The organism is Streptomyces sp. NPDC021096 (assembly GCF_040641275.1).
Classification (GTDB): domain Bacteria; phylum Actinomycetota; class Actinomycetes; order Streptomycetales; family Streptomycetaceae; genus Streptomyces.
Genome location: NZ_JBFADG010000017.1, coordinates 607 through 115949, shown reverse-complemented (window position 1 = coordinate 115949; position 115343 = coordinate 607). Strand labels below are relative to the sequence as shown.

Annotated in this window: 99 protein-coding genes and 1 pseudogene (1 of these 100 running past the window's edge); 37 read left to right on the top strand and 63 right to left on the bottom strand. The window is 73.3% G+C overall.

Features of this window, described 5'->3' with window-relative positions:
- From AB0G59_RS21175 to AB0G59_RS21165, 3 genes are all read left to right on the top strand, one after another.
- Positions 1-544, top strand: partial view of an MBL fold metallo-hydrolase gene (locus AB0G59_RS21175; protein WP_360913717.1) — the 3' portion only. Its footprint begins 404 nt before the window's first position; the window shows 544 of its 948 coding nt (coding positions 405-948); its start codon lies off the left edge, out of view; the stop codon is at positions 542-544.
- A gap of 118 nt (positions 545-662) precedes the next feature.
- A complete protein-coding gene (locus tag AB0G59_RS21170) occupies positions 663-1688 on the top strand; it encodes a phosphotransferase family protein (protein ID WP_360913715.1) in 1026 nt (341 codons plus the stop codon).
- A gap of 7 nt (positions 1689-1695) precedes the next feature.
- Complete coding sequence (locus AB0G59_RS21165; RefSeq protein ID WP_360913713.1) at positions 1696-2928, top strand: acyl-CoA dehydrogenase family protein; 1233 nt, start codon at positions 1696-1698, stop codon at positions 2926-2928.
- A 24-nt stretch (positions 2929-2952) separates the two neighbouring features.
- On the opposite strand, the gene AB0G59_RS21160 is transcribed toward AB0G59_RS21165, so the two are convergent.
- Complete coding sequence (locus AB0G59_RS21160) at positions 2953-3546, bottom strand: TetR/AcrR family transcriptional regulator (protein ID WP_360913744.1); 594 nt, start codon at positions 3544-3546, stop codon at positions 2953-2955.
- Positions 3547-3684: 138 nt separating this feature from the next.
- Here AB0G59_RS21160 and AB0G59_RS21155 point away from each other — a divergent pair, with 138 nt between their 5' ends.
- Both AB0G59_RS21155 and AB0G59_RS21150 read left to right on the top strand, forming a co-directional pair.
- Complete coding sequence (locus AB0G59_RS21155; RefSeq protein ID WP_360913711.1) at positions 3685-5046, top strand: serine-threonine protein kinase; 1362 nt, start codon at positions 3685-3687, stop codon at positions 5044-5046.
- Between the two features lie 177 nt (positions 5047-5223).
- A complete protein-coding gene (locus AB0G59_RS21150; protein ID WP_360913709.1) occupies positions 5224-5835 on the top strand; it encodes a hypothetical protein in 612 nt (203 codons plus the stop codon).
- Positions 5836-5882: 47 nt separating this feature from the next.
- Here AB0G59_RS21150 and soxR read toward each other — a convergent pair whose 3' ends face one another.
- Both soxR and AB0G59_RS21140 read right to left on the bottom strand, forming a co-directional pair.
- Entirely contained in the window at positions 5883-6344 is a 462-nt protein-coding gene (soxR, locus tag AB0G59_RS21145) for a redox-sensitive transcriptional activator SoxR (protein WP_360913707.1), read from the bottom strand.
- A 15-nt stretch (positions 6345-6359) separates the two neighbouring features.
- Complete coding sequence (locus AB0G59_RS21140; RefSeq protein WP_360913742.1) at positions 6360-6992, bottom strand: TetR/AcrR family transcriptional regulator; 633 nt, start codon at positions 6990-6992, stop codon at positions 6360-6362.
- A 125-nt stretch (positions 6993-7117) separates the two neighbouring features.
- Here AB0G59_RS21140 and AB0G59_RS21135 point away from each other — a divergent pair, with 125 nt between their 5' ends.
- Positions 7118-7630, top strand: coding sequence for a DUF2165 domain-containing protein (locus AB0G59_RS21135; RefSeq protein ID WP_360913705.1), 513 nt, complete (start codon positions 7118-7120; stop codon positions 7628-7630).
- Here AB0G59_RS21135 and AB0G59_RS21130 read toward each other — a convergent pair.
- Both AB0G59_RS21130 and AB0G59_RS21125 read right to left on the bottom strand, forming a co-directional pair.
- Positions 7627-8715, bottom strand: coding sequence for a Zn-dependent alcohol dehydrogenase (locus AB0G59_RS21130; protein WP_360913703.1), 1089 nt, complete (start codon positions 8713-8715; stop codon positions 7627-7629). The two genes, AB0G59_RS21135 and AB0G59_RS21130, sit on opposite strands and share 4 nt — an antisense overlap.
- A 40-nt stretch (positions 8716-8755) precedes the next feature.
- Positions 8756-10174, bottom strand: coding sequence for an aldehyde dehydrogenase family protein (locus AB0G59_RS21125; RefSeq protein WP_360913701.1), 1419 nt, complete (start codon positions 10172-10174; stop codon positions 8756-8758).
- A 206-nt stretch (positions 10175-10380) separates the two neighbouring features.
- Between AB0G59_RS21125 and hmgA the strand changes: the two genes are divergently transcribed.
- Together hmgA and AB0G59_RS21115 are read left to right on the top strand one after the other, a co-directional pair.
- On the top strand, positions 10381-11715 hold the full coding sequence (gene hmgA, locus AB0G59_RS21120) for a homogentisate 1,2-dioxygenase (RefSeq protein ID WP_360913699.1): 1335 nt from the start codon (positions 10381-10383) through the stop codon (positions 11713-11715).
- Between the two features lie 22 nt (positions 11716-11737).
- Positions 11738-12487, top strand: a complete 750-nt coding sequence (locus AB0G59_RS21115; RefSeq protein ID WP_360913697.1) for a GntR family transcriptional regulator — start codon at positions 11738-11740, stop codon at positions 12485-12487.
- A 112-nt stretch (positions 12488-12599) separates the two neighbouring features.
- Here the strand turns inward: AB0G59_RS21115 and AB0G59_RS21110 are convergent, their stop codons facing one another.
- The gene (locus AB0G59_RS21110) at positions 12600-12890 is read right to left on the bottom strand and encodes a hypothetical protein (protein WP_071961949.1); all 291 of its coding nucleotides are present in this window, start codon (positions 12888-12890) and stop codon (positions 12600-12602) included.
- A gap of 235 nt (positions 12891-13125) precedes the next feature.
- On the opposite strand from AB0G59_RS21110, the gene AB0G59_RS21105 reads away from it, so the two are divergent.
- Positions 13126-14796: a protein kinase gene (locus AB0G59_RS21105; RefSeq protein ID WP_360913694.1), complete on the top strand. Its 1671-nt coding sequence runs from the start codon at positions 13126-13128 to the stop codon at positions 14794-14796.
- Here the strand turns inward: AB0G59_RS21105 and AB0G59_RS21100 are convergent.
- A complete protein-coding gene (locus AB0G59_RS21100; RefSeq protein ID WP_360913692.1) occupies positions 14785-15588 on the bottom strand; it encodes an SGNH/GDSL hydrolase family protein in 804 nt (267 codons plus the stop codon). The genes AB0G59_RS21105 and AB0G59_RS21100 overlap by 12 nt on opposite strands.
- Before the next feature lie 306 nt (positions 15589-15894).
- On the opposite strand from AB0G59_RS21100, the gene AB0G59_RS21095 reads away from it, so the two are divergent.
- The 6 genes from AB0G59_RS21095 (at position 15895) to AB0G59_RS21070 (ending at position 24177) form a co-directional block, all read left to right on the top strand.
- A complete protein-coding gene (locus AB0G59_RS21095) occupies positions 15895-16362 on the top strand; it encodes a hypothetical protein (RefSeq protein ID WP_360913690.1) in 468 nt (155 codons plus the stop codon).
- A 1-nt stretch (position 16363) separates the two neighbouring features.
- The gene (locus tag AB0G59_RS21090) at positions 16364-17458 is read left to right on the top strand and encodes a GNAT family N-acetyltransferase (protein WP_360913688.1); all 1095 of its coding nucleotides are present in this window, start codon (positions 16364-16366) and stop codon (positions 17456-17458) included.
- Between the two features lie 408 nt (positions 17459-17866).
- Positions 17867-18685: a glycosyltransferase family 2 protein gene (locus tag AB0G59_RS21085; RefSeq protein WP_360913686.1), complete on the top strand. Its 819-nt coding sequence runs from the start codon at positions 17867-17869 to the stop codon at positions 18683-18685.
- A complete protein-coding gene (locus AB0G59_RS21080; RefSeq protein ID WP_360913684.1) occupies positions 18682-19761 on the top strand; it encodes a glycosyltransferase family 2 protein in 1080 nt (359 codons plus the stop codon). Before AB0G59_RS21085 ends, AB0G59_RS21080 begins: the two co-directional genes overlap by 4 nt.
- A complete protein-coding gene (locus AB0G59_RS21075; protein WP_360913682.1) occupies positions 19758-20558 on the top strand; it encodes a polysaccharide deacetylase family protein in 801 nt (266 codons plus the stop codon). Before AB0G59_RS21080 ends, AB0G59_RS21075 begins: the two co-directional genes overlap by 4 nt.
- Positions 20551-24177, top strand: a complete 3627-nt coding sequence (locus AB0G59_RS21070) for a lipopolysaccharide biosynthesis protein (RefSeq protein WP_360913680.1) — start codon at positions 20551-20553, stop codon at positions 24175-24177. Before AB0G59_RS21075 ends, AB0G59_RS21070 begins: the two co-directional genes overlap by 8 nt.
- Before the next feature lie 10 nt (positions 24178-24187).
- Here the strand turns inward: AB0G59_RS21070 and AB0G59_RS21065 are convergent, their stop codons facing one another.
- From AB0G59_RS21065 to AB0G59_RS21055, 3 genes are all read right to left on the bottom strand, one after another.
- Positions 24188-24811, bottom strand: coding sequence for a hypothetical protein (locus tag AB0G59_RS21065; protein ID WP_360913678.1), 624 nt, complete (start codon positions 24809-24811; stop codon positions 24188-24190).
- Positions 24812-24813: 2 nt separating this feature from the next.
- A complete protein-coding gene (locus AB0G59_RS21060; RefSeq protein WP_360913676.1) occupies positions 24814-25068 on the bottom strand; it encodes a hypothetical protein in 255 nt (84 codons plus the stop codon).
- Positions 25069-25186: 118 nt separating this feature from the next.
- Positions 25187-26593 (bottom strand): xylan 1,4-beta-xylosidase, encoded by a 1407-nt coding sequence (locus AB0G59_RS21055; protein WP_360913674.1) that lies wholly within the window; start codon positions 26591-26593, stop codon positions 25187-25189.
- Positions 26594-26706: 113 nt separating this feature from the next.
- Between AB0G59_RS21055 and AB0G59_RS21050 the strand changes: the two genes are divergently transcribed.
- On the top strand, positions 26707-27810 hold the full coding sequence (locus AB0G59_RS21050; RefSeq protein ID WP_360913672.1) for a DUF5925 domain-containing protein: 1104 nt from the start codon (positions 26707-26709) through the stop codon (positions 27808-27810).
- A 140-nt stretch (positions 27811-27950) separates the two neighbouring features.
- Here AB0G59_RS21050 and AB0G59_RS21045 read toward each other — a convergent pair whose 3' ends face one another.
- The 13 genes from AB0G59_RS21045 to AB0G59_RS20985 form a co-directional block, all read right to left on the bottom strand.
- Complete coding sequence (locus tag AB0G59_RS21045) at positions 27951-28325, bottom strand: GntR family transcriptional regulator (RefSeq protein ID WP_360913670.1); 375 nt, start codon at positions 28323-28325, stop codon at positions 27951-27953.
- Positions 28326-28339: 14 nt separating this feature from the next.
- Entirely contained in the window at positions 28340-30205 is a 1866-nt protein-coding gene (asnB, locus tag AB0G59_RS21040) for an asparagine synthase (glutamine-hydrolyzing) (protein WP_360913668.1), read from the bottom strand.
- Positions 30206-30375: 170 nt separating this feature from the next.
- A complete protein-coding gene (locus tag AB0G59_RS21035) occupies positions 30376-31563 on the bottom strand; it encodes a type III PLP-dependent enzyme (protein ID WP_360913666.1) in 1188 nt (395 codons plus the stop codon).
- On the bottom strand, positions 31560-33341 hold the full coding sequence (locus tag AB0G59_RS21030) for an IucA/IucC family protein (RefSeq protein ID WP_360913664.1): 1782 nt from the start codon (positions 33339-33341) through the stop codon (positions 31560-31562). The genes AB0G59_RS21035 and AB0G59_RS21030 overlap by 4 nt, the downstream gene beginning before the upstream one ends.
- A 1-nt stretch (position 33342) precedes the next feature.
- Positions 33343-34563, bottom strand: a complete 1221-nt coding sequence (locus AB0G59_RS21025) for an MFS transporter (RefSeq protein WP_360913662.1) — start codon at positions 34561-34563, stop codon at positions 33343-33345.
- Positions 34560-36305: an IucA/IucC family protein gene (locus AB0G59_RS21020; protein ID WP_360913660.1), complete on the bottom strand. Its 1746-nt coding sequence runs from the start codon at positions 36303-36305 to the stop codon at positions 34560-34562. The genes AB0G59_RS21025 and AB0G59_RS21020 overlap by 4 nt, the downstream gene beginning before the upstream one ends.
- On the bottom strand, positions 36302-37534 hold the full coding sequence (locus AB0G59_RS21015) for an ATP-grasp domain-containing protein (RefSeq protein WP_360913658.1): 1233 nt from the start codon (positions 37532-37534) through the stop codon (positions 36302-36304). The genes AB0G59_RS21020 and AB0G59_RS21015 overlap by 4 nt, the downstream gene beginning before the upstream one ends.
- A gap of 160 nt (positions 37535-37694) precedes the next feature.
- Positions 37695-38699: an iron-siderophore ABC transporter substrate-binding protein gene (locus AB0G59_RS21010; RefSeq protein ID WP_360913656.1), complete on the bottom strand. Its 1005-nt coding sequence runs from the start codon at positions 38697-38699 to the stop codon at positions 37695-37697.
- Positions 38700-38739: 40 nt separating this feature from the next.
- A complete protein-coding gene (locus AB0G59_RS21005) occupies positions 38740-39567 on the bottom strand; it encodes an ABC transporter ATP-binding protein (protein ID WP_360913654.1) in 828 nt (275 codons plus the stop codon).
- Positions 39564-40622 (bottom strand): iron ABC transporter permease, encoded by a 1059-nt coding sequence (locus tag AB0G59_RS21000; RefSeq protein ID WP_360913653.1) that lies wholly within the window; start codon positions 40620-40622, stop codon positions 39564-39566. Before AB0G59_RS21000 ends, AB0G59_RS21005 begins: the two co-directional genes overlap by 4 nt.
- Positions 40619-41584, bottom strand: a complete 966-nt coding sequence (locus AB0G59_RS20995) for an iron ABC transporter permease (RefSeq protein WP_360913740.1) — start codon at positions 41582-41584, stop codon at positions 40619-40621. Before AB0G59_RS20995 ends, AB0G59_RS21000 begins: the two co-directional genes overlap by 4 nt.
- A 150-nt stretch (positions 41585-41734) precedes the next feature.
- A complete protein-coding gene (locus AB0G59_RS20990) occupies positions 41735-43246 on the bottom strand; it encodes a carboxyl transferase domain-containing protein (RefSeq protein WP_360913651.1) in 1512 nt (503 codons plus the stop codon).
- Between the two features lie 12 nt (positions 43247-43258).
- On the bottom strand, positions 43259-43774 hold the full coding sequence (locus tag AB0G59_RS20985; RefSeq protein ID WP_360913649.1) for a DUF402 domain-containing protein: 516 nt from the start codon (positions 43772-43774) through the stop codon (positions 43259-43261).
- A gap of 277 nt (positions 43775-44051) precedes the next feature.
- Here AB0G59_RS20985 and AB0G59_RS20980 point away from each other — a divergent pair, with 277 nt between their 5' ends.
- From AB0G59_RS20980 to AB0G59_RS20960, 5 genes are all read left to right on the top strand, one after another.
- Positions 44052-44576 (top strand): hypothetical protein, encoded by a 525-nt coding sequence (locus AB0G59_RS20980; protein ID WP_360913647.1) that lies wholly within the window; start codon positions 44052-44054, stop codon positions 44574-44576.
- Between the two features lie 81 nt (positions 44577-44657).
- Entirely contained in the window at positions 44658-45494 is an 837-nt protein-coding gene (locus AB0G59_RS20975) for a DUF4097 family beta strand repeat-containing protein (RefSeq protein WP_360913645.1), read from the top strand.
- A 48-nt stretch (positions 45495-45542) separates the two neighbouring features.
- Entirely contained in the window at positions 45543-46520 is a 978-nt protein-coding gene (locus tag AB0G59_RS20970; protein ID WP_360913643.1) for an ATP-binding cassette domain-containing protein, read from the top strand.
- Positions 46517-47305 (top strand): ABC transporter permease, encoded by a 789-nt coding sequence (locus AB0G59_RS20965; RefSeq protein ID WP_360913641.1) that lies wholly within the window; start codon positions 46517-46519, stop codon positions 47303-47305. The genes AB0G59_RS20970 and AB0G59_RS20965 overlap by 4 nt, the downstream gene beginning before the upstream one ends.
- 40 nt (positions 47306-47345) lie before the next feature.
- The gene (locus AB0G59_RS20960) at positions 47346-48587 is read left to right on the top strand and encodes a cytochrome P450 (RefSeq protein WP_360913639.1); all 1242 of its coding nucleotides are present in this window, start codon (positions 47346-47348) and stop codon (positions 48585-48587) included.
- Between the two features lie 21 nt (positions 48588-48608).
- Here the strand turns inward: AB0G59_RS20960 and AB0G59_RS20955 are convergent, their stop codons facing one another.
- The 3 genes from AB0G59_RS20955 to AB0G59_RS20945 form a co-directional block, all read right to left on the bottom strand.
- Positions 48609-49448, bottom strand: coding sequence for an alpha/beta fold hydrolase (locus AB0G59_RS20955; RefSeq protein ID WP_360913738.1), 840 nt, complete (start codon positions 49446-49448; stop codon positions 48609-48611).
- A gap of 192 nt (positions 49449-49640) precedes the next feature.
- On the bottom strand, positions 49641-50615 hold the full coding sequence (locus AB0G59_RS20950) for a hypothetical protein (RefSeq protein ID WP_360913637.1): 975 nt from the start codon (positions 50613-50615) through the stop codon (positions 49641-49643).
- Positions 50616-50710: 95 nt separating this feature from the next.
- Entirely contained in the window at positions 50711-54163 is a 3453-nt protein-coding gene (locus tag AB0G59_RS20945) for a DNA polymerase III subunit alpha (RefSeq protein ID WP_360913635.1), read from the bottom strand.
- Positions 54164-54317: 154 nt separating this feature from the next.
- Between AB0G59_RS20945 and AB0G59_RS20940 the strand changes: the two genes are divergently transcribed.
- Positions 54318-55358 carry a DUF3533 domain-containing protein gene (locus tag AB0G59_RS20940; RefSeq protein ID WP_360913633.1) on the top strand — a complete coding sequence of 347 codons (1041 nt, stop codon included), beginning with the start codon at positions 54318-54320 and terminating at the stop codon, positions 55356-55358.
- Between the two features lie 438 nt (positions 55359-55796).
- A complete protein-coding gene (locus AB0G59_RS20935; protein WP_360913631.1) occupies positions 55797-56246 on the top strand; it encodes a subtilase-type protease inhibitor in 450 nt (149 codons plus the stop codon).
- A gap of 81 nt (positions 56247-56327) precedes the next feature.
- On the opposite strand, the gene AB0G59_RS20930 is transcribed toward AB0G59_RS20935, so the two are convergent.
- From AB0G59_RS20930 to AB0G59_RS20895, 8 genes are all read right to left on the bottom strand, one after another.
- Entirely contained in the window at positions 56328-57407 is a 1080-nt protein-coding gene (locus AB0G59_RS20930) for a S1 family peptidase (protein ID WP_360913629.1), read from the bottom strand.
- Positions 57408-57705: 298 nt separating this feature from the next.
- Positions 57706-58560 carry a slipin family protein gene (locus AB0G59_RS20925; RefSeq protein WP_360913627.1) on the bottom strand — a complete coding sequence of 285 codons (855 nt, stop codon included), beginning with the start codon at positions 58558-58560 and terminating at the stop codon, positions 57706-57708.
- A gap of 171 nt (positions 58561-58731) precedes the next feature.
- Entirely contained in the window at positions 58732-59652 is a 921-nt protein-coding gene (locus AB0G59_RS20920) for a S1 family peptidase (protein ID WP_360913625.1), read from the bottom strand.
- A gap of 242 nt (positions 59653-59894) precedes the next feature.
- Positions 59895-60692, bottom strand: coding sequence for a DUF1684 domain-containing protein (locus AB0G59_RS20915; protein ID WP_360913623.1), 798 nt, complete (start codon positions 60690-60692; stop codon positions 59895-59897).
- 5 nt (positions 60693-60697) lie between these two features.
- Positions 60698-61996, bottom strand: a complete 1299-nt coding sequence (locus AB0G59_RS20910) for an NtaA/DmoA family FMN-dependent monooxygenase (RefSeq protein WP_360913621.1) — start codon at positions 61994-61996, stop codon at positions 60698-60700.
- Positions 61993-63042: an LLM class flavin-dependent oxidoreductase gene (locus AB0G59_RS20905; protein ID WP_360913619.1), complete on the bottom strand. Its 1050-nt coding sequence runs from the start codon at positions 63040-63042 to the stop codon at positions 61993-61995. Before AB0G59_RS20905 ends, AB0G59_RS20910 begins: the two co-directional genes overlap by 4 nt.
- A 103-nt stretch (positions 63043-63145) precedes the next feature.
- Positions 63146-65023, bottom strand: coding sequence for an FAD/NAD(P)-binding protein (locus AB0G59_RS20900; protein ID WP_360913617.1), 1878 nt, complete (start codon positions 65021-65023; stop codon positions 63146-63148).
- Between the two features lie 361 nt (positions 65024-65384).
- Complete coding sequence (locus AB0G59_RS20895) at positions 65385-66638, bottom strand: DUF5685 family protein (protein WP_360913616.1); 1254 nt, start codon at positions 66636-66638, stop codon at positions 65385-65387.
- A gap of 274 nt (positions 66639-66912) precedes the next feature.
- On the opposite strand from AB0G59_RS20895, the gene sepF reads away from it, so the two are divergent.
- The gene (sepF, locus tag AB0G59_RS20890; protein ID WP_071964922.1) at positions 66913-67359 is read left to right on the top strand and encodes a cell division protein SepF; all 447 of its coding nucleotides are present in this window, start codon (positions 66913-66915) and stop codon (positions 67357-67359) included.
- 151 nt (positions 67360-67510) lie between these two features.
- Here sepF and AB0G59_RS20885 read toward each other — a convergent pair whose 3' ends face one another.
- Both AB0G59_RS20885 and AB0G59_RS20880 read right to left on the bottom strand, forming a co-directional pair.
- The gene (locus AB0G59_RS20885) at positions 67511-68680 is read right to left on the bottom strand and encodes an acyl-CoA dehydrogenase family protein (RefSeq protein WP_360913613.1); all 1170 of its coding nucleotides are present in this window, start codon (positions 68678-68680) and stop codon (positions 67511-67513) included.
- 102 nt (positions 68681-68782) lie between these two features.
- Positions 68783-70411, bottom strand: a complete 1629-nt coding sequence (locus tag AB0G59_RS20880) for an MFS transporter (RefSeq protein WP_360913611.1) — start codon at positions 70409-70411, stop codon at positions 68783-68785.
- A 154-nt stretch (positions 70412-70565) separates the two neighbouring features.
- Between AB0G59_RS20880 and AB0G59_RS20875 the strand changes: the two genes are divergently transcribed.
- Both AB0G59_RS20875 and AB0G59_RS20870 read left to right on the top strand, forming a co-directional pair.
- Positions 70566-71750, top strand: coding sequence for a glycosyltransferase family 39 protein (locus AB0G59_RS20875; protein ID WP_360913609.1), 1185 nt, complete (start codon positions 70566-70568; stop codon positions 71748-71750).
- Between the two features lie 262 nt (positions 71751-72012).
- Complete coding sequence (locus AB0G59_RS20870; RefSeq protein ID WP_360913607.1) at positions 72013-73041, top strand: phosphatase PAP2 family protein; 1029 nt, start codon at positions 72013-72015, stop codon at positions 73039-73041.
- 89 nt (positions 73042-73130) lie between these two features.
- Here AB0G59_RS20870 and AB0G59_RS20865 read toward each other — a convergent pair whose 3' ends face one another.
- Positions 73131-73346: an I78 family peptidase inhibitor gene (locus tag AB0G59_RS20865; RefSeq protein ID WP_360913605.1), complete on the bottom strand. Its 216-nt coding sequence runs from the start codon at positions 73344-73346 to the stop codon at positions 73131-73133.
- Between the two features lie 502 nt (positions 73347-73848).
- On the opposite strand from AB0G59_RS20865, the gene ctaD reads away from it, so the two are divergent.
- Positions 73849-75531 carry a cytochrome c oxidase subunit I gene (gene ctaD / locus AB0G59_RS20860; protein ID WP_360913603.1) on the top strand — a complete coding sequence of 561 codons (1683 nt, stop codon included), beginning with the start codon at positions 73849-73851 and terminating at the stop codon, positions 75529-75531.
- A gap of 10 nt (positions 75532-75541) precedes the next feature.
- Here the strand turns inward: ctaD and AB0G59_RS20855 are convergent, their stop codons facing one another.
- Together AB0G59_RS20855 and AB0G59_RS20850 are read right to left on the bottom strand one after the other, a co-directional pair.
- Positions 75542-76432: a hypothetical protein gene (locus AB0G59_RS20855; protein ID WP_360913601.1), complete on the bottom strand. Its 891-nt coding sequence runs from the start codon at positions 76430-76432 to the stop codon at positions 75542-75544.
- Between the two features lie 89 nt (positions 76433-76521).
- The gene (locus AB0G59_RS20850; RefSeq protein WP_360913600.1) at positions 76522-77772 is read right to left on the bottom strand and encodes a glycosyltransferase family 4 protein; all 1251 of its coding nucleotides are present in this window, start codon (positions 77770-77772) and stop codon (positions 76522-76524) included.
- A 276-nt stretch (positions 77773-78048) separates the two neighbouring features.
- Here AB0G59_RS20850 and AB0G59_RS20845 point away from each other — a divergent pair, with 276 nt between their 5' ends.
- Together AB0G59_RS20845 and AB0G59_RS20840 are read left to right on the top strand one after the other, a co-directional pair.
- On the top strand, positions 78049-78816 hold the full coding sequence (locus AB0G59_RS20845; protein WP_360913598.1) for a hypothetical protein: 768 nt from the start codon (positions 78049-78051) through the stop codon (positions 78814-78816).
- A gap of 152 nt (positions 78817-78968) precedes the next feature.
- A complete protein-coding gene (locus AB0G59_RS20840; protein WP_360913596.1) occupies positions 78969-79286 on the top strand; it encodes a hypothetical protein in 318 nt (105 codons plus the stop codon).
- A gap of 87 nt (positions 79287-79373) precedes the next feature.
- Here the strand turns inward: AB0G59_RS20840 and der are convergent, their stop codons facing one another.
- The 4 genes from der to AB0G59_RS20820 all read right to left on the bottom strand — a co-directional run bounded on the left by der (position 79374) and on the right by AB0G59_RS20820 (position 83453).
- Entirely contained in the window at positions 79374-80834 is a 1461-nt protein-coding gene (gene der, locus AB0G59_RS20835) for a ribosome biogenesis GTPase Der (RefSeq protein ID WP_360913594.1), read from the bottom strand.
- Between the two features lie 53 nt (positions 80835-80887).
- Positions 80888-81490 carry a lysophospholipid acyltransferase family protein gene (locus tag AB0G59_RS20830; RefSeq protein ID WP_360913736.1) on the bottom strand — a complete coding sequence of 201 codons (603 nt, stop codon included), beginning with the start codon at positions 81488-81490 and terminating at the stop codon, positions 80888-80890.
- A 62-nt stretch (positions 81491-81552) separates the two neighbouring features.
- The gene (gene cmk, locus AB0G59_RS20825) at positions 81553-82257 is read right to left on the bottom strand and encodes a (d)CMP kinase (RefSeq protein WP_360913592.1); all 705 of its coding nucleotides are present in this window, start codon (positions 82255-82257) and stop codon (positions 81553-81555) included.
- Positions 82258-82367: 110 nt separating this feature from the next.
- On the bottom strand, positions 82368-83453 hold the full coding sequence (locus AB0G59_RS20820) for a prephenate dehydrogenase (RefSeq protein ID WP_360913590.1): 1086 nt from the start codon (positions 83451-83453) through the stop codon (positions 82368-82370).
- A 64-nt stretch (positions 83454-83517) separates the two neighbouring features.
- Here AB0G59_RS20820 and AB0G59_RS20815 point away from each other — a divergent pair, with 64 nt between their 5' ends.
- On the top strand, positions 83518-83880 hold the full coding sequence (locus AB0G59_RS20815) for a DUF952 domain-containing protein (RefSeq protein ID WP_360913588.1): 363 nt from the start codon (positions 83518-83520) through the stop codon (positions 83878-83880).
- A gap of 81 nt (positions 83881-83961) precedes the next feature.
- On the opposite strand, the gene AB0G59_RS20810 is transcribed toward AB0G59_RS20815, so the two are convergent.
- From AB0G59_RS20810 to AB0G59_RS20770, 9 genes are all read right to left on the bottom strand, one after another.
- Entirely contained in the window at positions 83962-85272 is a 1311-nt protein-coding gene (locus AB0G59_RS20810; protein WP_360913586.1) for a pseudouridine synthase, read from the bottom strand.
- Positions 85272-85922: an SMC-Scp complex subunit ScpB gene (gene scpB, locus AB0G59_RS20805; RefSeq protein ID WP_360913734.1), complete on the bottom strand. Its 651-nt coding sequence runs from the start codon at positions 85920-85922 to the stop codon at positions 85272-85274. Before scpB ends, AB0G59_RS20810 begins: the two co-directional genes overlap by 1 nt.
- A gap of 20 nt (positions 85923-85942) precedes the next feature.
- Positions 85943-86944 carry a segregation/condensation protein A gene (locus AB0G59_RS20800; RefSeq protein ID WP_360913584.1) on the bottom strand — a complete coding sequence of 334 codons (1002 nt, stop codon included), beginning with the start codon at positions 86942-86944 and terminating at the stop codon, positions 85943-85945.
- An 82-nt stretch (positions 86945-87026) separates the two neighbouring features.
- Positions 87027-87569, bottom strand: coding sequence for a hypothetical protein (locus AB0G59_RS20795; protein WP_360913582.1), 543 nt, complete (start codon positions 87567-87569; stop codon positions 87027-87029).
- Positions 87554-88681 carry a ParA family protein gene (locus AB0G59_RS20790; protein WP_071964999.1) on the bottom strand — a complete coding sequence of 376 codons (1128 nt, stop codon included), beginning with the start codon at positions 88679-88681 and terminating at the stop codon, positions 87554-87556. The genes AB0G59_RS20795 and AB0G59_RS20790 overlap by 16 nt, the downstream gene beginning before the upstream one ends.
- A 321-nt stretch (positions 88682-89002) precedes the next feature.
- The gene (gene ald / locus AB0G59_RS20785) at positions 89003-90118 is read right to left on the bottom strand and encodes an alanine dehydrogenase (protein WP_360913732.1); all 1116 of its coding nucleotides are present in this window, start codon (positions 90116-90118) and stop codon (positions 89003-89005) included.
- A 221-nt stretch (positions 90119-90339) separates the two neighbouring features.
- Positions 90340-92406, bottom strand: coding sequence for a tetratricopeptide repeat protein (locus tag AB0G59_RS20780; RefSeq protein ID WP_360913730.1), 2067 nt, complete (start codon positions 92404-92406; stop codon positions 90340-90342).
- 257 nt (positions 92407-92663) lie between these two features.
- Complete coding sequence (locus AB0G59_RS20775; RefSeq protein ID WP_360913580.1) at positions 92664-93299, bottom strand: NUDIX hydrolase; 636 nt, start codon at positions 93297-93299, stop codon at positions 92664-92666.
- A gap of 75 nt (positions 93300-93374) precedes the next feature.
- Positions 93375-95021, bottom strand: a complete 1647-nt coding sequence (locus tag AB0G59_RS20770; protein WP_104531699.1) for a CTP synthase — start codon at positions 95019-95021, stop codon at positions 93375-93377.
- 468 nt (positions 95022-95489) lie between these two features.
- Here AB0G59_RS20770 and AB0G59_RS20765 point away from each other — a divergent pair, with 468 nt between their 5' ends.
- Entirely contained in the window at positions 95490-97292 is a 1803-nt protein-coding gene (locus AB0G59_RS20765) for a glycoside hydrolase family 15 protein (RefSeq protein WP_360913578.1), read from the top strand.
- A 57-nt stretch (positions 97293-97349) separates the two neighbouring features.
- Positions 97350-98975 carry a PucR family transcriptional regulator gene (locus tag AB0G59_RS20760; RefSeq protein ID WP_360913576.1) on the top strand — a complete coding sequence of 542 codons (1626 nt, stop codon included), beginning with the start codon at positions 97350-97352 and terminating at the stop codon, positions 98973-98975.
- A gap of 13 nt (positions 98976-98988) precedes the next feature.
- On the opposite strand, the gene AB0G59_RS20755 is transcribed toward AB0G59_RS20760, so the two are convergent.
- Both AB0G59_RS20755 and recN read right to left on the bottom strand, forming a co-directional pair.
- Positions 98989-100107, bottom strand: coding sequence for a glycosyltransferase family 4 protein (locus tag AB0G59_RS20755; RefSeq protein WP_360913574.1), 1119 nt, complete (start codon positions 100105-100107; stop codon positions 98989-98991).
- A 176-nt stretch (positions 100108-100283) separates the two neighbouring features.
- Positions 100284-102035: a DNA repair protein RecN gene (gene recN, locus AB0G59_RS20750; RefSeq protein WP_360913572.1), complete on the bottom strand. Its 1752-nt coding sequence runs from the start codon at positions 102033-102035 to the stop codon at positions 100284-100286.
- 121 nt (positions 102036-102156) lie between these two features.
- Between recN and AB0G59_RS20745 the strand changes: the two genes are divergently transcribed.
- Positions 102157-103593, top strand: a complete 1437-nt coding sequence (locus AB0G59_RS20745) for a S41 family peptidase (RefSeq protein ID WP_360913570.1) — start codon at positions 102157-102159, stop codon at positions 103591-103593.
- 47 nt (positions 103594-103640) lie between these two features.
- On the opposite strand, the gene AB0G59_RS20740 is transcribed toward AB0G59_RS20745, so the two are convergent.
- The 3 genes from AB0G59_RS20740 to AB0G59_RS20730 are packed head-to-tail and all read right to left on the bottom strand — an operon-like array spanning position 103641 to position 105656.
- Positions 103641-104573 carry an NAD kinase gene (locus tag AB0G59_RS20740; RefSeq protein WP_360913568.1) on the bottom strand — a complete coding sequence of 311 codons (933 nt, stop codon included), beginning with the start codon at positions 104571-104573 and terminating at the stop codon, positions 103641-103643.
- Positions 104570-105376: a TlyA family RNA methyltransferase gene (locus AB0G59_RS20735; protein ID WP_360913728.1), complete on the bottom strand. Its 807-nt coding sequence runs from the start codon at positions 105374-105376 to the stop codon at positions 104570-104572. Before AB0G59_RS20735 ends, AB0G59_RS20740 begins: the two co-directional genes overlap by 4 nt.
- Positions 105377-105389: 13 nt before the next feature.
- Complete coding sequence (locus tag AB0G59_RS20730; RefSeq protein ID WP_360913566.1) at positions 105390-105656, bottom strand: hypothetical protein; 267 nt, start codon at positions 105654-105656, stop codon at positions 105390-105392.
- A gap of 39 nt (positions 105657-105695) precedes the next feature.
- Here AB0G59_RS20730 and AB0G59_RS20725 point away from each other — a divergent pair, with 39 nt between their 5' ends.
- Positions 105696-106043 (top strand): sterol-binding protein, encoded by a 348-nt coding sequence (locus AB0G59_RS20725; protein WP_360913564.1) that lies wholly within the window; start codon positions 105696-105698, stop codon positions 106041-106043.
- Here AB0G59_RS20725 and AB0G59_RS20720 read toward each other — a convergent pair.
- Genes AB0G59_RS20720 through AB0G59_RS20710 form a run of 3 tightly spaced genes read right to left on the bottom strand, consistent with a single transcriptional unit; the run spans position 105991 to position 108967 of the window.
- Positions 105991-106842: an ABC transporter ATP-binding protein gene (locus tag AB0G59_RS20720; RefSeq protein ID WP_360913562.1), complete on the bottom strand. Its 852-nt coding sequence runs from the start codon at positions 106840-106842 to the stop codon at positions 105991-105993. The two genes, AB0G59_RS20725 and AB0G59_RS20720, sit on opposite strands and share 53 nt — an antisense overlap.
- A gap of 26 nt (positions 106843-106868) precedes the next feature.
- Positions 106869-107924: an iron chelate uptake ABC transporter family permease subunit gene (locus AB0G59_RS20715; RefSeq protein ID WP_360913560.1), complete on the bottom strand. Its 1056-nt coding sequence runs from the start codon at positions 107922-107924 to the stop codon at positions 106869-106871.
- On the bottom strand, positions 107921-108967 hold the full coding sequence (locus AB0G59_RS20710; protein WP_360913558.1) for an iron chelate uptake ABC transporter family permease subunit: 1047 nt from the start codon (positions 108965-108967) through the stop codon (positions 107921-107923). The genes AB0G59_RS20715 and AB0G59_RS20710 overlap by 4 nt, the downstream gene beginning before the upstream one ends.
- Positions 108968-109021: 54 nt before the next feature.
- Between AB0G59_RS20710 and AB0G59_RS20705 the strand changes: the two genes are divergently transcribed.
- Both AB0G59_RS20705 and AB0G59_RS20700 read left to right on the top strand, forming a co-directional pair.
- Positions 109022-110053 (top strand): ABC transporter substrate-binding protein, encoded by a 1032-nt coding sequence (locus AB0G59_RS20705; RefSeq protein WP_360913556.1) that lies wholly within the window; start codon positions 109022-109024, stop codon positions 110051-110053.
- 34 nt (positions 110054-110087) lie between these two features.
- Positions 110088-110927, top strand: coding sequence for a siderophore-interacting protein (locus AB0G59_RS20700; protein ID WP_360913554.1), 840 nt, complete (start codon positions 110088-110090; stop codon positions 110925-110927).
- A gap of 119 nt (positions 110928-111046) precedes the next feature.
- Here AB0G59_RS20700 and AB0G59_RS20695 read toward each other — a convergent pair whose 3' ends face one another.
- Complete coding sequence (locus AB0G59_RS20695) at positions 111047-112075, bottom strand: HAD hydrolase-like protein (RefSeq protein WP_360913552.1); 1029 nt, start codon at positions 112073-112075, stop codon at positions 111047-111049.
- A gap of 75 nt (positions 112076-112150) precedes the next feature.
- Here AB0G59_RS20695 and AB0G59_RS20690 point away from each other — a divergent pair, with 75 nt between their 5' ends.
- The gene (locus tag AB0G59_RS20690; protein WP_360913550.1) at positions 112151-113458 is read left to right on the top strand and encodes a DUF1015 domain-containing protein; all 1308 of its coding nucleotides are present in this window, start codon (positions 112151-112153) and stop codon (positions 113456-113458) included.
- 94 nt (positions 113459-113552) lie between these two features.
- Here AB0G59_RS20690 and AB0G59_RS20685 read toward each other — a convergent pair whose 3' ends face one another.
- Positions 113553-114356, bottom strand: coding sequence for a hypothetical protein (locus AB0G59_RS20685; RefSeq protein ID WP_360913726.1), 804 nt, complete (start codon positions 114354-114356; stop codon positions 113553-113555).
- A 93-nt stretch (positions 114357-114449) separates the two neighbouring features.
- Positions 114450-115343, bottom strand: a pseudogene (locus AB0G59_RS20680) (hypothetical protein); the annotation flags it as partial.

The window sequence follows — 115343 nt, the reverse complement described above, 5'->3', positions numbered from 1 at the left end:
CGCCCCGAACCTCACCTACACCGACACGCTCACCGTGCACATCGGCGACATCGAGGTGCGGCTGATCCACCCCGGCCCCGCGCACACCGTCGGCGACACCATCGCCTGGCTGCCCGAGCAGGGCATCGTCTTCACCGGCGACCTCGTCTTCAACGGCGGCACCCCGTTCGTGATGATGGGCTCGCTCAGCGGCTCGCTGCGCGCCATGGAGACGCTGCGCGCACTGGACGCGCAGACCGTCGTGCCGGGGCACGGCCGCGTGACCGACCCGGGCGTCTACGACACCGTCGAGCGCTATCTGGCTTACGTCCAGGAGCTGGCCCGCACCGCCCGCGCCGCCGGCCGCACCCCGCTGGAGGCCGCGCGCGAGGCGGACCTGGGCGAGTTCGCCGCCCTGCGCGAGAGCGAGCGGCTGGTCGCCAATCTGCACCGCGCCTACGCGGAGCTGGACGGGCTGCCGCTGGGCTCGCCGCTGGACCTGATGCCCGTCCTCGGCGACATGACCCAGATGAACGGCGGCAAGCCCCTGCCCTGCCACGCGTGATGCGGCCGGGTGACCCCTGGACGGCATACCGACTGGTCGGCATGATGAGGCCGGTCGTCATGCCGTCCGTCCACGGGACGTACGGCCGTACGTTCACCTGCGCGTGGAGGGGCACTCGATGAGCAAGGACAACCTGCCGGGGCTCGATACGGAGCGGCTGCGCGCCCATCTGGAGCGGGAGCGCCCCGGGCTGGTCCGGGGAGCGCTGCGGGCCGAGCTGATCGAGGGGGGCCGGTCCAACCTCACCTACGCGGTGCGCGACGAGGGCGCCGGGCGCTGGGTGGTGCGCCGGCCCCCGCTGGGGCACGTGCTGGCCACCGCGCACGACATGCGGCGCGAGCACCGGGTGATCGGCGCGCTGCGCGGGACGGCGGTGCCGGTGCCCGAGGTGCTGCTGCTGTGCGAGGACGAGGACGTCATCGGGGCGCCCTTCTACGTCATGGAGTTCGTCGAGGGCACGCCCTACCGCACGGCGCGCCAGCTCACCGCCCTCGGCCCGGAGCGCACCCGCACGGTCGTGCTGGGCCTGGCCGACACGCTCGTCGCACTGCACGCCGTGGACCCGCAGGCGGCCGGGCTGGCGGACTTCGGCCGGCCGGAGGGCTTCCTGGAGCGGCAGCTGCGCCGATGGGGCAAGCAGCTGGAGGCCTCGCGCGGACGCGAACTGGCCGGCATCGACGAGCTGCACCGCACGCTCGCCGACGCCCTGCCCCACTCCCCCGCGCCCACCGTCGTGCACGGCGACTACCGCCTCGACAACGTCCTGGTCGGCGCCGACGACACGATCGCCGCGGTCCTGGACTGGGAGATGTCCACCCTCGGCGACCCGCTCACCGACCTCGGCCTGCTGATGATGTACAGCGAGCAGCGGGAGGTCCCCGGCTCCCCGCTCGCCACCACGCGCGAAGCTCCCGGCCACCCCGAGCCCACCGAGATCGCCGAGCGCTACGCGGCCCGCTCCGGCCGTGACGTCTCGGCGCTGCCCTGGTACACCGCCTTCGCCTACTTCAAACTCGCGGTGATCCTGGAGGGCATCCACCGCCGCTACACCCTCGGGCAGACCGTCGGCGACGGCTTCGACCGCATCGGGGAGCTCGTCCCGCTGTTCATCGACAACGGACTCACCACCCTGCGGAAGGGCTGAGCGCGCCATGGACTTCGCATTCGACGCCCGCACCGAGGAGCTGCGCGGCCGACTGCTGGCCTTCATGGACGAGCACGTCCACCCGGCGGAGGCCGTGGCGGCCGGGCAGCGCGAGGCGGCGGCCTCGCCCTGGGACGTCCCGCCGGTGGTGGAGGAGCTCAAGGCGGAGGCGCGCCGGCAGGGGCTGTGGAACCTTTTCTTCACCAACGAGCACAGCCTGCCCGACCCCGTGCACGGCACCGGCCTGACCAACCTCCAGTACGCCCCGCTGGCCGAGATCACCGGCCGCAGCCCCCAGCTCGCCCCCACCGCGCTGAACTGCGCGGCCCCGGACACCGGGAACATGGAGCTGCTCGCGCAGTTCGGCACCGCCGAGCAGCGAAGGCTCTGGCTGGAGCCGCTGCTGGCGGGCACGATCCGCTCGGCGTTCGCGATGACCGAACCGGACGTGGCCTCCTCGGACGCGACGAACATCGAGACCCGCATCGAGCGGGACGGCGACGCGTACGTCGTCACCGGCCGCAAGTGGTACATCTCCGGTGCCCTGCACCCGGATTGCCGGATCTTCATCGTGATGGGCAAGACCGACCCCGGCGCCGCGGACATCCGCCGTCAGCAGTCCATGGTGCTCGTCCCCCGGGACGCACCCGGCGTGGAGGTCCGCCGCGCCATGCGGGTCTACGGCTACGAGGACCACTACCACGGCGGGCACGCGGAGGTCGTGTTCGACGGTGTACGCGTCCCGGCGGACCACCTGGTCGGCGAGGAGGGCGGCGGCTTCGCGATCGCCCAGGCCCGGCTCGGCCCGGGCCGGATCCACCACTGCATGCGGCTGATCGGCATGGCCGAGCGCGCCATCGAGCTGATGTGCCGGCGGGCGGTGGCGCGTACGGCCTTCGGTAAGCCGCTGGCGCAGCAGGGGGTGGTGCAGGAGTGGATCGCGGACGCGCGCGTGGCCGTCGAGCAGCTGCGGCTGCTGGTGCTCAAGACGGCATGGCTGATGGACACGGTGGGCAACCGCGGCGCCCACACCGAGATCCAGGCCATCAAGATCGCCACGCCGCGCACGGTCGTCGGCATCATCGACCGGGCGGTGCAGTTGCACGGGGCGGGCGGGGTGAGCCAGGACTTCCCGCTGGCGGAGCTGTGGGCGGCGGCGCGGACGCTGCGGCTGGCCGACGGGCCGGACGAGGTGCACCAGCGGTCGCTGGCGCGGCGGGAGCTGGGGCGGTACCGGTAGCGCCGCGCGCGTACGGCCCGCCGGTTAGGGCCGCAGCGCCCGCATCAGCAGGTCCGCCAGGTGGTCGGCGACCTGCCGGGCGCTGAGCGGGCCGTCCGGGCGGTACCAGCTGGCCAGGTGGTGGACGGAGCCGAAGTGGTAGTCCACCACCAGGTCGGCGGGGGTCGCCGAGCCGAACACCCCCGAGCGCTGGCCCTCCTCCACCAGCGCCCTGAACCGCTCGTGGTAGCGGCGCCGCTCGGCGCGCACCTGCTTGAGCTTCTCGGGGCCCAGGTGGTGCATCGACCGGAAGAAGATCTTCGTGTCGTCGAGGTTCTCGATGGTCGTCACCACGACGTCGGCCGCCGCGTCCCGCAGCCGTCGCTCGACCGGCGCGTCGGCGCCCGCGAAGGCGTCGAGCCGCTCCTGCTGCAGGCGCAGGACCCTCCCGTACACCTCGTGCAGCAGATCGTCCTTCGAGCCGAAGTAGTGGTAGAGCGCCCCCTTGGTGACCCCGGCCGCCCGCACGATCTCCTGCACCGACGTACGGTCGTACCCCTGCTCGGCGAAGAGCCGGGTGGCGGCCGCCAGCAGCCGCTGCGGCACGGGCCTGCCGCACTTGTCCGTCGTTCCGGCCACCGTCGTCGTGGCAGTCATCGTCACCACCCGCCTTCCGTGTCCGGCACACTAACCAGTCGGTATGCCGGGGCGGAAGACCCTCACGGACGGGTGAAGTGGCCGCGGGAAGGCTGGACACGCACCCTTGACGGCAGGACGATGCGCGCACATCCGGACCGGCCGCAGGGGGACAGCGTGACGGGCATAGGCGTGGAGCCGTACTGGGAACTGATGTTCGATGCCGAGGGAGACATGGCCCCGGCAGGGCGGGATGCCCTGGTCCGGGGCGTGACGGACGCCCGCCTCACCGATCTGGTGATCTTCGCCCACGGCTGGAACAACAGCCGCACGTTCGCCAACGACCTCTACGGCCGGTTCTTCACCCCCTTCCCCGCCGTCCTCGCCGCCTCCGGGGCCCCCGCCCGCCTCGGCTACGGCGGCGTGATCTGGCCGTCCATGCGCTTCACCGACGAGCCCATACCCGACTTCCCCCGGCAGCACCCCGCGCTCGCCGGCGCCGGCCCGGTGCTGGAGCCCGACACCCTCCAGGCGCTGGCGGGCGTCTTCCCCGGCAGCGAGGCCCTGCTGGACCGGATGGCCGAGCTGATCGAACGGCGGCCGGAGGAGCCGGAGCGACTGGAGGAGTTCGCCGGGCTCGTCCGCCGGCTCGTGGCCGGACCCGGGCAGGGCGCGGTGGACCGCGCGGCGGACCCCTGCCTCCACGACACCGAGCCGGGGCCGGACGAGCCCGGGGAGCCGGCCATGTTCACCGACGGCGCGGCGGCGGTGTGCGGGCGCTTCGCCGACGCCGTGGCGCCCGGGGGCCCGGCCGGGGGCGAGGAGCTGTTCGGGGGGCTCGGCCGGCTGTGGGCCGGCGCCCTGGAGCTGCTGCGCCAGGGCTCGTACTGGGAGATGAAGCGGCGCGCGGGCACGGTCGGCGAGTGCGGTCTCGGCCCGGTCCTCGGGGCGCTGGCCGAGGCCTCGCCGGACCTTCGCGTACATCTGATCGGGCACAGCTTCGGGGGGCGGCTCGTCGCCTTCGCGGTGCGCGGCCTGGCGGAGCGCGCGCGGTGCGTGCACTCCCTCACTCTGCTTCAAGGCGCCTTCTCGCACTACGCGTTCGCGCCCCGCCTGCCGTTCGCCGCGGACCGCTCCGGGGCCCTGAAGGACGTGCACCGCACGGTCTCGGGCCCGGTGCTGTGCTGCCATTCGCGCCACGATCTGGCGCTGAGCGTGCTCTATCCGCTGGCGTCCCGGCTGTCCGGGGACAGCCAGTCGGCACTGGGCCTGAAGGACCCCCGCTGGGGCGCGATGGGCCACGACGGCGTCCAGGCCGTGGACGGCTCCCTGACGCTGAAGCTGGAGCAGGTGCTGGCCGGACCGCTGCCGGAGCGCGGCTGCGTCAACGTCGACGCCGCGTCGGTCGTACGGCGCGGAGGCCCGCCGTCCGGCGCGCACAGCGACATCTGCCACGGGGAGCTGGCCCGTCTCGTCCTGCTGGCCGGGAGGGTCGTGCGCTGACCGGTGGACGAGGATCCGCCACCTTCGCACGGGCCCACATCTGTGCGCCCGATGGGGGTAGCAGAGCGGAGTCGGCCGCGTATCGCGTCCGGGTTCGCATATCCGATGGATCCGAATCGCGACGGGATACGTCCCTTCCATGTCGATCCGAGTCCGCGCCGCCGGAGGTGGGATGCAGTGGCAGGTTTCAGAGCACTAGCCCGGGAAGTCCGCAATCCACGGAACACCATCGCACTGCGACGGACCTCTTTGCGCAAATGCCTCGAGCGCTTCGCTCCCTACGGGCACCGGGCGACCTGGCGCCATCTGTGCGCCCGCGCCGGCCTCGCCCCTGACGACCGCGCCCCCGACCCCGCGCTGCTGATCGCCGCGCTGTCCGAGCTGGAGGAGGCCCGAGAGGTCTGGCTGGCGTACGAGGCCGAGTTCGCCGGCCGGCGCCGCAGGGAGAAGCACGACGGCATCCGCCAGCCCAGCGCCGTCGACGACTGGCACCGCAACACCTGGGGCGGCTGCGACATCGTGCCGTGCGCGTCGCCGGAGGTGCAGCCGGACGCCCGGCTCGCGGAGGTCCTGCGCCGGGTGATCAGGGCCATGGAGTCCGCTCCCGGCGACGCCTGCCCGGTGTGCGCCCAGGAGCGCATCGAGTGGCGCACGGACCTGGAGCGCTACCCGCTGGAGGGGCCCGTCTGCACGGACTGCGGCATCGTGGTCCCCGTGCCCGTCCTCACCCCCGCCGCGCTGTCCGCGGCACGGCGGTACACCTTCGCCGAGCGCTACGCGGCGGTGTGACGGCGTTCCCCGGGGCGCCCCGGGGGACGTCCGGACCGGGCGCGGGATCAGCTGCTGCGCTGGCCGTACAGGATCGAGCCGGTACCCAGGGTGCCGAACCGGTCGTCCGGGTTGGACAGAGCGCACTTGTCGAGCGAGAGGCAGCCGCAGCCGATGCAGTCCTCGAGGCGGTCGCGCAACGCGTTCAGCTGCTGTATCCGCTGGTCGAGCTCCACCCGCCAGACCTCCGACAGCCGGGCCCAGTCGGCACGGTTGGGGGTGCGCTCGTCGGGCAGCTCGGCGAGCGCGTCACGGATCGTGGCGAGCGGGATGCCGACGCGCTGGGCGGCGCGGATGAACGCGACCCGGCGCAGCGCGTCGCGGTCGTAGCGGCGCTGGTTGCCCGCTGTTCGACGGCTGTTGATGAGCCCCTTGGTCTCGTAGAAGTGCAGTGCGGAGACGGCCGCGCCGCTGCGCGCGGAGAGCTGCCCGACGGTGAGCTCGTGAATCTTGTTCGAAATCTGCGGCACGGCTCAGACTGTACGTCAGCACTCCTCGGGCAGGGGCCCGCCGTGTCCCACCATGCGCAGCACCAGCCCCGCGTGGAGTTCGCCGACCTCCTCGGGGGTGCGCTTGCCGTCCGCGTTGAACCAGCGGGCGACGTCGATGCACAGGGAGAGCACGGCGAGGGTCGTGCCGCGTACGTCGGGGACGTCGAAGTCGCCCGCGGCGACGCCGTCCTCGATGATGGCGCGGACCGCGGCGTCGGTCTCGCGGCGCATGGCGAGGATCTCGGCGTAGTGCTCCTCGGAGAGCGCCCCGAGTTCGTACTGCACGACGCGTGCGGTGGTGTGGTGCTCGGCGTGCCAGCGCACGAAGCGGCGCACGGCGGCGGCGAGCCGCTCGGCGGGCGTGCCGGCGCCGTCGTGGGCGCGGCGCAGGATGTCGAGGGCGAGCCGGTGGCCGACGCCACTGATGCGGAAGAGGAGTTCTTCCTTGGTGCGGTAGTGGATGTAGAGCGCGGCGGGGCTCATTCCGGCGCGGCCGGCGATGTCGCGGGTGGTGGTGGCGTGATAGCCGCGCTCGGCGAAGGCCTGGACGGCGGCGGTCAGCAGCCGCCTGGCGGCGTCGGGCGTGACGTCGGCCCACTCCTCGCTGCACTGCGCCTGCGAGCCCATCGTGTGCCCCGCTCTCCGGGCCCGCTCCGGGCCCCTCGCCGACAGAAGAACGAACACCATACCCCGGAGCTGAGCAAGCGCTTAGGCGGGCGTACGGGTCCAGTCGCAGGGGAAGGAATCGCCTTATGACCGCTGAGCGCACCCTGCCGGTGGCGGCCACGGCTCTGACCGCCACGGTGGCGGTCTACATCACCCTCGTCGCCTTCGGCAACATCACCGACTTCGGCACCAACCAGGAATTCGTGCGGCACGTCCTGGCCATGGACACCACGTTCCAGGACGAGGACCTGATGTGGCGGGCCGTCACGAACCGCACGCTGCAGGACGCCGCCTACGTCCTCATCATCGGCTGGGAGGTCGCCTCCGCCGTCGTGCTCGTGGCGGCCACGCTGCTGTGGATCCGCGGCCTGACCCGGCCCGGGCACGGCTGGGCCCCGGCCCGGCGGGCCACCACGCTGGGGCTGCTGATGCTCATGCTGCTGTTCGGGCTGGGCTTCATCGCCATAGGCGGCGAGTGGTTCGCGATGTGGCAGTCGGCCAAGTGGAACGGACTGCAGGCCGCCGTCCGCACGGTCACGCTCGCCGGGTTCGTGCTCATACTGATCCATCTGCCGTCCCCGCAGTGGCTCCGGCGCTAGCCCGGGAAGATCACCAGGGTCCGGCCACCGCGCCCCGCCAGCATCGCCGAGAACGCCTCGGCGATGCCGTCGAGCCCCGTGCGCGCCGTCACCATGCCCGACAGGTCGAACCGCCCGGCCCGCACATGGGCGGCGACGGCGGGGAGGTCCTTGGCCGGGTCGCTGTTGCCGTAGACGCAGCCGGAGAGGCTGCGGCCGAAGTGGAAGAGCTCCAGCGCCGAGAAGGCCACCTGCTGGTCCCGGCCGCCGATGCCGACGACGGTCGTACGGCCGCCCCGGCGCGTGGAGGACCAGGCGGTGCGGATCGCGGCGGCGCGCCCGGCGCACTCGATCGCCACGTCCGCGCCGTGCCCGCCGGTGAGCTCGCGCACGGTCCGGGCGGTGTCCTTGGACGCCAGGAGGAACTCGGTGGCCCCGGCCGCCCGCGCCAGCTTCTCCTTCTCCGGTGAGACGTCCACCGCCACGATGGTGCGCGCCCCCGCGATCCGCGCGGCCTGCAGCGTCGCGAGCCCGACCCCGCCGGCGCCGAACACCGCCACCGACTCGCCGGGCCGCACGCGGGCGCTGTGGTGCACGGCGCCGAAGCCGGTGAGCACCGCGCAGCCCAGCAGGGCGGCCTCGGCGAGCGGGACGCCGTCGGGCAGCGGCAGCACGGCGTTCGCCCGCACCACGGTCTCCTCGGCGAAGACCGCGGTGCCCAGCGCGGGGTAGAGCGGGCTGCCGTCGCGGCGCAGCGTGGCGTACGGGGTGCCGGCACCGGCGGCGGCGTCCGTGCACAGCCAGGGTTCGGCCAGGCCGCAGAAGTGGCAGTCGGCGCAGGCGGGCGCCCAGTTGAGGACCACCCGGTCGCCGGGCGTCACCTCGTGCACTCCCTCGCCCACCGCGGTGACGGTGCCCGCGCCCTCGTGGCCGAGCACGGCCGGGACGGGCTGGCGCAGGGTGCCGTCGGACAGGGAGAGGTCGGAGTGGCAGACCCCGGCGGCGGCGAGCCGGACCCGCACCTGGCCGGGCCCGGGTGCGGGCAGGTCGATCTCGGTGATCTCCAAAGCGGCGCCCACGGCGGGCAGTACGGCGGCGCGAACCATGACGAACCCTTTCTTCGGCGGGGGCGGTGCGAAAGGCGGGTCAGAACTGGAGCGACTTGGTCTGCAGGTACTCCGTCAGGCCGTGGACGCCCAGCTCGCGGCCGATCCCCGACTGCTTGTGGCCGCCGAAGGGCGCGAGCAGGTTGAAGCGGCCGCCGTTGATGTCGACCTGTCCGGTGTCCATGCGGCGGGCGAAGGCGGCGGCGTGGTCGTCGTCGCGCCCCCACACCGCGCCCGCGAGGCCGTAGACGGTGCCGTTGGCGATGCGCAGGGCCTCCTCCTCGTCCTCGTACTTCATGACCGAGACGACGGGCCCGAAGATCTCCTCCTGGGCGATGGTCATTTCGGGCGTGACGTCGGCGAAGACGGTCGGCCGGACGTAGTGGCCCTTCTCGAGGCCCTCGGGGGCCTCGGGGCCGCCCTCGACGAGGCGGGCGCCCTCCTCGACGCCCTTGGCGACGTAGCCGCGGACCCGCTCGCGCTGTGCGGCGCTGACGAGGGGGCCGAGGCGGGTGGCGGGGTCGGTGGGGTCGCCGGGCACGAAGCCGCGCGCCGCCTCGGCGGTGAGCCGGACGGCCTCCTCGTAGCGGTCGGCGTGGACCAGCAGGCGGGTCAGGGCGTTGCAGGACTGGCCGGTGTTGCGCATGACGTCGGCGACGGTGACGGTGACCGCCTTGGTGAGGTCGGCGCCCGGCAGGACGACGCAGGCCGACTTGCCGCCGAGCTCGAGGGCGACGCGCTTGACCGCCGCGCCGGCGGCCGCGGCGACGGTTCTGCCGACGGCCGTCGAGCCGGTGAAGGAGACCAGGTCGACGCCGGGGTGCTCGGCCAGCGCCCGGCCGGCGACCGGCCCGAGGCCGGTGACCAGGTTGACCACTCCGGCCGGCAGGCCGGCGGTGGCCACGCACTCGGCGAAAAGCTGCGCGGTCAGCGGGGTGTCCTCGGCCGGCTTGAGCACGACCGTGCAGCCCGCGGCGAGGGCGGGGGCGACCTTGGCGACGATCTGGTGGAGCGGGTAGTTCCAGGGCGTGATCGCGCCGACGACGCCGACCGGCTCGTGCAGGACGGTGGAGTGGGCGATGCGCTCCTCGAACGCGTGGGTGGCGGCCAGCTCGGCGTAGGAGCCGGCCACGGCGACCGGCACGCCGGCGTGGACGCGCTGCGCGAAGCCGACGGGCGCGCCGAGCTCCGCGGTGACGGTCGCGGCGATCTCCTCGCGGCGGGCGTCGAGCGCGTCGCGCAGGGCGGCCAGGTGCTCACCGCGCCGCGCGGGCGCGGTGGCGGCCCAGCCGGGCAGGGCGGCGCGGGCGGCCCGTACGGCGGCGTCGACGTCCTCGGCGGTGCCCGCGGGGACGGCCGCGATGACCTGTCCGTCGGCCGGGTTGACCACCTCGATCGTGTCGGTGCCGGCGGCGGGCCGCCAGCTGCCGTCGATGTACATCCCGTCGTGGGCGATCACAGGTGCTCTCCTCGCGGTGTGGGTCGCTCGGTCGCCCTCGACCCTACCCACCGGTAGGGACAACTGACAGGGGCTTCGACGGATTTGGCCGTTCCGGGGCGATTCCCGGGCAGCTCCGCGCGTCGGGGCAGCTGATCCATTGACGCGCCGGGCCGGGAATCCTACGGTCTCCCATAGGAATCCACCGGCAGCAGCGGGAGCACGCGATGAGCGGTAGGGGCAACGAGCAGGCGCGCAAGACGGCCGAGGGGCTGACGTACCTGTCCGGCTTCGGCAACGAGCACAGCAGCGAGGCGGTCCCCGGCGCGCTGCCGCACGGGCGCAACTCCCCCCAGCGGGCGCCCCTGGGGCTGTACGCGGAGCAGCTGAGCGGTTCCGCCTTCACCGAGCCCCGCCAGCACAACCTGCGGTCGTGGCTGTACCGCGTCCGCCCCTCGGCCGCCCACCCGCCGCTGACCCGGACCGACAACGGCGCGCTGCGCGGCGCCCCCTTCACCGAGACCGTGCCCGACCCCAACCGGCTGCGCTGGAACCCGCTGCCGGAGCCCGCCCGGGGCACGGACTTCGTCGCCGGCCTGTGGACGCTGGGCGGCAACGGCGACGCCGCCCAGCGCACGGGCATGGCCGTGCACCTGTACGCCGCCAACGCCTCGATGACCGATCGCGTGTTCAGCGACTCCGACGGCGAGCTGCTCATCGTGCCCGAGCGCGGCGGGCTGCTGCTGCGCACCGAGTTCGGCCTGCTGCGCGCCGAGCCGGGGCACGTGGCGCTGATCCCGCGCGGGGTGCGCTTCCGCGTCGAGCTGCTGGACGCCGGCGCGCGCGGCTACGTCTGCGAGAACTACGGCCGTCCCTTCGTCCTGCCCGACCTCGGCCCGATCGGCGCCAACGGGCTGGCCAACGCCCGCGACTTCCTGGCGCCGGTGGCCGCCTACGAGGAGGCCGAGGGACCGGTCGAGGTCGTCACCAAGTTCTGCGGCAACCTCTGGACGGCGACGTACGACCACTCGCCGCTGGACGTCGTCGCCTGGCACGGCAACTACGTGCCCTACGTCTACGACCTGCGCCGCTTCAACGTCATCGGCTCGATCAGCTACGACCACCCCGACCCGTCGATCTTCACCGTGCTCACCTCGCCGTCCGACACCCCGGGGCTGGCCGGCGTCGACTTCGTGGTCTTCGCGCCCCGCTGGCTGGTCGGCGAGGACACCTTCCGGCCGCCGTACTTCCACCGCAACGTGATGAGCGAGTACATGGGCCTGATCGAGGGCGCCTACGACGCCAAGACAGCCGGGGAAGGCGGTTTCGTCCCCGGCGGCGGTTCGCTGCACAACATGATGTCGGCGCACGGCCCGGACCGGGAGACCTTCGAGCGGGCCAGCGCGGCGGAGCTGAAGCCGCAGAAGGTGGACGACGGGCTCGCCTTCATGTTCGAGACCCGCTGGCCGGTGACGCTGACCGGGCAGGCGGCCGGCGCCGACCACCTGCAGACGGGGTACGACGACGTGTGGCAGGGTCTGCAGCGCCACTTCGACCGCTGACGCCTGGAGAGCCGGAGCCCCCGTGACCACCTTCGCCCCCGACTCCCTCGCGCTCAACCGCAAGCTGCCGCTGTGGTACCAGGTCTCGCAGTCGCTGCGCGCCTCCATACTGGGGCGGCGCCCGGACGATCCGCTGCGCCTGCCCACCGAGGACGCGCTCGCCGAGCACTACGGGGTCAGCGTGCTGACGATGCGGCAGGCGCTGAAGGAGCTGGAGACGGAGGGCCTGATCAGCCGGCACCGCCGGCGCGGCACCTTCATCGAGCCGAGCGCCCGGCGGGGCTCGCCCGTGCGGCTGCTCGGCTCGGTGGACACGATCGTCGCCCAGCAGTCCGGCGAGCGCACATCGGTGCTCGGCCACGGCCCGGAGCCGGTCCCGGCCGAGCTGGCCGAGCACTTCCCGGGGCTGAAGGAGGCCATGGCCTACCGGCGGCTGCGCTGCGACGAGACGTCGGGAGAGCCGACGAACTGGGCGGAGAACCTGGTCCGCCCCGAGCTGGCCGACCGCATCGACCTCGCGGACCTCGCCCGCTGGCCGATGACGAAGGTGCTGCGGGACACCGTGGGCGTGACGATCAGCCGCATCACGGACACGGTGGAGGCACGGCTGGCGGACCCGGAGACGGCCCGGCTGCTGCAGGTGCCGCTGCTCAGTCCGATCCTGCACTACACGGGCGTCACCTACGACGATGCGGGGCGGGCCGTGGACGTGGCCCGCATCCGCTACCGCGGTGACCGCTTCTCGTTCACGGTCACGCTGGACGCCCACTGATCAGGCGAGCGGGTCGGGGGTGTCGCGCCGGGTGAGGTGTCGAAGGGTGCCGGGGATGCCGGGGGAGCCGACCGGCATGCCCCGGGGGTAGGGCAGACCGCACGGGCCGGGGTCAGGCGTGGTGGTTGCCGCCGTGGCTGCCGAAGAGCGAACGGCGCAGCCGTCGCAGCGGGGCGAACAGGGAGACCCGGGCGGTCCGGCTCTGGCTCCCGCCCTGTCCGGCACGGACGTGATCACGCGAGGTGAGCTCGCGCATCAGCACGGTCGCGCCCTCGACCTCGCGCTGCGGCAGGGCGGGCCCGCCGAGCACCGCGAGGTGACGGTCCAGGCGCGCACTCGACGCGCCGCTGCCGTAGCTGATGGCGGGCACACGTGCCCTGCTACGCATTGCTATCTGATCCATGAGACTCCCCACCCGTACGAGGCACCCGGCCCAGGCAGGGTAACCCTATCGCCCCATCGCGTCACCCGCGCATCGGCGGGTCCGATTCACCACCCCGTCAAGGGGGTTGACAGGCATGGCGTGAACCTGACGTCACTGTGCGCGAGTTGACCAGGACAATACGGCACGAGGGCGAGGCAATCACGCTCCGTTGCGGTACATTCACCCCGAATTGCTCTCGGGGGAGGGACACGGCATGGACGCGAGTTCCGGGGCCGGGCGGGTGCTGGCGGGCCGCTACCGGCTGCTGGACGAGCTGGGGCGCGGCGGTATGGGCGTGGTATGGCGGGCGCGGGACGAGGTGCTGGGCCGCGAGGTGGCGGTCAAGGAGGTGCGGGCGCCCGCCGGGCTGCCGGCCCCCGACGTGCGGCATCTCTACGCCCGGCTGGAGCGCGAGGGGCGCGCGGCCGCCCGCATCTCGCACCGCAACGTCGTCACCGTCCACGACGTGGTCGACGAGGAGGGCCGCCCCTGGATCGTCATGGAGCTGGTGCGCGGCATGTCCCTGGCGGACCTCCTGCGGGCGGACGGCCCCCTCGACCCGGCCCGCGCGGCGCACATCGGCGCGCAGGTACTGGCCGCGCTCCGGGGCGCGCACGCGGTGGGCGTACTGCACCGCGACGTGAAACCGGGAAATGTACTGATAGCAAACGACGGGCGTGTCGTCCTCTCCGACTTCGGCATCGCGGTGATCGAGGGCAGCTCGGCGCTGACGGCGACCGGACAGCTGGTGGGCTCGCCCGAGTACCTGGCCCCGGAGCGGGCGCTGGGGCACCCACCGGGGCCGGAGTCGGATCTGTGGTCGCTGGGGGTGACCCTGTACGCGGCGGTGGAGGGCATGTCGCCGTTCCGTCAGGACACGCCGCTGAGCACGCTGCGCGCCGTGGTGGACGCGGAGCTGCCGCCGCCGCGCCGGGCGGGCGGACTCGCGCCCGTACTGGACGGGCTGCTGCGCAAGGACCCGGCGCTGCGGCTGGGCGCCGCGGAGGCCGAGCGGCTGCTGCGCCAGGTGGCGGCCGAGCGGCCGGCGCGCCCGGCGCCGGGTGCGTACGCCCCGACGGTCGCGGCATCGCAGGCGCCTTCGCCGTCGCAGGGCGCGGCGCGCCACGGCGGCGGACCGGTGCCGCCGGCGGCGCCGGAGACGGGCGGGAGCGCCCCGGGCGGCCCCGCGCCCGGCCGACGGCGGGCGGCTCTGGTGGCCGGGGCGCTGGTCGCGGTGCTGGCGGTGGGCGGGCTGGTGTGGGCGCTGACCGGGGGCGGCGGGTCGGACGGCGGGGGCTCGGCGGGCGCGGGCGGGGCGAGCGGCAGCGGCGAGAAGAACGCGGGGGCGGCTTCGCAGGGCGGCGGGACGGCGGCCCCGTCGTCGGCCGGTTCCGGCCAGGGCGTGACGGGCGTGACGCTCGCCGCGCTGCGCGACCGCTACTCCGGGCCCTGTCCGCCGCCGGAGGGGTCGGCGCCCGCCTTCCAGGCGGCCGTCACCGTGGACCGCTCGCCGGTGGACGTCGTCTACCGATGGGTCACGGGCAGCGGGAGCGTGACGGACGGCGGCTGGAAGACCGTCCGGGCCGGCGAGGGCACCCGGACCCTGGTGCTCAAGCACACCGAGGTGAGCCACCGCGCCACCGACCCGGACCAGGACTGGATCGCCCTCGAGGTCAGGAGTCCACGGCAGCTGACGTCCCGTCGGGTGACGTTCACCGTGTCGTGCGCGAGGCCCCCGACGGGCGGGGCGTCCCCCTCCGGCTCCTCCACCTGGTCCGGCTCCCCCCGGCCTTCGACGTCCTCCGGCTATCCGGCCCCCGGCCCGTCGGCGGCCTCGCCGACGGGCCAGGCCGCCTACGGCGGGGCGTACGGATCAGGCCGCTGAGGAGAAGACCGGCAGATAGCCGCCCGACTGTCCGGCGGCGTTGGGGTGGTAGGACTCCTCGATGGGGAAGGCGACGCTGTGCAGCCAGGCGCTGCCGGAGCAGAGCTCGTGTCCGGCGAAGGTGGTGTTGACGTCCCCGTAGGCGAAGCCGTGGTCGGCGGCGCGCTTGGCGATGACGGAGTTGATGTGGTCGGAGGCGGCGTTGATGGCCTTTCTCTTGGTGTCGCTGAGGCCGACGCAGGTGCCGCCGGTCTTGTAGAAGCGCGGGTAGCCGAGGACGACGACGTGGGCCTGGGGGGCTCTGGAGTGGATAGCCGTGTAGACGCCGTCGAGCTTGGCGGGCAGTTCGTTCTGGATGAAGGTGCGCGCGGTGGCGATGCGGTTCAGGCAGGCGCTGTCCGTGCCGAGCACACAGGACGTCATGGTGTCGGCGAAGCCCGCGTCGTTGCCGCCGACGCTGATGCTGACGAGGCCGGTGGAGGCGTTCAGCGGACCGAGCTGACCGCTGAGGACATCACCCGTTCGGGCGCCGGAACATGCGGTGAAAGCGAAGCTCGCGGGGGCGTGCGCGGCTGCCCATAGCGCTGGGTAGGCCTTGCTGCTGCGCTTGCAGCCACCGCTGGCGGAGTCGTAGCCGCCGGCGCCGACGCCGGACGAGTAGGAGTCACCGAGCGCTACGTAAGCGGGGGTTGACGACTGTTCGGCGGAGTGGGCGGTGCCGGCGCCACCGAGGGCGAGGGTGGTGGACAGGAGCAGGGCGGACAATGCACCCGCGCAACGGGACAGTTTCATGGAACCTCCTTTAGCAGGGTTTTCAACTACCTCAGTGGTAGCAGCAACCCTGTGTCACTGGAAGTGTCCATGCCAAATCTGACATCAAGCTGACAACACATTGCGTGACCGGGTGAGTTGACGGTCGGCTGACCATACGTCGTACCGTCGGACGGCATCGCCGACTGTTCATCCGACGGACAGGCTCCGGTTGTGGCGGCGCCGTCCGGCGGGGGCTTTTCGCATGGCCTTCACACCTTGACGGGCCTTCGTCCGCTGCGCGACATTGAAGCCCGGCATCCGGCGCTTCGGGGGGCAAAGTCGCCAATGCAGAGCTTCACAGATCTCACCGGGCTTGATGATGCGAAGGAACCGGGCAACGGGAACGGGAGCGACGAGCGCACCGGACGCGGGACGGCCGCAGGGGACTCGCTGGCGGTGGTGGCGGGTGCCGCGGTGGCCATCGCGGGGGTGGGCGGCGCGCTGGCGCTCGCCGACATCACCTCACCACTGCGTGCGCCGTTCACGCTGTTCTTCCTGATCGTGGCGCCCGCGTGCGCCTTGGCGGCCGCCCTGCGCGGCCTCGACCCGCTCAGCCGCGCCGTGGTGGCCACCGGCGGGGCCGTCGCGGTGGATCTGCTGATCGCCCAGACCATGCTCGCGCTGCACACCTGGACGGTGCGCGGCGGCGTCGCCGCGGTCGCGGCCGTCAGCGCCGGAATGCTGCTCCTTTCGTTCCTGCTGGCACAGGCACGGCGACACCGGGGCCGCGCCGCGAGAAGTCGGGCTTCCTGAGGTGGACATCAGCGTGTACCGGCCCGGCGAGCTCACCGCCGCCGACCGGGCGGCATGGACGGCCCTGCAGGCCAGGGCGGTGGAGGACGGCTCGCCGCAGCTCGCGAATCCTTTCCTCGCCCCCGAGTTCGCCCTCGCCGTCGGCCGCTGCCGGCGCGGGGCGCGCATCGCGGTGGTGCGCGAGGACGGCGAGCCGGTGGCGTTCTTCCCGTTCCAGCGCTCCCCCCTGGGGGTGGGGCGGGCGATCGGGCTGGGGGTCTCGGACGCCCAGGGCCTGATCCACCGGCCGGGCTTCCAGTGGGACACGCGCGAGCTGCTGCACGCCTGCGGGCTGTCCCTGTGGGAGTTCGACCACCTGGTCGAGGGGCAGAAGCCGTTCGAGGCCACGGCCTCCGGGGCGTACGCCTCGCCCGTCATCGACGTCGACCAGGGCTACGACCGCTATCTGGCGGCGCTGCGCAAGCAGTCGCCCAAGTTCACCCGCACCACGCTCGCCAAGGAGCGCCGGCTCGGCCGGGACCTGGGCGAGGTGCGGTACGTGCACGACGAGCGCGATCCGGAGGCGCTGCGGGTCCTGACGGCCTGGAAGTCGGCGCAGTACCGAAGAACAGGGCGCGCGGACCGCTTCGCACGCCCCTGGATAGCCCATCTCGTGGAGCAGCTGTTCCACACCCGCACGGAGTCGTTCGCGGGCCTGCTGTCGGTGCTCTACGCCTCCGGCCGGCCGGTCGCCGCCCACTTCGGGCTCCGCTCGCAGACGGTGCTGGCCTGCTGGTTCCCCGCCTACGACCCCGAGTTCGCCAAATACTCCCCCGGTCTGGTGCTGCACCTGCGGATGGCCGAGGGGGCGGCCGCCGACGGGGTGGCCTACCTGGACCTGGGCCGGGGCGTGAAGGCGTACAAGGACTCGCTCAAGACCCGCGAGCTGAGCGTCTCGGAGGGCTGGGTGACCCGTCGGCACCCCGTGGCGCTGGGGTACCGGGCCCGCCGGGCACCGGTGCGGGCGCTGCGCAACACGGTGCTGGCACGGCCGGAGCTGTTCGAGCCGGCGGACCGGCTGCTGAAGCGGATGGGGCGGCTGCGCGCGGGCGGTTGAGTGACCCGCCCATGACGAAGGCGGCGTCAATAGCTCAGCCCGTGCGGATGGTTGCATAGGCGCAAAAAACACCAAAGGAGGAGTCTCCGCCCCACCTCTTGCCATACGGTCGCAAGCTTCAATACCGTCGTACATCTACCCGCATCGGCCCATCATGTCTGAGCGGCTCCGGGGAGGGCTTCACAAGCGTCGCGATGGTGTCCGGCGCGGGGCGCGGCAGGGGGTGCCGCGCTCGGCCAGTCAGCAGTGCCGAGTCGCGAGCCGCGCGACCGGCGTTACTTGCCAACTCACCCTGCCCGTACGGCGTCCTGTCGTCGCCGGGCGGGGCGAGTACCCCCTTTTCGAACCGGATAAACGATCGGACCGCTGGGGCAGGCGGTCCACCGGACGAGAGGGAAACGAAGACTCATGAGTGCCTTTCTTCGGCCGGCGGCCAGCGAAGAGGATCCCGAGTCACCCGGCCGGTACCGGCCGGTGACCTCGCACTTCGCGATAGCGCCACCGGTGAGCGTCGTCATTCCCGCCATGAACGAGGCGGAGAACCTTCCGTACGTCTTCAAGACCCTGCCCGACTGGATCCACGAAGTGGTTCTCGTCGACGGCAACTCCACCGACGACACCGTCCGGGTGGCGCGCGATCTGCGCCCGGACGTCAAGGTCGTCGGACAGCTCGGCAAGGGCAAGGGCGATGCGCTGATCACCGGCTTCGCCGCCTGCACGGGCGAGATCATCGTCATGGTCGACGCGGACGGCTCCGCGGACGGCGGCGAGATCGTCAGCTATGTCTCCGCGCTGGTCGGCGGCGCCGACTTCGCCAAGGGCTCCCGCTTCGCCAACGGGGGCGGCACGGACGACATGACGCTGATCCGCAAGCTCGGCAACCGCGTGCTGACCTCCATGGTCAACCACAAGTTCGGCGCCCGCTACACCGACCTGTGCTACGGCTACAACGCGTTCTGGAAGCACTGCCTGGACGAGATCGCACTGGACTGCGCCGGCTTCGAGGTCGAGACCCTGATGAACATCAGAGTGGTGAAGGCGGGCCTGCGGGTCCAGGAGATTCCCAGCCATGAGTTCGTGCGCATCCACGGCACGAGCAACCTGCGGGCCGTGCGCGACGGGCTGCGGGTGCTGAAGGTGATCCTCCGTGAACGCGGCTCCCGCCGCGGCCACCGCCGGCGTCCGCTCGCCCTGGCACCGACGGCGAACCACGGGGAAGTCTCTTGAGCGCTGCACCGACCGGACGGACCGGTGCACCGAGCGTCTCGGTGGTCATCTGCGTCTACACCGAGGACCGCTGGGGCGACATCCTCGCCGCGGTGGCCTCGGTGCGCGACCAGTCCTACCCCGCCCTGGAGACGCTGCTCGTGGTCGACCACAACCCCGCGCTGCTGCGCCGGCTCGCCAAGACCTACGGCGACGACGGCGCGGGGGCGGACCCGCACCGGGTACGGGTGCTGGCCAACGCCGGGCCCCGGGGACTGTCCGCCGGCCGCAACACCGGGGTCGCGGCCTCCTCGGGCGAGATCGTCGCCTTCCTCGACGACGACGCGGTGGCCGAGCGGGACTGGCTGCTGCACTTCGCCGAGGGGTACGCCGATCCACGGGTGATGGCCGTCGGCGGCCGCACCCAGCCGGTCTGGGCCTCCCGGCGCAGGCCGGCGTGGTTCCCGGAGGAGTTCGACTGGATCGTGGGCTGCACCTACCGGGGGCTGCCGCCGGGAAGAGTGGCCGTCCGCAACGTCCTCGGCGGCAACGCCTCCTTCCGCCGGACCGCCCTGGAGGCCGTCGGGGGCTTCGCCAGCGGCATCGGCCGCGACGGCCACCGGCTGCCGCTGGGCGGCGAGGAGACGGAGCTGTGCATCCGGCTCACCCGGGCGCTGCCGGACGCCGTCCTGCTGATCGACGACCGCTCGGTCATCCACCACCGGGTGCCGGAGGGCCGCGAGCGGTTCCGCTACTTCCGCACCCGGGCGTACGCCGAGGGCCTGTCCAAGGCCCTGGTGGCGCACAGCGTGGGGGCCCGGGCCGGACTGGAGAGCGAGCGCCGCTACACCACGCGCGTACTGCCGGCCGGCGTCGCGCGCGGGGTGCGCGACGCGCTGCTGGGCCGGGCGGGCGGCGCGGGGCGGGCGGGGGCGATCGTCGCCGGGGTGGCCGCGGCGGCCGGGGGCTACGCCCTGGGCAGCCTGCGGGCGCGCCGCGGCGGCGGCCGGTTCGCGGTGGCCGCGCTCGAGCCGGCGGCCGGGCCGCCGTCCCTCGAAGGGGCGCGTCCGCGCGAACGCCAGGGGGACAGAGCATGAGCGCGGCCCCGGTGCCGATCCTGATGTACCACGCGGTGGCGTTCTCGCCCGCCCGCGCGGCGTACGGGCTGTCGGTCTCCCCCGGCGCGTTCACCGAGCAGATGCGGCTGCTGGCCGGATTCGGCTTCACGCCGCTGACGGCCCGGCAGCTGGCCGACGCCTGGCGCGGGGGCGGCCGGCTGCCCCCGAAGCCGGTGCTCATCACGTTCGACGACGGCTACGAGGGCGTGCACCGCTACGCCCTCCCCGCCCTGGTCGAACACGGCTTCGTGGCCACGCTGTTCGCCTCGACGGGCTGGCTGCGCGGTGCCCACGAGGCGGGCGGCGCGCTGGACCTCATGCTGAGCTGGGACCAGGTGCGGGAGCTGGCCGCGGCGGGCATGGAGATCGGCGGCCACAGCCATACCCACCCCCAGCTCGATCAGCTGACCGACGAGCGACTGTCGTTCGAGGTGCGGCACTGCCGGGACCTGCTGACGGCGGAACTGGGTCACCCACCCGTGTCGTTCGCCTACCCCTACGGCTACTCCAGCCGCAGGGTGCGCGGTACGGTGCGCGCGGCCGGGTTCGGGGTCTCGCTCGCGGTGGGCAACGCGCTGGCCGCGCGCCGCCAGGGGCCGTACGCCCTGGAGCGGGTGACCGTGCGCCGCACCACGGGGATCGCCGAGTTCGAACGGCTCGTCGAGGGCCGGGGGCTCGGCCGGCTCTTCGCCGGCGACCGGGCCCTGACCAAGGGGTATGCCGTCGTCCGCAGAAGCCGCAGCGCCATCAGGAAAGCGACCGAAGCCCGTGCCTGACACGACCGCCCGGCCCGAGGAACGCACCGGGGAAAGAGCCGTGGAACCGACCGCCCGGCGGCTGCGGCTGCCCGGGCGCGGCGTCGGCACCCCACTGTTCCGCAACGCCTTCGCACTGATGCTCAACACCGGCATCAGCGCCGTCCTCGGGGTGGGGTTCTGGCTGGTCGCGGCCCGCTACTACAGCGAGGAATCGGTCGGCCAGGGCTCGGCGGCCATCGCCGCGATGAAGCTGCTGGCGGGGCTCACGGCGGTGACGCTGACGGGGGCGCTCGCCCGCTTCATCCCCGTCGCGGGGCGCACGACGGGACGGCTGGTCTTCCGTACGTACGCGGGCAGTTCGGTGCTCGTCGCCCTCGCGGCGGGCGTCTTCGTGCTCACGCTCGACCGGTGGGGACCCTCGTTCCGGTTCCTGGACGGGCCGTTGCCGGGGCTGGCGTTCGTCGCGGCGGTCGTCGCCTGGTCCCTGCTCACCCTGCAGGACGGGGTGCTGACGGGGTTGCGCAGCGCGCTCTGGGTGCCGGTGGGCAACACCGTCTTCTCGGCGGTGAAGCTGGCGCTGCTGGTGGGGCTGGCGGTGGCGCTGCCGGTGTCCGGGGTGTTCGTGTCCTGGGTGGTCTCGATCGCGGTGTCGGTGGTGCCGCTGGGCTGGCTGGTGTTCCGGCGGCTGGTGCCGGCGCACGTCCGGGCGACCGAGGACAGCGCGCGGCCGGCGTCCTGGCGGGAGATGGGCCGCTTCCTCGCGGGGGACTACACCGGCTCGCTGTTCTCGCTGGCCGTGGTCTATCTGGTGCCGGTGATCGTCGCCGCCCAGGTCGGCTCCGCCGACAACGCCTACTTCTACATCACCTCCACCATCGCCGGCACGGTCAATCTGCTGGCCATCAACATGGGCGCCTCGCTGACCGTCGAGGGCTCGCACGATCCGGCGCGCCTGGCGGAGAACTGCCGGGCCGCGCTGCGCCGGATGGCCAAGATCATGGTGCCGGTCTGTGTGCTGCTCTTCCTCCTCGCGCCGTACGTCCTGGGCCTCTTCGGGCGCGGGTACGCCGAGGCGGCGACACCGCTGCTGCGGTGGTTCGCGGTGGGGGCGGCGCTGCGCGTGGTGATGGAGGTCTACTTCGCGGTGCTGAGGGCACAGAGCCGGACGGCCGGGCTGGCCTATCTGCAGGGTCTGCTGTGCGTGCTCGTCCTGGGGCTGACGCTGGTGCTGCTGCCCCGGATGGGACTGACGGGCGCGGGCGTCGCGGAGATCTGCAGCCTGACGGTGATCGCCGCCATAGCGGCGGTGAAGCTGCGGGGCGTGCTCAAGGCGGCGTCCCGGTCACCGGCGGCTCCGCCGGCCGCCGGCGACGACGAGGCGCCGCCCGACGGGGACCTGGCCGACCTCGCGGTCCACGGCGACCGGCAGGACGACGGTGCCAAGGACCGCCGGACCCGCGCGTTCGGCACGCGCTGGGCCCTGCGGTCGGCGCTGGACGCGGACACGATCCCGCTGGGGGTGCGGCTGGACATCGACCACCTGGAGCGCCGGCCCGACGTACGGCCCGCGCCCGAGGCGACCGGGGCGCCGGCCGCGCCCCCGGGCCCGCCGGTGGCCGCCGCGCCGCGTCCCGCCCGCCGGTGGCGTACACCGCAGGCCGCGCTCTGGCTGCTGCTGGCCGGGGCGCTGGCGCTGTACTGGGTGCCGCTGAAGGCCGTGGGCGAGGTGGACCTGGACGGCATGGGCGGGTTCGGGCTGGTGTCCGTGCTGCCGGTGGCGACGCTGCTGGGGGCCGGGCTGCTGGTGACCGCCTTCGCGGGCACCCTGTGCCTGGAGCGGCCGCACCGGTGGCTGCTGGCGGCGGTACTGCTGGCGACCGTGGTCTCGCTGCACGCCGTGCCCGCGCTGCTGGAGGACCGGCCGCGCTTCGCCACGGCCTGGCAGCACCTGGGCTTCCTGGACTACCTCGACCGCACCGGCACCGCCGCGCCCGACCTCGACGCGCGCTGGAGCTGGCCCGGCTTCTTCGCCCTGGCCGCGTTCGCGGCCCGTGCCTGCGGCGCGGGGGACCTCACCGAGGTGCTGCGCTGGTGGCCACTGGCCGTCCAGCTGCTCTGCCTGGCACCGCTGTACGTGCTGTTGCGGGCGGTACGGGCGAGCTGGCGGGCGACGTGGACGGCGCTGTGGCTGTTCGCGCTGTGCGGCTGGGTCGGGCAGGACTACTTCTCCCCCCAGTCGCTCAACTACCTCTTCTATCTGCTGTTCGTGGCCGTCCTGCTGATGTGGTTCCGCTGGCCCGGCCAGCTGCGCGGCAGACTGCTGCCCGGTGAACGGGAGGTCGCCCCCGCGGGCCGCGGCGCCCGGGTGGTCCTGCTGGCGCTGGTGATCACCTTGTTCGCCGCCTCGGTCGCCAGCCACCAGCTGACCCCGTTCGTCATGCTCGGCGTCGTCACCGCCCTGGTCCTGGTGCGCCGGCTGACCCCGGCCGGGCTGCCGCTGCTGTGTGCGGTGCTGCTGGCGGTGTGGGTGGGGTTCCTGGCGGAGCCGTACTGGTCGGGGCACTTCGACGACCTCTTCGGCGGGCTGGGCTCGCTGGGCGGCAATGTCTCCTCGTCCGTCTCGGGCCGCATCGAGGGCGGCAGCAGCACCCACAAGATGGTGCTCTACGTCCGCGTCGCGCTCGCGGCCGGCGTGCTGGCCTGCGCCGCGCTGGGCTGGTGGCGGCGGCGCCGGGCCGGGCTGCGCGACCTCTGCCTGGCGGTGCTGACCTGCGTGCCGTTCCTCGCCTTCGGCATGCAGTCCTACGGCGGCGAAGTGGCCCTGCGCGTCTTCCTCTTCGCCCTGCCGGGCGCCTGCGCCCTCGCCGCGCTCGCCCTCTTCCCGCGCCCGGAGCCCGGGCGCTCCCGCGTGTACAGGGCGCCGCTGGCGGCGATGCTGGCCGGGCTGGTGCTCGTCCTGGGCTTCCTGGTGGCCCGCTGGGGCAACGAGCCCTTCGAACGCGTCCGCGCCGGCGAGGTCGCGGCCATGGACTACGTCTACCGCCACGACCGGCCCACGGCACGGCTGCTGTGGCTGAGCAGCGACACGGTCAACGACGTCACGCCCGCCATACCGTGGGGCGCGCGCGACATGGAACGGGTGCTCTACGAACCGGCGCTCGCCCCGCGCGATCCCGGGCAGGTGCCCGACCTGGTGGCGGCCCTGCGCAGGGCCGGGCCGAACGCCTATCTGATGGTCAACCGCGGCCAGTCCGTCTATCTGGAGCTCAGCGCGGGGTACGCCCCCGACTGGGCACAGCGGCTGCGGCGCTCCCTGGACGGCCGGCCGGAACTGCGCCGGGTGCTCACCAACGACGACGCGGTGCTCTACGCGCTGAAGGACCGGCCCGCCGGCAGCGCGCCGGAGCCCCGCCCCGGTCCGGCCGGGCCGCGAGTGACGTGGACGCCAGGGTCGGTGGCCGGCGCCCTCGCCGCGGTGGCGCTGCTGGTGCTGCTGACGGCCCGGGAGCTGGTGCGGGTGGGGGTGCGGCCCGGGGTGGGGCAGCTGCGGTGGCTGCAGGCCTCCTTCTGGTTCTCGCTGCCGCTGCTGGCCGTGGTGCTGGGGTCGTTGCTGTGGCGGCTGGTGACGATGTCGTAGGGGCGCGGCTTTAGAACAGGGGCCGGTAGCACAGGGCCGCGACCGCGTTCGGTCCGGTCACCGGGCGCCCGGGCCGGTGGTGCGGCAGGACATGGCCGTCGAGGGCGGTGACGCCCGTGTGCGGGTAGGTGACGCGCGTGCCGCCGGTGCGGTCCCACCGCGGGTCGCTCTCCAGCGCACCGAGCTGTTCCATGGTGGCGCCGATCAGGCCCGGGTGGACGTGCAGGGGACCGACGTCGCCGAACGCGGTGGTGAGCAGGGTCAGGTCGCACTGTTCGGTGTCGATGTGCAGGAAGACCTCGTCGTCGCCTTCGTAGTAGCCGTACGCGGCGAAGGTGGGCACCAGCAGCCGTCCGGTGAGCGCCCGGGCCAGTCCGGTCAGCGACAGATGGACCCGGGCCAGCAGCGGGCCGCTCGCGGCGGGGGTGTCCCGGCGGGGCAGGCGCCGGGCGGTGACGGGGGTGCGCGGCCCGCGCCGCGGGACCTCGGCCACGGCGTGCCGCTCGCGGCCCTCCGCGGCGATGCCGTCGGCCAGCGCACGGTCCCACAGTCCGGGGAGGCGGGCGTGGCCGTGGGCGGCGAAGGACCGCTGCTCGGCCCGGGTGACGGTGGTCCGGGACAGGAGGGCGGCCATGGTCAGGAGGTGGTCGCGACCGGCCAGGAGGCCTCGGGGGTGTAGTGGGCCATCTCGTCCTCGTCGGCCAGGTCCAGCATGCCGGCGAAGCAGTAGCCGTCGGCGAGCGGGATCTTCGGGTACGGCCTCAGGTGTGCCTCGATGGCGGCCTTGGCCTCGGGCGCGGCCTTGGCCGTCTCGACGGCCTCCCAGGGCAGGACGTAGTAGTTCTCTTCCGCGTCGACGATGACCAAGGCCTGACGTGCGTTCTGGGGCACGGCGGTGTTCCTTTCGCTTCCGCTCGGTGACGCCGCTGGAAGTCTTGCCGCGCCCGGGTCGGATGACAACTGCCCGGACAAGCCCCGGAAGGATGATTCCCCGGCCACCTGTACGCCGTCACAGCCAGCGGGTCTCGTAGGCCCCGAGCTCGACCTGACGGCCGTCGACCTGGGCCGTGACGGCCCGGTCCTGGGTGTTGACGGCCAGCACGGAGGTGCCGGCCGCGAGCACCTGCACCCGCGCCGCGTCCTCGCCGCCCACCTCGGCGTCGCGAAAGACCGTGCCCGGCGGGAAGGCCTTGGCGAACCGCTCCAGCAGGTCGAGCATCGGCAGCCGGCCGCCGCCGTCGGCGAGTTCGGTGCTGCGCCACAGACAGCCGGGGCAGTCGCTGCCCTCTTCCTCGGGGTTCCAGTAGAACGCTCCGGCCGCACCCGCCGAGGCCAGTCGCATCAGCGCGCTGGCCTGGACGGCGACGCGGTGCGGCTCGGTCCACGTCTTGCGGCCGTCGTTCTCGTCGGCGGGCTCGACGTACCACTCGGCCCACCACACCGGCAGGCCCGTGGTCCTGCTCAGCCACGTGGTGACGTCGGCGAACTTCCGCGTGGCCCGGAACTCGTCGGGGACGGGACGGTTGCCCGTACGGGTGTAGCTGGCGCCGTCGACGACGACGAAGTCCGCCCCTTCCTTGTGCTCGTCCCAGTACTCCACGGCGTCGACGGCCCGCTGGTCCACCGCGCCCCAGTCCCCGCTCACCCGGGAGGCGTCGGAGTCGGCGCCGGGGGCCTCGCTGTCCATGACGACGTACGGCCCCCCGACGAGCGCGTGCCTGTTCCGCTTCTTCAGCTCCTTGTAGACGAGGTTGTAGAGCTCGGTGTATCCCTCGTAGTCCCAGCGCTTCCTCGATTCGTCGTAGAAGCCCTTGAACTCGTTCCAGACGATGAAGTGCCTTACGTCCGGGTAGCGTTCGGCGATCACCCCGGCCAGCTTGGCGAAGTCCTTGTAGTGGGCCCGGTCGGGGGCTGTCTCCAGGGACTTCTGCGACCAGTTCGTCCGCTCGCCGCCGCCCTTCATCCAGTCCGGGGCGCAGCACAGCGTCAGCACCGGCGTGGTGCCCGTACTGCGCATGAGCGCCACCCGCCGGTCGAGGTCGGTGAAGTTGTACTTTCCCGGCCGGGGTTCGGGGTTGTCGGCACCCCAGCCCATGATGTGCTGGTTCTGCGGCATGGGGACGCCGGAGAGGGTCTTCGCGGCGTTGCGGCGGGCGGCGTCCTGGCCCCGGTCGGCGCTGTGCTGGGTATGGGTGAAGCCCCAGCCTATGGTGGCCGCGGCGGCGTTCGGGCGAGCGGGCCGGTCCCGTGCGTGCCAGGCCTCGAGGGAGACAGTGACCAGCGCCGCGAGGGTCAGGAGGGCGGCCGAGAGCAGCGCCGTGAGCCGCCACCGTGACGGCCGCGACCGCCACCGCGTCCCCTTCGGCTGCCACCGCGCCGGCCGGGGCGACGGCCGACCTTCACCATGACGTCCCATCACGGAAAGGGTAACCGTGGCGGAAACGGTGTGCGGCGGCTTCTCGGCCAACGGGGGCGGAACCGGGGAAAACCAGGGTGCGCCGGGGCGTTCCGTGCCGGATCATGGGCGGCATGTGTGCCGACACGAGTGCCGAACGCCCGCCGTCCCCGCTCATCCGGCTGAACGTGGACGGCGACACTCCCGCCGACGTCATCGACGCCCTCTTCCTCGGCCCCTTCACCCGCGGCGAACAGCCCTACGCGCGGGGCCACTCGGTGGAGCGCGTCCGCTCCGGCGCCTCGCTCCTGCCGCCGGAGGCGCGCGTGGTGCGCTCGGCGCGGGACGACGACCGCAGGGCGCTGCTCGCCGAGGGGGACGGCTGGTCGCTGCTGGCGGCGCGCTGGAACCGCAGCGCGGACGTGACGGTGACGGCCGTCAGCGACGAGCTGGCCAAGAAGGTGCTGGAGCAGGCGGTGGAGGGCGCCGAGGACGACCCCGAGCCCCAGCCCGAGCACGTCACGATGGGGTTCTGGTACCTCTCCCCCCGGCGCGGCCCGTACCGCACGACCCGGCAGATCTCCGCCGGCACCTGGGAGGAGGTCCGGGCCAACTACACGGCGCCGGTGGCCGAGGCGATGGACGGGCTGATGAAGGTCACCCCGGACGACATCGCGGGCCGGCTGCTGCTCCTGCACGGCCCGCCGGGCACCGGCAAGACCTCCGCGCTGCGGACGCTGGCCCGCTCCTGGCGGGACTGGTGCCAGGTGGACTGCGTGCTGGACCCCGAGCGGCTGCTGAACGACGTCGGCTATCTGATGGACATCGCGATCGGCGAGGACGACGGGTCGGCGAAGGGCCGCTGGCGGCTGCTGCTCCTGGAGGACTGCGACGAGCTGATCCGCGGCGAGGCACGGCACGCGGCCGGCCAGGCGCTCTCGCGCCTGCTCAACCTGACGGACGGCCTGCTGGGGCAGGGCCGCAACGTCCTGGTGGGTGTCACCACCAACGAGGACCTGGAGCGGCTGCATCCCGCCGTGGTGCGTCCTGGGCGCTGTCTGGCGCGGATCGAGGTGGGGCCGCTGACGCGGGCGGAGGCGGTGGGCTGGCTGGGCCGCGAGGAGGGGGTGGGCCGCTCGGGGGCGACCCTGGCCGAGCTCTTCGCCTTGCGGCGCGGTGTCGGGCCGACCTCGGTGCCGGCCCAGCAGGAGGGTGCGGATGCGGGGTTGTACCTGTAGCGGGATTTTGCCCCTGCCCCGCCCTTTCACCGTTTCTTGTCCTCAATCGCCGGACGGGCTGATTTCGTTGCCCGGAACCGGGGGAAAATCCAGCCCGTCCGGCGTTTGAGGACCGGGGGTCCGGGGGCGGAGCCCCCGAATCAGTCGCCGTAGGCGACGCGCAAGGCGTCCTGCACGGCCGACAGGGCGGCCCCGGGCGTCAGCCCCAAACGGTGCACGCGCTGCGCATAGGCCGCGGCCGCCGCCGCCGCTTCGCGGTCGGCCGTGTCGCCCGGCGCCGCGATGAACGTGCCGTTGCGGCCCCGCGTCTCGATGACCCCGTCCGCTTCGAGCGCCCGGTAGGCCTTGGCCACGGTGTTGGCGGCCAGGCCCAGTTCCTCGGCGAAGCCGCGCACGGTCGGCAGCTTGTAGCCCACCGGGAGCGCGCCGGAGCGGGCGCGCTCGGCGATGCGGGCGCGGATCTGCTCGTAGGGAGGTTCGGCGGCGTCCGGGTCGACGGTCATCTGCAAAGCCATACGGCCATTGTGCGCTACAGCTCCAGTGCGGCGCCGTAGCCCCGCAGCCAGGTGTCGATGCCGAGGACGACCTCGGTGGCGGAACGGAAGGAGTCGCCCGCGTCCTCGGCGAGGGCACGGGCCACGGTGCCCTGGTCGAGCAGGGGGCGTACGGGCGCGTCCGGGTCGGCGAGCACCTGCCGCAGCCTGGCCTGCAGGGCCGCGGCGTAGCGCGGGTCCTGGGTGCTGGGGTAGGGGCTCTTGACCCGGTCGGCGACGGCGGCGGGCAGCAGGTCGCGGGTGGCGGCGCGCAGCAGGGACTTCTCGCGGCCGTCGAAGGTCTTCATGGACCAGGGGGTGTTGAAGACGTAGCTCACCAGACGGTGGTCGCAGAAGGGGACGCGGACCTCCAGTCCGGTGGCCATGCTGGCCCGGTCCTTGCGGTCGAGGAGCATCTGCACGAAGCGGGTCAGGTGCAGGTAGCTGATCTCGCGCATGCGTCGCTGCAGGCCGCTCTCGCCCCGCAGATAGGGCACTTCGGCGAGGGCCTCGCGGTAGCGCGCGTCCTGGTAGCCCGGCATGTCGATCTTGGCGAGGAGGCCCTTGTCGAGCAGGGCGACGCGGCCGCCGCTGTTCTCGCCGGAGAAGTGGTCGGCGACGCCCGCGGCGATCCACGGGAAGGTGTCGGCGTGGACGGACTCGGGGTCGTGGAACCACCGGTAGCCGCCGAAGATCTCGTCCGCGGACTCGCCGGACAGGGCGACGGTGGACTGTTCGCGTATGGCCTTGAAGAGGAGGTACAGCGAGGTGTCGCCGTCGCCGAAGCCGGCGATGGGCAGGTCGCGGGCGGTGAGGACGGCGTCGCGGTGGGCCGGGTCCATGAGGGCGGCGGTGTCGAGCACGATGTCGGTGTGGTCGGAGCGCACGTGTTCGGCCAGCGCGTGGGCGTAGGGGCCGTCGGGGGTGGGCCGCAGGGCGTCGGCCTTGAAGTGGTCGGTGTGGCCGGTGAAGTCCACGGAGAACGAACGCACCGGGCCGCGGCCGGTCTCGGCGAGGCCCTTGGCGGCGAGGGCGGTGATGGCGGAGGAGTCGAGGCCGCCGGAGAGCAGGGTGCACAGGGGGACGTCGGCGACGAGCTGGCGGGCGACGATGTCGTCGAGCAGCTCGCGCACGTGCCGCACGGTGGTGGCGGTGTCGTCGGTGTGCTCCCTCGCCTCCAGTCCCCAGTAGCGGCGCACCGTCAGGCCCGTGCGGCGGATGCGCGCGGTGTGGCCGGGGCGCAGCTCGTACATGCCCTTGTAGACGGCGTGGCCGGGGGTCTTGGTGAAGGCCAGCAGCTCGGCGAGGCCCTCGGCGTCGACGGCGGGGCGTACGGCGGGGTGGGCGAGGACGGCCTTGGGCTCGGAGCCGAAGAGCACGCCGTCGGGGGTGGGGTGGTAGTAGAGCGGCTTGATGCCCATGCGGTCGCGGACCAGGAGGAGTTCCTCGGAGCGCGGGTCCCACAGGGCGAAGGCGTACATGCCGTTGAGGCGGGTGGTGAAGTCCTCGCCCCATCGCAGGTAGGCGTGGAGGACGACCTCGGTGTCGCTGTGGGTGCGGAAGGTGTGGCCGTGGGCCTCGAGTTCGGCGCGCAGCTCGCGGTAGTTGTAGACCTCGCCGCTGTAGGTGAGGGCGAGCCGGGTGCGGCCGTCGTGCTCGACGAGCATGGGCTGGCGGCCGCCCTCGATGTCGATGACGGCGAGGCGGCGGTGGCCGAGGGCGGCGTGGGTGTCCAGCCAGGTGCCGCCGGCGTCGGGGCCGCGGCAGATCATGGTGGCCGTCATCGCGTCGAGGGTGTCCCGGGCCCCGGGCAGGCGCGTGAGGTCCTGGTCGTAGGAGATCCATCCGGTGATGCCGCACATGGTCGCGGTGTCCCCTTTCGGTAGGCCACCCCGGAGGTGCCGGGGTGCGGCTCGAGCCCCCGTGGTCGCGGTCCGCACCATCCCTTTCCGGCGGACCGCGACTGCGACGCTACGCCTGCATAGATGCATCCACCATCTACATTTGGCAAAGTCGTGGGGCCCGGCCGGCCTCACGCCAGGAAGTGGAAGGTCGGCGCCGGGTGCATCAGGAACTCGTGGTGCGAGATGTTCCACGCGTAGGCGCCGGCCATGGTGAACGCGACCCGGTCCCCCACCCTCAGCTCCGCCACCGGCACCCGTGCGGCGAGCGTGTCCTTGGGGGTGCACAGCTGTCCGCTGAGGGTCACCGGCTCGTCCAGGGCGGCCGGGCGGGGCCAGGGGCGGTCCCACTCCTCGACCGGCAGCACGGTGAAGGGGTGGTCGTGGCCCTTGGCGGCGGGGGTGCGCATGTGGTGCGTGCCGCCGCGCAGGACCGCGAAGGCCTCCCCGTGGCTGTGCTTGAGGTCCAGGACCTCGGTGAGGTACCAGCCCGCGTGGACGGTCAGCGCCCTTCCGGGCTCGATGCGCAGGGTGTAACCGGGGTGGCGGCCGGCGAGTTCGGCCAGGCCCTTGCCGTAGGCGGCCCAGTCGAAGGGGAGGTGCGGCCGGCCGTAGTCGACGGCCATGCCGCCGCCGACGTTGACCTCGCTCAGCCCCAGGCCGTGCCGCTCGTCCAGGTCCCGGGCCCAGTCGGTGACGCGGGCGGCGACGGCGAGCTGGGCGGCCGCGTCCAGGCCGCTGGCGAGGTGGGCGTGGATGCCGCGCAGCCGCAGCCGGGTGCCGCGCAGCAGCGGCAGGCAGGCCTCGGCGCGGCGCGGGTCCAGGCCGAAGGGGCTGGGCCGGCCGCCCATGGCCAGCGCCGCGCCGCCCAGGTCGCCGTCCCCCACGGGGAGGTTGACGCGCAGCAGCACGTCCACGGGGTCCTGGCCGGGCCGTTCGGCGGCGAGGGCGGCGAGCAGCCGCAGCTCCTGTTCGCTCTCGACGTGGAAGCGCTCGACGCCCAGGTCGAGGGCCAGCCGCAGCTCGGCCTCGGTCTTGCCGGGGCCGCCGAAGGCGAGCGGGAGGCCGGGCACGGCCTCGCGGACGTGGGCCAGTTCGCCGCCGGAGGAGACCTCGTAGCCGCTGACGTGCGGGGCGAGGGCCCTGAGGATGTCGGGGGCGGGGTTGGCCTTGGCGGCGTAGTACAGCTCCACGCCGTCGGGCAGGGCGGCCCGCACCGCGCGGGCGTGCTCGTCCAGGGCGGCGAGGTCGTACACGTAGGCGGGGAGTTCGCCGGCCGGCAGGCGGGTGGCGTGGGCGGCGACGCGAGGGGTGATCACAGCGTGGTGCTCCAGGGTTCGGTCCGGGAATCCGTCGCGGCCAGCACCGTCAGCAGGTCGGAGACCAGGGGCGAGCCGATGCGGACGTATCCGGCGTGCCGGTCCGCCTTGCGCTCCCAGCGGGTCAGCAGGTTGGCCTTGGCGGGCAGCGGCACCCCGGCGACCAGGGCGCGCAGCAGCGGCGGGTTGTCATGGGCGGCGGCCCGCGCGGCCAGCACCCGGCGGACGGCGGACCAGAGTTCGGGCTCGAGGTGGGGGTGGCGGTCGGCGAGCGCGGCGAGCATCTCGGCGAGGTGGTTGACGAGCAGGCAGTACACGACGCGGTCCCAGCCGCGTTCGCGGTCGTACGTCATGGGGCCGGCCACGTCCTCGGGGAGCGCGGCGAGGACGTCGGCGTGGTGGCCGGGGAGCAGCTTGGTGCCCTCCAGGTCGCGCAGCAGGACCTGCCGGGGCATGCCGTCGGCGTCGACGCCGATCACGACGTTCTGCAGGTGGGGTTCGAGGACGACGCCGTGGTCGAAGTAGGCGGCCAGCACCGGCGGGACGAGCAGTTCGAGGTAGGCGTTCCACCAGGCGAGGGTGGACTCGGGGCCGGTGCCCGCCAGGAGCCTGGAGAGCTGGGCGCCGCCGGTGGGGTACTCGTCGGCGACGGCGGCGGCGAGCAGGGCGGTCAGGCCGGGGGCGAGCCGGGCGTCGAGGCCCTCGCGGACGATGACGCCGAAGCCTTCGGCCAGCTCGCGGCTGCCGAGGTCGAGGGTGCGGTAGCCGGGCTCGCGCAGCAGCTCGGTGCCGGGGAAGCGGGCGGCCAGGTCGGCGGCGACCGGCTCCAGGATCCGGGTCAGGGCGACGGCGCCGGTCAGCTCGTACTCGGCGTTCTTGCGCAGGCAGTTGGTGATGCGCACGTTCAGACTGAACTTCAGGAAGTCCCGGCCGTCGTAGAGGGTGCGCACGGAGGCGGTCGGCCCGAACTCGGCGCCGCGCGGCCCGAGTTCGAGGACGTCCCCGCGCCCGATGGCCTCGCGCAGGACGGGGTGGTCCCGGAGCATGCCGTACTGCCAGGGGTGCACGGGCAGCAGGACGTACCCCTCGGGCACGCTCCCCTGCCGGTCGAAGGCGTCCAGGGCGGTCGCGGTGGCGGCCTCCTGCCGTACCCGCTCGCGGCGCACGGCCAGGTGGTGCAGGGCGAAGCGGGCGCGGGCCTCGGGGGCGAAGCGGCCCCAGTCCTCGGGGGCGCCGGTGCGGGCCTTGGGGGTGGGGTGGAAGCGGTGGCCGAAGAGCAGGGACTGCTCGGAGTCCATGTAGCGGTCGGCGGGGGCGGCCGGCCCCTCCTCCCGGGCCTGCCCGGCCTTGCCGGCCGGCGGGCGGGCGGCGAGGGCGGCGCTGGTGCCGGCGTGGCTGGAGGCCACCTGGCCGAGGAACTCCTCGTTGCGGACGCCGGTGCGCAGCTCCAGCTCGCGGTGGATGTACTCGGCGAGCCTCTGCCAGGGCAGCTCGTGCCAGGCCCCGTCGCGCTGTTCGCCGACTCCTCCGGTGAAGCGGTGGGCGCCGATGAGGGAGGCGCGGCGCAGCCGGACCCGCAGCAGGGTGTCGCTGCGGGGCAGGCGCAGCAGCAGGTGCCCGTCGGTGACGGCGGTCTGGTGCTCGGGGCCGGAGACCTCGCGCAGCAGGCAGTTCAGGAGGGTGTGGGCGACCACGTCGTCGGCGGTGGGCGTACCGGCGACGGCGGAGGAGAGCACTGCGGCGGCAGGGGAACCGGAGGCAGAGGGGGCTGAGGACATTTCAGCGACTCCAGCGGAGGAGGGAGGACGTGCTGACGAGCGCCGTCAGGGCTGCGACGGCGGATCCTGCGACGATGGGGGCGGCCGGGCCCCAGACGTCGTTGGAGACGGCGGCGACCGCTCCGGCGACGACGGCCCCGGCCTTGGATATGAGCTCCAGGGACCCGAACAGCCGGCCGGGTCTGCGGCCCTTGCAGGCCTCGGCGGCCAGCGCCGACAGGCTCACCAGGCCCAGGGTCATGCCGACGCCCAGCAGCAGCCGCAGCACGACGAAGGAGGGCAGGGACTCGGCGCCCCAGTGCCCGGCCAGCGCCGCGGCCACCAGGGCGAAGCCGGTGGCGGCGCCCAGGTGTGGGCGGGTGGCCACGAGCGTGTGCACGGGCTTGGCCAGCAGGGGGTAGCACACGTGCGGCAGGGCGAACAGGAGCCCGCTGACGGCGGAGCCGAGCCCGGGCAGCCGCCCTTCGACGAGGGTGATCAGGTAGGGGTAGGAGATGACGGTGGCGAGGACGAAGGTGAACTCGAGGACGTAGAGGGTGCGCAGGGAGCCGCGGCCCCCGCGTCCCGTCTCCGCCCCGGCCGCCCCGGCCGCAGTGTCCTCGGGGCCCTGCGGTGCGCCGTCCTCGGAGCGCGGTGGCTCGGGGAGCGCGGCCAGCATCACGGCGGCGGCCAGCGGCAGCACGGCGAGCAGCGCGTACTGGCGGTGCGGCGAGACCCAGGGCGAGAGCGTGCCCACCACGATCGGCGCGGCGACGAGCGCGAGCCGGGCGGCGCCCTGCATCAGGGTCAGCGCCCAGGACAGGCGCTGTCCGTCGAGGGCGGCGGCGAGGTAGCCGTTGGAGGCGGCGAAGGTGCCGCCGAGGATGCCCTGCAGGACGAGGGCGGCGGCGAAGGCGGGCAGGCTGTCGGCCCAGCCGGCGAGCAGGAAGGAGACGGCGAGGCCCAGCTGGGCCCGCAGCAGCAGCCGTTTGCGGCCGTAGCGGTCGGCCAGCCGCCCCCACAGGGGGGCGCCGATCGCGCCGAAGACGGTCGGCACGATGTAGAGGAGCCCGGCCCAGCGGGCCTGGTGGTCGCCCAGGCCCGGCAGGATCGCGGTGAGGTAGGGGGGCAGGCCGAGGGCCGCGAAGGAGGCGACGAAGTAGCAGGCGGCCACGGCGTGGATCTGCCGGGTGCGCAGGGCGGCGGGTGCCCGCTGCTCGGTACGGTCCAGGACGGCGGTCACCGGGCGCCCTCCCGCAGGTAATTGGGCCCGTCGACGTAGTGCTTGTTGATGTCGGCGGCGCCCGAGCGCTCCTTGGTGAGCAGCGTCCCCGCGGTGATCATGGCCTTGACCGGCAGCCGGCCGGCGTCCAGCACCCGGGCCCGCAGGACGGCGGCCGCCCCGGGGGCGAGCCGGGCCGTGGCCTCGCAGAGCCGCTCGCGCAGTTGCCGCAGCCATCCGTCGAGCGGTCCCCGGCCGAGGCGGGCCAGCTCGAAGGCGAGGGCGCCCGCGCACAGGTGGACGGTGATGGTCGCGAACACGTCGGCGACCGGGCCGTCGCCCGCCACGAGGATGCGCCGGTCGTCGAAGCCCAGCAGGTCCGCGGCCTCGCCGCCGAGGCGGGCGGCCAGGCGCACGGCGTGCACGCGCGGCCCGTCGTTGTCCTTCAGCAGCAGCCGCAGCCGGGGCCTGCCGTCGATCTCGTCGAGGACGACGGAGGTGTTCTGCTGGTGGGACTCCAGGGCGATGCCGTAGGAGAAGAGGGTGGTGTGCCAGTCCAGGAGCAGGGTCAGATAGGCGTCCACGAAGGCGACGAGCGAGCCGCCGTAGTAGCGCTCCGCGAGGGCGTCGGCGACGAGGCGGCCGTCGGGGGTGCGGGCGAGCAGCCCGGCGACGGTGACGACGTGGGCGTCCTGCAGGCCGGCCGGGTAGCGGCGCACGAGGGCGGCGAGGAGTTCGTGGCCGGCGCCGAGGTGGGTGCGTTCGTCGGCGAGGAGCACGGAGCCGGCGAAGCGCGGCTCGTGGGCGATGACCTCCTCGAGCAGCCGCTGGCCGACCTCGCCGTCGAGGAGGGTGCCGGGCTTGATGGTGCGGCGGTTGCGCTGGCCCAGGGTGGCGGTGGCGAGCGGGAGCTTGAGGTGGACCTCCGGGTCGTCGGCGACGGCGACCGTACGGGTCGACAGGGTGGGGGTCACCTCCAGCCAGGGCTTCTCGGCCAGGTGCGCGGAGCCGGTGAGGCCGGTGGCGCGCAGGGCGTCGACCAGCGGGGCGCCGGCGGTGAGGGGGTGGACGGGCAGCGCCAGGTGGGTGGCGTCCAGGCGGGGCAGACCGAGGGCGGCGGGGGTGGGCCACCAGTGCGGCAGTGCGGCGTGCTCGCCGGTGACGGCCTCGCGCGGCAGGGCGAGCCAGCGCAGCGGGAAGGAGGGGTGGAACTCGGGGGCGTACGCGCGTAGTTCACGTTCGCTGAGGCCGGAGCGGGCGCGGCCGGTGGGGTAGACGGGGTGGTCGCGGAAGGCGGCGAGGGTGTCGTAGGCGAGGGAGCCGCGCAGCCCCGTCCAGTCGGCCACCGTGTGCCCGTACGTCCCGGCCAGCGTCCCGACGACGTCCTCGCGCACCCGGCCGTGCAGCCGCATGGCGGCCAGCGCCTCGTCGCATTCGGCGAGGAAGGCGTCGAACCCGGCCCGGTCCTCGGGCTCGGCGGCCGCCCGGAGCCGGGCGAGGACCGGCCGCAGGCCGCGCACCGGGCCGTTCGCCGTCTCCAGGAGGGGCTCGCGGGCCTGGACCTCGCACTGGAAGCCCTCGGGGCCGACCGGGAGCAGCAACGTTTCGTCCGTGACGGGAAGCCGGAGCCAGTCGCCGTCGGGGCGCGCTTCGGCGACCGCCTTGCTGCGCAGCCGGTATGCGTCCTCGCGCAGCAGGGTGCTGAGCACCCGGCCGAGGAGTTCGTCCTCCACGGCGTCGGGGGCCGTCGCAGCCGCGCTCATGAGACGATCTCCCATCGCCGGTTCGCCAGGAATTCCGCGACGGCACGGTCGATCCGGTCCTCGTCGGTACCGGTCGCCCGCAACACCCCCAGGTAGTCGCGGTTCGTGCGGTAGAGCGGGTGTTCCTCGCCGAGCTCGCGCCAGGGCCGGTAGACCAGCCGTACGCCGTCGTGCTCGGTGTCGCTCGCCCCGGGCGCGGCCTTGAGGGTGCCGGCGCGCTCGGCGCACACGTACTCCATACGTACCCGGCCGTCCGTGCGCCCACCGAGATCGGCCGGAAGCGGCTGTCCGAGGTGGGTGCGCAGGGTGTGCTCGAAGAGCGGGATGTCCAGCAGCCCGGCCAGGACGAGGTCGCACTGGTCGCCGATGGCCCGGTAGTTGACCTCGATGATGCGGGCGCGGTCGCCCTGGGCCACGTACTCGGTGTGGCAGATGCCGAAGCCGATGCCGAGCGCCTTCAGCTGGGCGATGACCTGCTCGCTGTGGGGCTGCGGGAGGGCGGGCAGCAGGTCGAGGCGTTCCTCGATGAAGTAGGGCGGTGGGGAGAGCTGGGTGCGGAAGGCCGCGAAGGCGTGCAGGGCGGTGCCGTCGCCGAGGGTCTCCAGGGTGTGCAGCTGCCCGTCCAGGTACTCCTCGACGAGCAGGGCGGCGTCGGGACGCCGCGCCCTGATCTGCCGGCAGCGGTCGGCCAGTTCGCGCGCGTCGCCGACGAGGACGACGTCCTCGCTGGCCACGCCCTCGCGGGGCTTGAGGACGCAGGGGAAGGGGGCGCCGTCGAGGCGGCCGTCGCCGAGGGCTTCCGGGTCCTCGCCGGGGGCGAGTTCGGCGCAGAAGACGGCGTCGAGGCCGGCTTCGGCGAGGCTGCGGCGCAGCTGGGCCTTGTTCTTGGCGCGCAGGGCGGCGCGCCAGTCCTTGCCGGGGAGGCCGAAGTAGTCGGCGGCCAGGGCCGCCTGGGTCTGCAGGTGGTCGCTGTTGGTGAACACCGCGTCGGGCCGGCCGAGGGCGGAGATCCGGCCTATGACCTCGCGGAAGTCGCGCACGTCGCAGGGGTGGACGTCCAGCTCGGGCAGGGGTTCGCCGCCGCCGGCTACGTGGCGTTCGTAGGCGCGCCGGTGGGCGTCGGGCTGGTCGGTGAGGAGGGTGACGGCCAGGCCGAGGCGGGCGGCGGCGGGCAGGAAGCCCTCGGTGACGGAGTCGGTGGGGTTGAGCGCGAGAAGATGCAGCCGCACGGGGGCACCTTTCGGGGGCAGGGGTGTGGGTGAGGGCGTCCGTGCCGGGCCGCGCCGCACACGCGGCCCGGCACGGAGGGTGGGGAGGTGGAGCGAGGGGTCTTGCGGCGGGGGTGTGATGCGGTGGCCTGCCGGGTGGGGAACCGGCGGGCGGGGGTGGCTACTTGGGCGCGTCGACGCCGGCGGCCTTGGCGATGTCGTCGAGGACGTGGTTCGCGGCCTGGATGCCGATGCCGGACATCCACGTCTCGTCGGGCACCTGGAAGACCTTCTCGTTCTTGACGGCGCCGAGGCCCTTCCAGAGCGGGTTGCCCTGGACGGCGTCCTGCTGGGTCTTCTTCGGGTCGTCGGCGACGGTCACGAAGACCATGTCGGCGTCGGCCTTGTCGATCTGCTCCGGGGAGACCTCGAGCATGGGCTTGTCGACGTCCTGCGACTCGGGGCGGCGCAGGCCGGTGTCGCTCAGGACGATGCCGCTGAAGGACTGCTTCTGGTAGAGGCGGGTGGGGCCGGCGACGAAGCGGACGACGGAGGCGGTGGGCGCCTTGCCGTCGTTCTTCTTCTTGATCTCCTCGCCGAGGGCCTTGGCGCGCTTCTCGTAGGCGTCCATGGCCGAGGCGGCCTCCTTCTCCAGGCCCAGGGCCTGGGCGTGGACCTTCAGGTTCTCCTTCCAGGGGGCGCCGGTGGTCTCGGTGAAGACGGTGGGGGCGATGCCCTTGAGCTTGTCGTAGACCTTGGCGTGGCGGACCTTGGAGGACAGGATCAGGTCGGGCTTGAGCGACATGATGCGCTCGATGTTGGGCTCCGCCATGGGGCCCACGTCCTTGGTGTCCTTCGTCTTGTCGCCGAGGTAGGAGGGGAAGCCGCCCTCGGTCTTCATGTGGGGGGAGACCGCGCCGACGGGCTTGATGCCGAGCATGGTCACGTCGTCCAGCTCGCCGGTGTCGAGGACGACGACGCGCTGGGGCTTCTTCTTGATCTCGGTCCTGCCCATGGCGTGGGTGATCGAGCGCGGGAAGCCGGTGTCGGAGGCGGCGGGCTTGGACTCGTCCGACTTCTTCTCGTCGTCGCCGCACGCGGCGAGCGCGCCGGCACCGATGATCACTGCGAGAGACGTCGCGAACACTCTGCGCATACGGGTGTGGGCCGGCCGGGGCACGGTCATGGTGGGGTCCCTCTCGAGCGGTGGTGGGTGGTGGGGGGCGTCAGGAGGCCGCTGGTGCCGCGCGTCTGGCGGAGCGGGCGCGGGGCACGACCAGGGGGGTGCCGGTCTCGGGATCGGGGACGACCCGGCACTCGACCCGGAAGACCTTCTCGACGAGTTCGGCGGTGAGGACGTCCGCCGGGGGCCCGGCTGCGGCCGGGCGGCCGTCGCACATGACGACCAGGTGGTCGGCGTAGCGGGCGGCCTGGCCGAGGTCGTGCAGGACCATGACGACGGTCCGGCCGGCCTCGGCGTTGAGCTCCTCGACCAGATCGAGCACGTCGAGCTGGTGGCGCAGGTCGAGGAAGGTGGTGGGCTCGTCCAGGAGCAGCAGCGGGGTGTCCTGGGCGAGGGCGAGGGCGATCCAGGCGCGCTGGCGCTGGCCGCCGGAGAGTTCGTCGACGGGCCGGTCGCGCAGTGCGTCGGTGCCGGTGCGGGCGAGCGCGTCCTCCACGGCGTTCTGGTCGGCCTTCGACCAGGGGGTGAGCATCCGCTGGTGGGGGTAGCGGCCCAGGCGGACGAGCGCTTCGACGGTGATGCCCTCGGGGGCGACGGCCTGCTGCGGCAGCAGGCCCATGCGGCGGGCCAGGGCGCGGGCGGGCATCCGGTGGATGTCGCTGCCGTCGAGGGTGACGGTGCCGGCGGCGGGGGCCAGCAGCCGGGCCATGCCGCGCAGCAGGGTGGACTTGCCGCAGGCGTTGGGGCCGACGACGGCGGTGACGGCGCCGCCGGGCAGCGTCAGGTCGACGCCGTCGACGATGACGGTGTTTCCGTAGCCGAGCCGCAGGCCGTGGGTCGCCAGCTCGTTGGCGTTCGTCGTGGCGCTCATCGGGTGGCACTCCCAGCGTTGGGCTTCATTTGACGCAGCATCAGTACGAGCAGCCAGGGCGCCCCGAGGGTGGCGGTGACGACGCCGACGGGCAGCCCGTGCACGGGCAGGACGTGCAGGACGACGAGGTCGGCGCCCAGCAGCAGGACGGCTCCGGCGAGCGCGGTCAGCACGAGCGTGCCGGTGGTGGGCGGTCCGGCCAGGAACCGCACGATGTGCGGTACGGCCAGGGCCACGAAGCCGACGGGCCCGGTGAGGGCGGCGGCGACCGAGGCCAGCACGACGGCGAGGAGCAGCAGTTGCAGCCGGGCGGCGTTGGGGGGCAGGCCGAGGGCGCCGGCGCTGTCGTCGCCGAGGTCGAGGACCGCGATCCTGCGGTGGCAGGCCAGGGCCAGGACGAGCCCGGCGAGGATGACGCCTCCTCCGGCCTCGACCTCGGTCCAGGTCCGTCCGTACACCGAGCCGGTGGTCCACTGCAGGGCGGAGGAGGCGAGTTCGGCGGGGAAGCGGACGATGAGGAGGTTCACGGCGGCGGCGAGGCCGGACTGCACGGCGAGGCCGACGAGGACGAGCCGGGAGACGGTGAACCCGCCCCGCCAGGCCAGCAGTCCGAGCAGGCCGGCGGCGAGCAGCCCGCCGCCGAGCGCGGCGGGCGAGATCAGCGAGGCCGAGGCGCCCGAGGCGATGACGGCCATCGCGCCCAGCGAGGCGCCGCCGGTCACCCCGACCACGTCGGGCGAGGCGAGCGGGTTGCGGGCGACGCGCTGCAGGATCGCGCCGGCGATGCCCAGCCCCGCCCCGGCCACGACGGCGGACAGCACGCGGGGGGCGCGCAGTTCCTGGACGAGCATCACGTTGCCCGGGTCGCCGAGGCCCAGCAGGCCGCGCAAAGCGTCCAGCGGCGGGATCGAGACCTCGCCGGTGCCGAGCCCGATCGCCGTGAGCACCACGAGCAGGGCCGTGGCGGCCGCGCCCAGCAGGGCGGTCCGCCGGCGCTGCCGGGCGAGCGCGCCGCCTGCCGCGCGGGGCGCGGCATCGGTCGTGACGGGGGTCATCGCGCCACCTTCCGGGCGAGGAGGGCCAGCAGGGGCGCGCCGAGCAGGGCGGTGACGATGCCGACTTCCAGTTCGACGGGGCGCAGGACGAGGCGGCCGAGGACGTCCGCGGTGAGCAGCAGCAGCGGGCCCGCGATCAGGCAGCCGGGGATGAGCCAGCGGTGGTCGGCGCCGACGAGCTTGCGTACGAGGTGGGGGGCGGCGAGGCCGACGAAGGAGAGCGGGCCCGCGACGGCCACGGAGGAGGCGGCGAGCAGGATCACGGCGATGCCGCCGGCGGCGCGCACCTTGGCGACCGGGACGCCGAGGGCCTGGGCGGTCTCGTCGCCGAGGGCGAGGGCGTTGAGCGCGGGGGTGACGGCCAGGGCCAGGACGAGGCCGATGACGAGCGGGGCGAGGACGGGCAGCAGGATGTCGGTCTGCCGCCCGGCGAGCGAGCCGGCGAGCCAGAAGCGGGCCTCGTCCAGGGTGCGGTGGCTGGTGAGCATCACCGCGGAGGTCCAGGAGATGAGCACGGCGTCCAGCACGGTGCCGCCGAGCGCGAGCCGTACGGGGTCCAGGTCGCCGGCGCGGCGGGCGAGGGCGAGGACGGCGAGGGTGGCGAGCGCCGCGCCGGCGAAGGCGAAGGGCAGGTACTGGGCCGGGTGCGTCAGGTGCAGCGCGTAGCTGGCGACGACCACGGCGAAGCCGGCTCCGTGATTGATGCCGAGCGTGGCGGGCGAGGCCAGGGGGTTACGGGTGATGCCCTGGGCGAGGGCGCCCGCGACGCCGAGGGCGGCGCCGACCACCACGCCGATGACGGTGCGCGGCACGCGCAGCCCGGTGACGACCAGGCCGTCGCTGCTGCGGTCCCCGTCGGCCAGGGCGTGCCACACGGTGCTCAGCGGCACGGCGCGGGAACCCGCGGCGAGGCTCAGCGCCACGCACAGCACGAGCAGCGCCAGGCCGCCCGTCAGCAGCAGGACCCTGCGGAGTGCCGCCGGACGCCCGGCGACGGGCCGGGGTGGCCGGACTGGCCGGACATCGGTCGCGTTCACGGGAACGACCTTAGGTTAGGCAAGCCTAAGCTTGTCAATTCCCGTTGAATGCTTGCCCGCAATGCCCGTATTTCTTTATGACGAGGTGCCACCTGCGCCACCGAGGCGCCGATAGCGCGCACGGCGTCCCGAGCGCCGCTCGTGCTGGTCACGCGCCCTGAGAGCAGCCATTTCCGCTCCGATCACCCGACCAAGGACCGAAAGGAAGTTCCCTTCCTCTTCTACGATGCGGTCCACGATCCCGTTCGCCAAGAGGTCGGCGGAGCGCACTCCCTGACGCCCCGCGACCTCGTAGGCCCGCTCCGTCGTCCGGTGCAGGATCGCCGACGCCCCCTCGGGCGGCAGCGGCGACAGCCAGGCGTGCCGTGCCGCCACCACCCGGTCCGCCGGCAGCAGCGCCAGGGCCGCCCCGCCCGCGCCCTGACCCAGCAGCAGGCACAGGGTGGGTGCGGACAGATCGACCAGGTCGGCGAGGCAGCGGGCGATCTCCCCGGCGAGCCCGCCCTCCTCGGCCTCCCGCGAGAGGGCCGCCCCGGCGGTGTCCACGACGGTCAGCAACGGCAGGTCCAGTTCCGCGGCGATCCGCATGCCCCGCCGGGCCGCCCGCAGCCCCGCCGGCCCCAGCGCCTGCCCGGTGGCCGGGTCGGGATGGCTGCCGCGGTCGTGGCCGAGCACCACGCACGGTGTGCCGTCCACGCGCGCGAGGGCGAGCAGCAGCCCCGGATCGCGCTCCCCCGCGCCCGTACCGCTCAAGAGCGTGACGTCGGTGGCGGCGGCGCGCAGGAACTCCCGTACGCCGGGCCGGTCGGGGCGGCGCGAGCGGCGGATCGACTCCTCGGCCGGGGGCGCCTCGGCGCTCGCCCCGGGCGCGGGATCCGGTGCGGGCGCCGCGGGCTCCGCGGCGTCGTCGCACAGCACGGACAGCGCCCGCGCCGCGACCTCCGACAGCCGCCCCGCAGGCAGCACCGCGTCCACCAGGCCGTTCGCCAGCAGGTTCTCGGCGACCTGTACGCCGGGCGGGAACTCCTCGCCGTACAGCGCCTCGTGCACCCGGGGCCCCAGGAAGCCGATGAGGGCGCCGGGCTCGGCGGCGGTGAGGTGGCCCAGCGAGCCCCACGAGGCCAGCACGCCGCCGGTCGTGGGGTGCCGCAGATAGACGAGGTAGGGCAGCCCTGCCGCCTTGTGGTCGGTGATCGCGGCGGTCACCTTCACCATCTGCAGGAAGGCGATGGTGCCCTCCTGCATCCGGGTGCCGCCCGAGGCGGGCGCCGCCAGCAGCGGCAGCCCCTCGGCCGTCGCCCGCTCCACGGCCCGCACCAGCCGCTCCCCCGCCGCGACCCCGATCGACCCGGCCAGGAAGCGGAACTCACAGGCCACGAGGGCCACCCGGCGCCCGGCCACCCGCCCCTCGCCGGTGACGACGGACTCGTCGAGCCCGGTCCGCTCCCGCGCCGCCAGCAGGTCGGCGCGGTAGCCGGGGTCGTCCGCCGTCACCGCGACGGGGGCGTCCCAGCACCGCCAGCTGCCGGGGTCGACGGCGGCCAGGATCAGATCGAGCGCGGACGTGCGATTGCTGGAGTCGGCCATGGTGACAGCCTGTCACGCCAGGGCGAGAAGGCCACCGAGACCGCCCGACCGGGCCAGCGCCTCCAGCTCGTCCAGCGCCGAGCGGGCCGCCCGCGCGGCGTCGGGGTCGCTGCCGTCCAGGCCGCTGTCGGCGAACTCGTCCTCGTCCAGGCGCAGTACGGCGGAGCCGTCCGCCGAGACCCACAGGTCCAGATCGAGGTCCTCGACGACGATCGCGCCCTGCTCGGCGTGCGCCGGGCGGGTGACGTCGCAGTACCAGCCCTTGAGCACCCCGCCCGCGTCCCGCACCTCCTTGACGGCGTACCAGCGGTCGCGCCAGTAGTGCTCGGTGAACACGTCGCCGTCCTCGAACCGCACGAAGCCGAAGTCGCGCGTCTGCGCCCCCGCCCACGGCGCCCGTACGACGACGCGCGTGCCGTCGTCGTGGACGACGGCGGCGGAGTAGCGCACCTTGATCCGGCCCGCCTTCCGCAGGAAGACGGCCACCGCGGCCCCCGTCGTCAGGGTCGCCGCCGCTGTACTGGTCATGATGAGGAAGCCTCCGTGCCTCGCCGCTGGTCAACGGCGGCAGCGTCTCCCGGCGAGGGGGTCCGGAGCCACTGATTTACCGGGCGGTCCACGGCCGGCGAGGTGCTCGCGGGAATGCGGGACAGCGTCCTGGCCGGCCCGCCCTCACCATGTCCGGGCCCCGGCGCACGACCCGGTGGCACCGGATGGCACCGCATGGCGCCACGTAACGCCACTTGGCGCCATCAATGCGCCATCACGACTTGCCGTGGCGCCATAGTGGTGCCATGATGACGTCATGGACCTCACGCCCTATGTCGACAACCTCCGCCACGAGCTCGCGGTCGCCGCCGATGCGGGCGGGGACGACGCCCGCGCCCTGGCCGAGCGGCTCACCGCGCCCTTGGAGTCGGCCGCCCGGCTGACCCTGTTGAACGCGCTGTCCGCCGCCATGGACGAGGTCACCCGCGACCTCGCGCCGGGCTCCGTCGACGTACGGCTGCGCGGGACGGACCCCGAGTTCGTGGTGACGCCGCCGCCGGCCCCGGAGGCGTACGAGCGGGGCGGGGAGCCCGAGAGCGTGCCGGCGCCCGCGCCCCTCGTCGCCGCGGACGGCGACGAGGGCGGCACGGCGCGCATCAACTTCCGCCTCCCCGCGCACCTCAAGGCCCGGGTCGAGGACGCCGCCGGGCAGGAGGGCCTGTCGGTCAACGCCTGGCTGGTACGGGCCGTCGCCACCGCCCTGGAGCCCGGCAAGCCCGCCCGCCCCGCAGGCAGCAGCCGCCATCAGGGCCGGCAGAGCTTCACGGGCTGGGTCCGCTAGCGGACCCGCCCTCCGCACCACTTCTTCCTCACCCGCCCCACCGGCGGGAACACACTCCACAGCCACGAGGACGGAACCGCCATGCCTGCTTTCGACACTCCCGAACCGATCTCCGTCGTCCTCGAATTCGACCTCGGGACCGCCCGGATCACCGCCGGAAAGCGCCTCGACACGGTCGTCGAGGTGCTGCCCGCCAACGCCGCCGCCGACATCGACGTACGGGCCGCGGAGCAGACCAAGGTCGTCTTCTCGGGCGGCACGCTCTCGATCAAGGGACCGAGGAAGCGCTCCCTGTTCGGCAAGAGCGGGGCGCTCCGGGTGAGCGTCGAGCTGCCGGCCGGGTCGGACGTGCGGGGCATCACGCCCATGGCGGACTTCCTCTGCGAGGGCCGCTTCGGGGAGTGCCGGATCAAGACGTCCATGGGTGACATCCAGGTCGACGAGGCGACGACCGTGAACCTCAGGAGCAGCTGGGGCGACATCCGAGTGGACCGCGTGTCGGGCGACGCCGAGATCGTCGGAGCGGGCCGGATCGAGGTCGGCGAGATCGCGGGCGCGGCCGTCGTCAAGAACGGCAACGGCGAGACCTCGATCGGCTCGGTCACCGGCGACCTGAGGGCGAACTCCTCCAACGGCCGCATCTCCGTCGACGTCGCCCACGCCTCGGTCAACGCCAGGTCCGCCAACGGCTCCCTGCGCGTCGGGGATGTGACGCGTGGTCAGGTGACGCTCCACACCGCCGCGGGCGACGTGGAGGTCGGCATCAACGGGTCCACCGCCGCCTGGCTCGACGTGCACACCGGCGCCGGCGGCGTGCACAACTCCCTCGGCGCCTCCGACGGCCCCGGCGCCGCCCAGGAGACCGTCGAGGTGCGCGCCCGCACCGGGGTCGGCGACATCGTGATCCGCCGCCCCTGACCGGATGACCGACCCCTCCCGGCGATACCGCACACAGACAGGACTGTCATGATCATGACCAATGCCGCGATCTTCGCGCCGCCCGTCGCACCGGCCATCACCGTCAGGGGACTGTCCAAGTCCTACGGCGGGAAGACGGTGCTCGACGGCATCGACCTGACGATCCCCCGGGGCACGGTCTTCGCGCTGCTCGGGCCCAACGGCGCGGGCAAGACCACCACCGTGCAGATCCTCTCCACCCTCATCCCCGCCGACGCGGGAGAGGTGACGCTCGCCGGCCACGACCTGGCCCGCGAGGCCGACGCGGTCCGCGCCGCGATCGGCGTCACCGGCCAGTTCGCCGCCGTCGACAACCTCCTCAACGCCGAGGAGAACCTGATGCTCATGGCGGACCTGCACCATCTGCCCCGCCGCGAGGGCCGCCGACGGGCCGCCGAACTTCTGCGCCGCTTCGACCTCACCGAGGCGGCCAGGAAGCCGGTCACCACCTACTCCGGCGGCATGCGCCGCAAGCTCGACCTCGCGATGACCCTGGTCGGCGACCCGCGCGTGATCTTCCTCGACGAGCCCACCACCGGCCTGGACCCGCGCTCCCGCCGCACCATGTGGGAGATCATCCGCTCCCTGGTCGCCGACGACGGCGTGACGATCTTCCTCACCACCCAGTACCTGGAGGAGGCCGACCAACTGGCCGACCGCATCGCCGTACTGGACGGCGGAAAGCTGATCGCCGAAGGCACCGCGGAAGAGCTCAAGCGGCTCATCCCCGGCGGCCACATCTCCCTGAGGTTCGCCGACCCGGCCGCCCTGGACCTGGCCGCCGCCCACTTCCCCGCCACCGGCCGCAACGACGAGGAACTCACCCTCCAGATCCCCTCCGACGGCTCCGTCCCCACCCTCCGCGCCGTCCTGGACGTCCTCGACGACGCCGGCATCACCCCCGAGGCCCTCTCCCAGCACACGCCGGACCTCGACGACGTCTTCCTCACCCTGACCGGCTCCGACAAGCAGGAGACCTCCCGATGAGCACCCTCTCCTACGCCGCCCGCGACTCCGTCACCATGTTCCGCCGGAACATGAAGCGCGCGGTGCGCTACCCGACCGTGGTCGTGACCATCGTCCTGATGCCGGTCCTCTTCCTCCTCCTCTTCAACTACGCCTTCGGCGGCGCGCTCGGGACGGGAATCCAGGGCCCCCAGGTGAAGGGCGACTACATCGACTACATCGCCCCGGGGATCATCCTGATGACCGTCGCCACCGGCTCCATCGGTGCCGCGCTCGGCGTCTGCATGGACAAGACGGAAGGCATCGTCAACCGCTTCCGCACCATGCCCATGTCCCACACCTCCTTCCTCACCGGCCACGTCCTCGGCAATCTCGTCCAGACCGCCCTCGGCACGGCCGTGGTCACCGCCGTCGCCTTCGCCATCGGGTTCCGTCCCGACGCCACCGCCCTGGAGTGGCTGGCCGCCACCGGCCTCCTCGCCTTCCTCGCCTTCGCGCTGACGTGGATCTCGGCCGCCATGGGCCTGGTCGCCAAGACCGTCGAGTCCGCCTCCAACCTGCCCATGCCGATCACCCTCCTCCCCTTCCTGGGCAGCGCCATCGTGCCCACCGACACCATGCCGTCCTGGATGCGCTGGTTCGCCGACCACCAGCCCTTCACCCCGGTCAACGAGACCCTCCGCGGCCTGCTGATGGGCACCGGGATCGGCGACAGCGGCGTCGTGGCCCTCGCCTGGTGCACCGGCCTGAGCCTCGTCGGCTACCTGTGGGCCCGCTCCGCCTTCCACCGCGGCGCCCGCCGCTGAACCGCCCGTCGTCCCACCACCACCCTCACCGGAGGACACCATGCGACGAGAAACCCCGGCACACTCCCCCGAGCAGACGGCCCCTGTGGTCGAGGAACTGCCGACGGGCCGCCCCGCGGGCTGCCCCTTCGACCCGCCCGCCGGGCTGGCGGAGCTGCGCGAGCGGCAGCCGCTCGTGCGGATGCGCTACCCCGACGGCCACTTAGGCTGGCTGGCCACCGGGTACTCCACGGCCCGCGCCGTCTCCTCCGACCCCCGCTTCAGCTCTCGCTACGAGCTCATGCACTCCCCCTTCCCGGGCACGGAGGAGCTCACCGAGATCCCCCCAGCCCCGGTCGGCGACCTCACCGGCATCGACCCGCCCGAGCACACCCGCTACCGGCGGCTGCTCGCCGGCAAGTTCACGGTCCGCCGGATGCGCGAACTCACCGCGCGCGTCGAGCAGATCGCCACCGAGCACCTCGACGCCATGGAGCGGAACGGCCCGGTGGTGGACCTGGTGGAGGCCTACGCCCACCCCGTCCCGGCCCTGATGATCTGCGAACTCCTCGGCGTGCCCGAGGCCGAGCGCGAGGTCTTCATCTGGCGCGCCGCGGCGATCAGCGACCCGGCCTCGACCGTCGAGCAGCAGATGGAGGCCGTGAACGCGCTCGCGGAGTTCGTCCACGAGCTGGTGCTGGCCAAGCGGGCCGCCCCCACCGAGGACATCCTCAGCGACCTGACCACCACCGATCTCACCGACGCCGAGCTCGCCGGCCTCGGCGGATTCCTCCTCGCCGCGGGCCTCGACACCACCGCCAACATGATCGCCCTGGGCACCTTCGCCCTCCTCGGCAACCCCGGGCAGGCGGCCGCCCTGAGCGCCGGCCCCGAACTCGCCGACCAGGCCGTGGAAGAGCTCCTGCGCTATCTGAGCATCGCCCACACCGGGGTCCGGGTGGCCCTGGAGGACGTCGAGCTGGACGGCATCCTCATCAGGGCCGGCGAGTCGGTCACCGTCTCGCTCCAGGCCGCCAACCGGGACCCGGCGCGCTTCCCGGACCCCGACACCCTCGACCTGCGCCGCAAGGCCACCGGCCATCTGGCCTTCGGCCACGGCATCCACCAGTGCCTGGGCCAGCAACTGGCCCGCGTCGAGATGCGGGTCGCCCTGCCGGCGCTCTTCACCCGCTTCCCGGACCTGCGCCTAGCCGTCCCGCCCGCGGAGGTGCCCCTGCGCACCGGCATGAGCATCCACGGAGTGCACCGGCTCCCCGTCGCCTGGGACGAGGAACCGGCCTGACGCACGGGATGCGGGACCCCGTCAGCTCACCATCGACGCGCAGTTCGCCGGGGTGGCGTTGGCGGGGTCGAGGGCGTTGGCGGCCTCGTGGAAGGCGACGCGGTCGATCGTGCCGAGGGTCAGGTGCATGGAGATGTCGACCGGGCACAGGTCCTGGACCAGGACGTTGCGGACGTTCGGCCCGGAGAGGAACTGCGTCTCGTAGGGCGTGACGACCTCGTCGTAGCGGGTCGCGATGACGGTGTAGCGCACGCCGGGGACGGTGTCGCCGCCCTCGTTGAGGCGCTTCATGAAGTCCGAGCCGACGACCTGGTCGGTCAGGCCGGGGGCCGTGCTGCCGATCACGCCGCGGGCGCCGGGGACGATGTCCAGCAGCTTGGTCAGCCCGGACAGGGTGGTGCCGTGGTTGTTGGGCGCGATGCCGACCAGGGCGCCCACCTTCTTCGCACCGCCGTTGAACTTCATGTACTGACGGGGGAGCATCCCGCCCTGCGAGTGGCCGACGATGTCGACCTTGTCCGCGCCCGTGGCGGCCAGCACCTTGTCGACGTCCCCGGCCAGTTCCTCCGCCGACTTCGCGACCGGCCCGAGGCCGTGGAAGGCGGGGACGCCGGGCAGCTTGCCGTAGTCGAAGGAGAAGACGCAGTAGCCCCGGTTCACCAAGTAGGGCGCGAAGGCCCACCAGTTGCTCTTCGCGTTCTCGAGCGTGCCGTGCACCAGGACGACGGGCCGGGGGTGGGCGGCGGAGGGCTTGCAGGAGTAGTCGTTCCAGCCACGGCTGACGGTCTCCGCGGTGCTGGGAGCAGCTGCCGCGGTCCCCGGAACCGCGGCGGCCGCCACGGTCAGAGCCAACGCGGACAGGATCGATTGGAACGGTCTCCGGGGGCTACGGCGCAGCGTCACTCGAACTCCTCGCAGGTGGGGGGTGGGTATGCCGAACAGCACCGGCAACTGTGTTGCGGGCGCATTAAATGGGCGTTAATTACTCTTCAGTAGGGTGCGGGCAATCTTTTGCTTTCGTCAAGCAAGTTCCAACAGTTGCCCACGAAAGATTCAGGCCACGTACAAGGTGGCGGCGGGCCCCACGGCCCCCACGCCGAAGCGCGCCCGCGCCCGGTCCACGGCGGCCTCCACGCGCCGCGCCTTCTCGTCGGCGGGGTCGAACGTCAGCTGGTGCGCGGCGAGGCGCGCGTCGCACAGCCCTTCCGCGCGCAGCGCCACGGCCCGCACCCTGGCCCGCTGCAGCGCGAGGGAGGCGTGCAGCGCGTAGGCCGCGGCGGTCAGTTCGGGGGTGTGCGCGGTCGGCTCGGTGAAGGTCCGGGACCGGGTCGTCGACGAGCCGTCGGCGTAGCGGACGGTGAGCTTCAGCCCCCGTGCGACCTGTCCGCTCCCCCGCAGCCGGGCGCCCAGCCCGTCGGCGAGCGCGAGCAGCGCGTGGCGCCGGTGTGCGGCGTCCAGTTCGTCGCCGCCGAAGCGGTGTTCCGCTCCCATGGAGCGGGCCCGGGCGTCCGGGGTGACGGGCGTGGGGTCGAGGCCGCGCGCCCGCTCGTGGATCCGCCGCCCGGCGGCCGCGCCGAGGATGCGCTGCAGCGCGCCCAGCGGCGCGTCGGCGATCCGCCCGATGCTGTCGAGCCCGTACGAGCACAGGGTGCGGGCGGTGGCGGGCCCCACCCCGTACAGCGCGGCGGCGGGCTTGCGGGCCAGGAACGCGGCCACGGCCTCCGGCTCGCCGGAGAGCGTACGGACCGCTCCGGGCGCCCCGTCCTGCGCGGCCATCCGCGCGAGCATCGGATTGCCGGCGATCCCGATCGTGCAGTCCACCCCGTACCGCGCGAGCGTACGCACCCGCAGCAGCTCCGCGAGCTCTTCCGGCCCGTGCCCGAAGTAGCGCACGGCGCCCCGGACGTCCATGAGCGCGGCGTCGGGCGGCAGCGCCTGCACGACGGGCGTGACCTCGGCGAGCAACGCGAGCAGCCCGTCGTAGGTCTCCTCGTCGAGGACAGTCCCGCAGGCAGGATGGAAGTGCACGTACAGAACGGCACCGCGTTGTGGGCAATCGTTCCGCAGGGCGGAACGGGTGGGCACAACGGGACCACCGGCCCGCAGTGAACGCCCTCGCCCACTCATCCGGCACTCCCCTGGCTCGCGTGCCACAACTTGCGCCCCGTGGCCGCCCCCTCACCCGCCGGCTGCAGGTCCGCCCACGGATGCATGGCGTACCCGGTGGACATCCGGATGCGCCGCTCCGGATGTCCACCGGCGGAAACCGCAGGATGCGCCAGCACCTCCGCCACCGCCCCCAGTCCCCCCTCCGCCCGCAGCGCCGTGAGCTCCGCCAGATCCCACGCAGCCGCGCCCACCACGCTCAGGCTGCGCGGCCCGCGCCGCTGGACCACGCCCCGTACAAGCAGCAGCCAGGAGTGGAAGACCGTGTGGGCGCACGCCTCGTGGCTGTCGTCGAAGAAGGCGCAGTCGACCAGGCCCGTGCCGTCGTCGAGGGTGGTGAAGATGACCCGCCGGCCCGAGCGGACCGGTGGCGTCTGGGTGGCGGCCTTGGCGCCCGCGACCAGGACGGTCTCGCCGTGCCGCGCGTCGCGCAGCCGCCGGGCGGGGATCGCGCCCAGCTCCGCCAGGAACGCCCGGTGGTCGGACATCAGGTGGCGCGAGGCGTCCATGCCGAGGACGTTCAGCTCCGCGCCGAGCCGCTCCCGCGCGTCGAGGTCGGGCAGGCCGACCGGCTCGGCCCGGGCGCTGTCGATCAGCGTCGGCTGGGCCGTGGAGCCGGCGCGGCGGCGCGCATGCAGCTCGGCGATGTGCAGCAGCAGGTCCCGGCGGTTGGTGCCGAAGGCGTCCAGCGCGCCGACCCGCGCCAGCCGTTCGGCGACGGGCCGGGCGGGGTGGGCGCGCTGCCACAGGTCCTGGAGCGAGGTGTACGGGCGTCCGTCGACGATCCGCCGCACCTCGGCCCCGGAGATGCCCTGTACCTCGGAGAGGGCGAGGCGGATACCGAAGAGACCCCGGTTCCCGGACACCAGTTCGATCGAATAGGTGGCGTCCGACCGGTTCACGTCCAGCGGCAGGATCGGCACCCCGCGCCGCCGCGCGTCCGCGAGCAGCAGCCGCTTGGGGTACATCCCGGGGTCGTGCGTGAGCAGCCCGGCGTAGAAGGCCGCCGGGTGGTGGGCCTTGAGCCAGGCCGACTGGTAGGTCGGCACGGCGAAGGCCACGGCGTGCGCCTTGCAGAAGCCGTACGAACCGAACGCATCGACGATCTCCCAGGTGCGGTGGACGACCTCCGGCGCGTAGCCCCGCTTCCCCGCCCGCTCCGCGAACCAGGCCCGTACCCGGCCCAGCAGGGCGGGGTCGGACAGCGCACGCCGGGTCTCGTCGGCGAAGCCCCGGTCGCAGCCGGTCATGATCCGCAGGATCTCGATGATCTGCTCGTGGAAGACGACCACGCCGTAGGTCTCGCGCAGCACGTCCGCCAGATCGGGGTGCGGATAGCGGGCGGGGGCCCGGCCGTGCCGGGCCTCGATGAAGGGGCGGACCATGTCGGCGGCGACCGGGCCCGGCCGGAACAGCGAGATGTCGACGACGAGGTCGTGGAAGGTCGAGGGCTGCAGCCGTCCGATCAGGTCCCGCTGGCCCGGCGACTCGATCTGGAAGCAGCCGAGGGTCTCGGCGGAGCGGATCAGCTCGTACGTCCCGCGGTCGCCCGGCGGCACCTGCGCGGGGTCGTCGAGGTCGATCCGGCGCCCGGTGGCCCGTTCGATCTCCCCCACCGCGTACGCCATGGCGGACTGCATCCGCACGCCCAGCACGTCGAGCTTGAGCAGCCCCAGCTCCTCCACGTCGTCCTTGTCGAACTGCGACATCGCGAACCCCTCGCCGCTGGTGGGCACGATGGGGGTGCGCCCGCGCAGGGAGGCGTCGGAGAGCAGCACTCCGCAGGGGTGCATGGCGATGCCGCGCGGCAGCCCGTCCAGCGCCTCGACCAGCTCCCACAGCCGGCCGTGCTCCTCCCCCGCCACGCCGCGCAGCTCGGGCAGTTCGGCCAGGGCCGCGCGGGCGTCGCGGGCCCGGATGTGCGGGAAGGCCTTGGCGAGCCGGTCCACCTCGGCGGGGTCCATGCCCAGCGCCGCGCCGACGTCCCGTATCGCGTGCCGGATCCGGTAGGTCTCGGGCATGGAGACGGTGGCGACGCGCTCCTTGCCGAAGCGGTCGAAGATCGCGCGGTAGACGTCCAGGCGTCGGGCGGACTCGACGTCGATGTCGATGTCGGGCAGCGCCTTGCGGCGCGTGGACAGGAAGCGTTCCATCAGCAGGCCGTGGGCGACGGGGTCGGCGTGCGCGATGCCGAGCAGATGGTTGACCAGCGATCCCGCGCCGGAGCCCCGGGCGGTGACGCGGATGCCCAGCGCCCGGGTGTCGTCGACGACCTGGGCGACGGTGAGGAAGTACGAGGGGAGGCCGCGCTGTTCGATGATGCGCAGCTCCTCCTCCAGCCGGTCCCAGTAGCGGCGGTCGCGGTCGTAGCCGCGCAGCACCATGGCCCCGGCGCAGCGGGAGCGCAGCACCCGGGCGGCGGTGCGCCGGCCGGCGCCGACCAGGTGCGGCTCGGGGAAGTGGACGGACCCCAGGCCCAGGTCGTCCTCGGGGTCGACGAGGCACTCGGCGGCGGTCTCCTGCGTCATGGTGAGCAGCCGGTGCGCGGCCCCGCGGCGGAATCCGGCGGCCTCCGCGATCCGCTCGGCGGCGGCGGCCATGGCGGCCGGGTCCTTGAGCCAGCGCTCGCCGCCGTCCAGGGCCCCGGGCCTGCGGCGGTCGATCGGCACCAGGAGCCGGGCGGCGTCGAGGACGTCGGCGACGGGCCCCTGGCCGGGGTCGGCGTAGCGGACGGCGTTGGTCAGTACGGCCCGTACGCCCTGTTCGGCGGCGAAGCCGGCGGTGCGGGCGGCGAGCCGCAGCGAGCCGGGGCCGGTGCCGGCGCGGCCGTGCCAGACGGTCTCCAGCCGCAGGGAGTCACCGAACATTTCGCGCCAGGGCAGCAGGAGCCGTGCGGCCCGGTCGGGGCGTCCGGCGGCCAGCGCGCGGCCGACCTCGGAGTCCGGGCCGAGCAGGACGGTCAGCGGGGCGCGGGCCCCGCCGGCGGCGGCCGCGAGGTCCTCCCGGGTCAGCTCGGGCCGCTCGGTGCCGCCCGCGTGGGCGGCGGAGACCAGCCCGCACAGCGCGGCCCAGGCGGGCGCCCCGGCGCGGGCGAGGAAGACGGCGCGGGGTGCGGACTCGTCGACGAAGGCGCCGCCGCGCACCGGGGTGCGGCGGCGCACCGTGGGCCCGGGCTCCGGCAGCGGCTCGCGTACGGCCAGGTCCACGCCGAACAGCGGTCGCACCCCGGCTTCGGCTGCGGCCCTGGCGAACCGGACCGCTCCGGCCAGGCTGTCGCGGTCGGTGAGGGCGAGGGCGTCCATGCCGCGCTCGGCCGCCCGCTCGGCCAGCCGTTCGGGGTGCGCGGCCCCGTACCGCATCGAGAAGCCCGAGGCGGTGTGCAGGTGCGCGAACGCCGAAGGCCTTCCCATCGCACCCTCCTGCCGTGCTCACCCCCTGACCGAAAACCGCCCCTCCTTATCCACCATAGACCACTTCTCGAACGTTCGTACGAATAGAACGGGCGGGTCGCCCGGACGGCCCACACCGCCTGCGCCGCACCCCCGCCTCTCGCAGGCTCGAGGCATGGTCCTCTCCCCCAGCGGTGGCACCCGCTTCCTCCAGGAGGTGCGGGAGGGCGTGACGGGCCGGGCCGCACTCCTGGTCATCGGCGTGCTGGTGCTGCAGCTCGCGTTCATCGCCTCCTACGTCGGCGCCTTCCACAGCCCGAAGCCCCGGGACATCCCGATCGGCGTGGTCGCCCCGCCCCAGGTGAACGATCAGCTGGTGGAGAAGCTGGCCGCCCTGCCCGGCGACCCCCTGGACCCGCGCACGGTGCGCGACGAGGCGGCGGCCGTCGCCCTGATCCGCGACCGGGAGCTGGACGCGGCGCTGATCGTGGACCCGCGCGGCAGCACCGACACCCTGCTGGTCGCCGGCGGCTCCGGGGCCTCGCTCGCCCAGGCCACCGAGGCGGTCGTCACCCGCGTCGAACAGGCCCAGCAGAGAAGGGTGAAGGTCACCGACGTGGCCCCGGCCGCCTCCGGCGACTCCCGCGGGCTGACCTCGTTCTATCTGGTCGTGGGGTGGTGCGTGGGCGGCTATCTGTGCGCCGCGATCCTCGCCATCAGCGCGGGCGCGCGGCCCGCCAACCCCCACCGGGCGGTCATCCGGCTCGCGGCCATCGCCTTGTATGCCATCGGCTCGGGCCTGCTCGGCGCGGTCATCGCGGGCCCGGTCCTGGGGGCGCTGCCCGGCGGCATCGTGGGCCTGTGGGGGGTGGGTGCGCTGGTGGTCTTCGCCGTGGGGGCGCTGACCCTGGCCCTGCAAGGGCTCGCGGGGGTGGTGGGCATCGGGCTGGCGATCGCGATCGTCGTGGTGCTGGGCAACCCCAGCGCGGGCGGGGCGTACCCCTATCCCCTGCTGCCGCCCTTCTGGCGCACCATCGGCCCGGCCCTCCCGCCGGGCGCGGGCACCTGGTCGGCCCGGTCCGTCGCCTACTTCCGGGGCAACGCACTGACCTGCCCCCTGCTGGTGCTGTCCGCCTGGGCGGTCGCCGGCACCGTGGCGACCCTCTGGAGTGCGGCATTCCGGGCCCGGAAGGGGGAGACCGAACGGTCGGTCTGAGCGGACTTCGGCCATTGCTGCGGACACTCCGCGATCGCTTCGGACGCCCCGGAGCCGGGCACCGAGCCGCTTTTCGGCCGGACAGCGGAGGTTGGGCCAAGGGGCCCTTGACCCCTTGAATTCAACGCCAGGACCCCTACGGATCAACTATTCCTAAGCCGGACTTGACGTATCGTCAATGATTACAAGGCATCTCCGCTGGTCAACACTCCTGAAACATTAATCCCCCTCCTTCCCGTACAAGTCGGGCATCAAAGAGCGCCCTATGTTTCCCCGATGTCGCTCGAGTGACCTTGCCCCCCTCGGATCCGGCCAGAACCAAGCGCTACTGAGGGTTTTCATCCGACGACTGAAAGTGTTCGATCGGGGTGCGTTCATGCCCGAGTTGGGCAAGACTGCCGTCCGTTATCTGCACCGACGAACAAGGGAGTGTTCGGAATGCGGTACATCACTGGGGGGATCGCGCTGGGAGCCGCGCTGGCACTGGGCGGTCTGGTGGGAGCCGGAACGTCGGCGAGCGCCGAACCCGCGCCTGCACCCGCGGCACAGACGCAGAGTCTGTACGCGCCCTCCGCACTGGTGCTGACGGTGGGTCAGGGCGACTCGGCGGCGACCGCGGGCATACAGCGCGCGGTAACGCTCACCTGTATGCCCAAGGCCGACGGCACCCACCCGAACACCCGCGGAGCCTGCGCCCAGCTGCGCCTGGCCGGCGGCGACTTCGAGAAGGTAACCAAGATCAAGGAGGGCACGGCCTGCACCCGGGAGTGGAACCCGAGCGTGGTCACCGCCGAAGGCGTCTGGGAGGGCCGTCGGGTGAGCTTCGAGCGCACCTTCGCCAACCCGTGCGAGATGAAGGCGGGCAAGGGCATGGTCTTCGAGTTCTGACCCCCTAGCGGTCGGCACCGAACGTGCAGCGGCCCCCGGACACCGTGGAGGTGTGTCCGGGGGCCGCGGTCCGTGGGGGCGTCAGCCCAGACTCACCCCGTAGGCGTCGAGGGCGGCCTGCACCGGTTGGTAGTAGGTCACCTTCGACGGGCTCAGCAGGCCGCAGCTGCCGCTGCCGCCCGAGAGGAGCCCCAGCGCCTTGGGGCCGTCGAAGAGAGGGCCGCCGCTGTCCCCGGGCTCGGCGCAGACGTCGGTCTGGATCAGACCTTTGACCTGCCCCTGCTCATAGTTGACCGTGGCGTTGAGGCCGGTGACCTTGCCGCCGTGCAGCCCGGTGGTGGAGCCGCTGCGCTGGACCGCCTCGCCGACGGTCGCCGCGCCGACGGAAGTGATGGCCTGCGACCGGCCGTTGTAGAGGTCCACGGCGCTCCGGGAGTCGACGGCAGCGGTGTAGAGGGCGATGGCGTGGTCGCTGCCGGGGAACGTCGACGCCTCGGTCTTGGCGATCTGCGCGCCGCCCTGGGTGTCGGACCAGGTGGCCACGGCGTTGCCGCAGTGGCCGGCCGTGAGGAAGCCGGGCTTGCCGGCCTTTTTGACGTTGAAGCCGAGCGAACAGCGGGCGTTCGGGCCCCAGATGGCGTCGCCGCCCTCCATGAACCGGGTGAGCCGGGTGGAGATCCTGCGCACCGTCACCGTCTCCCCCAGGCCGGAGACGACCTTGTCGAGCTGTGCCCGCCTCGCGCCCGTGACGGTGGGGTCGGCGGTGACGACGACCCGGTTGACTCTGGGGTCCTGCACCCAGGCGGTGCCGGGAATGACGGCGCGCTCGTTCAGCGCCAGCAGGGTCGAGTCGAGCCGGGCCTGGGTGAACCGGACGCGCTGGGGCCGCGCGCCCGCCGCACGGACGATCTTCTCGGCGGTCCGGTCGACGACGTTGACCACGAGGGCGCCGGCCCCGTCGTCGTAGTACGAACCGGCGGCGGAGTCCTGGAGCCGGTCGGTGAGCGATACGGCGAGCCGTTGGGCGGAGAGCGGGGAGAGGGCGGCGGAGACCGGCCCGGGGGCCGCCTGGGCCTGCTGCGGGGCCAGGGTCACGGCGGTGAGGGCGACGACGGCCGCGCCGGCCAGAACAGCCCGCACGGACACCCGAAAGGACTTCAACTCGGCACCTCCAGTGGGGGGTTGGACCCGCACTGAAGCCTGCGGGCCCGGAGGACGAACGACACAGCCGCACCCCCGATAGGAGGTCGCGTCCATGCCAAGTTGGTCCGTCGAGTGTCCCGATCGGGCAAGGGAGTGCACAAGGGCGACTTCCAGTCGCGCGTATGGTCATGCGTACGCCCCCCGCGTGCGCGACGCGCCGCCGGGGCACTTCCACTCCGGCGGCGCGGTGGCCGGGGGACTTCACGGGCACGGCACGCGGCACGGCCCGGGGGAGGTTACCCCCGGGAAGCGACTCCTAGGCGTGTCCGATACTCGTCCCGTCCTCCCCGGTTTCCGGACCGGGGGGCGCGGCCGCCTGCGCGGGCGCCTGCTCCGCACCCTCCGCGCCCGGCTGTGCCGAGCGCTCCAGGAAGCGCAGCAACTCCACGGGGAAGGGCAGCACCAGCGTGGAGTTCTTCTCCGCGGCGACCGCCACGATCGTCTGCAGCAGCCTCAGCTGCAGCGCGGACGGCTGCGACGACATCGTCTGCGCGGCCTCTGCCAGCTTCTTCGAGGCCAGCAGCTCGGCGTCCGCGTTGATCACCCGGGCCCGGCGCTCCCGCTCCGCCTCGGCCTGCCGCGACATCGACCGCTTCATCGTCTCCGGCAGCGAGACGTCCTTGATCTCCACCCGGTCGATGTGCACGCCCCACCCCACGGCGGGGCTGTCGAGCATCAGCTCCAGCCCCTGGTTGAGCTTCTCCCGGTTGGAAAGAAGATCGTCCAGGTCGCTCTTGCCGATGATCGAGCGCAGCGAGGTCTGGGCCATCTGGGAGACCGCGAAGCGGTAGTCCTCCACCTGGATGACGGCCTCGGCGGGGTCGACGACCTTGAAGTAGACGACCGCGTCGACCCGCACCGTGACGTTGTCCCGCGTGATGCCTTCCTGGGCGGGCACCGGCATGGTGACGATCTGCATGTTCACCTTCCGCAGCCGGTCCACACCCGGAACGATCAGGATGAACCCCGGCTGACGGATCTGGGAGCGCAGCCGTCCCAGCCGCAGCACCACTCCGCGCTCGTACTGCTTGACCACCCGGGCCGCCGCCGCCAGGTAGACGGCACCGGTCGAGGCGACGGCCACTCCTGCCACCACGAGGTCTTCGACCATCACGGCCCCCTGCGTTGCACGTCAGGCGATACGTCCACGGTATGCCCGCACCGGACCGTGGTCGAGCCCCCGGCCCCACTGGGGGGCCGGGGGCCCTGTGCTGCTGGCCGCAGGCGTGGGGAAGGGCGGAGCGCGCTCGCGGTCAGACGCCGGGGACGGTCACGTACGGGGTCAGAAGATGCTCACCCCGTAAGCGCTGAGCGCCTTGGTGACCGGCTGGAAGAAGGTCGTGCCGCCGGAGCGGCAGTTGCCGCTGCCGCCGGAGGTCAGGCCCAGGGCGGTGGAGCCGGCGAAGAGGGCACCGCCGCTGTCGCCGGGCTCGGCGCACACCGTGGTCTTGATCAGGCCGCGGACGACCTGGCCGCTGCCGTAGTTGACGGTGGCGTTCAGTCCGGTGACCTTGCCGCTCTTGAGCCCGGTCGTGGAGCCGCTGCGCTGGACGCTCTGGCCGACCGTCGCGTTGCCGGCGCCGGTGATGCGCTGCGAGCTGCCGTTGTAGAGGTTGACCGCGCTGGGGTGGGCGATCGAGGTGTTGGCGTACTGCACGATGCCGTAGTCGTTGCCCGGGAAGCTGGTTCCGGTGGTGGGGCCGATGCTGGTGGTGTGGGAGGAGTTGGCGTAGTACTGCGGCTTGCCCTCGGTGCAGTGGCCCGCGGTCAGGAAGTAGTAGGTGCTGCCCTTGCGCACGTTGAACCCCACCGAGCAGCGCCAGCTCGGGGCGTAGACGGCGTCGCCGCCGGCCAGGAGCTTGCGGAAGGTGCCGGGGGTGCGCTCGACGCGCAACGCTTCGGCACCGGGCCCGGCCTGGCGTCTGATCCGGGCTATGGCCGCGTCGGAGACGCTCGAGTCGGCGGTCACCACGAGCGTGTTGGTCCGCGGGTCGACGACCCAGGCGGTGCCGGCGACGTCCGCCGACTCGACGGCCGTGCTCACGGCGGCCAGCCGCGCTGCCGAGTGCGCTGCTGCCGTGGCGTCCTGGGCGTGGGCGTCGGTGGCGGCGAGGGCGGAGACGGCCGCGAGGCCGGAGGCCACCGCGGCGATGCGGGCTCGTCTGACGATTCCGGCGCGGGGGGTGGTGCGCTTGATCCTCACGTTGTTCCTCCCGAGTGGGGTCGGGGGCCCGGGTGCGCGGACCCGTGAGGCGCAGCCAAAAGGACACCACGGTTCCACTTTCGCCGTGCCCCTGACAAGCGCTGTTCGGGAGTATTCGGGCCCCGCACCGCACGGCGCAAGAGCACCTTTCGGACGCGCCCCCGGCGCACGCCAAGTAGCCCCGACGGCTCGTGTGCCGCCGGGGCCGCGCAGGAGGCGGTCCCGCTCGCCGCTTCGACGCGTCAGCGCGTGCGCAGGTTCCGCTCCCCCGCCGGGACGTCGAACGGCAGCCTGTTGCCGGGCGGCGGGAAGGGGCAGATGAAGTGGTCGGCGAAGGCGCACGGCGGCAGCACCGCGCGGTTGAAGTCGACGCTCACGCTCCCGTCGGCCGCGGGCGGCGGGGGCTTGAGGAAGCGGAAGCGGTAGCTGGAGACGCCGCTGGTGCCGTCGGCGAAGACGGCCCACATCGCCCCGTCCGCCTCCGCCGAGACCTGCAGCGTGTACTCCTCGCCGCCGACGCCGAAGGCCAGTTCACCGGCGAGGTCCAGCCCGCGCCTGAGCCCGTCGGCGTTCTCCACCGCGATCGTGCGCTCCCGCTCGTACGGGCGGAACACCCCGGGCAGCGCCCAGCGCTCGTCGTGGTCGAAGGCGTCGATGCCGGCGAACGCCCGGCGGCCCGCCGACTCCGGGTCGTAGACGCGGAGTGCCCACTGCCCTTCGCGGCGCATGACCAGCAGCTTCCGGGCGCCGTGCGCGAGGCGGGCGGTGGCCGGGCCGCTGTCGGGGCGCAGCAGCGCCTCGCCCTCCAGCGGCCGCCCGTCCAGGGTCAGCCCGTCCTCGGGACCGGCCGTCAGCAGCACACCGCCGCCGTCCCCGGGACGCGCGGTCCAGTGGCCGGGGATGGCCGGGATCCGACCGTCCGGGACATCGCCCAGCCAGTGCGTACCGGTGAGGGCGAGCGGCCCGTAGGGGGCCGAGACCGTCTCGGTGCGCTGCTCGCGCCACGCCTGCCACTGTCGTTGCGCCTCACTCGTGCTCATGCCGGTCAACCCTTCCATACGGGCAGCGGCAGCCCGAGGTGCTCGCGGAGCGTCGGGCCCGCGTACTCCGTGCGGAACACGCCACGCTCCTGGAGCAGGGGCACCACGCGGTCGACGAAGTCGTCGAGTCCGCCGGGGGTGAGGTGGGGGACGAGGATGAAGCCGTCGGCGGCGTCCTCGGCCACGAACTCCGCGAGCCCGGCGGCCACCTGTCCCGGGGTGCCGACGAAGGTCTGCCGGCCGGTCGTCTCGATCACGGTCTGCCGGATGGAGAGCCCCTTGGCCTCCGACAGGGCGCGCCACCGGGCGGCGATGGCGAGCGGGTCGCCGTGCCGGACCCGGCCCTGGGCCACGACCCCCGTCGGGTCGGGGTCGCTCTCCGGCAGCGGACCGTCGGGGTCGTAGGAGGACAGGTCGCGGCCCCAGACCTGTTCCAGCATCAGCAGGGCGGTCTGCGGGGATATCTGCTGCCTGCGGATCTCGGCGGCCTTCTCCTGGGCCTCGGCGGCGGTGTCGCCGAGGACGAAGGTCACCCCCGGCATGATCTTCAGGTCGCCGGGGGCCCGGCCGTACGCGGCGAGCCGGCGCTTGACGTCGGCGTAGAAGGCGCGGCCGGCCTCGAGCGTGCCGTACCGGCAGAAGACGACGTCGGCGGAGGAGGCGGCGAACTCCCGGCCCTCGTCGGAGTCGCCCGCCTGGATGACGACGGGGTGGCCCTGCGGGCTGCGCCCCACGTCGAACGTCCCGGAGACGGAGAAGTGCCGCCCGTGGTGGGCGAAGGGGCGCGGGGCGCCTCCGGGTGTCCAGGAGTCCCACAGTTCGCGGGCGGTGGCGACGAACTCGGCGGCGCGGGTGTAGCGGTCGGCGTGGCCGAGGTAGCCGCCGCGCCGGAAGTTCTCCCCGGTGAAGGCGTCGGAGGAGGTGACGACGTTCCAGGCCGCGCGGCCGCCGCTGAGGTGGTCCAGGGAGGCGAGGCGGCGGGCGAGTTCGTAGGGCTCGTTGAAGGTGGCGTTGACGGTGGCGGCCAGGCCGAGGTGGTCGGTGACGGCGGCCAGTGCGCTGAGCACGGTGAGCGACTCGGGGCGGCCGACGACGTCCAGGTCGTGGACCTTTCCCTTGTGCTCGCGCAGCCGTAGCCCCTCGGCGAGGAAGAAGAAGTCGAACAGGCCGCGCTCGGCGGTGCGGGCGAGGTGCTCGAAGGAGGCGAAGTCGATCTGGCTTCCGGCGCGCGGTTCTTGCCAGACGGTGGTGTGGTTGACGCCGGGGAAGTGCGCGGCGAGGTGCAGCCGCCTGCGTGCGGTCATGCCGTCTCCTTCGTGGGGGCGTAGCGGTTGGCCGGGCGGGGCAGGCACAGGTGCTCGCGCAGGGTGCCGCCCGGGTAGAAGACGCGCAGCAGGCCGCGGTGCTGCAGCACGGGCACGGTGCCGTCGACGAGCAGGGCCAGGTCCCGGTCCGGGTCGGTGGGCCGGAAGTGGAAGCCGTCGGCCACGCCGTCGGCGTACCAGCCGGCGACGAGGTCGGCGAGGGCGACGGCGTCGGCGGCGGTGTGCAGTGCGACGGGCAGGGAGGCCAGGACGACGATCCGGCCCCCGGCGCTTCCCGGGTCGCGGCCGTGGGCGCGGGCGCGGCGGCGCAGGTCCTCGCGGGCGGCGCGCAGCGAACGGACGGCGCGGGCGTCGGGGGCGGGGCCGGTGCGGACGTAGGCGACGTCGGCGTACCGGGCGGCGGCCTCCCGGGGCAGCACGGCGGTGGCGTCGACGGCGGTCACGGGGTGGCCCTGCGGCGGCCGGGGCACGATGGCGGGGCCGCGCACGCCGAAGCCGGGGCCGGCGAAGTCGACGTAGTGCAGCTTGTCGCGGTCGATGAAGCGGCCGGTGGCCGCGTCGCGGATCTCGGCGTCGTCCTCCCAGCTGTCCCAGAGCCGGGTGACGACGTCGGCGACCGCTCCCGCCTCGTGCCACAGGACGTCGGCGGGCGGCGCGGCACGCCGGCCGAAGGCGCGGGCCTCGTCCTGACCGGGGGACACCCCCACGGTCCAGCCGGCGCGCCCCCGGCTCACCCAGTCGAGGGTGGCGACGGCGGAGGAGACGTGGAAGGGCTCGGTGTGGGTGGTGGTGACGGTGGGCACCAGCCCGATCCGGCCGGTGGCGGGCGCGAGCCTGGCGAGCACGGCGAGCGCGTCGAGCCGCCCGGCCCCGCCGACGGGCGGCCCGAAGGAGTCGCCGAGGGTGACAAAGTCGAAACACCCCCGCTCGGCAAGCCGCACGGCATCGAGATACGCCCCGACATCGAACACACCAGGCCGATCGACGGCGACGGCAAGATGCAGGGGACGAGTGGGTTCAGTCATAAGGAATCCCTAGTTGTGGGCAGTCGTTCCGTAGGGCTGGGGGCACCTCCCAGCGGTAGCTGGGGGAGGGTGGGCACAACGGACCTGCAGAAAACGACCGCCCTCAGCGCAAAGGCTGAGACAGGGCGCGAAGCGCCCTACGCACCACGGCATCGTTTTGCCGAAAGGCCACGGCATTGGACCCCGGCCGGGCAAACGCCCCCGCCGACCGCGCATCGGTATGCGGCCCGAGCGCGAACCGCCGCGGATGCGGCCGCCCGTCGCGCCCCAGGACGCGGCCGTCCCCGGGATGCACGGCGAGCAGCCCGGCCGGCGTGACGCTCACCTCGGTGCGGAGCCCGCGCAGCAGGGGGTCGCGGGAGCGGGCGACGGTGGGGGCGGGCAGCCGGGCCTCGACGAGGGCCCTGGCCTCGACCGTCCGGCCGGGCACGCTCGCGCTGCGGGCCAGGAACGTCCCGCGCCGCGGATCGGTGTCGACGGTGGTGTCCGCGCCGAGGAACCGCACCACCCCGGCGCGGGAGAGCGCGAGCAGCTGCCGAAGCCGGGGGCCGGGCGGCCCGGAGGCGAGGTAGCTGAAGAACCCGGGCCACTCGGCGCCGGTGTCCCCGAGCCCGGCGAGCTGGCCGTAGACGGAGAGCAGGGCGAGGAAGACGGCGAGGTCGGGGCTGTGGCAGGGGTTGTGGCGGCGGGCGAGGTCGGCCTCGATGTGGGCGCGCAGGGCGTCCTGCAGCGCGTCCCCGTCGGGGAAGCGCAGCCCGGCGAGCGGAGTGTCGAGCGCGTCGAGGTCGAGCCGGTCGGCCGGGTCGGGTACGGAGGAGGAGACCAGGACGTCGAGTTCGGCGCTGCCGGGGGCGCAGGCGGCGTACTTCTCCTCGAAGTCGGGCCAGGCGGCGCGGGTACGGGCCGGGTGGGCGGTGAACAGGCGGTGGTAGTGGGCGAAGCCCAGTTCCTTCTCGACGAGGGGCCGGATGTCGCGGCGGTAGTCGAGGGGGCCCGGGCGGCCTCCCAGCTCCTCGATCCGGTCGGGGCCCAGGAAGCGGGGCAGCGGGGGGAGTTCGCCGTGCCAGGTGTAGCCGGTCTTGGCACGGTACGGGACGCCGCGCCGCGACCCGACGTGCAGGACGGGCTCCTGCCCGGAGGGGTGGTAGGTGAGCGCACCGGTCCCGGTGGCGCCGGCGCTGAAGCGGCCTCCCCTTCCTTCGGTGAGCAGGGCCATGAGGTCGATGAAGGCGAGGCCGAAGCCGCGGACGAGGACCGCTTCGCCGGGGCGGAGGCCCTCCAGGTCGCTGTCGGCGGTGAACTGGGGCGGCAGGTAGGTGAGTCCGTGGGTGGCCGCGAAGGCGGCGAGGGCCTGTTCGCCGGGTTCGGGCTCGGCGTCGAGGTGGCCCAGGGCGAGGACGACGATGTCGGCGACGAGGGGGCGGGGGCGCCCCTGGAGCCACAGCAGTTGCCGGCCCTCGCGGGGGCCGGAGAGCCGCAGGGCCCGGCGGCGGTGTTCGTGGACGGTGACGCCGCTCGGCAGGGCGGCGACCGCGCGCCGGTACACCCAGGACAGATAGGCGCTCTGCAGCCGGCGGCCGGCGAAGTCCCGGGGGCCTAACCGGCGGGCCTCGGCGGCGGTCGGCGGGTCCAGCCGGATCGTTTCGTCACCGTCGCGGAAGCGGGCCGCCCAGGTGGCGAGGGAGGGGCCGTTCCGTACCGGGCCCTCCTGCTCGACGGAGGCGTCGGAGTACATGGTGACGTCCTCGGCCATGGAGTTCATCCACAGCAGCGGCGACTGGTCGTGCCGCCAGACGCGGCCGCCGCCGGGCGGGTACGGGTCCACGATGTGCAGGTCGAGCCGGGCGCCGCCGAGGAGTTCGGGCGCGTTGGCGGCGATCCGTTCGACGAGGCAGGTGCCGCGCGGGCCCGCGCCGACGATGGCGAGGGAGGGCGCGGGGCCGTGGACGTCAGGGGTGTGCGGAACAGGGGACGCGGGCATGCGAAGGCTCCGTGGATGCGGGGATCGAACACGGGACGTGCTGCCTTCACATGGGCCGCGCCCCTCAGCACGACCTGGGCCGAGGCTAATCCGGAGCAGCGGCCCACTGTCAACCCTGTCCATGCGGATGTCCACACTGTGGGCACCCGCGCCCAACTCGGTTGACGCACAAACGGATGGCTGCTCCACTTGGTTTATGCGTCCACGGCAGCGGCTGGTCACCCGCGACCACATCGACTTCGGTCGGGTGTGGTCCGCCTCCTGTACGGGCTGACCCCGCTCCCCCGCCGCGCGCTCGTCCGCGCGCGGCCCCGCTGCCTTCCTCCGCGCGGCAGTTCAGCCGCGCCCTCCCCTCGCGCTTTCAGCAGCCGCAGTCGCAACCACAGTCGCAGCCGTCACAGCAACCGCCGCCTTCACCACCACCCTCGCCACAGCAGTTGCAGCAGTTGCAGCACTCCCCGCAGTCGCAACAGTCACCGCAGGAATCACAGCACTTGGCACACCAGCCCTCGCGCGGCCGCCCGTCCCACGGGTCGTGGTAGGGGTCCTTGCAGCACACCTGACCGGTGCAGAACAGCCCGGTCCACACGACGCATCCGGCGATCAGCCCGCGCCGCCGCCCGCCCCGGGGCGGCCCCGGCGGCGCGGGCGGCGGGGGCATCGGGGGTGCGCCGTACGGACCGTACGAGCCCTCCGCCTCGTGGCCGGGGCGGTGTTCGTGCTGCCCGGGCACCGCACAACCCCCGTCGGCGAACGCCCGGTCGACGGAACGTTCCAGCTCGTGCGCCAGCAGGATGTGCGCCAGCCTGCCCTGCGCCTTGCTCGCGAAGTCGACCTCGCGCAGCGCCAGCCGCACCCCGTGCACCGCGTCGTCGCACAGCCGCCGCACCTCGGTGAGTTCGGTGCCCGTGGCGGCGATGGGGTTCCAGGCCCCGGTGCGGGTGTCCTCGTCCAGGTCCTCGACGGCGTCCAGCAGATGGGCGAGGCGTCCGAAGAGCCGGCCCGCCTCCTCCAGCGGCGCCCGGTTGGCGGGCCGTCCGGCCAGAACGGCCGTATAGGCGAAGGCGGCCGCGGTGGCCGTCTCGGTGGGCTCGGTCACCTCCAGCAGCGAGGTGCCCGTCCGGGCCAGCGCCTCGATCCCGGCCTGCCGTTCGACGGCGTCGACCAGAACGGCCGTGTCGAAGCCGAGTTCCGTCCCCGTACGGGCGCCCGCACGGTCCCACCTGGCGGCCACCCTGCGCGCCGCCGCCGCGACCGGGCGGCGCGCCAACATCCCGTCGCCGTCGGCGACATGGTCGCGCATCTTCGCGGACGCCAGTACGAGCGATACCGAAGCGGCCAACCGGGCGCCCTCGCCCTGCGCCACGGGCGCGGAGCGCATCCCGCGCAACGGGCAGGGCCCCGCCGTGCGCCGCCAGGAGTCGGCACCCTCGGCGGGCGACGACTGCGCCTCGACGAGCACCGATATGACCAGCCCGTCGTAGTTGGTGGCTATTCGAGCAAACTGCCCGTGATCGCCCTTCAGTGCCAGGCAGAGGCCGCAGAGATGGGCCATCCACTCGGTTCGCATGCTCTCGGACAGCCGATGACGGCATGGCCTGATGATCCCGAACAAAACGTGCCCCCGTGTGTGGTGTCGATGTGCCCGGGCATCCTATTCACCGGGGACAATCGAGCTGGGCCGGAGCCCGCTCCCTAGAACCATGCCGCATATGCCCAGGTCCAGCGCCTGCGGCCAACTAACAGGGGTTTCTGACGCACCGCCACCCGCTTTGCACCAGATGCGTCACGAAATCCCCGCATGGCCGCCATCCACTTGGCACATCATCCGCATCATGGACGACCATAGAGGAGCGGGCGGAACACACCGCGTGTGAGAGGAGGCGTCCATGGGATCGGTGCGCAAGGCGAGTGCCTGGCTTGGCCTCGTCGACGACAGCGATGACGAGCGCTACTACGGCGGCTACGAAGAGGACTCGGACGAAGGGCCCGAGCCCGGCGACTCCTGGGTGACCAACCCGAAGGTGCGTGTGGCCGACGAGGTCGCACAGGAACAGGGCACCCGCATCGCCACGGTCACCCCGGACGGCTTCCGGGACGCCCGGGGCATCGGCGAGCTGTTCCGGGCGGGCGTCCCGGTGATCGTCAACCTCACCGGCATGGAGCCCAGCGACGCCAAGCGGGTCGTGGACTTCGCGGCCGGCCTGACCTTCGGCCTGCGCGGCTCGATCGAGCGGGTGGCCAACCGCGTGTTCCTGCTCACCCCGGCCGACTACAAGGTCGTCAGCGGCGAGCAGCCCGGCCGCGCGAACGGCGGCTTCTTCAACCAGAGCTGACGGCCGGGGGTCCGGGGGTCGCCCCCGGGTAGACACAGCAACCAGAGCTGACGGCCGGGGGTCCGGGGGTCGCCCCCGGGTAGACACAGCAACCAGAGCTGACGGCCGGGGGTCCGGGGGTCGCCCCCCGGAGGGCCGACTGGGCGGGGGCTTACCGGAACGCGTCGAGACCGGTGAGTGCCTTGCCCAGCACCAGCTGGTGCATCTCCACGGTGCCCTCGTACGTCAGCACCGATTCCAGGTTCGTCGCATGCCGCATCACGGGGTACTCCAGCGAGATCCCGTTGGCACCCAGGACCGTGCGGGCCGTACGGCTGATCTCGATCGCCTCCCGCACATTGTTCAGCTTCCCGAAGCTCACCTGTTCCGGCCGCAGCCGTCCCGCATCCAGCCGCCGCCCCAGATGGTGGGCGAGCAGAACGCCCTTGTGCAGCTCCACCGCCATGTCGGCCAGCTTGGCCTGCGTCAGCTGGAAACCGCCGATGGGCCTGCCGAACTGCTCCCGCGTCCGCGCGTAGTCGAGCGCCGACTCGAAGCAGGTGCGGGCCGCGCCCATCGCTCCCCACACGATCCCGTACCGCGCGTGGTTCAGACAGCCCAGCGGCCCCCGCAGCCCGGTGGCCTCCGGCAGCACGGCGTCGGCGGGCAGCCGCACCTCGTCCAGGACCAGCTCGCTGGTGACCGAGGCGCGCAGCGACCACTTGTGCTTGATGTCCGGGGCGGAGAAGCCGGGGCTGTCGGTGGGCACGAGGAATCCCCTGATCCCGGCGTCAGTCTGCGCCCAGACGACGGCCACCCCGGCCACCGAGCCATTGGTGATCCACATCTTGCGCCCGGTCAGCACCCAGTCGCCACCGGCGTCGCGCTTGGCATAGGTGCGCATGCCGGCGGGGTCCGAGCCGTGATCGGGCTCGGTCAGACCGAAGCAGCCGATGATCTCACCGGCCGCCATCCCCGGCAGCCAGCGCTGCTTCTGCTCCTCGGAGCCGAAGCGGTGGATGGCGTACATCGCGAGGGAGCCCTGCACGGAGACCAGGGAGCGGATGCCGGAGTCGGCGGCCTCCACCTCCAGGCACGCCAGCCCGTACTGGACGGCGCTCGCGCCCGCGCAGCCGTAGCCGGTGAGCTGCATGCCGAGGGCACCGAGGGAGCCGAGCTCGCGGGCGAGTTCACGGATGACGGGCAGTTCGCCGCTCTCGTACCACTCGGCGATGTACGGCAGCACACGGTCCGCCGCCCAGGCGCGCATGGTCTGGCGCACCGCGCGGTCCTCGTCGGTCAGGAGATCGTCGATGCCGAGCGGATCATGCGGGTCGAACACGTCAGCCTCCGGCCGGGCGCGGGGTGATCATCGGTCACCACCGACGCTACGACCGGGTAACCCCCGGCGTCCAGACCCGGCGGCGGCCGGTCCGGCGCCGCCTCAGGCCGCGGGCACCCCGCCCGGCGGGGCCACCGCCGCGGGGGACGCGTCGGCGTCGGCCGCGACGCGCGGCAGGCGCAGTGCGGCGAAGGCGCCGAGCAGGAGCAGTGCGGCGCTGACGGCCAGGGTGAGATGGAGGCCGTGGACGAAGGAGTCCCGTGCCGCGGCCCGCAGGGCCGCACCCGCGGGGCCGCCGAGCCGGTCGGCGACGTCGTACGCCTCCCCCAGCGAGTGCCTCGCCGCGGTGCCCGCCGCGCTCGGCACCCCCGGCACCGCGGCCACGCCCGGTGCGTACGCGGCGTTCATGACGCTGCCGAGCAGGGCGATGCCCATGCCCGCACCGAGCTGGTAGGAGGTCTCGCCGATCGCCGCCGCGCCGCCCGCCGACTCCGCGGGGGCCTCGCTCAGCATGGACTCGTACGCCCCGAAGAGCGTGGTCTCCAGGCCGAAGCCGAGCAGGACGAAACCCACGACGAGGGCGACGGGCCGGTCCTCGCGGCCCATGACGGTCAGCGAGAGCACCGCCATCGCCGTCAGCACGAACCCGGCCGCGACCATGGTGCGCGGTCCGAAGCGGTGCAGCACCCGGGAGCCGGCCAGCCCCGCCGCCATCGCGGCGAGCGTGAGCGGCAGCAGCCGCAGGCCCGTCTCGAGCGGGGTGAGGCCGAGCACGAGCTGCAAATACTGGGCGGCGACGAGCTCCAGCCCGACCAGCGCCAGCATGGCCAGCACGATGCAGCCCACGGACGTGCCGAACGCGGGCCGGGTGAACATCGCCAGGTCGACCAGCGGGTGCTCGCGCCGGCGCTGCCGCCGTACGAAGAGGACGATCAGAGCGGCCCCGAGGGCCGCCGGGACGACCGTGCCCAGGGAGAGCGCGTCGGCTCCGCCGACCCGCTTGACGCCGTAGACGACGCCGAACAGCCCGAACGCCGCCATCAGCGCGCCGAGCACGTCCCACGGTCCGTTGCGGTCGCCGGTCGACTCGGGCAGCAACCAGCGTCCGATGGGGAGGCTGACCGCCATCAGCGGAATGTTGATGAGGAAGACCGAGCCCCACCAGAAGTGCTCCAGCAGGAAGCCGCCGAGCAGCGGTCCGACCGCCGCACCCACCGCCGCCACCGCGCTCCACACGCCGATGGCCACCGCACGCTCCCGGCGGTCGGGGAAGACCTGCCGGAGGATGGACAGCGTCGCCGGCATGATCATCGCACCGCCGACGCCGAGCAGGGCCCGGGCGGCGATCAGGACCTCGGGAGCCGTCGCGAGGGCGGCCAGCGCCGAGGCCACGCCGAAGAGCGCGTAGCCGAACAGCAGCACGCGGCGGCGGCCGACGCGGTCGCCGAGGGTGCCGAAGAGGATGAGCAGCGAGGCGCAGACGAGCGGGTAGACGTCGACGATCCACAGCAGCTGTATCGCCGACGGCCGCAGGTCCTCGGTGACGGCCGGCACCGCGACGTGCAGCACGGTGGCGTCGACGGCGACGAGGAGCAGGCTGACGCAGAGGACGACGAGCACGGCCCAGCGGTTGGCACCGGCGGGACCGTATCCGTCCGCGCGGCGCGGCCGTGGCCGCTGCCGGGGAACGCCGACCGGCCGTCGGGGGCCGGCGGTGGTCGTCCCGGACATCCACACACCTCCGTGTCGTGCGCTCGCGGCCGCCGATGGCCTGGAAACTATGGGGCCCCGGCGGAGTCGAGGGGCGAGTGAGTCGACAGAGTACGCGAGTCCCGCAGGAAGCCACGTGGCCCGCCTCACGTCGCGGGGCTGGGACAATCGACCGATGACCGATCTCGCCACCCCCTCCGGCATAGCCCCCGGCGCGGCGGCCGCGGCGCCCCGCGGCCGCGCCGCGCTGCGCCGCGCCGTCCCCGCCCTGCTGCTGTTCGCGGCGGTGCGGGCGCTGGGCGTCGTGGCGCTCGCCCTGTGGGGGCTGGCGGACGGCAAGGGGGCGCGGCACCTTCTCTCGGCGCGCTGGGACTCCATCTGGTACGCCCGCATCGCCGAGCAGGGATACGGCTACACCCTCCACCTCCCGGGTGGCAAGGTCCACTCCGACATGGCGTTCTTCCCACTGCTGCCATGGCTGGAGCGGCTGCTGTCGGCCGTCCTCCCGCTGTCGGTGCCCGACGCGGGGCTGGTGGTCTCCGCCGTCGCGTCGCTGTGCGCGGCGTGGGGGATCTTCGCGGTCGGCGATCACCTGTACGGGCGGCGGACGGGTGTGGCGCTCGTGGTGCTGTGGGCGGCCCTGCCGGTCGGCGTGGTGCAGTCGATGGCGTACTCGGAGTCGCTCTTCACGGCGCTGGCGGCGTGGAGCCTGTACTGCCTGCTCACCGGGCGCTGGGTGTGGGCCGGGGCGTTCGCCGCGCTGGCCGGGCTGACCCGGCCGGTGGGGGCGGCGGTGGTCGCGGCCGTGTGGATCACGGCGGCGGTGGCCCTGCTGCGGGCGCGCCGCGCACCGGACCGGCGGCCGCCGCTGCCGCGCGTGCTGCTCGGCGTGGCGCTGGCGCCCCTGGGCTGGCTGGCGTACTTCGCCTGGGTCGGGGCGCGCACCGGCAGCGTCACCGGCTATCTGGACGTGCAGGGCGGCTGGGGCAACGGCTTCGACGGCGGGCTGGCCTTCGGCTCCTTCGTCTGGGAGCGGCTGGCGGGCCCGGCGTTCCCGGCAGGCCTGGGCCTGCTGGCCGGCGTCGCCTTGGTGCTCGTGCTGTACCGGGCCGGGGTGCGGCAGGGGCAGCCGCTGCCGCTGCTGGTCTTCACGGGCACGGTCCTGCTGCTGGCGCTGACCGCCAAGGGGTACTTCGGCTCCAAGCCGCGGCTGATGATGCCCGCCTTCCCGCTGCTGCTACCCCTGGCGGCGGCGCTGGCCCGGCTACGCACGGTACGCGCGGTGTCGGTGGTGAGCGTCGTCGCACTTGCGTCGGCCGTCTACGGCGCGTTCTGGCTGCACGGCTCCGGACCCCCATGATCATATTTTCGGGGCGCGCGGCGGACCGGCGGAAAACGCCGTGAAACTCCTCGGCCAATCGCCGATAAACGCCTTCGTACGGAATGGAATTAAAGCGGTCCGGCCCCTTGTCCCGGAGTGCTGACGATTCTTTAGCTGTTTCTTATTCCGGCGTTTCAAACCTGAGCCTCCGCCACGATTGAGACGCATTCCACATCACATCGTCATCACAAAGAGCCCCGAACGGCCTAAGCCTCCCGTCACGCAATGTAACGTCGATTGAGTGCGTACCGATGACGAGCTCGTCCCCGTGGAGGAGCACCCGACCGAGCCCGTGCGGCCGCGGATGACCCGTACCCGCCTGGGGATCTTTGCCGCGACCTCCGTGGTCTACGCGGCGATCGTGGTCGGCGTGGTCACCACGTCCTGGCCGGTGCGGTTCGACTGGCAGGTCATGCTCTTCCGGCCGTACAAGCAGTGGCCGGAGATCCATGCCTTCCTCGACTACTTCGTGGTCCTGGGCCAGCGCGGCCCGACCGCGGTGGCCGTGGCGGCCTGGCTGGGCTGGTGCACGTACAAGCACAGGACCCTGCGTCCGCTGCTGGTGCTCGGCACGTCGTTGCTGCTGCTCAACGCGACCGTGGGCGCCGCCAAGATAGGCATGGGCCGGCTCGGCCCGCACTACGCCACCACCGTCGGCTCGAACGAGATGTTCGCCGGCGGCGACATATTCCCCTCCGGTCACACCGCCAACGCCGTGGTGACCTGGGGCGTCCTCGCCTATCTGGCCACCACGCCGCGCGCCCGCCGGATCGCCTCGGTGGCCGCCGCGATGCTGGCCCTCGGCGTCGGGATGACGACGGTCTACCTGGGCACGCACTGGATGAGCGATGTGACCCTGGGCTGGACCGCGGGCCTGCTGGTGCTGCTGGTCCTGCCCTGGTTCGAGCCGCTCATGGCCCGCACCGATGCCTGGCTGCTGGGCCTTTGGCAGCGGCTGCGCGGGCGCCGCACGCTCGTCCCGGCCGCCGTCCCGGTGGCCGCCTCCGTCCCGCTGGGCGCTCCGCGCGGCCCGGTCGACGACGAACTGCCCGTCCTCGAACCGGTGGCGGCGGGCAGCCGCCAGGGCGCCGGGGCCTCGGTCCGCGTCGCCGACGGCAGACCGCACCTGTCACCCCGGCCGCACACCGCACGCTCCGAGCGGACGCCGGTCACCCCCACCGGCAGCCGCCGGCCGCCGCACGCCGACCGTGCGCCGCGCACCTCGCCGCTGGGCCCCGGCGCCGGCCGCGGCCGCGCCGCCGGGAACTGACGGCCCCGTACCGCACCATGACGTGAAGGCGGCCCCGGAATCCCCGGGGCCGCCTTCCGTCGTGTCACGGCCGTGCGCCGCCCGCCGGGTCAGCCCTTCCAGCAGCGCTCCACGACGCCGTCGCGGACCTCGAAGTTCAGTCGGCCGATCCGGTACTCCATGGTGATGATCGCGCCGGGCGGCAGGGCCCGTACGTCCGTCCAGCCGAGGGCCCGCGCGCGGACGGCGGCCGCTTCCTCGGGGAGGCCGACGTAGGCCCCGGTGTCGTCGTCGGGCTCGCTGGGGAGGTGGGGAAGAGGTGCCATGGCAGCCACCGTAGGCGGCGCCGCGCGGCGGCGGAAGCCGGGGCCGCCCGGGCGCGGAACCCCGCCCAAGGCGCCACTGGTCACGCTTCTGTCACAGAAGACCCGTCGGGGTTTGACCCGGAAGACCTCACCCGTGCGGGCACTCCGATTTCTCCCCAGCGCTTGCGCAAAACCTCTGCGGTGAATTCACCTGTCCGTTCCGGAACGGAGCCGCTAACCGGGCTCCCCGCACCTAGAATTACCGGGTCCGGGCCCGCCGGGATATTGATCCACTTTGGTGCGTTATTGATCCCGGGGCGAATTCCCCGGCGTCCGGCACCCGGGGCCCGGCGCACCCGGAATATAAAGTTCCGGGACATCACTCGCCGTCCACGGGCTCCGGTTTGACGCGGTGTCGGGGAGGCACCCTCGCGCGGTGTGCTCCCGGCGGAGCATCATGGCGATACCCGAGAGAGCACCTGTGCACGAGTAGCCCGTGTGGGCCGACAGCGAGGGGGCACGGATGGGGACCGGGACCGCGGAGACCACCGCAGCGGATCCGGCCGGAGCCCGGCGGCCCGGCCGGATCGTCGTGGACTGGCTGACGACCACCGACCACAAGAAGATCGGCCACCTCTACCTGATCACGTCGTTCGGCTTCTTCCTCGCCGCCGGTCTGCTGGCCATGCTGATGCGCGCGGAACTGGCCCGCCCGGGCCTGCAGCTGATGACCAACGAGCAGTTCAACGAGGCGTTCACCGCCCACGGCACGATCATGCTGCTGCTGTTCGCCACCCCGGCCTTCGCCGGCTTCGCCAACGCGATCATGCCGCTGCAGATCGGCTCGCCGGACGTGGCGTTCCCCCGGCTGAACATGTTCTCGTACTGGCTCTACCTCTTCGGCGGCCTGATCGTGGTGGCGAGCCTGCTGATGCCGCAGGGCGGCGCGACCTTCGGCTGGACCGGCTACGCGCCGCTGAGCAGCATGGCCCGCTCCCCCGGCATCGGCACCGATATGTGGATCATGGGGCTGGCGCTGTCCGGCTTCGGCACGATCCTCGGCGCGGTCAACTTCCTGACCACCGTCATCGGCATGCGGGCCCCCGGGATGACGATGTTCCGGATGCCGGTCTTCACCTGGAACGTGCTCTTCACCTCGATCCTGATCCTGCTGGCCTTCCCCGTGCTGGCCGCGGCCCTGCTCTGCCTGGAGGCGGACCGGCGGTTCGGATCGGTGGTCTTCGAGGCCGAGTGGGGCGGGGCGCTGCTGTGGCAGCACCTGTTCTGGTTCTTCGGCCACCCCGAGGTCTACATCATCGCCCTGCCGTTCTTCGGCATCATCACCGAGATCATCCCGGTGTTCTCCCGCAAGCCGATCTTCGGCTACCTGACGCTGGTCGGGGCCACCATGACCATCACCGCCCTGTCGGTGGTGGTCTGGGCGCACCACATGTTCGCGACGGGCGCGGTGCTGCTGCCGTTCTTCTCCTTCATGTCGTTCCTGATCGCGGTGCCGACGGGTGTGAAGTTCTTCAACTGGATCGGCACGATGTGGAAGGGCTCGCTGTCCTTCGAGACGCCGATGCTGTGGGCGGTGGGGTTCCTGGTGAGCTTCCTCTTCGGCGGGCTGACCGGGGTGATCCTCGCGTCGCCGCCGCTGGACTTCCACGTCACGGACACCTACTTCGTCGTCGCGCACTTCCACTACGTGGTGTTCGGGACGGTGGTGTTCGCGACGTTCGCCGGCTTCTACTTCTGGTGGCCGAAGTTCACCGGGAAGATGCTGGACGAGCGGCTGGGCAAGGTCCACTTCTGGACCCTGTTCGCCGGCTTCCACACCACGTTCCTCGTCCAGCACTGGCTGGGCACCGAGGGCATGCCCCGCCGCTACGCCGACTACCTGGCGGCCGACGGCTTCACCGCGCTCAACACGCTCTCCACCATCGGCGCGTTCCTGCTGGGCCTGTCGAACCTGCCGTTCTTCTACAACATCTGGAAGACCGCGCGGTACGGCGAGAAGGTCGGCACGGACGACCCGTGGGGCTACGGACGCTCCCTGGAGTGGGCGACCACCTGCCCGCCGCCCCGCCACAACTTCCTCACGCTCCCCCGCGTCCGCTCCGAGTCCCCCGCCTTCGACCTCCACCACCCGGAAGTCCAGGCACGGGACCGGCCGCCCGCCGCGGCCGGACCCACCCCACGGTGACCGGGGCGCGCTACCGGGCGGCGGCCACCGGCGGCCGCTCGTCGACCTTGATCGAGAGGTCGTTGTCGACCGTGTAGTACGGGCTCACCCGGGCAGGGGCGTAGGAGGCCGCGTAGGGCTTCGCCGGGTAGGTGAAGATCTGCTTCTTGTCGGCGACATCGTCCAGGATCCGGGCGATACGGACCGGCTGCGAGCCCTCCGGCCCGCGCAGCCACAGGTCCCACACGTCCAGTCCGCCCCGCCACTCCTCGCACAGCTGCGCGTAGGAGAGGGCGAAGGTGAAGTCCTGGCCGTCGGCGGTGACCGGTGCGGTGCGCACCAGCTCGGGGGCGCGGCGGCAGCGGGCCTCGACGACGGCCCCGGCGAGCCAGGCGCCGGGGTTCTCGACCCGGTAGAGGCTGCCGTGGCCGGTTATGCCGGAGTCCTCGACGAGCACGTCCCCCGCCTCGGCGTGCGGGGCGCGCAGCCAGCTGCGCAGGGAGAGGTTGCCGTGCTTGGTCGCGTACGGGATGCGGACCGCCAGCGGCGAGGTGCTGGGGCCGGGCCTGCGGTCGACCAGGGAGCGCAGGTCGGCCAGGCCCGGCAGCAGCCGCTGCGGGGCGGCCTCGCCGCAGGCCACGTGGACGTCCCAGCGGCCTTCGGGGAGGGCGACCGTGCTGGGCAGGACGGCGCGCACCCGGCCGGCACCGCTGGGCGCGAGCGGCAGACGGACCTCGTCGGCGTCGCCGGGTGCCTCGGCCGGGGCGCTGCCACGGCGGCGCAGCACGAGGGCTGCGGACCAGTGGGCGGCGGCGTCGGCGCTGCCGGGGGCGTCGAGGTCGAAGGTGAGTCCGCCCGCGGAATCGGCGATGCAGTCGGCGCTGGGGTTTTCCGCGCCGAAGGCCAGGGGAGGGGCAGACACGTCGGTGCACTCCTCGGAGGTGGTGGTCGAAGGGAGGCCGGGAAGACGCTCGTCGGGGCTCCCGGGCACGGTGGGCTGGTTCGGCGGTGTCACGCGGCACGCACCCTTCGCAGCGCGGAGCGGGAGAGGTCCTTGGCCTGGAAGGCGCTGCTGAGCAGGGCGCCGCGGGTGCGGTGCAGCGAGCCGCGCAGGCTGCCGCGGGCGAGGAGGTCGGTGAACAGGCTCTCGTAGCGGCCGGCGACCCGGGCGGGGTCGAAGCGTGCCGAGCTCGCCAGGGCCTCGCGTCCCATGCGTGCGCGCAGCTCGTCGTCGTTGATGAGCTTCAGCAGCCCGGCGGCGACGGCGTCGGGCTTGCCGACGGGCACGAGCAGTCCGTCGACGCCGTCGTTGATGATCTCTCCTGGGCCGTGCGGGCAGTCGGTGGAGACCACCGGCACCCCGCAGCGCATCGCCTCGACGATGGTCATGCCGAAGGACTCCAGGCTGGAGGTGACCGCACCGATGGAGCCCTTGACCCACTCGGGGTCCAGCGGCGTGGCCGGGCCCATGAGCAGGACGTGGTTGTACAGGCCGTGCTTGTCGATGAGGGCGCGCAGCTTGGCGCGCTCGGCACCGGCACCGTAGATCCGCAGCCGCCAGTCGGGGCGCTCGGCGACGACCTTCGCGAAGGCGCGGATGAGGATGTCGTAGCGCTTGGCGGGGGCGAGCCGGCCGGCGGCGATCACCCATTTGCCGCTGCCGTCGGCGGGCTCGAGCGCCGGTGCGGGCACGCTGTTGGGCACGGCTTCGACGCGTACGCCCGGCAGCCGCATCAGCTTGCGGTAGGTCTCGGCGTCGGCCTCGGTCACGGTGGTGACGGCGTCCAGGCGCGGGTAGTGGGTGCGCAGCGTCAGCTTCAGGCGCGGGGAGTGGGTGCCGAGCGTCAGGTGCTCCTGGCCGACGCGGACCGGGCCGCGGCGGGCCTGCTGGGCGATGTGGACGTTGAGCCCGGGGCGGGTGCCGACCACCACGTCGCAGTCCAGGCCCCGCAGGTGCTCGGCGATCCGCCGGTCGGTGAGGGCGCTGTACTGCTTGTAGCGGCCCTCGGTGGCCGGGAAGACCGACGCCGGGCGCTGGTAGTCGGGGTCGTCGCCCTCGTAGCCGGGGCTGTCCTTGCGCAGATCCACCAGATGGCGCAGCCGCACCTTGGGGCTGGGGGTGAAGACCGGCTCCTGGCGGTGACGGAAGACGGAGACGATCTCCACGTCGTGCTGCTCGGCGAGGGTGCCCGCCAGGTTGTACGTGGTGCGGATCGTGCCGCCGATGCCGTACGCGTTGTGAATCAGGAATGAGATGTGCATTCGTCCCCATGCAGCCGGTATGCCGCGGACAGTCCTGGTAGCCCGCCTCCACTGAGAGGTTAGACCGTGGGGCGGGCCGGCAGGTTGGCCTTGATCACCAAGTCGTTCTTCAACAGATGGCGAATCGGTAGCGGATCCGGGAACTTTTCCGGGGCGTGACCCAGGCCATGGATCGTCCGTTGTCTCCTTACGAGCCGGGTTCCGCCATGCTCACCCCGCGTAGCGATCCGCCGTGCTTGCCCACCGAGTGTCACACCAAGTTTTCGAGGAGACCCCGTGCCGCGCATGCTCGATGTCAGCGACGAGGTACGCGCCGAGATCGGCGCCGAGGAAGCGGAGCGTCTGCTGGGCGGCGACAGCGCCCCGGGGCTCTACGACTGCACCTCCTGCCGCACTCCCGGCCACACCGAGAAGGAACGCACCAGCACGGTGCTGTTCGTCGGGGACGAGACGGCCGTGCTGGCCTTCGCCCACGCCGCCTGCATCCCCTCCCAGGTGGTCCCGGTCTCCGAGGAGCAGTTGCAGGGGGCCGTGCGTTCCATCACCGGCGAGGGCGAGCCGGAGGTGCCGCTGCAGGCCGAGCTCGGGGTGACGAGCGGTCTGGTGCTGGTCGGCGGCAATGTGCACCCGGCGCTGGTGGTGGAGCCGCTGGGGCCGATCGCCCGCCCGGGCACCACGGGCCCGGTCGACGTCTTCCTGGAGCTGCTCACCGAGCAGGGCTTCGCGCCCGTGACCGACGTCGACGAGGAGCCGCCGCCGCTGCCGGGCTGGTCGGTGCTGGTGGCCATGGGCAAGCTGCACGCGGTCATGCAGCCGCCGGCCGGGGGGACCACCCCCCAGGCCTGGTGGCAGGCGCACCAGGCGATGCAGGTCGCCGACGAGTGGCGGGCCGCGGTCAACAAGACGCGCCAGGTGCTGGTCTTCTGTGCCCCGGTCGGGACGATCGGGGCACAGCCGCGCGAGGACCTGCTGCGCGAGGCCCTGGACCGGGCGGCCGCGAACGGCCGGCTGGTGGGGGCGGCCATGCCGCTGGCGGGCACATGAGCGGCGACCTGCGCCCCGTCGTGCACCCGACGGGCATGCTCCCGGCGGGCCATTCGCGCCCGGGGCCGCATCCGACGGGCCTCGAGGTCGTTGGCAGGGATGTGTACTCATACGAACCCGCCCGGACCTCGTACCCGAACCACATTCCCGGCATGCGGCCACCCCGCGACGCCTCCACGGAGAGTCACCCCGCCTCGGTCACCCCGATCTACGACGCTCTCTGCTCCGAGTACCGCCGATCCTTCCGGGCCCTGCCCGGGGACCGCTCGGGCGAGGAGGACCTGCGGTTCAAGGCCTTCGGCCCGCACCAGGGCGGGTACGGCTATGCCGGGCAGCTGACGGGGCCGTCCGCCTATCCGGGTCAGTCGGGGTACAACGCGGTGTGGGAGTCGTACTACGGGCGCCCGCGCGGCAGTCAGCTGCCCGCCCTGCCGCCCGCCCCGCGCGACGGCCGCTCCCGCGGCTTCTAGCCGCCGACCCGCTCGGCATACGACGGAGCCCCGGACCCCGGTGGGATCCGGGGCTGCCCGGCGTCGTACTACCGTCCTGCTTCTCGCCTACTTCTTGCGACCGCGCTTCTCACGCACCCGCACCGACAGGTGGATCGGGGTGCCCTCGAAGCCGAACTCCTCGCGCAGACGGCGCTCGATGAAGCGCCGGTAGCCGGCCTCGATGAAGCCGGAGGCGAAGAGCACGAAGCGCGGGGGCTTGGTGCCCGCCTGGGTGCCGAAGAGGATGCGGGGCTGCTTGCCGCCCCGGATCGGGTGCGGGTGGGCCGCGACGAGCTCGCCGAGGAAGGCGTTCAGCCGACCGGTCGGCACCCGCGTCTCCCAGCCCTCCAGGGCCGTCTCGATCGCCGGGACCAGCTTCTCCATGTGGCGGCCGGTGCGCGCCGAGACGTTGACCCGCGGCGCCCACGCGATCTGCTGCAGCTCGGTCTCGATCTCGCGCTCGAGGTAGTAGCGACGCTCCTCGTCGAGGGTGTCCCACTTGTTGAACGCGAGGACCATCGCACGCCCGGCCTCGACGGCCATGGTGATGATGCGCTGGTCCTGGACGCTGATGGTCTCGCTCGCGTCGATGAGGATGACCGCGACCTCGGCCTTCTCGACCGCCGCGGCGGTGCGCAGGGAGGCGTAGTAGTCCGCGCCCTCCTGCAGGTGCACGCGCTTGCGGATGCCGGCGGTGTCGACGAACTTCCAGGTCGTGCCGCCCAGCTCGATCAGCTCGTCGACCGGGTCGCGGGTGGTGCCGGCCAGCTCGTTGACGACGACCCGCTCCTCGCCCGCGACCTTGTTCAGCAGGGAGGACTTGCCGACGTTCGGGCGGCCGATCAGCGCGATGCGGCGCGGTCCGCCGGGGGCGGTGCCGAAGGTCTGGGCCGGGGCCTCGGGCAGGGCGTTGAGCACCTCGTCGAGCATGTCGCCCGTGCCGCGGCCGTGCAGCGCGGAGACCGGCATCGGCTCGCCGAGACCGAGCGACCACAGCGCGGTGGCGTCGGCCTCGCCGGACTGGCCGTCGACCTTGTTGGCGCACAGCACGACGGGCTTGCCCGCGCGGCGCAGCAGCTTGACGACGGCCTCGTCGGTGTCGGTGGCGCCGACCGTGGCGTCCACGACGAAGACCACCGCGTCGGCGGCCTCGATCGCGTACTCCGCCTGGGCGGCGACGGAGGCGTCGAGCCCGAGGACGTCCTGCTCCCAGCCGCCGGTGTCGACGACCTTGAAGCGGCGGCCGGCCCACTCGGCCTCGTAGGTGACGCGGTCGCGGGTGACGCCCGGCTTGTCCTGGACGACGGCCTCGCGGCGGCCGATGATGCGGTTCACCAGCGTCGACTTGCCGACGTTGGGGCGGCCGACGACGGCGAGCACGGGCAGCGGGCCGTGGCCGGCGGCGGCGAGCTCGCTCTCGACCTCCTCGGCGTCGAAGCCCTCCTGCGCCGCGAGCTCCATGAACTCCGCGTACTCGGCGTCGCCAAGCTCACCGTGCTCGTCGCCGGAGTGGATCTGGTCGTTCATGAAGTAAGTTCCTCGTTCTTCGTCATCGGCGGACCGCCCGTGCGGGCCGCTACTCAAGTCTCGTTGGTCGTACGACCGGTCAGCCGCCTGGCTTCCGCCAGGTGTGCGGCCAGCCGCTGCTGGACCCGGGTCGCGGCCGCGTCCAGCGCGGTCCGGGTCCGCTTCCCGCTGCCGTCGCCCGCCTCGAACGGGTCACCGAAGACCACGTCGATCCGGCTGCGCAGCGGGGGCAGCCCGGGGACCAGCCGGCCCCGCTCGCGGGCGCTGCCCAGCACCGCCACCGGCACGATCGGCGCCCCCGACCGTACGGCGAAATAGGCCAGCCCGGCACGCAGCGACGAGAAGTCGCCCTCGCCCCGGGTGCCCTCGGGGAAGATCCCCAGGACGTGGCCGCGCTCCAGCACGGCCAGCGCGTCGCCGATGGCGGCCCGGTCGGCGCTCTCGCGGTCCACCTTGAGCTGGCCGATCCCCCGCAGGAACGGGTCCAGCGGGCCGGTGAACGCCTCCTGCTTGATCAGGAAGTGCACCGGGCGGGGCGCGGTGCCCATCACCATCGGGCCGTCGATGTTGTGGGAGTGGTTGACGGCCAGGATGACCGGCCCCGCGGTGGGCACCCGCCAGGCGCCCAGGACACGGGGCTTCCACAGCCCGTACATCAGCCCGATCCCGATCCGGCGGCCGACGGCGGCCCCGGCCTCGGTTCCGGTGACAGGTCCGCTCACGCCGCTGCCCGCCGCTCCTCCACGAGCGTGACGACGCACTCGATGACCTGCTCGAGCGTCAGCTCGGTGGTGTCGACCTCGACGGCGTCGGCGGCCTTGGCGAGCGGGGAGGTCTTGCGGCCGGAGTCGGCCGCGTCCCGCTTGATCAGGGCGGCCTGGGTGGCGGCCAGGTCGGTCGCCTCCTTGCCCTTCAGCTCACCGCTGCGGCGGGCGGCGCGCGCCTCGGCCGAGGCGGTGAGGAAGATCTTGAGGTCGGCGTCGGGCAGCACGGTGGTGCCGATGTCCCGGCCCTCGACGACGATGCCGTCCGGGGCCTCGGCAGCGATCGTCCGCTGCAGCTCGGTCAGGCGCGTGCGCACCTCCGGCACCGCGCTGACGGCGCTGACCGCCGCGGTGACCTCACGGGTGCGGATGGGCGCCGAGGCGTCCGCCCCGTCGACGGTGATGGTGGGCGCGGCCGGGTCGGTGCCGGAGATGATCTCCGGCTTGGCGGCGGCGTCGGCCACGGCGGCGGCGTCGGCGACGTCGATGCCGTTGCTCAGCATCCACCAGGTGATCGCCCGGTACTGGGCGCCGGTGTCCAGGTAGCGCAGGCCGAGCTTGGCGGCCACGGCCTTGGAGGTGCTGGACTTGCCCGTGCCGGAGGGGCCGTCGATGCCGACGATGACAGCTGCCGGGGCGGTCCGGGCGGCGGTTTCCACGGTGTCAGACACCTTCCTTGTGCACGGGGCGGAGCGGATGGGCCCATATCAGGCTCACCCAAGGTTACTGGCTCGCCGGACCGCCCCGCGCAGCCGTACGGTCCGGGCGGCTACTGGCGCACCGCCCAGCCCCGGTCCCGGAGCGTCGCGGTGAGTCCCGCCACGGCCGCCGGCTCGACCATCAGCTGGATCAGGCCCGCCTGCTGGCCGGTGGCGTGCTCGATGCGTACGTCCTCGATGTTGACGCCCGCCCGGCCGGCGTCGGCGAAGATCCGGGCCAGCTCGCCCGGCTGGTCGCCGATGAGGACGCTCACGCTCTCGTAGGCCGCCGGAGCCGCGCCGTGCTTGCCGGGGACCCGGGAGCGGCCCGCGTTGCCGCGCCGCAGGACGGCCTCGATGCCGGCCGCGCCGCCCAGGCGCTTGTCCTCGTCGGCGGAGTCCAGGGCGCGCAGGGCCCGTACCGTCTCGTCGAGGTCGGCGGCGACGTCGGCGAGGACGTCGGCGACGGGCCCGGGGTTGGCGGAGAGGATGTCGATCCACATGCGCGGGTCGGAGGCCGCGATGCGGGTGACGTCGCGGATGCCCTGGCCGCACAGGCGCACGGCCGTCTCGTCGGCCTCCCGCAGGCGGGCGGCGACCATGCTGGAGATCAGCTGCGGGGTGTGCGAGACGAGGGCGACGGCGCGGTCGTGGGCGTCGGCGTCCATGACGACGGGCACCGCCCGGCACAGGGCGACCAGTTCGAGGGCGAGGTTGAGGACCTCGGTGTCGGTGGCGGGGGTCGGGGTCAGCACCCAGGGCCGGCCCTCGAAGAGGTCGGCGGTGGCCGCCATCGGGCCGGAGCGCTCGCGCCCGGCCATCGGATGCGTGCCGAGGTAGCCGCTGAGGTCGCAGCCGAGCTCCTCGAGCTCGCGGCGCGGACCGCCCTTGACGCTGGCGACGTCCAGATAGGCGCGGGCGAGGTCGTCGCGGATCGCCTCGGCGAGGGTCACGGCGACGTGTGCGGGCGGTACGGCGACGATCGCGAGGTCCACACGTCCCTCGGGCGCCTGGTCCGTGCCGGCGCCGCGTGCGGCGGCCGTACGGGCCTGGGCGGGGTCGTGGTCCATGAGGTGCACCTGGACGCCGCGACCGGCCAGTGCGAGGGCGGCGGACGTGCCGATCAGTCCGGTTCCGATGACAAGGGCGGTTCTCACGGCCCCAGCCTAGTCAGCCCCCCGTCCGGGACTGGCGGGGCCCTCGTCGGGTACAACCGTGTTCATGATCTATCACGTGGTGCGCCTGGACGACTGGCTGACCGTGCCCGACCGCCCCTACTCCCCCGCGTCCCTCGCCGAGGAGGGCTTCGTCCACTGCTCCCCCGACGAGGCGACGACGCTCGCCGTGGCCACCGCGTTCTACCGCGACGTGCCCGGCCCGCTGATGGCCCTGCTGATCGACGAGCACAAGCTGGACGTGATGGTGCGCTGGGAGGCCGCCGACCCGGCGCCGCCGCCGGGGGTGGCGGCGGACATCCTGTTCCCGCACGTCTTCGGCAGGATCACCCGTGACGCGGTGGAGGGCATGATGGAGATCCAGCGCGACGAGCAGGGCCGGGCGACGGGCCTGGCGGTGTGGTCGTAGCCCACGGGCGGCACGAGCGCCGCACGGCCGACGCCAGGGCGGGCCGTGCGGCCCGCCCTGCCGGGTGGTCTACCGGGTGGTCTAGAGGTCGACCTCGCGCATGAGCATGCCGACCTCGGTGTTGGTCAGGCGGCGCAGCCAGCCGGACTTCTGGTCGCCCAGGGGGATCGGGCCGAAGCTGGTGCGGACCAGCTTCTCGACCGGGAAGCCGGCCTCGGCGAGCATGCGGCGCACGATGTGCTTGCGGCCCTCGTGGAGGGTCACCTCGACGAGGTAGTTCTTGCCGGTCTGCTGGATGACCCGGAAGTTGTCGGCGCGGGCCCAGCCGTCCTCGAGCTGGATGCCGCTCTTGAGCTGCTTGCCGATGTCGCGCGGCAGCGGGCCCGTGATGGCCGCCAGGTACGTCTTCTGCACGCCGTACTTGGGGTGCGTGAGGCGATGGGCCAGCTCACCGTGGTTGGTGAGCAGGATGATGCCCTCGGTCTCCGTGTCGAGACGGCCGACGTGGAAGAGCCGGGTGTCGCGGTTGGTGACGTAGTCGCCGAGGCACTGGCGGCCGTCGGGGTCCTCCATGGTGGAGACGACGCCGGCCGGCTTGTTGAGCGCGAAGAAGAGGTACGACTGGGTGGCGACCGTCAGGCCGTCGACCTTGATCTCGTCCTTCTCCGGGTCCACGCGCAGGCCCTGCTCGGTGACGATCTCGCCGTTGACCTCGACGCGCGCCATCTCGATGAGCTCTTCGCAGGCACGCCGCGAGCCCATGCCGGCCCGGGCCAGCACCTTCTGCAGGCGCTCGCCTTCCTGCTCGGCGCCGGGGAAGGTCTTGGGGGTCTTCACCTGCGGCTTGTTGTGCCGCTCCCGGTTGCGCTCCTCGATCTTGGCGTCGAGCTCGCGCGGGCGGGCGGGGGCGTAGCCGTGGCCACGGGCGGGGCCGCTGCTGCGACCGCCGGAGCCGGCCGTGGAGCTCCGCTTGGGGCCGCCCTTGGCACCGCCGCGGGCCGCCGCGCCCCGGCCGCTGGTGGGACCGCTCTGACGGCCGCTGGTGGCGCCGCCGCGGGTGCGCTCGGCGTCCGGGCCCACGTCGTAACGGCGCTCCTCGGGGCGCGGACGACGCGGACGCTCCTGCTGCCGGTCATCGCGACGGTCGTCGCGACGGTCCCCGCCGCGACCGCCCTCGTAACGCCCGCCCTCGGAGCGGCCGCCGTAGCTGCCGCCGCCGGAACGACCGCCGCCGTAGCTCCCGCCACCGGAGCGGCCGCCGCTCTCGGGGCGTCCGCCGCCGGAACGGCCGCCGCCCGCGCGCCCGCCCCCGGACGCCGGACGGGAAGACCCTGCCCGGCCGCCCCGGTCGTCCCGGTTGCCGCTTCCGCTGTTCCTGCCGCTGCTTCGCATCAAAGTTCCGTCTTGTCGTCTGCGTCGGTGTCCGGTGCGTCCGGATCGAACGACGGCACACCTTCCTGAGTGTCGCCCTCGATCGCTTCCGCCTCGGGGAGGAAGGGGGCGAGCTCCGGGAGCTCGTCCAGGCCGCGCAGGCCCATGCGCTCCAGAAAGTAATTCGTCGTCCTGTACAGGATCGCACCTGTTTCGGGTTCCGTCCCCGCCTCCTCCACCAGACCGCGCTGGAGGAGGGTGCGCATGACGCCGTCGCAGTTCACGCCGCGTACGGCCGAGACCCGCGAACGGCTGACCGGCTGACGGTACGCGACCACGGCCAGGGTCTCCAGCGCGGCCTGGGTGAGCCGGGCCTGCTGCCCGTCGAGGACGAAGGCCTCGACGGCGTCGGCGTACTCGGTGCGGGTGAAGAAACGCCAGCCGCCGGCCACGTGCCGCAGGTCGAAGCCGCGGCCCTGGGCGGTGTAGTCGTCGGACAGCTCGCGCAGGGCGGCGGCGACGTCGCGGCGGGGCCGCTCGAGGACCTTGGCGAGGTGTTCCTCGGTGGCGGGCTCGTCGACGACCATGAGCACGGCCTCCAGGGCCGGCTTGAGGGCGAGCCGCGCGAGGGCCGTCTCCCCGGCCAGGTCTTCGGTCACGTCTTCAGCCATGTCGTGGATCACGTCTTCGGTCACGGTGTGCTCTCCTCCGGCTCCGGCCCGGTCCCGGTGTCCCGTCCGGCCTCCGGCTCGGTCTCCGGCTCGCGGTCGAACTCGTCCGTCACCGTCGGGCGGGCGTCCTCCGCGCCCGTCCAGCGGACGTTCAGGGCCCCCAGCGCCTCGTCCTGGTCCAGGGCGACCACCCGCTCGCGGTAGAGCTCCAGAAGGGCCAGGAAACGCGCCACGACGGTGAGGGTGTCCGGTGCGTCCTTGGTGAGCTCCCCGAAGCTCGCCTCGCCCGCCTCGCGCAGCCGGGTCACCACGACCTCCGCCTGCTCCCGGACGCTGACCAGCGGCGCGTGGATGTGGTCCACGTACACCTGGGGCGCGGGCTTGGGCCGCATGGCCTTGACGGCCAGCTCCGCCAGCCGCTGCGGCCCGATACCGAGGACGACCTCGGGCAGCAGCTCGGCGTGGTGCGGCTCCAGGCCGACCGTACGGGGGTGGCGGCGGCCTTCCGTGGCCAGCCGCTCGCTGAAGATCTCCGCGATCCGCTTGTACGCCCGGTACTGCAGCAACCGGGCGAAGAGCAGGTCGCGCGCCTCCAGCAGGGCCAGGTCCGCCTCGTCCTCCACCTCGGCGGCGGGCAGCAGCCGGGCCGCCTTGAGGTCGAGCAGCGTCGCCGCGACCACGAGGAACTCGGTGGTCTGGTCCAGGTCGAAGTCCGGTCCCATGGCACGGATGTGCGCCATGAACTCGTCGGTGACCTTGGACAGGGCGACTTCGGTGACGTCCAGCTTGTGCTTGGCGATCAGCTGCAGCAGCAGATCGAAGGGCCCCTCGAAGTTCGCCAGCCGGACGGTGAACCGCCCGTCCTCCGCACCACCGGCGGCCGCGGCGGCCTGCGGCCCGTCCGGCCCGGGCCCTTCCGGCACCGGGACCTCGTCGACAGCCGGCGCCTCCGGCTCCACCGGCCGGTTCCCCGGGCCGCGGCCCAGCGGACGGCGGGCCGGAAAGGGAGCGGCTGCGGGCATCGGGGTTCCAGGGTGCGGGGCGGGGCGGCGGGCCGTACGGCCCGGAGTGCGGGAACGGCGTTCGACTGCGGTTGACGGCAGGTTAGCGGCCGCGCAGGCGCCGCACGAGGATGCTCGCGTCGCCGCGCTGTTCCAGGTCGGCGAGGACGACGGCGACGGCCTCGCGGACGATGCGGCCGCGGTCGACCGCGAGCCCGTGTTCGCCGCGCAGCACCAGCCGGGCGTGCTCGAGGTCCATGAGCTCCTCGGCGGAGACATAGACGGTGATCTTCTCGTCGTGGCGCTCGCGCCCGCTGGGCCGGCGGTTGGCGGCGCGCCCGCGCCGCTTGCCCTGGGCGGCGGGCTCGCCCGCCGCACGGGCGGCGGCCGCGCGCTCACGGCCGTCCGCGGCACGGCGCTCGGCGTCCTGCTCCTGGCCCGTGGCCGCCGCGGCCGCGGGGGCGGCCGCACCGCGCCCGTCCCGCTCCGCGCCCTTGGCCGGGCGCTCGACGTCGGGCCCGTCGCCCGGTCCCGGCACCCGCGGCTCGCCGTTCGCCTTCCGGCGCGGGGAGGAGGACTGCAGCCCCATCCCGCCGGTGGTGCGGAACAGCTCGTCGGCACCGGGCAGACTCACTCGGCGTGACACCGGGCGAGCACCTCCCTGGCCAGCTGACGGTACGCGGCGGCGCCGACGGAGTTGGACGCGTACGTGGTGATGGGCTCGCCCGCGACCGTGGTCTCGGGGAAGCGGACCGTACGGCCGATGACGGTGTGGTAGACGTGATCGTCGAACGCCTCGACCACGCGCGCGAGGACCTCACGGCTGTGCACGGTCCGCGAGTCGTACATCGTGGCGAGGATGCCGTCCAGCTCGAGTTCGGGGTTGAGCCGCTCCTGGACCTTCTCGATCGTCTCGGTGAGCAGCGCGACGCCGCGCAGCGCGAAGAACTCGCACTCGAGCGGCACGATCACCTTGTGAGCCGCCGTCAGCGCGTTGACGGTGAGCAGGCCGAGCGAGGGCTGACAGTCGATCACGATGTAGTCGTAGTCCGACATCAGCGGCTTCAGGGCGCGCTGGAGCGTGGATTCGCGGGCGACCTCGCTGACGAGCTGGACCTCGGCCGCCGACAAGTCGATATTGCTGGGCAGCAGGTCCATGTTGGGGACGGCCGTCTTCAGCAGCACCTCGTCGGCCGACATGCCCCGCTCCATGAGCAGGTTGTAGACCGTCAGATCGAGCTCCATCGGGTTGACCCCGAGGCCGACCGAGAGCGCGCCCTGGGGGTCGAAGTCGACCAGCAGGACCCGGCGTCCGTACTCCGCGAGCGCGGCGCCCAGGTTGATGGTCGAGGTGGTCTTGCCGACCCCGCCCTTCTGGTTGCACATCGCGATGATCTTGGCCGGGCCGTGGTGGGCCAGCGGGCCGGGGATCGGGAAGTACGGCAGGGGACGCCCGGTGGGGCCGATGCGCTCACGGCGCTGGCGCGCGGCGTCGGGTGCGAGCGTCGCCGCGTACTCGGGGTCGGGCTCGTACTCCGCGTCGGGGTCGTAGAAGTGCCCGTCCGGCACTTGCTCGTAGTCGGCGAGACGGGTGGATTCCGCCCCGCCCCGGTCGCCGGCCATGGCGTTCACGTGTTGACCGTCCATGCTCTGGTGGGCTGTCGTCATGCTCTGGATGTTCTGGTGGGCTGCGAAGGTGTGGACAGCGACGGAGCCGACAGCTTGGAGTCCCACGGGACTCTGGCCCAGCGCAGGCATTCCTGGGTGACCACCCCCGGGAGCAAATGTCGACTCATTCACAAGTCGTCCTACCTCCTTGGTGACCAGGCAACATCTAGATACGTCAGCGTGGCACCATGCCGACGGTTGGCGACTCTATGGCGTGTCGGCGGTCCGCAGCAACACAATCCGCCGGAGACGGCACGATGTGTCGGCAATCGAACACCCTTCTGTCAAGGGTGTACGGCGGATAACCCGGAAGAATCACGGGCAGGTCAAAGCACGGCAAAACACCCCGGCCGGACCTTGCTCGACAAGGCCCGGCCGGGTGCGTGCTCTTATGGGTTACGCCATGACGGCTCAGCCGAGCAGGGTGCTCAGTTCGACGTGCGGCAGACCGTGCGCCTCGGCGACGGGGCCGTAAACGACCTGACCCTCATGCGTGTTGAGACCCTTGGCGAGCGCGGCGTCGCGACGCAGCGCCTCCTGCCAGCCGCGGTTGGCCAGCTCCACGATGTAGGGCAGCGTGGCGTTGGTCAGCGCGTAGGTCGAGGTGTTCGGCACCGCGCCCGGCATGTTGGCGACGCAGTAGAAGACGGAGTCGTGGACCTGGAAGGTCGGCTCCGCGTGGGTGGTCGGCTTGGAGTCCTCGAAGCAGCCGCCCTGGTCGATCGCAATGTCGACAAGTACACTTCCGGGCTTCATCTTGGCGACGAGCTCGTTGGTGACCAGCTTGGGGGCCTTGGCACCCGGGATGAGGACGGCGCCGATGACCAGGTCGGCCTCGACGACGGCCTTCTCCAGCTCGTAGGCGTTGGAGACGATCGTCTGCACCTTGGTGCCGAAGACCTTGTCGGCCTCGCGGAGCTTGTTGATGTCACGGTCGAGCAGGGTGACGTGGAAGCCCATGCCGACGGCGATCTGCGCGGCGTTCCAGCCGGAGACGCCGCCGCCGATGACGACGGCCTTGCCCGCCGCCGTGCCCGGGACGCCGCCCGGCAGCACGCCGCGGCCGCCGGCCGAGCGCATCAGGTGGTAGGCGCCGACCTGCGGGGCCAGCCGGCCCGCGACCTCGGACATCGGGGCGAGCAGCGGCAGCGCGCGGTTGGCGAGCTCGACCGTCTCGTACGCGATGGCGGTGGTGCCCGACTCGAGCAGCGCGTCCGTGCACTCGCGGGAGGCGGCGAGGTGCAGGTAGGTGAAGAGGGTCTGGCCCTTGCGGAGGCGGTGGTACTCCTCCGCGATCGGCTCCTTGACCTTCAGCAGCAGGTCGGCGGTGGCCCAGACGTCGTCAGCGGTGTCCAGGATGGCCGCACCGGCGGCCACGTACTCGGCGTCGGTGATGGAGGAGCCGACACCGGCATCCTTCTCGACGAAGACCTGGTGGCCGTTGCGCACCAGCTCATGCACGCCGGCGGGCGTGATGGCCACGCGGAATTCGTTGTTCTTGACCTCGCGGGGGATGCCGACCTTCACGTCGATCACGGTCCTTATATCAGAGAATGACAGGCTAATCCTGATATGCCGGGCACACCAGAGCAGACCGCGTCGACCGCGGCGTTGCCAGTCTAATGAAGGATTGCGCGCTGTCTAGCCTTGCAATGCACCAATCTTTGCGCCAACCGCCACCGGTTTCTTAGGTCGAAGATCCGGTACCCTGCGTAACCCCTACTGAACCTCCGTCGGCACCCCTCTCTCTAAGGCTCTCCCGGAGGAGCACCCGCCGCCTCTCCTGCGGGCCCCTGGGCTCCCTCGTCCCCGGCCCCCAGCAGCCGCTCGGCGGACTGCCGGTGCTCGTCCGCCGAGGCCGGGTCGCCCAGCCGCTCGAGGGTGTCCGCCAGCCGCAGCCGCACCGCCGCCTCCAGCCGGGCGTCGCCCGCGCCCTTGGCGCACTCCACCGCCTCCAGGCAGGTGCGCAGCGCCTCACGGGGCCGGCCCGCGTGCTCCAGCACCCGGGCGGCCTCGCTCAGCGCCCGGGCGTGCCCGGGCTGGTCCCGCAGCCTGCGGCAGGCGGCGGCCGCGGCACGCCAGTCGCGCAGCGCCTCCGCCCACTGGCCGGCGTAGCTGTGCACCGCGCCGAGGCGCCCGTACAGCCGTGCCTCGTCGGCGAGCTCACCCCGCGTCAGCCGCAGCTCCAGCCCCCGCCGGTACCAGTCGGCCGCCCGCTGCCAGTCGCCCAGCTGCTGATGGGCGGCGGCGATGGACTCCAGCGCGCGGCTGGTCGCGTACGGATCGCCCGCCTCGCGCGCCGACTGCAGCGCCTGGCGGTAGCGGTCGAGCGCCTCGGCGGTGCGCCCGGCCCGGGCGTCCAGGTCGCCGAGGTTCAGCAGCGCCGCGGCCTTCTCCAGCGGCATCTCGCAGCGCCGCGCCACGTCGAGGACGAGCTGGTGCAGCCCGTACAGCTCGGGCGCCGCCGCCTCCGGGCCCAGGTGGGCGGTGAGTGCCCGGGTCAGCGCGGAGACCAGCCGCCGCGCGAGGGTGTCGAGCCGGCCGTCCTCCACGGCCAGGCGCGCGGCGGCCAGCAGCGCCGGCAGCCGCGCCAGCAGCCACTCCTGCGCGGCCCGCTCCGAGGAGAAGCGCAGCGGCCTGGGCAGCTGTTCGATCCGTCTGCGCACCGCCGGATCGTTCCGCTCGGTGGCGGCCCGGCAGGAGTGCAGCTGGCGCACGGTGCGCTCCAGCATCCGGGCGCGCGCCAGCTCGATCTCGGCGGGCCGCTCCTGCGCCTGCAGCAGCGCGCCGAGCAGCGGGGCCAGGCAGCCGGGCACCCGGTACTGCGCCGGCAGCGCGCCCGAGTCGCTCTCGGGTGCCTCCGGGCGCAGCAGGCCCCGGGTGGTGAGGTCCTCCAGCGCGGACTGGGCGGTGGCCAGCGAGGAGCCGGCCAGGGCCGAGGCGGTGTGCGCGTCGAGCAGCCCGGCCGGGGCCAGTGCGAGGAGGTGCAGGGTGCGGGCGGCGGGCGGCGGCAGCGCCTCGTAGGCGAGCCAGAAGGCCCGGGCGAGCGGCCGGCCGGCGTTCTCGTAGCCGTCGACGGCGGGCGGCAGTTCCCGCAGCCGCTTGGCGACGTCGACGATCGTCATCTTGGTACGGGCCGCGAGCCAGCCGCCGACCAGCACCAGGGCGGCGGGCTGGCCGCCGCACTCCTCGACGACGGCGGCCGCCGCCACCGGGTCGCAGGTGATGCGGGTCGGGCCCGCGTACCGCTCCAGCAGTTCGACGGCGGCGGCCGTGTCCAGCCCGCCGAGGGTGCACGGCCGGACGTCGGGCACCCCGGTCAGCGGGCCGCGCGAGACGGCGACGACGAGGCAGTCGGGTTCGTCCGGCAGCAGCGGGTCCACCTGTTCGGCGCCCGCGGCGTCGTCGAGGAGCAGCAGCACCCGCCGCCCGTCGAGGGCGGCGCGCAGGGCCTGGGTGAGCTCGTCCTCCAGGGCGCCCGCCGGTACGGGGGCGCCGAGCTCGGCGAGCAGGGCGCGCGCGGTCCGTTCGGTGGGCACGGGGGCGCCGTCGGCACCCGTGAGGCGGGCGCGCAGTACTCCGTCCGGGTACTCCGTGGCGAGCTGCCGGGCCAGTGCCTCGGCGAGGGCGGTGCGCCCGGAACCGGGGCGTCCGGCGATGAGCAGCACCCGGCTGCGGGGCTTCTTGCGGCCGGAGAGGGTGTCGAGCCCGGCGCGGACGATGTCCTCGCGCAGCTCCTTGAGCTCGCGCAGCCGTCCGACGAACCCCTCCGGTGCCGGACCCGCCGGCCGGGCGGGTGCCTGACGGGGGCTCACTCCCGTGCCCGGGGCGGGCAGCCGTCGCTCGGGCGGGGCCGCCGCCGGTCCGCCGGTTTCCACCGTCCGCTCCGCCACGGGTCCACTCCCGTTCCACCTGCACACTGCACGCACGAGCCCGCCGCGGCCGCGGTCGGGAACACAGCGAGCCTAGTTCACCGTCCGCCGCGCTCCGGGGAACGCGGACCCACCATGCTGAAGATCACCTATTCGGGTTGCATGACGATCGGACCGCGGAGGGTGTTCCCGGCGGGTCGTCAGGCCTCGAACGGGCGGGCCGGCCAGGGCGCGTCCGCCGGGCGCAGCGCGTCCAGGCCGTCGCCCGCGAGCGCGGCCAGCGCCGAAAGGACGCCGACGACGAGGCAGTTGTTGTGGAGCTCGCCGGCCAGGATGCCGCGGGCCAGCAGGGCCAGCGGGATGCGGTCCAGCTGCATGTCGAGCTCTTCGTGCTCGACGGCGAAGCGGTCGCCCTCGACGTCGGAGATGCCGCGCGCCAGGAAGATCCGTACGGCCTCGTCGCAGCCGCCGGGCGTGGTGTAGACGTCGGTCAGCACCCGCCAGTCCTCGGCCTTGACGTGCGCCTCCTCGTAGAGCTCGCGCTGCGCGGCGTGCAGCGGGTTCTCGCCGGGGACGTCCAGCAGGCCGGCGGGGATCTCCCACAGCCGCTGCCGCACGGGGTGGCGGTACTGGTTCAGCACCAGCACCCGGTCCTCGTCGTCGAGGGCCAGGACGGCGACCGATCCGGGGTGGACCTGGTAGTCGCGGGTGACGGTGGTCCCGTCCGGCATGACCACGGTGTCGGTGCGGACACTGGTCTTGTTGCCGGTGAACGGGGTGCCGGTGGCCGTGATCCGCCACTCGTCGGCGGTGTCCTGGATGGGTGCCTGCGCCATGTCTTCCTCCAGCAGATACGGAAACCGGGGTGAGTGCCTCCGGAAGGAGGCGCTCACCCCGGTCCACCGTATAGGTCAGCCCTGCTGGCGCTGCACGGCCGCCTTGATCAGGCCCGCGAAGAGCGGGTGCGGGCGGGTCGGGCGGGAGCGCAGCTCCGGGTGGGCCTGGGTGGCCACCAGGTAGGGGTGGACCTCGCGCGGGTACTCGACGTACTCGACGAGCTTGTTGTCGGGGGAGGTGCCGGAGAAGAGGATGCCGGCCTTCTTCTCGAGCTCACCGCGGTAGGAGTTGTTGACCTCGTAGCGGTGGCGGTGGCGCTCCTCGACGTAGGGCTGGTCGTCGTAGACCTCACGGACGATGGAGCCCTCGGCGAGCTTGGCCGGGTACATGCCCAGGCGCATCGTTCCGCCCATGTCGCCCTCGCCGGCGACGATGTCCATCTGCTCGGCCATGGTGGAGATGACCGGGTGCGCGGTGGCGGGGTCGAACTCGGTGGAGTTGGCGCCCTCGATGCCGGCCAGGTTGCGGGCGGCCTCGATGACCACGCACTGCAGGCCCAGGCAGAGGCCCAGCAGCGGGATCTTGTTCTCACGGGCGTAGGTGATGGCGCCGACCTTGCCGTTGACGCCGCGGTCGCCGAAGCCGCCCGGGATGCAGATCGCGTCCACGTCCGAGAGCTGCTGCTTGGCGCCGGCGGGGGTCTTGCACTCGTCGGAGGCGACCCACTTGATCTTGACCTTGGCGCGGTTGGCGAAGCCGCCGGCGCGGATGGCCTCGGTCACCGAGAGGTAGGCGTCGGGCAGGTCGATGTACTTGCCGACGAGCGCGACGGTGACCTCGTGCGAGGGATTGTGGACGCGGTCCAGCAGGTCCTCCCACTGGGTCCAGTTCACGTCGCGGAAGGGCAGGTCCAGCTTGCGCACGACGTAGGCGTCCAGGCCCTCGGTGTGCAGGACCTTGGGGATGTCGTAGATCGAGGGGGCGTCGATCGCGGCGACGACGGCGTCCTCGTCCACGTCGCACATCAGCGAGATCTTGCGCTTGATGGCGGTGGGCACCTCGCGGTCGGCGCGCAGCACGATCGCGTCGGGCTGGATGCCGATGTTGCGCAGGGCGGCCACCGAGTGCTGGGTGGGCTTGGTCTTCAGCTCGCCGGAGGGGCCGATGTAGGGCAGCAGCGAGATGTGCACGACGAAGACGTTGTCGCGGCCGACCTCGTGGCGCACCTGACGCACTGTCTCCAGGAACGGCAGCGACTCGATGTCGCCGACGGTGCCGCCGACCTCGGTGATGACGACGTCCACGTCGTCGGTGGCCATGCGCCGGATGCGGTGCTTGATCTCGTTGGTGATGTGCGGGATGACCTGCACGGTGTCACCCAGGTACTCGCCGCGGCGCTCCTTGGCGATCACGGTGGAGTAGACCTGGCCGGTGGTGACGTTCGCCGAGCCGTCGAGGTCGACGTCGAGGAAGCGCTCGTAGTGGCCGATGTCCAGGTCGGTCTCGGCGCCGTCGTTGGTGACGAACACCTCGCCGTGCTGGAACGGGTTCATCGTGCCCGGGTCGACGTTCAGGTACGGGTCGAGCTTCTGCATCGTCACCCGCAGACCCCGCGCCTTGAGCAGCGCACCCAGGCTGGAGGCCGTCAGTCCCTTGCCGAGCGAAGAAGCGACACCCCCGGTGACGAAGAGGTGCTTGGTCGTCGTGGGCTTAGCTGCAATGGCCAAAGGGGGGCTCCCGTGGTCGCGAGTGAGGGTGCGTTCCGGCGATCACCCGGTTGTTTTCGGGGGTGCCGTCGCTGCGGTTGGGGGGTCTTGCGCCCACCGGTCCACGGGGTACCAGGGTATCAGCGCCCGGGGCCGTACGCGTCCGGTGACGCGGCGCGACGGCCCGCCGGACCGTGCGTCACGGACGTGTCGGCGGGCGTGCGCGGGGTACGCGTCAGGCCACCCATTCGGCACAGATTCAACTCCCAACCGTCGCGCGTGTCCCAACTCCGCGTCGTATCCTGCTCGGACACACGCAGCGAGCCGGCCGGCACGGCACATCCCGCCTTCCCCCAGTTGCCTCCCCCAGCCACCGCCGGGGGTGCCCAGGGGGGGACTCCCCATCCGGAACAGAGCTCGTCGAAGATCGCTTGACCGCCAAGGCCCCCCGGGGTCCTGAGATGCCGTTCGACTGGAGATGACGTGGCCGGGCGTATCGAGGATTACGCACTCATCGGCGATATGCAGACCGCTGCCCTGGTCTGCCGGGACGGCACGGCCGACTGGCTGTGCCTGCCCCGATTCGATTCCCATGCGGCGTTCGCAGGGCTGCTCGGCGAAGAGGAACACGGCTTCTGGCGGATCGGCCCGTCGCACCCCTCGGGGGCCGCGCCGCCGCGGGCGGACCGCCGCCGGTACCGGGGGGATTCCCTCGTGCTCGAATCCGAGTGGGACACCCCGCGCGGCACGGTCCGCGTCATCGACTTCATGCCGCCGCGCGACGGCGCGCCGCAGCTGATCCGGATCGTGGAGGGCGTCAGCGGCCGGGTGCCGATGCGGTCCGCCCTGCGGATGCGGTTCTCCTACGGGCGGGTCGTGCCCTGGGTGCACAAGGTGGGCGACCGCACGGTGGCCGTGGCCGGCCCCGACTCCGTGTGGCTGGACACCACCGCCGACACCTTCGGCAAGGATCTGACGACCTACTCCGACTTCACCGTCTCCCCCGGCGAGCGCGTCGCCTTCACCATCAGCTGGCAGCCCTCGCACCGCGAGCCCCCGGCCCTGCCCGACCCGGAGGGGTCGCTGGAGACCACGGAGGAGTTCTGGCGCGAGTGGGTCGGCCACTGTACGTACCACGGCCCCTACCGGGACGCCGTGGTCCGCTCGCTGATCACCCTCAAGGCGCTGACGTACGCGCCCACCGGCGGCATCGTGGCCGCCCCCACCACCTCGCTGCCCGAGGAGATCGGGGGCGTGCGCAACTGGGACTACCGCTACACCTGGCTGCGGGACGCCGCCATCACCCTGTCCTCGCTGCTGCGCACCGGCTACCGCGAGGAGGCCCGCGCCTGGCGCGAGTGGCTGCTGCGCGCGGTCGCCGGCGACCCCGAGAACCTGCAGATCATGTACGGCATCGCGGGCGAGCGCGAGCTGAGCGAGGCCGAGCTGACCTGGCTGCCGGGGTACGAGAACTCCAAGCCGGTGCGGGTGGGCAACGGCGCGGCGGGCCAGCTCCAGCTGGACGTCTACGGCGAGGTCACCGAGGCCCTGCACCTGGCGCACATGACGGGCCTGGCCCGCAACGACTACGCCTCCGTGCTGCAGCTGCGCCTGATCGGCTATCTCGAGGACCACTGGAACGAGCCCGACGAGGGCATCTGGGAGGTGCGCGGCCCGCGCCGCCACTTCGTGCACTCCAAGGTGATGGCCTGGGTCGCCGTCGACCGCACGATCAAGCTGATCGAGGCCGGCGACGTCGACGGCCCGCTCGAGCGCTGGCGCGAGCTGCGCGAGGACATCCACCGCGACGTCTGCGAGAAGGGGTACGACAAGGAGCGCAACACCTTCACGCAGTCCTACGGCTCCAAGGAGCTGGACGCCTCCTTGCTGCTGATCCCGCAGATGGGCTTCCTGCCGCCCGACGACAAGCGCGTCATCGGCACCATCGAGGCCATCCAACGGGAGCTGTCGACCCCGGACGGCTTCGTGCTGCGCTACCCCACCGCCGGCACGGACGCGGGCGTCGACGGGCTCGAAGGCGACGAGGGCGCCTTCCTCGCCTGCTCCTTCTGGCTCGCCGACGACCTGGCGATGATCGGCCGCGTCGACGAGGCCCGTCAGCTCTTCGAGAAGCTGCTGGCCCTGCGCAACGACCTGGGGCTGCTCGCCGAGGAATGGGACTCCCGTCTCCAGCGGCAGGTGGGCAACTTCCCCCAGGCCTTCAGCCACGTGCCGCTGATCGACACGGCGCTGCGGCTGACCGCCTCCAGCGCCTTCGGCGGCTAGCGCCGGGGCGCTGACACGCGGGTCGGGGCAGGGCGTGCGGCCTGTAGGTTCGCGGCCATGGAAACGCTCGCGCCCTCCCCTCCGCAGGGCACCATCACCGTCGCCCGGGCCCTCGAACTGCCGGCCCTGCGGCGGGGCCTGCCCGAGGTGGTGGCCGCCGCCGACCGGCTGCACCGGCCGGTGCGCTGGGTGCACGCCGGCGAGGCGCCGAACATCGCCGCCCTGCTCAAGGGCGGCGAGCTGCTGCTGACCACCGGTCTGGGGCTGGGCAGCCGCCCGGCCGAGCAGCGCGCCTTCGTCCGGGGCCTGGCGGAGCGGGACATCGCGGCCCTCGTCGTCGAGCTGGGCTCGCGCTTCACGGCGCTGCCGGCCGCGGTGGTGGACACGGCCCGCTCCCACGGGCTGCCGCTGGTGCAGCTGCACCACGAGGTGCCGTTCGTGGCGGTGACCGAGGAGATCCACACCGAGCTCGTCAACGAGCACTACGCCCTGCTGCGCCGCGCCGAGGACGTGCACCGGCGCTGCACCGAGGTGCTGCTGGGCGGCGGCGGGGTGCCCGAGGTGCTGCGGCTGTTCGCGGACTTCGCGGGCAACCCCGTCTTCCTGGAGGCCTCGGACGGCCGCCTGCTGTACGCGGCCGGTCCGGCGCCGGCGCCGCCGGGGGCGGCCGATCCGCTCCAGGTCTGGGACGGGCTGCGGGCCGCCGGGCTGCCCGGGAGCGTCGTCGCCGACATCCCCGGCCACCATCCGGGCCACGGCCCGGGGCCGGGCGCGGTGCGGGCCCGGCTGACGGTCCTGCCGGTGAACGCGCCGCTCGCGCCCGTCCACCGCATCGCCGCGGACCGGGCCGCCGGGCTGCTGGCGGTCGTCCTGCTGCAGGCCCGGCAGGAGGAGGAGCTGGCCGCGCGCGGGCGGGGCGACTTCCTCACCGACCTCGCCGAGGACCGGCTGGACGCGGCGGACGCGCCCGCGCAGGCCCGTGTGCTGGGCTTCCGGCCGGGTCCGGGGCCGCTGCTGCCGGTGGTGATGCGGATGGCGGCCGACCTGGTGCCGGCGGACAGCTGGGCGGCCGTGGCGGGGGCGGTCCACAAGGAGCTGTCGGGGGTCGGGGTGCCGGTGCTGCTGGGGGTGCGGCTGCCGGAGGGGCGGGTGCCACTGCTGGTGGGGCTGCGCGAGGAGGGGGAACGGGCCGCGGTGGCCGATCGCGTGGCCGCGGCGCTGCGGGCGGGCGCGGAGCGGGCGTCGGCCCGGCCGCCGGTGGTCGTCGTCGGCGCCCCGGTGACGTGGGCGACGGCCGGCGCGGGCCTGCGCCACGCGGCGGAGGCGGCGACGGCGGCCCAGGGCCTGCCGGAGCGGCCCTGGCACGATGTGCGGCGGCTGGATGTGGACGTCCTGCTGTGGCGGCTGCGTTCGCACGGCGACCTGGCCGCCTACGTGGACCGGGTCATCGGTCCCCTGCTGGCCCATGACGCGGCGTCCCGGCCGCCGTTGCTGCCGACGCTGGAGACCTTCCTGGCCCGCGGCGGGTGCAAGGCGGAGACGGCACGGGAGCTGCATCTGAACCGGCAGACGCTCTACGACCGGCTGGGGCGGATCGGGCGCCTGCTGGGCACGGACCTGGAGGACCCGGAGACGGTGCTGGCCCTGAGCCTGGCGTTGCGGGCGCGGCGGCACGTCGGCTAGCGACGCGGCCCCGTCACGGTCGTCGGACGAGCTCGTCGTAGACGCTCAGGACGTGGGCGACGGTGTCGTCCTCCGAGGGCCAGGAGGCCGCCTGCGCCCGGCCGGCGGCCACCAGGCGGGCGCAGCGCAGCGGGTCGTCGAGGAGGCGGGCCACCGCGTCGGCGAGGGCGGTGGCGTCTCCGTAGGGGACGAGCTCGGCGGCGTCGCCGAGGAGGTCGGGGACGCCGCCGACGGAGGTGGCGACCAGGGGGACGCCCGCGTGGAGCGCCTCCTGTGCCAGCAGGGAGCGGGCCTCCCAGCGGCTGGGCAGGATGGCGACGTCCGCCGCCGCGAGCAGCTCGGGCACGTCGTCGCGGCTGCCCAGGAGCATGACCGGCAGGTGTTCGTCCTCGATGCGGCGCTGCAGACGGGGGCGTTCGCCGCCCTCCCCCGCCATGACGAGCAGCGGCTCGGGGTCCAGCTCCCGCCAGGCGCGCGCGGCGTCCAGGAGCGGCCCGTGGCCCTGGCCGGGTTCGAGGCGGCCGACGGTGACGAGCAAGGGGCGGGCGATCGCGCCGAGTTCGGCGCGGGCCTTGTTCCGCAGGTGTTCGTCCTCCTCGGGCACGGAGGACGGGGCGGGCAGCGCCACGGGCGCCAGGCGGGCGTCGCGGGCACCGCGCCGCCGTGCCCGGTCGACGAGGTCCGGGGAGGCGCCGAGCACCACGGCGGCGGCCCGGGCGGCCTGGCGCTCCATGAGCCGTACGACGTGGGAGCGCGCCCCTTCGACGCGCACCGGGGCGTGCCAGGTGACCACCAGCGGCGTGGGCCTGCCGCGCAGCGCGAGGGCGGCCAGCATGCCGGAGCGCAGTCCGTGCGCGTGGACCACGTCGGCGTCCTCGCTCGCGGCCCGGATGGCGGCGGCGCGCAGGGCGCCCGCCCCCGCGCGCAGCGGTGTGAAGGCCGCCTCGGCGTCCGCGAAGCCGTACCGCTCGGCGGCGGCCGGGGCCCCGCACACCGTCACCCGCAGGCCGCGGGCCGCCAGTCCGTCCGCCAGCGACCGCACGTGGGCACCGCTTCCCGCGCTCCCGCTGCCCAGGACCTGAACAGCGTGCAGAGGCGGCCGCCCGTGCGAGGGGCCGGGTGTGCTGCTCACGCGGGGGAAGCTCCTGTGTCGACGTCGGGCGGTGGCGTACGGCGAGGTGCTGGGCCCAGGATGCCAGCCTTCACCGACATCCCGGCACCACCGTTCCGAGGGCGGCCCGTCCTACCTCGCCCGCAGATCCCCGGATTCACCCACTTTGGGGATTCCGGCCGGATCCGGCGGCTGCCTCAGCGTCCCGCCCGGGCCGCCTCCAGCAGCTCCTCCGCGTGCGCCCGCGCCAGCTGCGAGTCCTCCTGGCCGGCCAGCATCCGCGACAGCTCCCGCACCCGCGCCTCGCCCTCCATCGCCTGCACCCCGCTGCGGGTGACGGCGCCGTCGTGGGTCTTCTCCACGACCAGGTGCCGGTCCGCGAACGCGGCCACCTGCGGCAGGTGGGTGACGACGACGACCTGGGCCGTCTGCGCCAGGCGAGCCAGCCGCCGGCCGACCTCCACGGCGGCCTTGCCGCCGACGCCGGCGTCGACCTCGTCGAAGAGGTACGTCGGCACCGGGTCGGAACCGGCGAAGACGACCTCCACGGCGAGCATGACGCGCGAGAGCTCACCGCCGGAGGCGCCCTTGCCGATGGGCCGCGGCTGGGCCCCGGGGTGCGAGGCGAGGAGGAGTTCGACGTCGTCCGCGCCGTGCGGCCCGTAGGCGACGGCGCGGCCGCCCACGTCGATGCCGGCGTCGGCGTCGGCCACCTCGTTCTGGCGGATGGCGAAGGTCACCCGTGCGTGCGGCATGGCGAGCGAGGCGAGTTCGGCGGTCACCGCCTCGGCGAATCGCTCCGCCGCCTCCGTCCGGGCGTCGGTCAGCAGCTGTGCCAGGCCGCCGAGCTCGGCGCGGAGCGCGTCCCGCTCGGCGGTCAGTTCGCCGATGCGGTCGTCGTCGCCGTCCAGCTCGCCCAGCCGGGCGGCGCCGGTCTCGGCCCAGGCGAGGACCTCCGCGATGTCCTGGCCGTACTTGCGGGTCAGGTGCGTGAGCGCGGCGCGGCGCTCCTCGACGGCGGCCAGCCGGCGCGGGTCGGCGTCCAGGCCGGAGGCGTAGCCCGCCAGCTCCCCCGCCACGTCGCCGAGCAGGATGCCGAGCTCGCCGATCCGGTCGGCCAGGGCGGCCAGGGCCGGGTCGTGGGAGCGCACCGCCTCCAGGGCCCGCCCGGCGCCGGCGACGAGGGTGCGGGCGTCGACGCCCTCGGGGTCCTCGGGGTCGCCGGCCAGCGCCGCGTGCGCGACGGTGGCGGCGGAGGCGAGGGCCTCGGCGTGGCCGAGCCGCTCGGCCTCGGCGGCGAGTTCGACGTCCTCGCCCGGCAGCGGCTCGGTGGCGGCGATCTCGTCCAGGCCGAAGCGCAGCAGGTCGGCTTCCTGGGCGCGCTCGCGGGCGCGCGTGGTCAGCTCGGCCAGCTCGGCGCTCGCCGCGCGCAGCCGGCGGTAGGCGTCGGTGTACTTGGCCAGCGGCACGGAGACCGCGTCACCGGCGTAGCGGTCCAGGGCCTGGCGCTGCCGCGCGGGGCGCAGGAGCCCCTGCTGGTCGGTCTGCCCGTGCACGGCCGCCAGGTCGTCCGCGAGCTCGGCCAGCAGCCCCACGGGCACGCTGCGCCCGCCCACATGGGCGCGCGAGCGGCCCTCCGCGGAGAGGGTGCGGCTGATGAGCAGCGTGCCGTCGTCGAGCTCGGCGCCGGCCTCCTCGGCCCGTACGGCGACGGGCGAGCGGCCGTCGACGGCGATGCGCCCTTCGACGACGGCGGCCTTGGCCCCCACCCGCACCAGCGCCGGGTCGGCGCGCCCGCCGAGCAGCAGGCCGAGGCTGGTGACGACCATGGTTTTGCCGGCGCCGGTCTCGCCCGTCACCGCCGTGAAACCGGGCGACAGCTCGACCACCGCGTCGTCAATGACGCCCAAGGACCGGATCCGCATCTCCTCCAACACGGATACGACCATACGAGGTTCCGGGGCCCCCTCGCGACGGCCTCCCCCACCGAGCACCCTGGGGAGAGCCCCACCACCGTTCCGGGTGACCGCTCCATCGCGCCCGCATCCCTTGGGGCGTCAGGCTGGATCCATGATCGATTCCGCGCGCGGCCGGCGCGCCGCCACTTTCGTTCTCGCCACGTCCGTCGCCCTCGCCACCTTCTGCGGAGCGCAGGGCGCCGTCGCCGGCTCCCCCCGCGCGTCCTCGGCCGCCTCGCTGGACGGGGTGTGGCGGATGGACGGCTACGGCACGGTCGTCTCCATCGAGGACGGGCGGCGGCGGATGCGCGAGTACGAGACGGCGGGGGCCGGCTGTCTGCCGGGCGACGTCACCGAGCTGACCGGCACGTCCGCCACCGTCACCCCGGCGGGCCCCGGCCGGGCCCGGCTCGGCTACGCGTCGAGCGTCGGCCACCGCACACTGCGGCGCATCGACGCCCTGCCCGGGGCCTGCCGCGAGGCGCACCCCGCGAAGAACCCGCGGGCCGTCTTCGACACCTTCTGGCAGACGTATGCGGAGAATTACCCCTTCTTCGGCGCGAAGGGCATCGACTGGCGGGCCGTCCGCGACCGCTACCGGCCGCGGATCACCGACCGGACCACGGACGAGGAGCTGTTCGCCGTCCTGACGAAGATGATCGAGCCGCTGCACGACGGGCACACGTACCTGAGGCGGGGCGACTGCAGTGTGAACCCGGGCTACTGCTTCGGCGGGCACCGCGAGGACACCCCGTTCCCCTCGGGCGAGCTGATCGGGAAGATCGACGCGTCGGTCACCGCCCAGGTCGGCGCCGACCGGCTCCAGAAGTGGGGCAGCGGCAAGGGCAAGGGGAAGATCGCCTACGCCGAGCTGCCGGACGGGATCGGCTATCTGCGTCTGACCGGCTTCGTCAACTACACCGACGAGCACACCTTCGCGGCGGACAGCGCCGAACTCGACCGCGCGCTGGACGCCGTCCTCGCTCCGGGCAGGAACCCGCGCGGCCTCGTGCTGGACCTGCGCTTCAACGGCGGCGGCTCCGACCGCCTCGGCCTGCAGGTCGCCGAACGGCTGACGGACCGCCCGTACACGGCCTATCTCAAGCACGCCCGGAACGACCCGAAGGACCCGCGCGGGTTCACGCCGGCCGAACCGGTGCGGGTGGTGCCGCACCGCGGCGCCGTCCACACCGGACCGGTGGCGGTCCTCACCGGCCGGCTGACCTTCAGCGCGGGCGAGACGACGACGCAGGCACTCATGGGGCGTACGCCCGAGGTGGTACGGATCGGGCAGAACACGAACGGGTCGTTCTCCGACATCCTGGAGCGGCGCCTGCCGAACGGGTGGGGCTTCGGGCTGCCGAACGAGGAGTTCCTCGACCCGGCGACGGGGCGGTCGTACGACGGGGACGGGATCGCGCCGGACGTACGGGTGCCGGTGTTCACGGACGAGGAGTTCGCGTCGGGGCGGGACTCCGCGCTGACGGAGGCGAGGAGGCGGCTGACGGGCCGGAAATCCAGCCCGTCCGGGGGCACCTCCCAGCGGTAGCCGGGAAAGCTCGAGGACCGGGGGTCCGGGGCAGAGCCCCCGGCACGCTAGTGCGGCGCCCCGCGCCACCCCGCGACCGGCAGCGCGAACTTCGCCACCAGCCGGTCGGTGAACGACGCGTGGTGCAGCCGGGCCAGGCGGACCGGCACGGCGCCGCGCCGCACCTCCACCCGGGCCCCGGCGGGCAGCTCCACGGTCCGCCGCCCGTCGCACCACAGGACGCCGTTGGGGGTCTGCGGCTGCACCTCCACCGCCAGCACCGAGTCCGGCGCCGTCACCAGCGGCTTGGCGAACAGCGCGTGGGCGCTGATCGGCACCATCAGCAGCGCCTCGACCTCCGGCCAGACCACGGGACCGCCCGCGGAGAAGGCGTAGGCGGTGGATCCGGTCGGCGTGGCGCACACGACGCCGTCCCCGCCGAAGCGGGAGACGGGGCGGCCGTCGACCTCGGTGACGACCTCCAGCACCCGCTCGCGGGCGGCCTTCTCGACCGATGCCTCGTTCAGCGCCCAGTCCGTGTGCACGACGTGCCCGTCGGTGCGGACGAGGACGTCGAGGGTCATCCGCTCCTCGACCTCGTAGGCGCGCGTGACGACCCGGTCGACGACCTTGTCCAGGTCGTCGCGCTCGGCCTCGGCCAGGAAGCCGACCCGCCCGAGGTTGACGCCCAGCATGGGCACCCCGGACCGCCGTGCGAACTCCGCGCCGCGCAGCAGCGTGCCGTCGCCGCCGAGGACGATCAGCAGCTCACAGCCCTCCAGGGCGTCCGGCTTGCCGGGACCCGCGTCGACGCGCTCCGCCGAACCCGGCAGCGGCAGGTCGGCGGCCTCCTCGGCCAGCACCCGCACCCCGATGCCGCAGCGCAGCAGCCCCTGGACGACGAGTTCGGCGCTGCGGATGGCCGCCGGCCGGCCCGTGTGGGCGAGCAGGAAGACGGTACGTCCGGACGGCTCTGCCGATGGTGCTTCTGAAGTGGTCAACGGGGCCCCTCCGCCACTGCACGGTCAACGTCCGCCGGGTCCAGGTCGGGCGCACCGGCGCGCAGCCACAGAAAGTACTCGACATTGCCCGACGGACCCGGCAGCGGGCTGGCGGTGACCCCCAGAACGCCCAGTCCCAGTTCGGCCGCGCGCGCGGCGACCGCGCGCACCGCCTCGGCGCGCAGCTGCGTGCTGCGCACCACGCCGCCGGCGCCCAGGCGCTCCTTGCCGACCTCGAACTGCGGCTTGACCATCAGCACCAGGTCCGCGTCGGGCGCGGCGCAGCGCACCAGCGCGGGCAGCACCAGGCCCAGCGGGATGAAGGACAGGTCGCCGACGATCAGGTCGACCGGCTCTCCGTCGATCTGCTCCAGCGTCAATTCGCGTACGTTCGTACGGTCCTTCACGGTGACCCGGTCGTCGCTCTGCAGGGACCACGCGAGCTGTCCGTAGCCGACGTCGACCGCGACGACGTGGGCGGCGCCCGAGCGCAGCAGGACGTCGGTGAAGCCGCCCGTGGAGGCGCCGGCGTCCAGCGCCCGCCGTCCCTCGACCTTCAGGCCGAGCGGCGTGAACGCGGCGAGCGCGCCCGCGAGCTTGTGCCCGCCGCGCGAGACGTAGTCGGGGTCGCTCTCGTCCTGGGTGACGACGAGGGCGGCGCTGGTCTCCACCTGCGTGGCGGCCTTGGTGGCCGTCGTTCCGCCGACGGTCACGCGGCCTGCGGCGATCAGCTGGCTCGCGTGCTCGCGCGAACGGGCCAGCTTGCGGCGCACCAGCTCCGCGTCGAGTCGGCGGCGGGTCACTGCCACGTGCGGTTCAGCTCCTGTTGTCGTACGGACGCGTGGGGCCCCCGGGCCCCGGGCGCTGGTCGAGCGCGGTGAGCGCGTCGCGCAGGCCCTGGTGTACATCCTCGTACACCTGCAGGTGACCGCTCACGTCGAGGTGGTCGGCGTCCGCCAGCCGGGCCAGCCGTTCGTCCACGGCGGCATGGCCGGTGGGGGTGCGCTCCACGCCGAGGGGCTGCGGCGTCGGCGGCCGCGTCGGGTCGGTCATGGTTCCGACGCTACCCCGTGCCGGGGACATCTCCTGCGTTCCGGCCCGGCTGGGGTACCGTCCATTGCGATGGCGACCATTGAGGAGTGCCTGGAGGCACTCGACCGGCTGGCGGAGAACCTCGCGGGCGCGGGCGGCGAGCTCCGCAGCGCCGCCGCGCCCGACCGCTCGCTCAGCTGCCACGTCACGGACCTCGACGTCACCTTCGTGGGCCACCTGCGGGACGGCCACATCAGAGAGGTGCGGACGGTGCCGGGCACGCCCGAGCAGCGGGCCGAGATCGGGCTGGAGATGACCGGCGACGACCTGGTGGCCCTGGTCGACGGCAAGCTGAACTTCGCGCGCGCCTGGGCCAGCGGCCGGGTCAAGCTGAAGGCGGGCCTGCGGGACGTGCTCCGGCTGCGGTCGATCCTGTAGCCGCGGCAGCCGTGCGGGGCCGGCGGGCGGCCGGTACGACCAGGGGGGTGCCCGTCTGCGGGTCCTCGACGACCTCGCAGCGCAGCCCGAAGACCCGCTCGACGAGCTCGGCCGTCACCACCTCGCCGGGCGGGCCCTCGGCGACGACCGCGCCGTCGCGCATGGCGATGAGGTGGGTGGCGTAGCGCGCGGCGTGGTTGAGGTCGTGCAGGACGGCGACGAGGGTGCGCCCCTGTTCCTCGTGGAGTTCGGCGCACAGGTCGAGGATCTCGATCTGGTGCTGGATGTCGAGGAAGGTGGTGGGCTCGTCCAGGAGCAGCAGCGGGGTGCGCTGGGCGAGGGCCATGGCGATCCACACGCGCTGGCGCTGTCCGCCGGAGAGCTCGTCGACGTACCGGTCGGCGAGGGCGGCGACCCCGGTGGCCGCCATGGACTCCTCGACGACGCGCTCGTCCTCGGGCGACCACTGGCGCAGCAGCCCCTGGTGGGGGTGGCGGCCGCGGGCGACGAGGTCGGCGACGGTGATGCCGTCGGGGGCGACGGAGGACTGCGGCAGCAGACCGAGGGTGCGGGCGACCTTCTTGGCGGGGTGGGAGCCGATGGCGGCGCCGTCCAGCAGCACCGATCCGGCGGCCGGCTTGAGCATGCGGGACAGGGCGCGCAGGAGCGTGGACTTGCCGCAGGCGTTGGGGCCGACGATGACGGTGAAGGAGTGGTCGGGGACGGCGACGGAGAGGTTCTCCGCGATGACCCGCCCGTCGTAGGCGAGGGTGACGGCTTCGGCTGTCAGTCGGCTCATGGGGGTGTTCCTGTCCTTGTGCGTGCTCATATCCGTCCCGCCTTGCGCTCGGTGAACAGCAGCCACAGCAGATAGCCGCCGCCGAGCATGCCGGTGAGGGCTCCGACGGGCAGCCGGTCCGCGCCGAAGAGGTGCTGGGAGGCCCAGTCGGCGGTGACCAGCAGGGTCGCGCCCGTGCAGGCGGCGGCGGTCAGGCCCGGCCCCGGGGAGCGGGTGAGGCGGCGGGCGAGCTGGGGGGCGGCGAGGGCGATGAAGGAGATGGGCCCGGCGGCGGCCGTGGCGGCGGCGGTCAGCAGCACGGCGGCCCCCATGCTCACCAGGCGGGTCCGTTCGACGGCCACGCCGAGCGCGTACGCCGAGTCGTCGCCCATCTCCAGCATCTTCAGGCCGCGGCCGTGGCCGAGGACGACGGGGACGAGCACGGCGCACGCGGCCGCCAGCGGCCACACCTGCTCCCAGTCGCGGCCGTTGAGGGAGCCGACCATCCACATGGTGGCGCGGGCGGCGTCGGTGAGGCTGGCCTTGGTGAGCAGGTAGCCGATGACGGCGACGAGGACGGCGGACATGGCGATGCCGACGAGGACGAAGCGGTGGCCGTGCACGCCCTTCTTCCAGGCCAGCGCGTAGATCGCGGCCCCGGAGACGATGCCGCCGCACGCCGCCCCGAGGGCGACCGCCGTGGTGTCGCCCTGGAAGAGCACGATGACCAGGAGCGCCCCCACCGTCGAGCCCTGGGCCAGGCCGATCACGTCGGGGCTGCCGAGGGGGTTGCGGGAGACGGACTGGAAGACCGCGCCGGCCAGTCCGAGGGACGCGCCGACGAGCAGGCCGACCAGGACCCGCGGCAGCCGCAGGTCGTGGACGATGAACTCCTGTGCCGTCGTTCCGCCGCCGGTCAGGGTGCGCACGACGTCGGCGGACGACATGGGGTAGTCGCCGGTGCCGATGAGGGCGACGGAGGCGGCGAGCGCGCCGGCGAGGAGCAGCAGCACGACGAGCGCGGCCCGCGGGTCCACGCGCACGGAGAGCCCGCCGCGGGTGCGCAGCGCCTTCACGGTCTTCGTTGTCCTGTCGGCCTTCACAGCTGGGCCATCCTCCGGCGCCGTACGAGATGGATGAACAGGGGCCCGCCGATCAGCGCGGTGACGATGCCGGCCTGCAGTTCGGAGGGGCGTACGACGACGCGGCCGACGATGTCCGAGCCGAGCAGCAGGACGGGCGAGAGGATCGCCGCGTACGGCAGGACCCAGCGCAGGTCGGAGCCGGTGAACGAGCGGACGACGTGCGGCACCATCAGCCCCACGAAGACGATGGGCCCGCAGGCGGCCGTGGCCGCGCCGCACAGCAGGGTGACCGAGCCCAGCGCGAGGACGCGCGTGGTGGTGAGCCTGGTGCCGAGCGCGCGGGCCTGGTCGTCGCCGAGCGCCATGGCGTTCAGCGGCCGGGCCAGCGCCAGGGCGACGACGACGCCCACCGCGACGAAGGGCGCGACCTGGGTGACGACGGTGGAGTCGGCGGAGGCCAGCGAGCCGACCGTCCAGAAGCGCATCCGGTCCAGGGCGGCGGAGTCCATCAGCTGGACGGAGTAGACGTAGCCGTTGAGCGCGGCGGTCACGGCGGTGCCGGCCAGGGCGAGGCGCACGGGCGTGGCGCCGCGGCTGCCGCCCAGCGCGTACACGACGACGGAGACGACGGCAGCGCCGAGGAAGGCGAACCAGACGTATCCGGTCAGCGAGGTGACGCCGAGGAAGCTGATGCCGGAGACGACGGCGGCCGAGGCCCCGGCGTTGATGCCGAACAGCCCGGGGTCGGCGAGGGGGTTGCGGGTGAGGGCCTGCATGACCGTTCCGGCGAGGCCGAGCGCGGTGCCGGCCAGCACGCCCAGGAGGGTGCGGGGGACGCGTACGTCCCGTACGACCACGTCGGTGGAGTTGCCGGTGTAGTGGAAGAGCCCGTGCCAGACCTGGTCCAGGGGGATCTGCTTGGCGCCGACGGCGATGGACGCCGCGACGACCAGCAGCAGTACGCCCGTTGCGGCGAGCAGCCCCACGGCGTGCGCGGCGGCCCTGCGGCGGGGTGCGGCCTCGGGGGCGGCGGTGGGGGGAGGGGGACTGTCGACCAACACCCGGTTAGGTTAGCCTACCCTCACATCCCCCCTCGTTGAGAGAAGCACTGCCCCATGAGCACCGCCCGCACCACAGCTCCCTCCCGCCGCGGCCTCCTGGCCGCGGGTGGCGCCCTGGGCCTCGGGGCCCTGCTCACCGCGTGCGGTGGCGGAAAGTCGGACGCCGACGAGGGCAAGGGTGCGGCGGGCGCCAAGGACGGTGCGTGGAGCTTCAAGGACGACCGCGGCCGGACCGCCAAGTCCCCGAAGACCCCCAAGCGGATCGTCGCCTTCACCGGCACGGCGGCCGCCCTGCACGACTTCGGCGTCGAGTGCGTCGGCGTCTTCGGCCCCACCAGGCTCGGCGACGGCAAGCCCGACCCGCAGGCCGGCGACCTCGACGTCGACAAGCTGACGATCCTCGGCAACGCCTGGGGCGAGTTCAACATCGAGAAGTACGCCGGGCTCGACGCCGACCTGCTCATCAGCAACATGTTCGAGCCCGAAGCGCTCTGGTACGTGCCCGAGGACAGCAAGAAGAAGATCCTCGGCCTCGCCCCCAGCGTCGGCCTCACCGCCGCCCGCGTCTCCATGCTGGAGCCCATCAAGCGCTACGCCGCCCTGGCCGAGTCCCTCGGCGCCGACCTCGGGAGCCGGAAGGTCCTCGACGCCAAGGCCCGCTTCGAGAAGGCCGCCGAGACCCTGCGCAAGGCCGCCAAGGCCAACCCCGTCAAGGTCATGGCCGCCTCCGGCAGCGCCGACCTGTTCTACGTCTCCAACCCGGCCGTCAACGCGGACCTGATGTACTTCCGCGAGCTCGGCGTCGACTTCGTCGTCCCCGAGAAGCTCGACCAGGGCGGCTACTTCGAGAGCCTCAGCTGGGAGAACGCCGACAAGTACAAGGCCGACCTGATCCTGCTCGACAGCCGCACCTCCGCCCTCCAGCCCAAGGACCTGGCGAGCAAGCCCACCTGGGAACAGCTCCCCGCCGTCAAGGCCGGGCAGGTCAGCCCCTGGCTCAGCGAGCCGCGCTTCTCCTACGCCGGCTGCGCTCCCCTCCTCGAGGGCCTCGCCGCGGCTATCGAAAAGGCCAAGAAGACCTCCTGACCCTTCCGAACGCAGGAAAGGACCTCCCCTCGCGATGAGCGACGCCCCTCCCCCGCCCTACCGCTGGTTCGACCTCCACGTCATACGGACCGAGCGTGTCAGCCCCTCCCTCGTGCGCGTCACCTTCGGCGGGGACCGCCTCGGCGACATGGTCACCGGCGGCCGCGACCAGCGCTTCAAGCTCTTCCTGCCCCAGCCCGGCCAGGCCGCCCCGGTCCTGCCGGACGACCTGGGCATCGGCTGGTACGCACAGTGGCGCACCCAGGACCCGGCGGTGCGGGCCATCATGCGCTCGTACACCGTCCGCGAGCTGCGGTACGAACCCGCGGAGCTGGACGTCGACTTCGTCCAGCACGGGGAGGACGGGGACAGCCACAGCGGCCCGGCCTCGCACTGGTCGCGCACGGCCCGCCCCGGCGACCGCGTCGCCGTCCTCGGCCCGGTCGCCGAGGAGAACGGCGGCGTCGACTTCCAGCCGCCGGCCGGCACCGACTGGGTCCTGGTCACCGCCGACGAATCCGCGCTGCCCGCCGCGGCCGGCATCCTCGCCGGGCTGCCGGCGGGCACCCCGGCCAAGGTCTGGATCGAGGTCTCGCACCCGGACGACGTCCAGGACCTGCCCACGGCCGCGGAGGCCGACATCACCTGGCTGATCCGCGACAAGCCCACCGACCAGCCCGTCCTCGAAGCCGTCCGCTCCGCCGACCTCCCCGCCGGCACCCCCTACGCCTGGATCGCCGGCGAATCCGGCACCATCCGCACCCTCCGCCGCCACCTGGTCTCCGACCGCGGCTTCGACCGCCGCACGGTCACCTTCACGGGCTACTGGCGCCGCGGCGCAACGGAGGAAGACCTCCTGGCAGAACTGGGCTGACCTGCTGCAAACGCCGGACGGGCTGAGCAATCAGCCCGTCCGGCGTTTGAGGACCGGGGGTCCGGGGGCAGAGCCCCCGGTTACGGGAAGGGGCGGGGTGGGGTGGGGGAAAAGAACCCCTACCAGCCCAAGCGAGCCAGCACCTTCCCGGCATCCAGCGCACAAGCCCCATCCCCCGCCACCGTCCAAGCGGCAGCACACAGCGCGCGCAGCGCATCCACCCGGTCACCGTCCCCGTCAAGGGCGAGCGCCCCGCCGTCCACCGAAGCCGTCCACCCCCCACAGCCAAAACCGTCGGCCGAGCCGACAACCTCCGGCTGCCCCTCCAACAACCCCCGCAAATCCTCCGCCACATACGTCGGCCGATGCTCCGGCCGCGCCGCGATCACCTGCGCCGCCGTCGTCACCCCGGTCAACACCAACAACGAGTCCACACCCCCCACATGCGCCCCCTCGATGTCCGTGTCGAGCCGGTCGCCGACCACCAACGGCCGCTGCGCACCGGTCCGCAGAATCGTCTCGCGGTGCATCGGCGGCAGCGGCTTCCCCGCCACCTGCGGCTCCGCCCCCGTGGCTATCCGCACGACCTGCACCGCCGACCCGTTGCCCGGCGCGATGCCCCGCGCACTCGGAATCGTCAGGTCCGTATTGGAGGCGTACCACGGCAGGCCCCGGGCCACCGCGTACGACGCCTCCGCCAGCCGCGACCACGGCATGTCCATCCCGCCGAACCCCTGCGCCACCGCGGCCGGTTCGTCGTCCGCGGACTCCACCGGAACCAGCCCGCGCTCCCGCAGGGCGACCCGCAGCCCCTCCGCACCGATCACCAACACCCTTGACCCGGACGGCAGCTGATCGGCGATCAGACGTGCCACCGCCTGCGCCGAAGTGATCACGTCCGTCGGCTCGGCGGGGATGCCCAGCTCGGTCAGATGCCCGGCCACCGTCTCCGGCGTACGCGCCGCGTTGTTCGTCACGTAGGCCAGGTGCATCCCGCCTTCCCGGGCCACCTCCAGCGACTCCACGGCGTGCTCGATGGCCTCGCCACCGGCGTACACCACGCCGTCGAGGTCGAGCAGCGCCGTGTCGTAGGCGGCGCTCAGCCGCTCGCCGCTGCCGTCGGGCCGGGTCCGGACGGTCTGATTCATGCTGTGATCGCTCCCTGTGCTGTACGTCTCTCTCACGATCATTGCTCATTTGGCCATGAGACATAACATTTCTGAATGAGCACTCCAGGCCACGGCAACGGCGCCAACGGCAGTCTCGCGGGACAGGGGCTTCAACTGGTCCCCTTCCGAGGACTGCGCTATGTCCCCGACCGGGTGGGCAGCCTCTCGGCAGTCACCTCGCCACCGTACGACGTCGTGGTGCGCCCCGACGGCCTGCGCCACCTGGAAACCGCCGACCCACACAACATCGTCCGGCTCATTCTCCCCCAGGCCGCCACCGCCGCCGACCGGCACCGCCAGGCAGCCGAAACACTGCGCCGCTGGCAGGACGAGCAGGTGCTCGCCGCCGACCCCGAGCCCGCGCTCTACGTCTACGAGCAGCGCGGCGACGGCATACTGCAGCGCGGCCTCATCGGTGCGCTGCGCCTCACCCCCCGCGAGGAAGGCGTCGTCCTCCCCCATGAGGACGTCATGCCCCACATCGTCGAGGACCGCGCCGCCCTGATGCGCGACACGGCCGCCAATCTGGAGCCCCTGCTCTTCTCCTACCGGGGCAACGGCAACGCCACCGAGGGCGCCGCCGGCGTCATCGAGCAGGTCATCCGCACCGAGCCGCTGCTCTCGACCACGACGGAGGACGGCTACGCCCACCGCCTGTGGTCCATCACCGACCCCCACGACCTCGCCGTCGTCGCCAAGGACCTCTCCCACCAGCACGCCCTCATCGCCGACGGCCACCACCGCTGGGCCACCTACCTGCGCCTGCACGCCGAGCAGCCGGCTCCCGGCCCCTGGGACTACGGCCTCGTCCTGCTGGTGGACACGGCCCGCTACCCGCTGCGCGTACGGGCCATCCACCGGCTGCTGCACCGGCTGCCGGTGGCCGAGGCCCTGGCCCGGCTGGGCGACGCGTTCCGCGTGACCACGATCGACGGCCCGCTGCCGGACGCCCTCGACGTACTGGCGCAGGCCGCAGCCGGACCGGGCAACGCCTTCGTGCTCGCCGGCGACGGCCGCTTCCACCTCCTGGACCGGCCCGATCCGGAGCTGCTGGCCCGTACGGTCCCCACCGACCGCCCGCAGACCTGGCGCGAGCTGGACGCGACGGTCCTGCACTCGGCGCTGCTGGAGCACATCTGGCAGGTGCCGGACGACCCCGAGCACATCGGCTACATCCACGAGACCGCGGCGGCCGTCAAGCAGGCCGAACTCCACGGCGGTACGGCCGTGCTGATGCACCCCGTCCACGAGGACGTCGTGCGTGAACTCGCCGAGCAGGGCGTCACCATGCCCCGCAAGTCGACGTCGTTCGGCCCCAAGCCGGCCACGGGGCTGGTCCTGCGGAGCCTGGCCCTGAACTGAGGCCGCCCCCGGGCAAAAAAGTCGAGGGTGGGACCCCCGGTCGGTCCGGGGGTCCCACCCTCAACGTTCAGCGGTCACGAGTGACCGAGCAGGCTCAGCCCTCGCTGCCGGAGGAGCCGGACTCGGGCTTGGACTCGGACTCGGCGTCGTCGGCCTTGACGTCCTCGGCCTCGGCCTCGGCGTCCGCCGTGGTCTCGGTCCCGGCCTCGGTCTCGTCCTCTTCCAGGGCGTCGGTGAACTCCACCCCGTCCAGCTCGGCGAGCCGGTCGGAGGCGTTCGTCGTGCCGCCCTGGTCGGCCTCGAGAGCCTTGGCGAACCACTCGCGGGCCTCGGTCTCGCGGCCCACGTCGAGGAGCGCCTCGGCGTACGCGTACCGCAGTCGCGCGGTCCACGGCTGGATGGAGTTCGACGCGAGCTCGGGGCTCTGCAGCGTCACGACCGCCGCGTCCGCCTGGCCCATGTCCTTGCGGGCGCCGGCGGCGACCAGGCGCATCTCGACCTGGCCCGCCTTGTCGAGCTTCTGCACCTCGGGCTCGCCGGCCATGGCCAGCGCACGCTCGGGGCGGCCCAGGCCGCGCTCGCAGTCGGCCATGACGGGCCACAGCTCCACCGAGCCGGTCATCCGGCGGGCGGCGCGGAACTCGGCGAGCGCCTCGGAGTACTTGGCGGTCGCGTACGCGGCGAAGCCGGCGGCCTCGCGCACGGCGGCCACGCGCGAGGCGAGCCTCAGGGCGATGCGGGAGTACTCGTAGGCCTGGTCCGGGTCCTCGTCCAGCAGGTTGGCGACCATGACCAGGTTCCGCGCGACCTCTTCGGCGAGGCCCTTGGGCAGGCTCATGAGCTCCTGCCGCACGTCCTGGTCGATCTCGTCGCCGGTCACCTCGTCGGGGATGGGCAGCCGCTTCACCGGCTCCCGCTCGCTGCGGTCGTGGTCGCGGTCGTCACGGCGGCCGTAGCCACCGGAGCGGTCGTCGCGGCCGCGGTAGCCGCCGCCACCCTGCCGGTCGTCGCGACGGCCGTAGCCACCGCCCGGGCGACCACCGCGGTCATCGCGGCCACCACGGAACCCACCACGGTCGTCGTCACGGCGCGGGCCACGGTCGTCGCGGCGGAAGCCACCGCGGTCGTCGTCACGGCGGGGGCCGCGGTCGTCATCACGGCGCGGGGCACGGTCGTCACGACGGAAACCACCGGGACGGTCGTCGCGGCGCTCGTCACGACGGAAGCCGCCACGGTCGTCGCGGCGCGGGGCGCGGTCATCGCGGGGGAAGGAAGGACGCTCGTCACGGCGGTCGTCGCGGCGGAAGCCACCACGCTCGTCATCGCGGCGCGGGGCACGGTCATCACGACGGAACGACGGACGCTCATCGCGACGGTCGTCGCGGCGGAAGCCACCACGCTCGTCATCGCGGCGCGGGGCACGGTCATCACGACGGAACGACGGACGCTCGTCACGACGGTCGTCGCGGCGGAAGCCACCACGCTCGTCGTCACGGCGCGGGGCACGGTCGTCACGACGGTCATCGCGACGGAAACCACCGGGACGGTCGTCACGGCGCTCGTCACGACGGAAGCCACCACGCTCGTCGTCACGACGGGGACCACGGTCGTCACGACGCTCGTCACGACGGAAACCACCGGGACGGTCGTCACGGCGGTCGTCGCGGCGGAAGCCACCACGGTCGTCGTCACGGCGGGGACCGCCGTAGCCACCACCGGAAGGACGACCACCACGGTCATCACGACGCGGACCACCGTAACCGCCACCGGAGGGACGACCACCACGGTCGTCGTCACGACGGAAACCACCGGGACGGTCGTCACGGCGGTCGTCGCGGCGGAAGCCACCACGGTCGTCGTCACGGCGGGGACCGCCGTAGCCACC

Coding starts and splice junctions, on each gene's coding strand:
- AB0G59_RS21170 (WP_360913715.1), top strand. CDS start 663: ATGAGCAAGGACAACCTGCCGGGGCTCGATACGGAGCGGCTGCGCGCC.
- AB0G59_RS21165 (WP_360913713.1), top strand. CDS start 1,696: ATGGACTTCGCATTCGACGCCCGCACCGAGGAGCTGCGCGGCCGACTG.
- AB0G59_RS21155 (WP_360913711.1), top strand. CDS start 3,685: ATGCGCGCACATCCGGACCGGCCGCAGGGGGACAGCGTGACGGGCATA.
- AB0G59_RS21140 (WP_360913742.1), bottom strand. CDS start 6,992: ATGGGCTCGCAGGCGCAGTGCAGCGAGGAGTGGGCCGACGTCACGCCC.
- AB0G59_RS21135 (WP_360913705.1), top strand. CDS start 7,118: ATGACCGCTGAGCGCACCCTGCCGGTGGCGGCCACGGCTCTGACCGCC.
- AB0G59_RS21130 (WP_360913703.1), bottom strand. CDS start 8,715: ATGGTTCGCGCCGCCGTACTGCCCGCCGTGGGCGCCGCTTTGGAGATC.
- hmgA (WP_360913699.1), top strand. CDS start 10,381: ATGAGCGGTAGGGGCAACGAGCAGGCGCGCAAGACGGCCGAGGGGCTG.
- AB0G59_RS21110 (WP_071961949.1), bottom strand. CDS start 12,890: ATGGATCAGATAGCAATGCGTAGCAGGGCACGTGTGCCCGCCATCAGC.
- AB0G59_RS21105 (WP_360913694.1), top strand. CDS start 13,126: ATGGACGCGAGTTCCGGGGCCGGGCGGGTGCTGGCGGGCCGCTACCGG.
- AB0G59_RS21100 (WP_360913692.1), bottom strand. CDS start 15,588: ATGAAACTGTCCCGTTGCGCGGGTGCATTGTCCGCCCTGCTCCTGTCC.
- AB0G59_RS21095 (WP_360913690.1), top strand. CDS start 15,895: ATGCAGAGCTTCACAGATCTCACCGGGCTTGATGATGCGAAGGAACCG.
- AB0G59_RS21085 (WP_360913686.1), top strand. CDS start 17,867: ATGAGTGCCTTTCTTCGGCCGGCGGCCAGCGAAGAGGATCCCGAGTCA.
- AB0G59_RS21075 (WP_360913682.1), top strand. CDS start 19,758: ATGAGCGCGGCCCCGGTGCCGATCCTGATGTACCACGCGGTGGCGTTC.
- AB0G59_RS21065 (WP_360913678.1), bottom strand. CDS start 24,811: ATGGCCGCCCTCCTGTCCCGGACCACCGTCACCCGGGCCGAGCAGCGG.
- AB0G59_RS21055 (WP_360913674.1), bottom strand. CDS start 26,593: ATGGGACGTCATGGTGAAGGTCGGCCGTCGCCCCGGCCGGCGCGGTGG.
- AB0G59_RS21050 (WP_360913672.1), top strand. CDS start 26,707: ATGTGTGCCGACACGAGTGCCGAACGCCCGCCGTCCCCGCTCATCCGG.
- AB0G59_RS21045 (WP_360913670.1), bottom strand. CDS start 28,325: ATGGCTTTGCAGATGACCGTCGACCCGGACGCCGCCGAACCTCCCTAC.
- asnB (WP_360913668.1), bottom strand. CDS start 30,205: ATGTGCGGCATCACCGGATGGATCTCCTACGACCAGGACCTCACGCGC.
- AB0G59_RS21030 (WP_360913664.1), bottom strand. CDS start 33,341: ATGTCCTCAGCCCCCTCTGCCTCCGGTTCCCCTGCCGCCGCAGTGCTC.
- AB0G59_RS21020 (WP_360913660.1), bottom strand. CDS start 36,305: ATGAGCGCGGCTGCGACGGCCCCCGACGCCGTGGAGGACGAACTCCTC.
- AB0G59_RS21010 (WP_360913656.1), bottom strand. CDS start 38,699: ATGACCGTGCCCCGGCCGGCCCACACCCGTATGCGCAGAGTGTTCGCG.
- AB0G59_RS21005 (WP_360913654.1), bottom strand. CDS start 39,567: ATGAGCGCCACGACGAACGCCAACGAGCTGGCGACCCACGGCCTGCGG.
- AB0G59_RS21000 (WP_360913653.1), bottom strand. CDS start 40,622: ATGACCCCCGTCACGACCGATGCCGCGCCCCGCGCGGCAGGCGGCGCG.
- AB0G59_RS20990 (WP_360913651.1), bottom strand. CDS start 43,246: ATGGCCGACTCCAGCAATCGCACGTCCGCGCTCGATCTGATCCTGGCC.
- AB0G59_RS20985 (WP_360913649.1), bottom strand. CDS start 43,774: ATGACCAGTACAGCGGCGGCGACCCTGACGACGGGGGCCGCGGTGGCC.
- AB0G59_RS20980 (WP_360913647.1), top strand. CDS start 44,052: ATGGACCTCACGCCCTATGTCGACAACCTCCGCCACGAGCTCGCGGTC.
- AB0G59_RS20975 (WP_360913645.1), top strand. CDS start 44,658: ATGCCTGCTTTCGACACTCCCGAACCGATCTCCGTCGTCCTCGAATTC.
- AB0G59_RS20970 (WP_360913643.1), top strand. CDS start 45,543: ATGATCATGACCAATGCCGCGATCTTCGCGCCGCCCGTCGCACCGGCC.
- AB0G59_RS20965 (WP_360913641.1), top strand. CDS start 46,517: ATGAGCACCCTCTCCTACGCCGCCCGCGACTCCGTCACCATGTTCCGC.
- AB0G59_RS20960 (WP_360913639.1), top strand. CDS start 47,346: ATGCGACGAGAAACCCCGGCACACTCCCCCGAGCAGACGGCCCCTGTG.
- AB0G59_RS20945 (WP_360913635.1), bottom strand. CDS start 54,163: ATGGGAAGGCCTTCGGCGTTCGCGCACCTGCACACCGCCTCGGGCTTC.
- AB0G59_RS20940 (WP_360913633.1), top strand. CDS start 54,318: ATGGTCCTCTCCCCCAGCGGTGGCACCCGCTTCCTCCAGGAGGTGCGG.
- AB0G59_RS20935 (WP_360913631.1), top strand. CDS start 55,797: ATGCGGTACATCACTGGGGGGATCGCGCTGGGAGCCGCGCTGGCACTG.
- AB0G59_RS20925 (WP_360913627.1), bottom strand. CDS start 58,560: ATGGTCGAAGACCTCGTGGTGGCAGGAGTGGCCGTCGCCTCGACCGGT.
- AB0G59_RS20915 (WP_360913623.1), bottom strand. CDS start 60,692: ATGAGCACGAGTGAGGCGCAACGACAGTGGCAGGCGTGGCGCGAGCAG.
- AB0G59_RS20910 (WP_360913621.1), bottom strand. CDS start 61,996: ATGACCGCACGCAGGCGGCTGCACCTCGCCGCGCACTTCCCCGGCGTC.
- AB0G59_RS20905 (WP_360913619.1), bottom strand. CDS start 63,042: ATGACTGAACCCACTCGTCCCCTGCATCTTGCCGTCGCCGTCGATCGG.
- AB0G59_RS20900 (WP_360913617.1), bottom strand. CDS start 65,023: ATGCCCGCGTCCCCTGTTCCGCACACCCCTGACGTCCACGGCCCCGCG.
- sepF (WP_071964922.1), top strand. CDS start 66,913: ATGGGATCGGTGCGCAAGGCGAGTGCCTGGCTTGGCCTCGTCGACGAC.
- AB0G59_RS20880 (WP_360913611.1), bottom strand. CDS start 70,411: ATGTCCGGGACGACCACCGCCGGCCCCCGACGGCCGGTCGGCGTTCCC.
- AB0G59_RS20875 (WP_360913609.1), top strand. CDS start 70,566: ATGACCGATCTCGCCACCCCCTCCGGCATAGCCCCCGGCGCGGCGGCC.
- AB0G59_RS20865 (WP_360913605.1), bottom strand. CDS start 73,346: ATGGCACCTCTTCCCCACCTCCCCAGCGAGCCCGACGACGACACCGGG.
- ctaD (WP_360913603.1), top strand. CDS start 73,849: ATGGGGACCGGGACCGCGGAGACCACCGCAGCGGATCCGGCCGGAGCC.
- AB0G59_RS20850 (WP_360913600.1), bottom strand. CDS start 77,772: ATGCACATCTCATTCCTGATTCACAACGCGTACGGCATCGGCGGCACG.
- AB0G59_RS20840 (WP_360913596.1), top strand. CDS start 78,969: ATGCGGCCACCCCGCGACGCCTCCACGGAGAGTCACCCCGCCTCGGTC.
- der (WP_360913594.1), bottom strand. CDS start 80,834: ATGAACGACCAGATCCACTCCGGCGACGAGCACGGTGAGCTTGGCGAC.
- AB0G59_RS20830 (WP_360913736.1), bottom strand. CDS start 81,490: ATGTACGGGCTGTGGAAGCCCCGTGTCCTGGGCGCCTGGCGGGTGCCC.
- AB0G59_RS20815 (WP_360913588.1), top strand. CDS start 83,518: ATGATCTATCACGTGGTGCGCCTGGACGACTGGCTGACCGTGCCCGAC.
- AB0G59_RS20810 (WP_360913586.1), bottom strand. CDS start 85,272: ATGCGAAGCAGCGGCAGGAACAGCGGAAGCGGCAACCGGGACGACCGG.
- scpB (WP_360913734.1), bottom strand. CDS start 85,922: ATGGCTGAAGACGTGACCGAAGACCTGGCCGGGGAGACGGCCCTCGCG.
- AB0G59_RS20800 (WP_360913584.1), bottom strand. CDS start 86,944: ATGCCCGCAGCCGCTCCCTTTCCGGCCCGCCGTCCGCTGGGCCGCGGC.
- AB0G59_RS20790 (WP_071964999.1), bottom strand. CDS start 88,681: ATGCCTGCGCTGGGCCAGAGTCCCGTGGGACTCCAAGCTGTCGGCTCC.
- AB0G59_RS20775 (WP_360913580.1), bottom strand. CDS start 93,299: ATGGCGCAGGCACCCATCCAGGACACCGCCGACGAGTGGCGGATCACG.
- AB0G59_RS20760 (WP_360913576.1), top strand. CDS start 97,350: ATGGAAACGCTCGCGCCCTCCCCTCCGCAGGGCACCATCACCGTCGCC.
- recN (WP_360913572.1), bottom strand. CDS start 102,035: ATGGTCGTATCCGTGTTGGAGGAGATGCGGATCCGGTCCTTGGGCGTC.
- AB0G59_RS20745 (WP_360913570.1), top strand. CDS start 102,157: ATGATCGATTCCGCGCGCGGCCGGCGCGCCGCCACTTTCGTTCTCGCC.
- AB0G59_RS20730 (WP_360913566.1), bottom strand. CDS start 105,656: ATGTCCCCGGCACGGGGTAGCGTCGGAACCATGACCGACCCGACGCGG.
- AB0G59_RS20725 (WP_360913564.1), top strand. CDS start 105,696: ATGGCGACCATTGAGGAGTGCCTGGAGGCACTCGACCGGCTGGCGGAG.
- AB0G59_RS20720 (WP_360913562.1), bottom strand. CDS start 106,842: ATGAGCCGACTGACAGCCGAAGCCGTCACCCTCGCCTACGACGGGCGG.
- AB0G59_RS20705 (WP_360913556.1), top strand. CDS start 109,022: ATGAGCACCGCCCGCACCACAGCTCCCTCCCGCCGCGGCCTCCTGGCC.
- AB0G59_RS20700 (WP_360913554.1), top strand. CDS start 110,088: ATGAGCGACGCCCCTCCCCCGCCCTACCGCTGGTTCGACCTCCACGTC.
- AB0G59_RS20695 (WP_360913552.1), bottom strand. CDS start 112,075: ATGAATCAGACCGTCCGGACCCGGCCCGACGGCAGCGGCGAGCGGCTG.
- AB0G59_RS20690 (WP_360913550.1), top strand. CDS start 112,151: ATGAGCACTCCAGGCCACGGCAACGGCGCCAACGGCAGTCTCGCGGGA.